Origin of the sequence: Ruegeria sp. R13_0 (genome assembly GCF_017743995.1) — a bacterium.
Taxonomy (GTDB): Bacteria; Pseudomonadota; Alphaproteobacteria; order Rhodobacterales; family Rhodobacteraceae; genus Ruegeria.
On record NZ_JAGHRB010000011.1, the window covers coordinates 1 to 115,343 of the forward strand.

The 115,343-nt window shown below is 59.5% G+C and carries 107 protein-coding genes (1 of these 107 running past the window's edge); 41 read left to right on the forward strand and 66 right to left on the reverse strand.

The window, feature by feature from the left end:
- Positions 1 to 255: 255 nt before the first annotated feature.
- Entirely contained in the window at positions 256 to 1,332 is a 1,077-nt protein-coding gene (locus tag J7394_RS15085) for a DUF2235 domain-containing protein (RefSeq protein ID WP_209254138.1), read from the reverse strand.
- 589 nt (positions 1,333 to 1,921) lie between these two features.
- Here J7394_RS15085 and J7394_RS15090 point away from each other — a divergent pair.
- From J7394_RS15090 to J7394_RS15100, 3 genes are all read left to right on the forward strand, one after another.
- Positions 1,922 to 5,083 carry a valine--tRNA ligase gene (locus J7394_RS15090; RefSeq protein WP_209254139.1) on the forward strand — a complete coding sequence of 1,054 codons (3,162 nt, stop codon included), beginning with the start codon at positions 1,922 to 1,924 and terminating at the stop codon, positions 5,081 to 5,083.
- 143 nt (positions 5,084 to 5,226) lie between these two features.
- Complete coding sequence (locus J7394_RS15095; RefSeq protein ID WP_247748249.1) at positions 5,227 to 6,390, forward strand: benzoate/H(+) symporter BenE family transporter; 1,164 nt, start codon at positions 5,227 to 5,229, stop codon at positions 6,388 to 6,390.
- Positions 6,391 to 6,429: 39 nt separating this feature from the next.
- A complete protein-coding gene (locus tag J7394_RS15100) occupies positions 6,430 to 6,762 on the forward strand; it encodes a DUF1992 domain-containing protein (RefSeq protein ID WP_209254140.1) in 333 nt (110 codons plus the stop codon).
- Here the strand turns inward: J7394_RS15100 and J7394_RS15105 are convergent, their stop codons facing one another.
- A complete protein-coding gene (locus J7394_RS15105; RefSeq protein WP_209254141.1) occupies positions 6,763 to 7,545 on the reverse strand; it encodes a crotonase/enoyl-CoA hydratase family protein in 783 nt (260 codons plus the stop codon).
- Positions 7,546 to 7,670: 125 nt separating this feature from the next.
- Here J7394_RS15105 and J7394_RS15110 point away from each other — a divergent pair, with 125 nt between their 5' ends.
- Positions 7,671 to 8,780: a pyridoxal phosphate-dependent aminotransferase gene (locus tag J7394_RS15110; protein WP_209254143.1), complete on the forward strand. Its 1,110-nt coding sequence runs from the start codon at positions 7,671 to 7,673 to the stop codon at positions 8,778 to 8,780.
- Between the two features lie 82 nt (positions 8,781 to 8,862).
- Here J7394_RS15110 and J7394_RS15115 read toward each other — a convergent pair whose 3' ends face one another.
- From J7394_RS15115 to J7394_RS15140, 6 genes are all read right to left on the reverse strand, one after another.
- Positions 8,863 to 10,053 (reverse strand): alanine--glyoxylate aminotransferase family protein, encoded by a 1,191-nt coding sequence (locus J7394_RS15115; protein WP_209254145.1) that lies wholly within the window; start codon positions 10,051 to 10,053, stop codon positions 8,863 to 8,865.
- Between the two features lie 51 nt (positions 10,054 to 10,104).
- Positions 10,105 to 10,737: a bifunctional 4-hydroxy-2-oxoglutarate aldolase/2-dehydro-3-deoxy-phosphogluconate aldolase gene (locus tag J7394_RS15120; protein WP_209254147.1), complete on the reverse strand. Its 633-nt coding sequence runs from the start codon at positions 10,735 to 10,737 to the stop codon at positions 10,105 to 10,107.
- A 3-nt stretch (positions 10,738 to 10,740) separates the two neighbouring features.
- On the reverse strand, positions 10,741 to 12,546 hold the full coding sequence (edd, locus tag J7394_RS15125; protein WP_247748250.1) for a phosphogluconate dehydratase: 1,806 nt from the start codon (positions 12,544 to 12,546) through the stop codon (positions 10,741 to 10,743).
- Between the two features lie 2 nt (positions 12,547 to 12,548).
- Positions 12,549 to 13,994, reverse strand: a complete 1,446-nt coding sequence (zwf, locus tag J7394_RS15130; RefSeq protein WP_209254149.1) for a glucose-6-phosphate dehydrogenase — start codon at positions 13,992 to 13,994, stop codon at positions 12,549 to 12,551.
- 161 nt (positions 13,995 to 14,155) lie between these two features.
- On the reverse strand, positions 14,156 to 16,399 hold the full coding sequence (gene ptsP / locus J7394_RS15135; protein WP_209254151.1) for a phosphoenolpyruvate--protein phosphotransferase: 2,244 nt from the start codon (positions 16,397 to 16,399) through the stop codon (positions 14,156 to 14,158).
- 46 nt (positions 16,400 to 16,445) lie between these two features.
- On the reverse strand, positions 16,446 to 17,684 hold the full coding sequence (locus tag J7394_RS15140; protein ID WP_209254153.1) for an aspartate kinase: 1,239 nt from the start codon (positions 17,682 to 17,684) through the stop codon (positions 16,446 to 16,448).
- A 165-nt stretch (positions 17,685 to 17,849) separates the two neighbouring features.
- On the opposite strand from J7394_RS15140, the gene J7394_RS15145 reads away from it, so the two are divergent.
- A complete protein-coding gene (locus tag J7394_RS15145; RefSeq protein WP_209254155.1) occupies positions 17,850 to 18,206 on the forward strand; it encodes a hypothetical protein in 357 nt (118 codons plus the stop codon).
- Here the strand turns inward: J7394_RS15145 and J7394_RS15150 are convergent.
- The 5 genes from J7394_RS15150 to J7394_RS15170 form a co-directional block, all read right to left on the reverse strand.
- Positions 18,200 to 18,838, reverse strand: a complete 639-nt coding sequence (locus tag J7394_RS15150) for an SDR family NAD(P)-dependent oxidoreductase (RefSeq protein WP_209254157.1) — start codon at positions 18,836 to 18,838, stop codon at positions 18,200 to 18,202. The two genes, J7394_RS15145 and J7394_RS15150, sit on opposite strands and share 7 nt — an antisense overlap.
- Positions 18,839 to 18,841: 3 nt before the next feature.
- Positions 18,842 to 19,297: a DUF1178 family protein gene (locus J7394_RS15155; protein ID WP_209254159.1), complete on the reverse strand. Its 456-nt coding sequence runs from the start codon at positions 19,295 to 19,297 to the stop codon at positions 18,842 to 18,844.
- Positions 19,298 to 19,369: 72 nt separating this feature from the next.
- Entirely contained in the window at positions 19,370 to 19,831 is a 462-nt protein-coding gene (locus J7394_RS15160; RefSeq protein ID WP_209254161.1) for an NUDIX hydrolase, read from the reverse strand.
- A gap of 121 nt (positions 19,832 to 19,952) precedes the next feature.
- Positions 19,953 to 20,696, reverse strand: a complete 744-nt coding sequence (locus J7394_RS15165) for an EcsC family protein (protein ID WP_209254163.1) — start codon at positions 20,694 to 20,696, stop codon at positions 19,953 to 19,955.
- A gap of 53 nt (positions 20,697 to 20,749) precedes the next feature.
- Positions 20,750 to 21,244 (reverse strand): GNAT family N-acetyltransferase, encoded by a 495-nt coding sequence (locus J7394_RS15170; RefSeq protein ID WP_209254165.1) that lies wholly within the window; start codon positions 21,242 to 21,244, stop codon positions 20,750 to 20,752.
- A gap of 72 nt (positions 21,245 to 21,316) precedes the next feature.
- Here J7394_RS15170 and J7394_RS15175 point away from each other — a divergent pair, with 72 nt between their 5' ends.
- Positions 21,317 to 21,922, forward strand: coding sequence for a flavin reductase family protein (locus J7394_RS15175; protein ID WP_170640366.1), 606 nt, complete (start codon positions 21,317 to 21,319; stop codon positions 21,920 to 21,922).
- Positions 21,923 to 22,061: 139 nt separating this feature from the next.
- Here the strand turns inward: J7394_RS15175 and J7394_RS15180 are convergent, their stop codons facing one another.
- Positions 22,062 to 23,696: a SulP family inorganic anion transporter gene (locus J7394_RS15180; RefSeq protein ID WP_209254167.1), complete on the reverse strand. Its 1,635-nt coding sequence runs from the start codon at positions 23,694 to 23,696 to the stop codon at positions 22,062 to 22,064.
- A gap of 218 nt (positions 23,697 to 23,914) precedes the next feature.
- Between J7394_RS15180 and J7394_RS15185 the strand changes: the two genes are divergently transcribed.
- Positions 23,915 to 24,787 (forward strand): S-methyl-5'-thioadenosine phosphorylase, encoded by an 873-nt coding sequence (locus J7394_RS15185; RefSeq protein WP_209254169.1) that lies wholly within the window; start codon positions 23,915 to 23,917, stop codon positions 24,785 to 24,787.
- A gap of 2 nt (positions 24,788 to 24,789) precedes the next feature.
- Here the strand turns inward: J7394_RS15185 and J7394_RS15190 are convergent, their stop codons facing one another.
- The gene (locus tag J7394_RS15190; protein ID WP_209254170.1) at positions 24,790 to 25,626 is read right to left on the reverse strand and encodes an alpha/beta hydrolase; all 837 of its coding nucleotides are present in this window, start codon (positions 25,624 to 25,626) and stop codon (positions 24,790 to 24,792) included.
- A 167-nt stretch (positions 25,627 to 25,793) separates the two neighbouring features.
- Here J7394_RS15190 and J7394_RS15195 point away from each other — a divergent pair, with 167 nt between their 5' ends.
- Positions 25,794 to 26,423 carry a LysE family translocator gene (locus J7394_RS15195; protein ID WP_170377892.1) on the forward strand — a complete coding sequence of 210 codons (630 nt, stop codon included), beginning with the start codon at positions 25,794 to 25,796 and terminating at the stop codon, positions 26,421 to 26,423.
- Here the strand turns inward: J7394_RS15195 and J7394_RS15200 are convergent.
- On the reverse strand, positions 26,420 to 26,593 hold the full coding sequence (locus J7394_RS15200) for a hypothetical protein (protein WP_170659968.1): 174 nt from the start codon (positions 26,591 to 26,593) through the stop codon (positions 26,420 to 26,422). The two genes, J7394_RS15195 and J7394_RS15200, sit on opposite strands and share 4 nt — an antisense overlap.
- Positions 26,594 to 26,917: 324 nt before the next feature.
- Here J7394_RS15200 and J7394_RS15205 point away from each other — a divergent pair, with 324 nt between their 5' ends.
- Positions 26,918 to 27,457 (forward strand): adenine phosphoribosyltransferase, encoded by a 540-nt coding sequence (locus J7394_RS15205; protein ID WP_209254171.1) that lies wholly within the window; start codon positions 26,918 to 26,920, stop codon positions 27,455 to 27,457.
- 169 nt (positions 27,458 to 27,626) lie between these two features.
- On the forward strand, positions 27,627 to 28,109 hold the full coding sequence (locus tag J7394_RS15210; RefSeq protein ID WP_170377886.1) for a fasciclin domain-containing protein: 483 nt from the start codon (positions 27,627 to 27,629) through the stop codon (positions 28,107 to 28,109).
- Positions 28,110 to 28,145: 36 nt separating this feature from the next.
- On the opposite strand, the gene J7394_RS15215 is transcribed toward J7394_RS15210, so the two are convergent.
- The 11 genes from J7394_RS15215 to coxB form a co-directional block, all read right to left on the reverse strand.
- Positions 28,146 to 29,561, reverse strand: a complete 1,416-nt coding sequence (locus J7394_RS15215) for an FAD-binding oxidoreductase (RefSeq protein ID WP_209254172.1) — start codon at positions 29,559 to 29,561, stop codon at positions 28,146 to 28,148.
- Between the two features lie 38 nt (positions 29,562 to 29,599).
- A complete protein-coding gene (locus J7394_RS15220) occupies positions 29,600 to 30,418 on the reverse strand; it encodes an MBL fold metallo-hydrolase (protein ID WP_209254173.1) in 819 nt (272 codons plus the stop codon).
- A 104-nt stretch (positions 30,419 to 30,522) separates the two neighbouring features.
- Positions 30,523 to 31,107 carry a GNAT family N-acetyltransferase gene (locus tag J7394_RS15225; protein WP_209254174.1) on the reverse strand — a complete coding sequence of 195 codons (585 nt, stop codon included), beginning with the start codon at positions 31,105 to 31,107 and terminating at the stop codon, positions 30,523 to 30,525.
- Positions 31,107 to 32,369, reverse strand: a complete 1,263-nt coding sequence (locus J7394_RS15230) for a pitrilysin family protein (protein ID WP_209254175.1) — start codon at positions 32,367 to 32,369, stop codon at positions 31,107 to 31,109. The genes J7394_RS15225 and J7394_RS15230 overlap by 1 nt, the downstream gene beginning before the upstream one ends.
- A complete protein-coding gene (gene thrC / locus J7394_RS15235) occupies positions 32,366 to 33,754 on the reverse strand; it encodes a threonine synthase (protein WP_209254177.1) in 1,389 nt (462 codons plus the stop codon). Before thrC ends, J7394_RS15230 begins: the two co-directional genes overlap by 4 nt.
- Positions 33,751 to 34,428, reverse strand: coding sequence for an SURF1 family protein (locus J7394_RS15240; protein WP_209254179.1), 678 nt, complete (start codon positions 34,426 to 34,428; stop codon positions 33,751 to 33,753). The genes thrC and J7394_RS15240 overlap by 4 nt, the downstream gene beginning before the upstream one ends.
- Before the next feature lie 156 nt (positions 34,429 to 34,584).
- A complete protein-coding gene (locus tag J7394_RS15245) occupies positions 34,585 to 35,400 on the reverse strand; it encodes a cytochrome c oxidase subunit 3 (RefSeq protein ID WP_209254181.1) in 816 nt (271 codons plus the stop codon).
- A 22-nt stretch (positions 35,401 to 35,422) separates the two neighbouring features.
- Complete coding sequence (locus tag J7394_RS15250; protein ID WP_170377874.1) at positions 35,423 to 35,998, reverse strand: cytochrome c oxidase assembly protein; 576 nt, start codon at positions 35,996 to 35,998, stop codon at positions 35,423 to 35,425.
- The gene (locus J7394_RS15255) at positions 35,998 to 36,159 is read right to left on the reverse strand and encodes a hypothetical protein (RefSeq protein ID WP_170377873.1); all 162 of its coding nucleotides are present in this window, start codon (positions 36,157 to 36,159) and stop codon (positions 35,998 to 36,000) included. The genes J7394_RS15250 and J7394_RS15255 overlap by 1 nt, the downstream gene beginning before the upstream one ends.
- Complete coding sequence (gene cyoE, locus J7394_RS15260; RefSeq protein WP_209254183.1) at positions 36,156 to 37,112, reverse strand: heme o synthase; 957 nt, start codon at positions 37,110 to 37,112, stop codon at positions 36,156 to 36,158. Before cyoE ends, J7394_RS15255 begins: the two co-directional genes overlap by 4 nt.
- A gap of 81 nt (positions 37,113 to 37,193) precedes the next feature.
- Positions 37,194 to 38,105, reverse strand: coding sequence for a cytochrome c oxidase subunit II (coxB, locus tag J7394_RS15265; protein ID WP_209254184.1), 912 nt, complete (start codon positions 38,103 to 38,105; stop codon positions 37,194 to 37,196).
- Positions 38,106 to 38,281: 176 nt separating this feature from the next.
- Here coxB and tldD point away from each other — a divergent pair, with 176 nt between their 5' ends.
- The 5 genes from tldD (at position 38,282) to J7394_RS15290 (ending at position 45,533) form a co-directional block, all read left to right on the forward strand.
- Positions 38,282 to 39,703: a metalloprotease TldD gene (gene tldD, locus J7394_RS15270; RefSeq protein WP_209254185.1), complete on the forward strand. Its 1,422-nt coding sequence runs from the start codon at positions 38,282 to 38,284 to the stop codon at positions 39,701 to 39,703.
- Positions 39,704 to 39,941: 238 nt separating this feature from the next.
- Positions 39,942 to 41,066 carry a DNA-processing protein DprA gene (gene dprA / locus J7394_RS15275; protein WP_209254186.1) on the forward strand — a complete coding sequence of 375 codons (1,125 nt, stop codon included), beginning with the start codon at positions 39,942 to 39,944 and terminating at the stop codon, positions 41,064 to 41,066.
- 180 nt (positions 41,067 to 41,246) lie between these two features.
- On the forward strand, positions 41,247 to 43,874 hold the full coding sequence (gene topA, locus J7394_RS15280; protein ID WP_209254187.1) for a type I DNA topoisomerase: 2,628 nt from the start codon (positions 41,247 to 41,249) through the stop codon (positions 43,872 to 43,874).
- A gap of 101 nt (positions 43,875 to 43,975) precedes the next feature.
- Entirely contained in the window at positions 43,976 to 44,680 is a 705-nt protein-coding gene (locus J7394_RS15285; RefSeq protein ID WP_209254188.1) for a CoA transferase subunit A, read from the forward strand.
- Positions 44,681 to 44,906: 226 nt separating this feature from the next.
- Positions 44,907 to 45,533, forward strand: coding sequence for a CoA transferase subunit B (locus tag J7394_RS15290; protein ID WP_209254189.1), 627 nt, complete (start codon positions 44,907 to 44,909; stop codon positions 45,531 to 45,533).
- Positions 45,534 to 45,670: 137 nt separating this feature from the next.
- On the opposite strand, the gene J7394_RS15295 is transcribed toward J7394_RS15290, so the two are convergent.
- A complete protein-coding gene (locus J7394_RS15295) occupies positions 45,671 to 46,537 on the reverse strand; it encodes a lytic transglycosylase domain-containing protein (RefSeq protein WP_209254190.1) in 867 nt (288 codons plus the stop codon).
- 353 nt (positions 46,538 to 46,890) lie between these two features.
- Here J7394_RS15295 and J7394_RS15300 point away from each other — a divergent pair, with 353 nt between their 5' ends.
- From J7394_RS15300 to pdeM, 15 genes are all read left to right on the forward strand, one after another.
- Complete coding sequence (locus tag J7394_RS15300) at positions 46,891 to 47,127, forward strand: Flp family type IVb pilin (protein WP_209254192.1); 237 nt, start codon at positions 46,891 to 46,893, stop codon at positions 47,125 to 47,127.
- Positions 47,128 to 47,415: 288 nt separating this feature from the next.
- On the forward strand, positions 47,416 to 47,655 hold the full coding sequence (locus J7394_RS15305; protein ID WP_209254194.1) for a hypothetical protein: 240 nt from the start codon (positions 47,416 to 47,418) through the stop codon (positions 47,653 to 47,655).
- Between the two features lie 241 nt (positions 47,656 to 47,896).
- Positions 47,897 to 48,805 carry a Flp pilus assembly protein CpaB gene (gene cpaB / locus J7394_RS15310; RefSeq protein WP_209254196.1) on the forward strand — a complete coding sequence of 303 codons (909 nt, stop codon included), beginning with the start codon at positions 47,897 to 47,899 and terminating at the stop codon, positions 48,803 to 48,805.
- A gap of 193 nt (positions 48,806 to 48,998) precedes the next feature.
- Complete coding sequence (locus J7394_RS15315) at positions 48,999 to 50,405, forward strand: type II and III secretion system protein family protein (RefSeq protein ID WP_209254198.1); 1,407 nt, start codon at positions 48,999 to 49,001, stop codon at positions 50,403 to 50,405.
- Between the two features lie 17 nt (positions 50,406 to 50,422).
- A complete protein-coding gene (locus tag J7394_RS15320; RefSeq protein WP_209254200.1) occupies positions 50,423 to 51,049 on the forward strand; it encodes an OmpA family protein in 627 nt (208 codons plus the stop codon).
- 199 nt (positions 51,050 to 51,248) lie between these two features.
- On the forward strand, positions 51,249 to 52,484 hold the full coding sequence (locus tag J7394_RS15325; protein WP_209254202.1) for an AAA family ATPase: 1,236 nt from the start codon (positions 51,249 to 51,251) through the stop codon (positions 52,482 to 52,484).
- A 24-nt stretch (positions 52,485 to 52,508) separates the two neighbouring features.
- Positions 52,509 to 53,939, forward strand: coding sequence for a CpaF family protein (locus J7394_RS15330; protein WP_209254203.1), 1,431 nt, complete (start codon positions 52,509 to 52,511; stop codon positions 53,937 to 53,939).
- Between the two features lie 11 nt (positions 53,940 to 53,950).
- On the forward strand, positions 53,951 to 54,919 hold the full coding sequence (locus J7394_RS15335; protein WP_170377839.1) for a type II secretion system F family protein: 969 nt from the start codon (positions 53,951 to 53,953) through the stop codon (positions 54,917 to 54,919).
- 10 nt (positions 54,920 to 54,929) lie between these two features.
- A complete protein-coding gene (locus J7394_RS15340) occupies positions 54,930 to 55,904 on the forward strand; it encodes a type II secretion system F family protein (RefSeq protein ID WP_209254205.1) in 975 nt (324 codons plus the stop codon).
- A gap of 67 nt (positions 55,905 to 55,971) precedes the next feature.
- A complete protein-coding gene (locus tag J7394_RS15345; RefSeq protein ID WP_209254207.1) occupies positions 55,972 to 56,496 on the forward strand; it encodes a tetratricopeptide repeat protein in 525 nt (174 codons plus the stop codon).
- A gap of 30 nt (positions 56,497 to 56,526) precedes the next feature.
- Positions 56,527 to 57,378, forward strand: coding sequence for a lipopolysaccharide assembly protein LapB (locus tag J7394_RS15350; protein WP_170377835.1), 852 nt, complete (start codon positions 56,527 to 56,529; stop codon positions 57,376 to 57,378).
- A gap of 3 nt (positions 57,379 to 57,381) precedes the next feature.
- The gene (locus tag J7394_RS15355) at positions 57,382 to 57,927 is read left to right on the forward strand and encodes a prepilin peptidase (RefSeq protein ID WP_209254209.1); all 546 of its coding nucleotides are present in this window, start codon (positions 57,382 to 57,384) and stop codon (positions 57,925 to 57,927) included.
- Between the two features lie 117 nt (positions 57,928 to 58,044).
- The gene (locus J7394_RS15360) at positions 58,045 to 59,352 is read left to right on the forward strand and encodes an ATPase (protein WP_209254212.1); all 1,308 of its coding nucleotides are present in this window, start codon (positions 58,045 to 58,047) and stop codon (positions 59,350 to 59,352) included.
- A 40-nt stretch (positions 59,353 to 59,392) separates the two neighbouring features.
- Positions 59,393 to 61,804: a ligase-associated DNA damage response DEXH box helicase gene (locus tag J7394_RS15365; protein ID WP_209254214.1), complete on the forward strand. Its 2,412-nt coding sequence runs from the start codon at positions 59,393 to 59,395 to the stop codon at positions 61,802 to 61,804.
- A gap of 41 nt (positions 61,805 to 61,845) precedes the next feature.
- Positions 61,846 to 62,508 (forward strand): ligase-associated DNA damage response endonuclease PdeM, encoded by a 663-nt coding sequence (gene pdeM / locus J7394_RS15370; protein ID WP_209254216.1) that lies wholly within the window; start codon positions 61,846 to 61,848, stop codon positions 62,506 to 62,508.
- Positions 62,509 to 62,532: 24 nt separating this feature from the next.
- On the opposite strand, the gene J7394_RS15375 is transcribed toward pdeM, so the two are convergent.
- The 18 genes from J7394_RS15375 to ruvC form a co-directional block, all read right to left on the reverse strand.
- Entirely contained in the window at positions 62,533 to 63,210 is a 678-nt protein-coding gene (locus tag J7394_RS15375) for a LytTR family DNA-binding domain-containing protein (RefSeq protein WP_247748251.1), read from the reverse strand.
- 278 nt (positions 63,211 to 63,488) lie between these two features.
- Complete coding sequence (folD, locus tag J7394_RS15380) at positions 63,489 to 64,379, reverse strand: bifunctional methylenetetrahydrofolate dehydrogenase/methenyltetrahydrofolate cyclohydrolase FolD (RefSeq protein WP_170707570.1); 891 nt, start codon at positions 64,377 to 64,379, stop codon at positions 63,489 to 63,491.
- Between the two features lie 51 nt (positions 64,380 to 64,430).
- Positions 64,431 to 64,736 (reverse strand): chorismate mutase, encoded by a 306-nt coding sequence (locus tag J7394_RS15385; protein WP_170471991.1) that lies wholly within the window; start codon positions 64,734 to 64,736, stop codon positions 64,431 to 64,433.
- Positions 64,737 to 64,796: 60 nt separating this feature from the next.
- A complete protein-coding gene (locus J7394_RS15390; protein WP_209254220.1) occupies positions 64,797 to 66,473 on the reverse strand; it encodes a formate--tetrahydrofolate ligase in 1,677 nt (558 codons plus the stop codon).
- A 165-nt stretch (positions 66,474 to 66,638) separates the two neighbouring features.
- Positions 66,639 to 67,214, reverse strand: a complete 576-nt coding sequence (locus tag J7394_RS15395; RefSeq protein WP_209254413.1) for an MOSC domain-containing protein — start codon at positions 67,212 to 67,214, stop codon at positions 66,639 to 66,641.
- Between the two features lie 95 nt (positions 67,215 to 67,309).
- Positions 67,310 to 69,226, reverse strand: a complete 1,917-nt coding sequence (ftsH, locus tag J7394_RS15400) for an ATP-dependent zinc metalloprotease FtsH (RefSeq protein ID WP_170639309.1) — start codon at positions 69,224 to 69,226, stop codon at positions 67,310 to 67,312.
- A gap of 76 nt (positions 69,227 to 69,302) precedes the next feature.
- Positions 69,303 to 70,562, reverse strand: coding sequence for a tRNA lysidine(34) synthetase TilS (gene tilS / locus J7394_RS15405; protein WP_371812035.1), 1,260 nt, complete (start codon positions 70,560 to 70,562; stop codon positions 69,303 to 69,305).
- Positions 70,553 to 71,377, reverse strand: a complete 825-nt coding sequence (gene ybgF, locus J7394_RS15410) for a tol-pal system protein YbgF (protein WP_209254224.1) — start codon at positions 71,375 to 71,377, stop codon at positions 70,553 to 70,555. Before ybgF ends, tilS begins: the two co-directional genes overlap by 10 nt.
- 4 nt (positions 71,378 to 71,381) lie before the next feature.
- Positions 71,382 to 71,888 carry a peptidoglycan-associated lipoprotein Pal gene (gene pal / locus J7394_RS15415; protein ID WP_170462258.1) on the reverse strand — a complete coding sequence of 169 codons (507 nt, stop codon included), beginning with the start codon at positions 71,886 to 71,888 and terminating at the stop codon, positions 71,382 to 71,384.
- An 84-nt stretch (positions 71,889 to 71,972) separates the two neighbouring features.
- Positions 71,973 to 73,292: a Tol-Pal system beta propeller repeat protein TolB gene (tolB, locus tag J7394_RS15420; protein ID WP_209254226.1), complete on the reverse strand. Its 1,320-nt coding sequence runs from the start codon at positions 73,290 to 73,292 to the stop codon at positions 71,973 to 71,975.
- On the reverse strand, positions 73,289 to 74,386 hold the full coding sequence (locus J7394_RS15425) for an energy transducer TonB (RefSeq protein WP_209254228.1): 1,098 nt from the start codon (positions 74,384 to 74,386) through the stop codon (positions 73,289 to 73,291). Before J7394_RS15425 ends, tolB begins: the two co-directional genes overlap by 4 nt.
- Positions 74,387 to 74,401: 15 nt before the next feature.
- Complete coding sequence (gene tolR, locus J7394_RS15430; RefSeq protein ID WP_209254230.1) at positions 74,402 to 74,872, reverse strand: protein TolR; 471 nt, start codon at positions 74,870 to 74,872, stop codon at positions 74,402 to 74,404.
- 3 nt (positions 74,873 to 74,875) lie between these two features.
- The gene (gene tolQ, locus J7394_RS15435; protein ID WP_170377803.1) at positions 74,876 to 75,571 is read right to left on the reverse strand and encodes a protein TolQ; all 696 of its coding nucleotides are present in this window, start codon (positions 75,569 to 75,571) and stop codon (positions 74,876 to 74,878) included.
- Positions 75,572 to 75,678: 107 nt separating this feature from the next.
- Complete coding sequence (ybgC, locus tag J7394_RS15440; RefSeq protein ID WP_170472006.1) at positions 75,679 to 76,062, reverse strand: tol-pal system-associated acyl-CoA thioesterase; 384 nt, start codon at positions 76,060 to 76,062, stop codon at positions 75,679 to 75,681.
- Positions 76,059 to 76,682, reverse strand: coding sequence for a hypothetical protein (locus J7394_RS15445; protein ID WP_209254232.1), 624 nt, complete (start codon positions 76,680 to 76,682; stop codon positions 76,059 to 76,061). Before J7394_RS15445 ends, ybgC begins: the two co-directional genes overlap by 4 nt.
- A 63-nt stretch (positions 76,683 to 76,745) precedes the next feature.
- On the reverse strand, positions 76,746 to 77,765 hold the full coding sequence (gene ruvB, locus J7394_RS15450; RefSeq protein WP_170462271.1) for a Holliday junction branch migration DNA helicase RuvB: 1,020 nt from the start codon (positions 77,763 to 77,765) through the stop codon (positions 76,746 to 76,748).
- A 4-nt stretch (positions 77,766 to 77,769) separates the two neighbouring features.
- Positions 77,770 to 78,447, reverse strand: a complete 678-nt coding sequence (gene ruvA / locus J7394_RS15455; RefSeq protein WP_170665740.1) for a Holliday junction branch migration protein RuvA — start codon at positions 78,445 to 78,447, stop codon at positions 77,770 to 77,772.
- A complete protein-coding gene (ruvC, locus tag J7394_RS15460) occupies positions 78,444 to 78,941 on the reverse strand; it encodes a crossover junction endodeoxyribonuclease RuvC (RefSeq protein ID WP_170377793.1) in 498 nt (165 codons plus the stop codon). Before ruvC ends, ruvA begins: the two co-directional genes overlap by 4 nt.
- Positions 78,942 to 79,273: 332 nt before the next feature.
- On the opposite strand from ruvC, the gene J7394_RS15465 reads away from it, so the two are divergent.
- Positions 79,274 to 79,489, forward strand: coding sequence for a DUF1127 domain-containing protein (locus tag J7394_RS15465; RefSeq protein WP_209254234.1), 216 nt, complete (start codon positions 79,274 to 79,276; stop codon positions 79,487 to 79,489).
- Positions 79,490 to 79,587: 98 nt separating this feature from the next.
- Here J7394_RS15465 and J7394_RS15470 read toward each other — a convergent pair whose 3' ends face one another.
- From J7394_RS15470 to J7394_RS15485, 4 genes are all read right to left on the reverse strand, one after another.
- Entirely contained in the window at positions 79,588 to 79,932 is a 345-nt protein-coding gene (locus tag J7394_RS15470) for a hypothetical protein (protein ID WP_170377788.1), read from the reverse strand.
- Positions 79,933 to 80,040: 108 nt separating this feature from the next.
- Positions 80,041 to 80,913: a 50S ribosomal protein L11 methyltransferase gene (locus tag J7394_RS15475; protein ID WP_209254236.1), complete on the reverse strand. Its 873-nt coding sequence runs from the start codon at positions 80,911 to 80,913 to the stop codon at positions 80,041 to 80,043.
- Between the two features lie 66 nt (positions 80,914 to 80,979).
- Positions 80,980 to 82,212, reverse strand: a complete 1,233-nt coding sequence (locus tag J7394_RS15480) for an MFS transporter (RefSeq protein ID WP_209254237.1) — start codon at positions 82,210 to 82,212, stop codon at positions 80,980 to 80,982.
- A gap of 80 nt (positions 82,213 to 82,292) precedes the next feature.
- A complete protein-coding gene (locus J7394_RS15485; protein ID WP_209254239.1) occupies positions 82,293 to 84,488 on the reverse strand; it encodes a primosomal protein N' in 2,196 nt (731 codons plus the stop codon).
- A gap of 88 nt (positions 84,489 to 84,576) precedes the next feature.
- Here J7394_RS15485 and fsa point away from each other — a divergent pair, with 88 nt between their 5' ends.
- The 4 genes from fsa to J7394_RS15505 all read left to right on the forward strand — a co-directional run bounded on the left by fsa (position 84,577) and on the right by J7394_RS15505 (position 87,855).
- On the forward strand, positions 84,577 to 85,230 hold the full coding sequence (gene fsa, locus J7394_RS15490) for a fructose-6-phosphate aldolase (RefSeq protein ID WP_209254241.1): 654 nt from the start codon (positions 84,577 to 84,579) through the stop codon (positions 85,228 to 85,230).
- 198 nt (positions 85,231 to 85,428) lie between these two features.
- Positions 85,429 to 86,136 (forward strand): DUF484 family protein, encoded by a 708-nt coding sequence (locus J7394_RS15495; protein WP_209254242.1) that lies wholly within the window; start codon positions 85,429 to 85,431, stop codon positions 86,134 to 86,136.
- Complete coding sequence (locus tag J7394_RS15500; protein ID WP_209254243.1) at positions 86,133 to 87,053, forward strand: tyrosine recombinase XerC; 921 nt, start codon at positions 86,133 to 86,135, stop codon at positions 87,051 to 87,053. Before J7394_RS15495 ends, J7394_RS15500 begins: the two co-directional genes overlap by 4 nt.
- An 88-nt stretch (positions 87,054 to 87,141) precedes the next feature.
- Positions 87,142 to 87,855, forward strand: coding sequence for a phosphatidylcholine/phosphatidylserine synthase (locus J7394_RS15505; protein ID WP_170377777.1), 714 nt, complete (start codon positions 87,142 to 87,144; stop codon positions 87,853 to 87,855).
- Here the strand turns inward: J7394_RS15505 and J7394_RS15510 are convergent.
- From J7394_RS15510 to J7394_RS15540, 7 genes are all read right to left on the reverse strand, one after another.
- On the reverse strand, positions 87,840 to 88,307 hold the full coding sequence (locus J7394_RS15510) for a hypothetical protein (protein ID WP_209254244.1): 468 nt from the start codon (positions 88,305 to 88,307) through the stop codon (positions 87,840 to 87,842). The two genes, J7394_RS15505 and J7394_RS15510, sit on opposite strands and share 16 nt — an antisense overlap.
- Positions 88,308 to 88,383: 76 nt before the next feature.
- Positions 88,384 to 88,839 carry a methylated-DNA--[protein]-cysteine S-methyltransferase gene (locus J7394_RS15515; protein ID WP_209254245.1) on the reverse strand — a complete coding sequence of 152 codons (456 nt, stop codon included), beginning with the start codon at positions 88,837 to 88,839 and terminating at the stop codon, positions 88,384 to 88,386.
- A gap of 137 nt (positions 88,840 to 88,976) precedes the next feature.
- Positions 88,977 to 91,958, reverse strand: coding sequence for an isoleucine--tRNA ligase (ileS, locus tag J7394_RS15520; RefSeq protein ID WP_209254246.1), 2,982 nt, complete (start codon positions 91,956 to 91,958; stop codon positions 88,977 to 88,979).
- Between the two features lie 216 nt (positions 91,959 to 92,174).
- Positions 92,175 to 92,885 carry a VIT1/CCC1 transporter family protein gene (locus J7394_RS15525; RefSeq protein WP_170639288.1) on the reverse strand — a complete coding sequence of 237 codons (711 nt, stop codon included), beginning with the start codon at positions 92,883 to 92,885 and terminating at the stop codon, positions 92,175 to 92,177.
- A gap of 59 nt (positions 92,886 to 92,944) precedes the next feature.
- On the reverse strand, positions 92,945 to 93,934 hold the full coding sequence (locus J7394_RS15530; protein WP_209254247.1) for a YcjF family protein: 990 nt from the start codon (positions 93,932 to 93,934) through the stop codon (positions 92,945 to 92,947).
- Positions 93,927 to 94,382 (reverse strand): GNAT family N-acetyltransferase, encoded by a 456-nt coding sequence (locus J7394_RS15535; protein ID WP_209254248.1) that lies wholly within the window; start codon positions 94,380 to 94,382, stop codon positions 93,927 to 93,929. Before J7394_RS15535 ends, J7394_RS15530 begins: the two co-directional genes overlap by 8 nt.
- Positions 94,379 to 95,794 carry a YcjX family protein gene (locus J7394_RS15540; RefSeq protein ID WP_209254250.1) on the reverse strand — a complete coding sequence of 472 codons (1,416 nt, stop codon included), beginning with the start codon at positions 95,792 to 95,794 and terminating at the stop codon, positions 94,379 to 94,381. Before J7394_RS15540 ends, J7394_RS15535 begins: the two co-directional genes overlap by 4 nt.
- A gap of 107 nt (positions 95,795 to 95,901) precedes the next feature.
- Here J7394_RS15540 and truA point away from each other — a divergent pair, with 107 nt between their 5' ends.
- The gene (gene truA / locus J7394_RS15545) at positions 95,902 to 96,666 is read left to right on the forward strand and encodes a tRNA pseudouridine(38-40) synthase TruA (protein ID WP_209254252.1); all 765 of its coding nucleotides are present in this window, start codon (positions 95,902 to 95,904) and stop codon (positions 96,664 to 96,666) included.
- Positions 96,667 to 96,672: 6 nt separating this feature from the next.
- Here truA and J7394_RS15550 read toward each other — a convergent pair whose 3' ends face one another.
- Genes J7394_RS15550 through J7394_RS15565 form a run of 4 tightly spaced genes read right to left on the reverse strand, consistent with a single transcriptional unit; the run spans position 96,673 to position 100,388 of the window.
- On the reverse strand, positions 96,673 to 97,635 hold the full coding sequence (locus J7394_RS15550; protein WP_209254254.1) for a nickel/cobalt transporter: 963 nt from the start codon (positions 97,633 to 97,635) through the stop codon (positions 96,673 to 96,675).
- Positions 97,620 to 98,318 carry a DUF1007 family protein gene (locus J7394_RS15555; protein WP_371812039.1) on the reverse strand — a complete coding sequence of 233 codons (699 nt, stop codon included), beginning with the start codon at positions 98,316 to 98,318 and terminating at the stop codon, positions 97,620 to 97,622. Before J7394_RS15555 ends, J7394_RS15550 begins: the two co-directional genes overlap by 16 nt.
- A gap of 22 nt (positions 98,319 to 98,340) precedes the next feature.
- Entirely contained in the window at positions 98,341 to 99,144 is an 804-nt protein-coding gene (locus J7394_RS15560) for a thioesterase family protein (protein WP_209254255.1), read from the reverse strand.
- An 8-nt stretch (positions 99,145 to 99,152) separates the two neighbouring features.
- Positions 99,153 to 100,388, reverse strand: a complete 1,236-nt coding sequence (locus J7394_RS15565; RefSeq protein ID WP_209254256.1) for an acyl-CoA dehydrogenase family protein — start codon at positions 100,386 to 100,388, stop codon at positions 99,153 to 99,155.
- Positions 100,389 to 100,514: 126 nt separating this feature from the next.
- On the opposite strand from J7394_RS15565, the gene J7394_RS15570 reads away from it, so the two are divergent.
- Positions 100,515 to 101,450, forward strand: coding sequence for a glyoxylate/hydroxypyruvate reductase A (locus J7394_RS15570; RefSeq protein ID WP_209254257.1), 936 nt, complete (start codon positions 100,515 to 100,517; stop codon positions 101,448 to 101,450).
- 6 nt (positions 101,451 to 101,456) lie between these two features.
- Here J7394_RS15570 and J7394_RS15575 read toward each other — a convergent pair whose 3' ends face one another.
- Positions 101,457 to 101,807: a hypothetical protein gene (locus J7394_RS15575; RefSeq protein WP_209254258.1), complete on the reverse strand. Its 351-nt coding sequence runs from the start codon at positions 101,805 to 101,807 to the stop codon at positions 101,457 to 101,459.
- 210 nt (positions 101,808 to 102,017) lie between these two features.
- Between J7394_RS15575 and J7394_RS15580 the strand changes: the two genes are divergently transcribed.
- The 4 genes from J7394_RS15580 to J7394_RS15595 all read left to right on the forward strand — a co-directional run bounded on the left by J7394_RS15580 (position 102,018) and on the right by J7394_RS15595 (position 109,518).
- Positions 102,018 to 102,341 (forward strand): hypothetical protein, encoded by a 324-nt coding sequence (locus J7394_RS15580; RefSeq protein WP_209254259.1) that lies wholly within the window; start codon positions 102,018 to 102,020, stop codon positions 102,339 to 102,341.
- A 54-nt stretch (positions 102,342 to 102,395) separates the two neighbouring features.
- Complete coding sequence (locus tag J7394_RS15585) at positions 102,396 to 103,382, forward strand: type I glyceraldehyde-3-phosphate dehydrogenase (protein ID WP_209254260.1); 987 nt, start codon at positions 102,396 to 102,398, stop codon at positions 103,380 to 103,382.
- Between the two features lie 254 nt (positions 103,383 to 103,636).
- Positions 103,637 to 105,442 carry an autotransporter assembly complex family protein gene (locus tag J7394_RS15590; RefSeq protein ID WP_209254261.1) on the forward strand — a complete coding sequence of 602 codons (1,806 nt, stop codon included), beginning with the start codon at positions 103,637 to 103,639 and terminating at the stop codon, positions 105,440 to 105,442.
- Positions 105,439 to 109,518, forward strand: coding sequence for a translocation/assembly module TamB domain-containing protein (locus J7394_RS15595; RefSeq protein WP_247748252.1), 4,080 nt, complete (start codon positions 105,439 to 105,441; stop codon positions 109,516 to 109,518). Before J7394_RS15590 ends, J7394_RS15595 begins: the two co-directional genes overlap by 4 nt.
- Here J7394_RS15595 and J7394_RS15600 read toward each other — a convergent pair.
- The 4 genes from J7394_RS15600 to J7394_RS15615 all read right to left on the reverse strand — a co-directional run.
- Positions 109,515 to 110,060, reverse strand: a complete 546-nt coding sequence (locus J7394_RS15600; protein ID WP_371812040.1) for a thioesterase family protein — start codon at positions 110,058 to 110,060, stop codon at positions 109,515 to 109,517. The two genes, J7394_RS15595 and J7394_RS15600, sit on opposite strands and share 4 nt — an antisense overlap.
- Positions 110,057 to 110,839 carry a cyclase family protein gene (locus J7394_RS15605; RefSeq protein WP_209254263.1) on the reverse strand — a complete coding sequence of 261 codons (783 nt, stop codon included), beginning with the start codon at positions 110,837 to 110,839 and terminating at the stop codon, positions 110,057 to 110,059. The genes J7394_RS15600 and J7394_RS15605 overlap by 4 nt, the downstream gene beginning before the upstream one ends.
- 111 nt (positions 110,840 to 110,950) lie before the next feature.
- Positions 110,951 to 113,737, reverse strand: coding sequence for a formate dehydrogenase subunit alpha (gene fdhF, locus J7394_RS15610; RefSeq protein ID WP_209254265.1), 2,787 nt, complete (start codon positions 113,735 to 113,737; stop codon positions 110,951 to 110,953).
- A gap of 14 nt (positions 113,738 to 113,751) precedes the next feature.
- Positions 113,752 to 115,343, reverse strand: the 3' portion of a protein-coding gene (locus tag J7394_RS15615; protein WP_209254267.1) for an NAD(P)H-dependent oxidoreductase subunit E. Its footprint extends 112 nt past the window's final position; the window shows 1,592 of its 1,704 coding nt (coding positions 113-1,704); its start codon lies off the right edge, out of view — the gene reads right to left on this strand; the stop codon is at positions 113,752 to 113,754.

A 115,343-nucleotide genomic window follows, 5' to 3' on the forward strand; every position in this document is an offset into this window, starting at 1 on the left:
ACTTCACGACCAAGAGTGTCCCAATATTCGGCTTCTTTGGGTCGGTAAGGGATCGTATCAAATATCAAGGCATATCCCATGATTGTAGTTTGTTGGATAGAGACGAAAAAAACGTCTCCAACCTATTACGGAATTCTCTTTACGCGGAATAACACTTAGCAGACGCTTGGGTGAATTGCAGAATTCGGTACTTTGGATTCAAACCTGACACTGAGGTGTCAGTGATCTTGGAACCACCGGCACTTGATCAGCATTTTACTGCGCCGGATGGGATGGCAGATCCGGTTCAGGCTCCCACCCGGGCACATCTTCGGGCGCGACCGAGGCGTGGAGGTGTTCGGACTGGTCCCGACCAACCGTCCGTCTTTTGCGCAGCAGAAAAATCTTGCCCCACCCGCGCCACGTCCCAACCGAAGCCCCCTGAGCATTGGTCGGAAAACGAGCGCGCCATCCCTCCGGCAACGGCAGCCCATGCCGCTCGGCCTTGTCCAGCATCCAGATGAGAGGGATATTGCTGAGGGGACGCGCCTCTTCGTAGCCGTTTAGCTGACCACCCACATCTCCATGGGTGCCCCGGAACCATACCTGTTCCACGTGGCCTTTGAACTCGGGCGTGCATTTCCACAGGACAGGCTCATAGACCTCACGGGTCTCGTTCAGGGCTATCGCGTGATATCCGTGGCGGATCGCGCGGCCCAGTTGATGATTGTGGAAGGCGTGCTTTTCCTCGGCCCAGCGCCACAGCAGCGGCAGGCGCAGACCCAGCGCTTTGACCGTGTCCCATACTCCGACCATCTCGATCGCCACATCCTCATGGCAGAAATTGCGGCGGAAGTCGCGAGCGGCCGTGCCGCTCGGGTTGCATTCATAGTGACGGTAGGCCTGCTTGATGTTTCGCTCGGTCGCGTGTTCCGCCTTCAGCAGACCGATCATGTCGATCACACCCGCAAGGCTACGAACGCCGTAGGCCCCACGCGAATACCCAATGAAGTAAATCCGATCTCCGGGTTTGTAACGCGAAGCGAGATAACCATAAGCACGACGAATTTGCCGATTGATGCCCCGCCCCATCATCACGTCGAGCGAGGACTTCCAGCTTTCCCACTGGACGCCGGCCTCATAAAACACGGAAACCTGAGACCCCATTTCCTGACACAGGCGAAACGTCTGCCCGGCATGGGTTTCGAGGCCGGGCTCCAGCGTCGACATTGTTCCGTCCAGAATGACAACATGGCTGATCGGCTCACGGTGCAGCGCTTCGGCGGAATGCTCAGAGCGTAAGGGCCGCCCGAGCCATCCAAGAACCTTTCTGCTTAACCGTGACAGAATCATATCTCAGCCACTCCTGTACTCTTCGAGGGTGCGCGCGCGTCTCAGCATTGCGCCGCCCTGGCCTTCACGGTGCATCGGCAACTGAGACCCATGCGCCCATATCCCGCCTCCGTTCGACCGCCGGCCCATCACTTGCCCGCGCGCCGGTAGAGGCGAGGTATACTCAAGGATGGGTATCATCAGCATGCCGCACAAGAGATCCAACGAAACTGTGAGACGTTGAAGCATAGCTGCAAGCCTAAGCGGGCATTTGGGCATCATCATGACTAAGGCGTGCGGCATGCGTGACCTCATCGTTACAGCCACCATATGTCTGAATATATTACGAAAGCTCAAACGCATTGCAAAATTCCCGAAACCGTCTGACGACAGATCACGAAATGAGCAGTGAAGCCGCATCTTATCGGGTCGCACCGTCTCGTGACTGCACGCTACAAGTGTAGCTGAACAACCCAGTGGCTGTCTGTGGCCTGCTTCACGGTTAAGGCGGACTGAATGCCTTGTGGATTTGAGTGCAAAGCCTTCCCCTTTTGCCATCCTTTCGCTATTGCACGCATTAACCCAAGATTGATGACGCAGGACGCACCCCATGGCGATGGAAAAGACATTCAACGCGGCCGAGGCCGAGGCCCGCATCTACGAGGCCTGGGAACAGGCCGGAGCCTTCAAGGCAGGCGCGAACAAATCGCGTGACGAGAGCTTTACCATCATGATCCCGCCGCCCAACGTGACAGGTGCATTGCACGTGGGCCATGCGTTCAACAACACGCTGCAGGACATCCTGATCCGCTGGCATCGGATGCGCGGCTTCGACACGCTCTGGCAGCCCGGTCAGGACCACGCAGGCATCGCCACGCAGATGCAGGTGGAAAAGATGTTGGCCGCCACACAGCAGCCGGGTCGGCGCGAGCTGGGCCGTGAGAAATTCCTTGAGAAAGTCTGGGAATGGAAAGGCGAATACGGCGGCACGATCATCGAGCAGTTGAAACGTCTCGGCTCCTCCTGCGACTGGTCGCGCAACGCCTTTACCATGGCCGGAGCAGCGGGTGATCCGCGCACGGGGCATGAGAACTCGGCCAACTTCCATGACGCGGTCATCAAAGTCTTCGTTGATATGTACGAAAAGGGCTTGATCTATCGCGGCAAGCGTTTGGTCAACTGGGACCCGCATTTCGAAACTGCGATTTCCGATCTTGAGGTAGAGAATATTGAGGTCGCCGGGCATATGTGGCACTTTAAGTACCCCTTGGCGGGCGGTGAGACATATGAGTATTTGGAAAAAGATGAAGATGGGAATGTGATCTTCCGCGAGGAGCGGGATTATATCTCGATCGCCACGACCCGCCCCGAAACCATGCTGGGCGACGGCGCGGTTGCGGTTCACCCCTCGGATGAGCGCTATGCGCCCATCGTCGGCAAGCTCTGCGAAATCCCGGTTGGTCCGAAAGAACATCGCCGTCAGATCCCGATCATCACCGATGAGTATCCGGACCCCGATTTCGGCTCGGGCGCGGTGAAGATCACCGGCGCGCATGACTTCAACGACAATATGGTCGCCAAGCGCGGCGGCATCCCGATGTACCGCCTGATGGACACCAAAGGCGCGATGCGGGCCGATGGTGCGCCTTACGCGGAAGAAGCGGACAAGGCGCAGGAATACGCACGCGGCAAGGAGTTCACCGAGAACGAGATCGACGCGATCAACCTGATCCCTGATCACCTGCGCGGCCTCGACCGGTTCGAAGCGCGCGCGAAGGTTGTCGAAGAAATCACTGCGGACGGTCTGGCCGTGATGACCCGTTCGGACGATCCGCGTCTGGGATCAACCGCTCTTAAGCCCGATCACGAAGGCGCGGACAAGCTGGTTCCGCTGGTCGAGAGCAAACCGATCATGCAGCCCTTCGGCGACCGCTCGAAAGTGGTCATCGAGCCGATGTTCACCGACCAATGGTTCGTCGACGCGGCCAAAGTCGTCGGCCCCGCGCTAGATGCGGTCAAGGACGGCACGGTCAAAATCATCCCCGAGTCGGGCGAGAAAACCTACTACCACTGGCTGGAAAACATCGAGCCCTGGTGCATTTCGCGCCAGCTGTGGTGGGGGCATCAGATTCCGGTTTGGTATGGCCTCGATCTCTCGGCTGAGAACTTCAAGGACGATGAAAACGACGGCGACCTTGATCTGGTCGAATTGGGCCGTTTGCTGAATGAAGGCGGTATGCTGCATCGTGGCAATGTCATGGAATGCGCTGCGAGTCTTGAAGCCGTCACCGAGAAATTCCTCGACGACAACGCAAACATCCCTAGCCCGCTGAGCCACGCAACGGTTGTCGAAGTCGCCGACAAGCAGGAAGCGATCCATCAGTTCGCTGAAAGCCTTGCTCAATACGCGGTCGAACAAGACCCGACCAAGCTGGTCTACCCGGTCTGGCGCGATCCGGACGTGCTCGACACCTGGTTCTCCTCCGGCCTCTGGCCCATCGGTACGCTAGGCTGGCCCGAGCAGACCGAGGAGTTGGAACGCTACTTCCCCACTGATGTTCTGGTTACCGGCTTCGACATCCTGTTCTTCTGGGTCGCCCGGATGATGATGATGCAACTGGCCGTGGTCGATCAGATCCCGTTCCACACCGTCTATCTGCACCAGCTCGTCCGCGACGAGAAGGGCAAGAAGATGTCCAAGACCACCGGCAACGTCATCGACCCGCTGGAGATCGTGGACGAATTCGGCGCCGACGCGCTGCGCTTTACCAATGCCTCGATGGCGGCGATTGGCGGTGTGCTGAAACTGTCCCGCGAGCGCATCACCGGCTACCGCAATTTCGGCACCAAACTGTGGAACGCCGTCCGCTTTGCCGAGATGAACGAGGTCTTCACCGACGCTGTGCCGCAACTCGACGTGGCCGACCTGAAACCCAAAGCCGCCGTGAACCGCTGGATCATCGGCGAAACCGCCCGCGTGCGGGAAGAGGTCGATGCGGCGCTGGAAAGCTATCGTTTCAACGATGCCGCCAACGGGCTTTATGCCTTTGTCTGGGGCAAGGTTTGCGACTGGTACGTGGAACTCTCCAAACCCCTGCTGCAAGGCGATGACGCCGAGGCGCAAGCCGAAACCCGCGCCACCATGCGCTGGGTTCTGGATCAGTGCATGGTCCTGCTGCATCCGATCATGCCTTTCATCACCGAAGAACTATGGGGCCTGACAGGCAACCGCGCGAAGATGGTTGTCCACGCTGACTGGCCGAGCTATGCCGCTGCTGATCTGGTGGATGCCGACGCGGATCGTGAGATGAACTGGGTGATCTCGGTGATCGAAAACACCCGCTCGGCCCGGGCCCAGATGCGGGTTCCGGCTGGCCTCTACGTGCCGATGCTGGTGACCGAGATAGACGATCACGGCCAAGCCGCATGGGACCGCAACGAAGCGCTGATCAAGCGCCTAGCGCGGATTGATAGTCTGACCAAGGCCGACGAGCTGCCAAAAGGCACAATCTCAATTGCCGCTCCGGGCGCGAGCTTCGGTCTGCCGCTGGCCGACATCATCGACATCGGCGCCGAAAAGGAACGGTTGGAGAAAGCCAAGGGCAAACTGGCCAAAGAACTCGGCGGTCTGCGTGGGCGTCTGAACAACCCCAAATTCGTGGCCTCGGCCCCGGAGGAAGTGGTTGAGGAAGCCAAAGCCAACCTCGCTGCGCGCGAAGAAGAAGAGGCCAAGCTGAACGAAGCCCTCGCTCGTCTGGCCGAACTCGCCTGATCTTCTTCTCGTTCCAAAAACGGAAATCCCAACCTCACCACCCGAGCCGGTGGTGAGGTTTTTCTTTGTCCTCAGAGCTTTCCCCTTGTTCGCGCCAGCCTGCGCTTGTTAGCACTTCGGAGCAACAACTCTTCGAGGCCCCTATGGCACGACCTTTCCCCCCGATGCAGACCGTCTCAACAGGGCTGGTAGTCGCCATTGTCGGGTTCTTCAGCTCATTTCCCATCGTGCTGCAAGGGCTGGCTGCAATGGGCGCATCGGCCGCCCAAGCAGCCTCGGGCCTGATGAGTGCTGCGATTGCAATGGGGCTGGCCGCGATTGTTCTCAGCCTGCGTTACCGACAACCCATCAGCGTGGCCTGGTCTACCCCCGGAGCGGCGTTGCTAGCGGTTTCAGCCACCCCGGCCGCAGGCTTCTCAGGCGCGATCGGAGCCTTTCTCTGCGCCGGAGCCTTGACGATTCTGGCAGGACTTTGGAAACCCTTGGGGCGTCTGGCCGCTGCAATCCCGACCACTCTGGCGCAGGCGATGCTCGGCGGAGTGCTGTTGCCCCTGTGCATTGTCCCGTTCAAAGCAGCTGTTGAGTTACCCTGGCAGGCCCTACCCGTGATCCTGACATGGTTCATCGCCGGACGTCTTAACCGGCTGTTCGCCGTTCCCGCAGCCGTCGTCGCCGCAGCGCTGGTGGTTGTGTTCAGCGCCGATGGTGCCTCCGTCCGACCCGAGACCTATCTGGCCGCGCCGGTCTGGACGATGCCGTCATTCTCGTTTGCGTCAGCGATCGGCATCGGCCTGCCGCTGTTCGTCGTCACAATGGCAACCCAAAACATCCCCGGCATCGCCGTGATGCGCAGCTTTGGCTACACCCCCGCACCTGGCAAGCTGTTCTCCTCCGTCGGCGGGGCAAGCATGTTTTCGGCCCCATTTGGAGCCCCCGCCACCTGTCTGGCGGCCATCACCGCCGCGATGTGTTCGAACGAAGACAGCCACCCGGACCGTAGTTTGCGCTATTGGTCTGCAATCATGGCAGGCGTGTTCTACTGCGTCTTCGGTATCTTCGCCGTGGCGATCACCGGTTTTGCCGCCCATGCCGACCCGCTGCTGATGGGCACGCTGACCGGCGTAGCCCTGATCGGAGTGATGGCCAACGCCACCTTCGCAGCACTCGAAATACCCGCCGAGCGCGAAGCCGCAATCCTGACCTTCGCCATCACCGCCTCAGGGATCACGGTGTTTGGTCTGGGCGCTGCGGTCTGGGGCTTGATGGCTGGGGGCGTCGCCTACCTCTTGACCACCAAACTGCGATGATCCCTTTCTCCCCACGCCTGAAAAAGCTATCCTGCACCCATGTTCGGATCGCTTGGAAAACTGGTGGAACGCCAGATCAAGAAGGCTCAGGCCGAGGGCCAATTACAAGGTCTTGAGGGCGAAGGTGCGCCTCTGCCCGATCGCTCAGGCGAAGCGCAAAGCGATCCCGCCATTGCGGCCGGTCATCGGATCATGGCGCAGGCCGGGGTACTGCCCGAGGAGTTCGTCATCAAGAAACGGTTGGACGAGGCTCGAAAGGAGTATGCTGAACTAACCGATCCCGAGGCCCGCAAAGCCAAGATGTCCAAGATCGCCGATCTCGAGATGCGCTACAACATGGCCCGAGACGCGCGGCGCGCCTTTATGCGGTGATCACTTGAACTCGGGCTTTCGGCCTTGCATCTGCGCCATCACGACCTCCATCTGATCAGGCTTCCCAATCAGATCCACCTGTTCCGAAGACTCGGCCAGCAACACATCGGCGCGCGGATTGGTTTCGGCGAAGTCTATGAGGCGCTTGGCAGCGCGGATGGCCGAGGGGCTTTGCGAGGCGATGTTTTCAGCCAAGGCCAGTGCTTCGGTCTGCGGATCATCGGACAGCCTGGTGACCAAGCCCCACTCGGCCGCCTGTGCAGCCCCAATGGGACGCGCGGTATAGGTCAGCAGCCGCAAAACGTCTGAGCGGACCAGTTTCGGAAGCAGAACCATGCCGCCCATGTCTGGGATGATGCCCCATTTCATCTCCATCACTGCAAGCTTCGCCTCGGGATGGGCGATGCGGATATCCGCGCCCAGAGCGATCTGCAGGCCGCCCCCATAGGCCGCGCCTTGGATCGCGCAGATGACGGGAACGGGGATGCGCCGCCAGATCAGGGCCAGTTCCTGCATCTCATTGGCGTCTTCATGGCTGCGGGTCATCAGCCATTCGGTCGGGTCCATATGGGCCATTTTCGCGAAACTCGCCATGTCGAGACCGGCGCAGAAGCTTTTGCCCTCACCCAACAGGACCACGGCGCGGGCGTCCGAGGCCGCAACCTCTTGCCCGGCGGTCAGCAGCGCCTTGATCATCGCCTCGTCCAGAGCATTCATCTTGTCGCCGCGCGTCAGCGTGACATGAGCGATGTGATCCTTGTACTCGACAGATACGCGTGCCATTCCGGACCTCCTTATTTTGCAGTCTTGATAAGACTGCCCCGAATGTGAGTGTAGTTCCACCGCGACGTTGAGGCATGTCGAGGCGCGGGCTTGCAGCAACCCGCACGGTGGGCTTATCTGCGCCTATGACCAGACCTCGCTACACATCGTTCGCCCAATCCCTGCCCGCAACCGTCCCGTTTGTGGGGCCGGAAACGCAGGAGCGCCAACGCGGTGCCCCCTTCAAGGCAAGGCTTGGCGCGAATGAAAGCGTGTTTGGTCCCTCGCCTCGTGCCATCGAAGCGATGCAACGGGCCGCAGGTGATATCTGGATGTATGGCGACCCCGAGAATCACGATCTGCGCCATGCGTTGGCCGAGCATCACGGGGTTACGCCCGAGAACATTGTGGTGGGCGAAGGCATCGACGGGCTGTTGGGCTACCTGGTGCGGCTATTGATCGGGCCGGGCGATGCGGTTGTGACCTCTGACGGGGCCTATCCCACCTTTAACTACCATGTGGCGGGTTTCGGAGGTGAGTTGCACAAGGTTCCCTATCGCGACGATCACGAAGACCCTACCGCTTTGTTTGCCAAGGCAGCAGAGGTGGATGCCAAGCTGGTCTATCTGGCAAACCCCGACAACCCGATGGGAAGCTGGCGTTCGGGCGCCGATATCGTGGCCGCGATGGAGGCTCTGCCCGCCGGGTGCCTGCTGGTTCTGGACGAGGCCTATGTCGAATGCGCGCCGGGCGGCACTGCTGCGCCTGTTGCCGCCGATGATCCCCGTGTGATCCGGATGCGGACGTTTTCGAAAGTGTATGGAATGGCAGGCGCGCGGGTGGGCTATGCCATCGGTGCCCCCGAATTGATTGCGGCCTTCAACAAGGTACGCAACCATTTCGGCATGAACCGGGCTGCACAAGCCGGGGCGCTGGCGGCACTTGAGGATGGCGACTGGCTGTCAGAAGTGCAGGCCCGGATCACTGAGGCTCGGGATCGTATCGGACGCATTGCGCAGGCCAACGGTTTGATCCCGTTGCCTTCGGCCACGAATTTCGTTGCGATTGACTGCGGGCGTGACGGGGTGTTTGCGAAGGCCGTTCTAGACTCTCTCGTCGAACAGGGTGTGTTTGTGCGGATGCCATTTGCGGCCCCGCAGAACCGCTGTATCCGGGTGAGTTGCGGTGGAGAGGCAGAGATGGCGGCTTTTGAAGCGGCCTTGCCTTTGGCCTTGGCGCAAGCTCGCGCGGTATAGGGGGGGGGCTGTCTGCCCCCATCGCGCCAAGGCGCGAGTCCCCCCGAGGATATTTTTGGCCAGATGAAGGGGCGGATCGGCGCTATGTGGCCAGTGTCGCGGCGACGGCTTCCAGCGCGCCTTGACCACGGGGGATATCAAGTGCCGCCATAGCGGTCTCCATGCCGCCCAGCATCGCCATGATCATCTGCGCGTTGACGTGTCCCATATGGCCTAGGCGGAAGCAACCGTCCCAGTCTTCCATCCCCAAGCCGATACCAAGTGTCAGGCCAAGCTGTTTTTCGGTGTAGTTGCGCAGCGGCGTGCCGCGCCCCTCAGTCAGGCGGAGGGCGGTGACTGCGTGGCTGCGATGGGTCGGGTCGGCGACGTTGAAATGAAGTGCTCCCCCTTGCGCCCAGACATCGCAGGCGGCCCAGATGGCTTTGGCGAGACGCTCATGGCGGGCCCAGACGTTTTCGAGCCCTTCGCCATGGATCAGGTCCAACGCGGCGCGCAGACCATAGAGGTGATGGGTGGGCGCGGTGCCGTTGAAATACTGATAGAACAGCTCTGGGTTGGCGCGCGGTTGCCAATCCCAATATTGCGAAACGCGGGGCATTGCAGCACGTTTCGCCTGCGCTTTGTCGTTGAAGAAGACAAAGCCGGTGCCCGCCGGGGTCATAAGGCCCTTCTGGCAGGCTGTCACGGTGACATCGACTCCCCAAGCGTCCATCTCGAACCTATCGCATCCCATCGAGGCGATACAGTCGGCCATCAGGAGTGCGGGGTGGTTCAAGTCATCCAGCAAAGCGCGCAAGGCAGGGATATCATTTCGGATCGAGGTGGACGTATCCACATGGACGGCAAGCACGGCTTTGATTTTGTGTTCTTTGTCGGCATTCAGCGCCTCAGCGATACGGTCAATATCCCAGGGTGAAGACAAGCCGAAGTCTATCAGGTCAACCTTGGCACCGATCCCCTCGGCCATCTCGGCCCAGCCATGGGTGAAACGACCCGAGGCTGGGGCCAGAACGGTTTCTCCGGGGGCGATTACATTCGACAGCGCGGCCTCCCACGTGCCGTGGCCGTTGGCGATATAGATAGCGACCTCGTGCTGAGTTCCGGCCACGCGCTTTAGGTCCTGCGTCAGCGCGGGCATCATCTCAATCAACGCGCCATCGTAGATGTTGGGAGACGGGCGGTGCATAGCCTGCAGCACCGCGTCGGGCATCACCGAAGGGCCCGGAATGGCCAGATACTCGCGCCCATGCACGAGGGAGGTTTGGTTTTTCATGAGGGTAACCTGCTTAACTTGAGGCCCACCCTAGCGTTTCGCAATGCGGCGTCAATCCGTCAGGTGAGTCGCCTCACGCGCAAGCGCTTCGATGCCAGACCAGTCGCCCTCTTGAACCATCTGCTTGGGCGCGACCCAGCTGCCACCGGCGCAGACCACGTTGGACAGCGAAAGATAGTCACGGGCGTTTGAGGGCGATACTCCGCCTGTGGGGCAGAAAGTGATCTGAGGCAGGGGCGCTCCTATGGCTTTCAGGGCCGGTGCACCGCCCGAGGCCTCCGCGGGGAAGAATTTCAGCATGTCATAGCCCTTTTCCAGCAGGGCCATCGCCTCACTCGCAGTGGCCGCGCCGGGTAGAAGGGGCAGGCCTTCGGCTTCGCATGCGGAGATCAGGGCATCTGTCGCGCCGGGGGAGACACCGAACTGCGCGCCGGCCTCTTTGGCGGCGCGGACGTCTTCGGGGGTGACCAGCGTGCCTGCGCCCACGACGCCTCCGGGCACAGCGGCCATGGCACGGATCACGTCCAGCGCGGCAGGGGTGCGCAGGGTGACCTCAAGCGCAGGAAGACCACCTGCGACCAGCGCCTCGGCCAAAGGGCGGGCGTGGGCGGCGTCATCCACCACCAGTACCGGAACGATTGGGGCCAGTGCGCAGATCTCGCGGGTGCGTTGGGTTTTGGACATGGATTAAACTCCGAAAATGCTGGCACCTGTATCGGCGGACCCGACATTCTGGCGGAACGCGCCGAAGAGGTCGCGACCGACGCCGTGCTGGTTGGCAGACAGATCAGCGGTCGCTGGGCTGCGGTCGAGGACGCCGGGTGTGAGGATTTCGAGCTCTCCCTTTACGGCATCGACGCGCAGCAGATCGCCGTCTTGCAGATAGCCGATGGCGCCACCGTCCAGCGCTTCGGGGCAGACATGGATGGCGGCGGGAACTTTGCCCGACGCACCAGACATGCGGCCATCGGTAACCAAAGCGACCTTTTGGCCCCTGCCCTGAAGGATCGACAGTATCGGCGTCAGCGAATGCAGCTCGGGCATGCCGTTGGCCTTCGGACCCTGGAACCGAACAACGACGATAACATCATCGGTGAACTCTCCGGCCTTGAAGGCGGCTTTGACGTCATTCTGGTCGTGGAACACACGGACGGGCGCTTCGACCACCTGATGTTCGGGGGCCACGGCCGAGACCTTCATGACGCCGGTGCCCAGATTTCCGGTCAGGCGCGACAGGCCACCTGTAGGCTGGAACGGGTCCTTGGCCGGGCGCACAATCTTTTCATTCAGGCTATGGCCAGCGCCGTCTTCCCAGACCAACTCGCCGTCTTTCAGCTTGGGTTCCTTGGTGTAGTTGTGAAGACCCTGCCCCGCGACGGTCAGCGTGTCGGGGTGCAGCAGCCCGTCGTCCAACAGCGTGCTGATGGTAAAGCCCAAGCCCCCGGCGGCGTGGAAGTGGTTCACATCGGCCAGACCGTTGGGATAGACCCGCGCGACCAACGGGACCACGGCGGAGATGTCGGAAAAATCCTCCCAATCCAGCACGATACCACCCGCGCGCGCCATGGCGATCAGGTGGATCAGCAGGTTGGTTGAGCCGCCCGTGGCCATCAGGCCGACGATGCCGTTCACAAAGGCGCGTTCGTCTAGGATCTGACAAACCGGCGTGTAGTGATTGCCCAACGCGCTGAGAGACAGGGCACGACGCGCGCCTTCCTCGGTCAGGGCATCGCGCAGAGGCGTGTTGGGATTGACGAAGCTGGAGCCCGGCAGGTGCAGGCCCATGAACTCCATCAGCATCTGGTTGGTGTTGGCAGTGCCGTAGAAGGTGCAGGTGCCTGGGCCGTGATAGGCCGCCATTTCGGCCTTCATCAAGGCGTCGCGACCCACTTCTCCGGCAGCGAATTGCTGGCGAACCTTGGCTTTTTCGTCATTGGGCAGACCGCTGGTCATGGGGCCTGCGGGCAGGAAGACGGCGGGCAGATGACCGAAGGCCTGCGCGCCGATGATCAGGCCGGGCACGATCTTGTCGCAGACCCCCAGAAACACCGCCGCGTCATAGGTGTTGTGGCTGAGCGCCACTCCGGTCGCCAGCGCGATCACATCTCGCGAAAACAGAGACAGCTCCATCCCCGCCTCGCCTTGGGTCACGCCGTCGCACATGGCGGGAACCCCGCCTGCGACCTGCGCTGTACCGCCTGCCGCGCGGATCGCTTGACGGATCAACTCGGGATACCGCTCGAACGGTTGGTGGGCCGATAGCATGTCGTTATAGGCGGTGACGATACCAAGGTTTCCAGCCGTACCGGTCGCCATCGAGTTCTGATCCTCACCGGCACCGGCATAAGCATGCGCCTGACCGCTGCAGGACAGATGCGCACGGGCGGGGCCTTTGGATTTGGCCTGTTCCATCCGCTCAAGATGCGGGCCGCGCAGGTCGGCGCTGCGGTCGATGATGCGTTTGGTGACGTCGGAAATGACTGTATTGACCATGATTACCCTCCGATCTGACGCCAGCGGCGTCCATCGCGATGCATCAGCATCAATGCTTCTTCGGGCCCTGAACTGCCCTGATCGTATTTTGCGGGCTTGTCGCCACGCTCTTCCCAGCCGCGAATAATGGGATCAACCCAGGCCCAGGCGGCCTCGGCCTCATCGCCGCGCATGAACAGTGTTTGGTCGCCACGGATCACGTCCATGATCAAGCGCTCATAGGCGTCGGGCGATTGCGCGCCATCGCCCAGCGCATCGGCAAAGCTCATATCGAGCGCCACGTCGGACAGACGGAACCCGCCCTGCCCCGGTTCCTTGATCGTAGTGCGCAGAGTGATGCCTTCGTCCGGCTGCAGACGGATCACTAGCACATTACCGTGCAGAGGTCCGACGTTAGGGAAAATCGTATGCGGCGGGTCGCGGAAGAACACAGCAATTTCGGACTCGCGTGCCCTTAAGCGTTTGCCCGTGCGCAGGTAGAACGGCACGCCCGCCCAGCGCCAGTTGCCGATATGAGCCTTCAACGCAATGAAGCTTTCGGTACGGCTGGCAGGATCCCCGACATGATCGAGGTAACCGTCGCCGCCCTTGTCCGTACGATATTGGCCGCGCGCGATATCCTTCGGCTCGACTGGCTCCAGCGCTTCGATCACTTTGACCTTTTCATCGCGCACCGCGTTAGGCGCGAATTTCGAAGGCGGCTCCATCGCGGTCAGACAGAGAAGCTGCACCAGATGGTTCTGGATCATATCCCTCATCGCGCCGGATTGGTCGTAGTAAGCACCGCGCCCCTCGACACCGACAGTCTCGGCCACGGTGATTTGCACGTGATCGACATGGGTCGCGTTCCAAAGCGGCTCAAAAAGGGAATTGGCAAAGCGCAGCGCCATCAGGTTCTGCACAGTTTCCTTACCCAGATAGTGGTCGATCCGGTAGATTTGATGCTCTTCGAAACAGGAGCGCAGCCCCTCGTTTAACGCCTTAGCCGAGGCTAGATCATGACCAAAGGGCTTTTCCACCACGATCCGGCTGTCGGGCGTGGCAAGCCCGTGATCATTCAAACGCTGCGCAATTCCTGAGAACAAGCTGGGACCCACAGACAGATAAAAAGCCCGCACGACATCCGAGCGCAAGGCTTTGGCCAGATCGGACCAGCCCGCATCGCCCAGCGCATCCACCGGCACGTAATCAACATGTGTCAGAAAGCGATCCAGAGTGTCCTTGTCGTAACTCGGCGCGAATTTATCCATCGACGCGCGCAATTGGTCACGAAACCCGTCACTGTCCATGTCGGACCTGGCGGTTCCGATGATCCGCGCATCCTCCGGCATCTGGCCCATTTCAAACCGGTGATACAGCCCCGGCAAGATCTTGCGCTGCGCCAGATCGCCCGTCGCGCCAAACAGCACGAGGTCGAACGGGTCTACCGGGATGACGCGTGAAACCATGATCAGCTTCCTTTTATGCTTCCTGCCCCAAGAAGCAGAACCTCAGTCGCGATGTGGGTCGCTGGCGCGGCCCCGAATGTTATCGCTAACATTTCCACGGTTGGATACGGAACCTTGAAATAAAAATCAAGCCCGGAATCCCCAATAGGCCGACTGATCGGTCACGATTGCGACCGCAACCACTCCATGACAGCAGGGCGCACGGATTGCTCACCGCGATGACGTGCATCCGCGATGATTTTGCGGACGTCCTGCAGGTTCGATCTCAGCAACAGGCTTTTGACCGGTCCGATCGAAGCCGGACGCATGGACAAGGTGCGGATCCCCATTGCAGCCAGACACAGCGCCTCGACCGGGCGACCGGCGTCCTCGCCACAGAAACTCAGCGGTGTATCCGAGATACTGCAGCGTTCCACAATCCGTTCGATGAAGCTGAGGAAACTGACATTCAACGTGTCATATCGGCGGCGCACCAGCTCGTTTTCACGGTCGGCGGCAAAGAAGAACTGCTTCAGGTCGTTGCCCCCGATCGAGATGAAATCCACCTCATCAAAGAACTTTTGCGGTGAGAACGCCAGCGACGGCGTTTCCAGCATCGCCCCCACTTCGAGCGTTTCCGGCAGGATATGGCCAAGACGTTTTTCACGCTCGATGGTTTTGTTGACCTCCCAACGGGCTTCGCGGAACTCTTCGGCCTGCGCGACGAAGGGGAACATGATGGTCAGCGGGCGGCCATTCGCAGCTCGGATCAACGCTTGCAGCTGCATCCGCATTACGCCGCGTTTGTCCAGGCCCACGCGGATCGCACGCCAGCCCAGCGCCGGGTTCGGTTCCGCCACATGCTTCATGTAGGGCAGAACCTTATCCGATCCGATATCGAGGGTCCGGAACACAACGCGTTTTTCTCCGGCCGCGTCTAGAACCCGCTGGTATTGGGTCACCAGCTCAGACCGTCTCGGCATCTGGTTACGGATCAGGAATTGCAGCTCGGTTCGGAACAAGCCAACCCCTTCCGCGCCCGAATTCCCGAGCGAGGGTAGATCGGCCATCAGGCCCGCATTCATCGCCATGTTGATCCGCGCGCCATCCTGCGTAACCGTCGGCGTTTCCCGGATCGAGGCATAGCGCTCCTGCGCTTTGGCCTGCATCGCGATCTTGTCGCGAAACGCGCTGACAACACTGTCTTCGGGGCGCAGATGGACAACGCCGTTATCCCCATCAACCAGAATGTGGTCACCGTTCAGAGCCTCTGTCGTGATCCGCCCGACATGCACGACCAAAGGGATCGCCAGCGCACGGGCAACAATCGTGGCGTGGCTGCCGACCGAGCCTTCCTCGAGCACGATCCCTTTCAGGGACCGGCCGTATTCCAGCAAGTCTCCGGGGCCGATATTGCGGGCGATGAGGATCGGATCGGGCGGCAGATCAGCGCTGTCGGTCTTGCCCTGCCCGGTCAGGATACGCAGCAAGCGATTGCTGAGGTCATCCAGATCCGCCAACCGTTCCCGCAGATAGGGATCGGTCACCTGCCCCATACGGGCGCGGGCCTGTGATTGCTCTTTCTCGACCGCGGCCTCGGCGCTGAGGCCAAGGGCTATGTCTTCCTCCATCCGCCGCATCCAGCCCTTGGAATTGGCGAACATGCGGTAGGCTTCCAGAACTTTCAGCTGCTCTTTGTCGCCGTTCTGCGAGATTTCGAGCATCTTGTCGACGCCGACGCGCAGTTCCTCAACCGCCTCGTTCAACCGCTCGCTTTCGCGGTGCGGGTCTTCGGCAATCGGGTTGGTCACGACAACGCGCGGCTCGTGTAGCCAGACATGCCCCTCGGCAGAGCCTTCCTGCGCCGGACCGCCGGTCAATTGCACAGATTGCTGGTGCAAAGGCGACAGGGCCGCGCCTTCGCCCACGAACGCGCCCAGTTCGGCCATCTCGGCCAGAACCATTGCGACCACTTCCAGCGCATAGATCTCATCGGCCGAGAACTCACGCGCGTCGCGGGACTGCACCACCAGAACGCCCAGCTTCTGGCCCAGCCGCTGGACCGGCACCCCGAGGAATGAGGAAAAACGCTCTTCGCCCGTTTCCGGCATAAACCGGAACCCTTTGGCCGCAGGCGCATCTGCCGTGTTCACCACTTTGCCGGATTTGGCCACCCGGCCCACAAGACCTTCGCCCAGACGCATCCGGGTCTGGTGTACGGCCTCGGGCGAGAGACCTTCAGTCGCGCAAAGCTCAAGGGTTTCTTCGTCACGGAACAGATAGATCGAGCAGACCTCGCAGCGAATGCTGTCCGCAATCAGCTGCGTGATGCGGTCGAGACGCTCCTGACCGGCCGCCTCGCTCGCCATTTCTTCGCGCAGCCGAACCAGCAGCTTGCGGGATTCTGTTTCCGTACCGTCCGCCATGGCCCAACCCAATTAGTGCGTCAGGCGAAACCTTTGGCCGATCAGCTCAGGCCGCCTTGTCCAGTTCAAAGGCATCATGCAGTGCCTGAACAGCAAGTTCCATGTATTTCCTGTCGACAAGGACGGAAATTTTGATCTCAGAGGTTGTAATGACCTTGATGTTGATCCCCTCATCCGAGAGAACCTTGAACATCTTGGCCGCAACACCCGACTGCGAACGCATGCCAATGCCTACAACCGAAACTTTGCAGACGTCTTCATCGGCCACCAGCTCGGCATAGTTCAACTCACCCGCATCCTTGATCGCTAGCAGCGCCTTTTCGGCGCGCACGACCTGATCTGTCGGGCACGAGAAGGTCATATCCGTGCGCCCTTCGTCCGAGATGTTCTGGACGATCATGTCCACATTCACGCCCTCATCGCTGAGCGCGGTGAAGATGATCGAGGCGATGCCGGGGCGGTCGGCCACGGAAACGACGGTCATCTTGGCTTCGTCGCGGGAATAGGCCACACCGGCCACAACATTGGATTCCATGATATCCTCCTCGTCGCAGACCAGCGTACCGGCCTCGTCGGATTGTTCTTCGAAACTTGAAAGAACGCGCAGTTTCACCTTATAGCGCATCGCCAGCTCGACCGAGCGGGTTTGCAGCACTTTCGCACCCAACGACGCCAGTTCGAGCATTTCCTCGAACGAGATCCGGTCCAGCTTGCGCGCCTTTTCGCAGATACGCGGATCGGTCGTGTAGACGCCATCGACGTCCGTATAGATGTCGCAGCGCTCAGCCTCGAACGCGGCAGCAAAGGCCACAGCGGTCGTGTCCGAACCGCCACGGCCCAGCGTCGTGATCCGGCCTTCGGGGCTGATGCCCTGGAAACCGGCGACCACGGCCACTCTCATGCCTTCGCCGAACTTTTGGTTCAGATTGTCCGTCGGAATTTCCTCGATCCGGGCCGAGGAATGCGCTCCATTGGTCAGCAGCGGCACCTGCCAGCCCTGCCAGCTGCGCGCCGGAATTTCCATTTCCTGCAACGTCAGCGCCATCAGACCCGCAGTGACGTTTTCGCCCGACGATACTACGGCATCGTATTCGCGGGCGTCGAACAGCGGCGAGGTCTCGTTCACCCAGCCCACCAATTCGTTGGTTTTGCCGGACATGGCCGAAACGATGACGATGACGTCATAGCCCTTTGCCACCTCAACGCCGATGCGCTTTGCCGCGCGGCGGATGCGGTCAAGATTGGCAACCGATGTGCCACCGAATTTCATCACGAGTACGGGCATGGGGGCAAGTGTCTCCGCGCCTTGGATTTAAAGTCCCGAGCCTCATATGCGAGGGGGAGCGCAAGAGCAAGGGGCGCTGCATCACAGATATTGCGTCAAGGGGCCGCTTTACTTTCCGAAAACGCAATGTCAGCCTAGCGCCAAAGCAATTCCAAGAGGTTATTCATGCTTCGTTTCGCAACCGTCCTTGCCCTGATCGCATCCCCCGCCCTGTCACAGCAGGCAAGCGTTGCTGGCACCGATGGACAGAACGCGCTGGGTACGGTTCCCTGCGCCGCCAATGCCGGTGACCCGCTCCAAAGCTGCCATGCGGAGCTGCGCCGCCGCGATGACGGCTCCGTCACGCTGGCCGTGCAATTGCCAGGCGGTGACGTTCGCAGCATCTATTTCACGGATGGCATTCCGGATTCCAGCAGCTCGCCCTCGCCGATCAATCATGAAATTCGGGGCGACATCATGGTGATCTTCATCGAACCCGGTGAGGTCTATGAACTTCCCAAGGCCGCGCTGAACACTCAGTAAGCGTGGGGCTTCCCGTCGTAGGTTTCGAAACATCCCGTGTTGTCCAGCGACAGCGCATCGAAACGCCCCATCAGGCCGGCAACGGCCTGATCCACATGGATGTCCGCTGCTGAGCCGCCCATGTCGGTCTTCACCCAACCGGGGTGATAGATGCCCACCGCAATACCATCCGGTTTCAGGTCGGTCGCCAGATTGCGCCCCAGATTCAACGCCGCCGCCTTGGAGGCGCGGTAGATGTAGCTGCCGCCCGGCGCGCGGGTGTGCGAGGCCATCTGAGACGACATGATCGCAATCCGCCCTCCTGCCGCGCGCAGATTGTGCAGCAATGACTGTACGGTCAGAAAAACGCCGGTGACATTGGCCGCAAAACTCTGCGCCCACATCTCGGCGGGGTAGTCCTCAATGCTGTGACCTTTGTCCAGATACACACCCGCATTGCAGATCAACAGGTCGACCGGCTGCCCTTTCAGCTGGTCCGCCATCGCCGCTTGCTGCGCCGGATCGGCAACGTCCAACTGAACCTCGGCGCTGCCATCCCGCGCAGTTCCCGTGACCTCATGACCCTGCGCGCGATACCGCTCTGCCAGAGCCCATCCAATTCCCCGATTGGCTCCGGTAATCACGATATGCATGGGTCAGTTCGTCTTTCTGCTGGGAATGAAGGGCAGTGGCGCAACCGGCACCCCGTCTTCAATCAGGGATTTCGCCTCATCCGGTTTCACTTCGCCATAGATCGAGCGTTCGGGCGCTTCGCCCAGATGCATCTTGCGCGCCTCCGAGGCGAAATCATGGCCCACATAGTCCGAGTTTTCTTCGACCTTGCGGCGCAGCTCGGCCAAGGCACGCTCAACTTCCTTAGGCGTGCTGGTCATGTTGATGTCTTCCGACGATGGCTTGGGCATTTGCGCCGACTTCTGGGCATCCCGCGCAGGCCGGACACGCGGAGTCATGATCGCCTTTTCAACATGCGCACATCCACATACCGCGCATGTCACCATGCCCGAGGCTGCCAGCTTGTCGTAGGCTTCGGCAGATTGGAACCAGCTGTCGAAACTGTGGCCCTTGCTGCACTTTAACGCGTATTGAATCATGGTCCGTCCAAAATGTCGGTTGGCGAATAGATACCGACCGAAACTCCAATATCAAGTCTCTCAATATTAAGTTTAATGTATCCGGGGCGCAAATCTGCGCAAAATAGCGGCAAGATCGGGCGAGTTGACTTTCGATGCGGCCTTTTGAAGCGTACACCATTTGCGTTTCCGCTGCCCTGTCTCGGGAAATTGATTCTGAACATGATCCACATGCAGCGGGTAGACATCCACCGCGCACAGAACCGGACCACGCTTGGCGCAGGTTTTGGCCATCGGGAACTGGCCCAGCTTGACCGGCACACATGTTCCAATCACGCCCGCCTCTTCCCACGCCTCCTGAGCCGCAGTTTCCGAGGCGCTTAACCCATAAATCAGCCACCCTTTCGGGATGATCCAGCGCTGCGCCCTACGGGAGGTGATCAACAGAACCTCAGGACGACCCCGCGACAGCCGATAGCACAACGCGGCTGCCTGAGGCAGGACTGGCACCTGCCCCACATCGAGGTCTAGACTGGACGCCCAAGAGGTTTTCATCGCGCCGCACTCACTTTCACATCAGATCAGTGCCTGTATACCGCGTCTTCTGTTAAGCTTTTGTATCGCGGCATGTTAAACTTAGTGTACCACATGATGCGGCAACGACCAAGTTTAACCGCTACATACGGGCGCTTAGCTTGCGCACCAGAACATCGTGCGAGATATCAGCGTCCATCGCCAACCGGCGCAAACCAAAATGAACATGGGCGATCTGCTGGTAGTAGCGGGTGTAGATGTAATTCGCCCCGCCCCCGGCAAGCGCCCCCAGAACCGGTACGGATTGCGCCGCCAGTTTCTGACCCAACACAACCGACAGCTTTGGCGCCACAGCCGCAATAAGTTTGTGCATGGCAGAACCTGTCAGCGTGAGGCGCACGGAAAAGAACCCCAGATCCGCTCCGTCATCGTGCGACAAGGGACCCGCAGCCGCCAACACCCGGACACAGTCGAATTTCACGTTTTCTTCAGCCGGATCAAAGCCTTCGCGCGCTGCCGCGTCCTGGATTGAGCGCAACAACATGGCCGTGGTCGCCGGCAACTCGACCAAAGCGGTAGACAGGCCACCCAATCCGCCCGCAGCGCCCATTGCCGTTGTCACCGCAGTGTTCACCCAAGGCGCCTGATCGGGCACGACCTGCCGCGATCCTTGTGCGGCCTGCATCGCCATCCAAAGGGCTTGCTCGGTCGCTCCGGTCAAGCCGTCGCGCAGGGGTTCCGGCAGTTGGTCTAGCAGCGATTCCGCCGACCCGCCCAAAGCATTGAGCAGTTTGACACCCGCCCCACCGGCCGAGCGGTAGTGTTTCGCCAAGCGATCCAATTCCGCATCCGCATCAACACCGTCGACCAGTACAACATCCTGCATCCGAACCCTCCGTTCCTTGAAAGATCGGTATTTCGGCGCGGTGTTTCAATAGCTCAGCGCGTCCAGCGGGTTACGGCTCCGGTGATATTGTCCCATTTTCCGGGGTTCAGGGCCATGCCCAAAACACGCTCAGGGTTGGTTGGCGGGGGCATCTCAACCCCCGTCAATGGCGTGAACCCAAAACGGGCGTAATATGGCGCGTCGCCGACCAGCATGACCCGGTCCCAACCCTTTTCCCGCCCCGTTTCAACACCGGAATGGATGAGGTAGCCGCCAAGCCCCTCGCCCTGATGCGTGGGGTGAACTGCAACAGGACCCAACAGCAAGGCGTCATGATCGCCAACATGAACAGGCCAGAACCGGATCGCTCCGGCCAGTATTCCTTGCCCATCGCGCGCAACCAAAGACAAACCCGCAACCGGCGGCACATCATCGCGCAAACGATAAGAGGAGAGCGCCTCGCGCCCCGGCGCAAAGCACAGATCATAGAGGGCCTCGACCTCCCACCAATCCTGCGGCTCTTCCGGCCTGATCGCGAAGTGCTGCACGCCTGCCCTCTTTTCCTAGCTGGCAATCGCCCTAGCACTTCGTTACGCCTTGGGCAAACGCTTGGAGACCATATGTTCTATCGCCCCGAAGACGGCCACGGCCTACCGCACAACCCGTTCAACGCCATCATCACCCCGCGCCCCATCGGATGGATTTCATCACGCGACGCAAATGGGATCAACAACCTGGCCCCCTACTCTTTCTTCAACGGGGTCGCCTACACCCCGCCGCAGGTGATGTTTGCCACAACCGGAACAAAGCACGATCAGGACGGCGGCAAAGACAGCATCGCCAATATCGAGGCAACGGGCTTATTCTGCGTGAACATCGTAGCCTTTGCCCACCGGGATGCGATGAATGCGAGTTCAGCCGGACTGCCAAAAGATACCGACGAATTTGCCCATGCAGGCCTGACAGCGGTCGAGTGCGAAACCATCGCCTGTTCACGCGTTGCAGATGCGCCCGCTGCGCTGGAATGCAAGCTGACCGAGATCACGACCCTACCCGGTGAGGCGAACCGCGTTGTCTTTGGCGAAGTGACCGGGGTCCATCTGCGCGATGACTGCTTGAAGGATGGCAAATTCGACGTGACAACCTTCCAGCCTTTGGCGCGGCTTGGCTACCGAGACTATGCAGTTGTCACCGAGTTGTTTTCATTGAACAGGCCTGATGATTGAGGTCTGCCTCAAGGGGGCGCTGCCCCCGCCGCCCTGCGGGCGCCTCCCCCGGGATATTTTTAGCCAGATGAAGCAGGGGATCCTTCATTCATCTGGCCAAAAAATACCTCGGAGCGCGAGGCAGAGCCTCGCAAATGACTCAGTGGCCACCCAGGATGCCGGTACGGACCGAGTAGTCCACGGCCAAGCCGTAATCCGGGTCATCGTCGCTATCGACCATCAAGTGGCCCGCTTTGTTCAACAGCTTGTGGCAGTCGTGGCTAAGATGGCGAAGCATCACACGCTTGCCCGCAGCCTCGTATTTTGCAGCAACGTTTTCGATGGCCTGCAGGGCGGATTGATCGACCACGCGGCTTTCGGCGAAATCCACTATGACCACGTCGGGATCGTTCGGAACGTCGAACAGTTCGACAAATCCGTCCGACGAGCCAAAGAACAACGGCCCCTGAATTTCATAGACTTTCGCGCCCTTTTCCGTCTCAGAGTCGCGGGTGACAGCATGGATACGTTTGGCGTTGTTCCAGGCGTAGGCCAGGGCCGAAACGATCACGCCGACGACAACCGCAACCGCAAGGTCTTCCATCACCGTAACGACAGTCACCAGAACAATCACGAAGGCGTCCATCAAAGGCACCTTGCGCATGATCTTGAATGAGTTCCAGGCGAAGGTCCCGATCACCACCATGAACATTACGCCAACCAGCGCAGCCAGCGGGATTTGCTCAATCAGCGGAGAGGCGAACAGGATGAAGATCAGAAGGAACAGCGCAGCCGCGATACCCGCGATCCGGGTGCGGCCGCCAGATTTCACGTTGATCATCGACTGACCGATCATGGCGCATCCACCCATGCCTCCGAAGAAGCCGGTGGCGACGTTTGCGACGCCCTGCGCGATGCATTCCTGCGAGGCTCCGCCACGCTTGTTGGTGATCTCACCCACAAGGTTCAGCGTCAGCAGCGATTCAATCAGGCCGATGGCGGCCAGAATGACAGCGTAGGGCAAAATGATCTCAAGCGTTTCAAAGTTCAACGGAACCATCGGGATGTGGAAGGCAGGCAAGCCGCCCTCAATCGAGGCCAGATCGCCGACGCGCGGCACATCTAGACCAAAGCCAATCACCAGCGCTGCAACCACCAGAATACCTGCCAGAGGGGCCGGAATGATCCGTGTGATCCGCGGCATGACCCAGATCACCGCCATAGTCAGCGCCACGAGAACCAGCATTGTATAGAGCTGCATGCCCGTGAGCCACTCGCCCCCGCTCATCCCGTGGCCGGTGTTTTCCATGGTACCAGGGACCTTAAACTGGCCCATCTGCGCCAGAAAGATCACAATCGCCAGACCGTTCACAAACCCCAGCATCACCGGATGCGGCACAAGGCGAATGAAACGCCCCCAATGCATCGCACCAGCAATCACTTGCAGAATGCCCATCAAAACCACGGTTGCGAACAAGTACTCGACCCCGTGCTGCGCGACCAACGCCACCATCACGACCGCCAAGGCCCCCGTCGCGCCCGAAATCATGCCCGGGCGGCCTCCGATCAGCGCAGTGATCAGGCCGACCATGAAGGCCGCGTAGAGACCGACTAGAGGATGCACACCCGCGACAAAGGCAAAGGCCACGGCCTCGGGTACCAGAGCCAGAGCAACGGTCAGACCTGACAGCAGCTCAATCCGCAGGCGCGACACGGTCAGGCCCTCATCGGGCACCCAACGGAGATCGGGCTTGGCAATACGGTTGGCAAAGCTTGCCAGCATGGCTCGGGGCATGGGAGGGTCCTGTGGGTCTTTGTGTTCGCGCGAAAGGGGGCCTTTTACCTGTCAAAGCCCCCAAGGGATACCGCGCCCAGCGGGACCCTGATATGCGTCAATCGCATAGCTTCTCAGCACGACTCGCGGCGAAAAGGTGCAAATGGCTGAGACCACTTGCCAATTTCGCCTGTGACCCGCAGAGTTTTCCCGCATGGATTGAGCAGCGGAGACCCAACGTGACCCAAACAAAAATCGCCGTCATCGGCGGATCAGGCATTTACGACATCGACGGGCTGGAAAATGCGGAGTGGGTCCGGGTCGATACGCCATGGGGGGCGCCCTCCGATGAGGTGCTGACCGGCTCATTGGACGGGGTCGACATGGTGTTCCTGCCGCGCCATGGGCGTGGACACATCCATTCACCGACCGAAGTCCCCTATCGCGCCAATATCGACGCTCTGAAGCGGCTGGGGGTGACGGATGTGATCTCGGTCTCCGCTTGCGGATCGTTCCGCGAGCATATGGCGCCGGGAGATTTCGTGATCGTGGATCAGTTCATCGACCGGACATTTGCACGTGAGAAAAGCTTCTTCGGAACCGGCTGCGTCGCCCATGTCAGCGTGGCGCATCCAACCTGCCCGCGCTTGTCGAATGCCTGCGAAGAGGCCGGAATAGCCGCTGGCATCACCGTGCATCACGGCGGCACCTATCTGGCGATGGAGGGGCCGCAGTTTTCGACCCTTGCCGAGTCCAAGATGTACCGCGAACAGTGGGGCTGCGATGTGATCGGCATGACCAACATGCCAGAAGCGAAACTCGCCCGCGAGGCCGAGCTTTGCTATGCCTCGGTCGCGATGGTCACCGACTATGACAGCTGGCACCCCGATCATGGCGAGGTCGACGTGACCTCGATCATCGCAACCCTCACCGGGAATGCAGAAAAGGGCCGAGCTTTGGTCAAAGGGCTACCGGCCTTGTTGGGCCCGATCCGCACGCCCTGCCCGCATGGTTGTGACAGGGCCCTGGACCACTCGATCCTGACGGCCTCGGAAGATCGCGACCTGACCGTGCTGGCAAAGCTGGACGCGGTGGCGGGCAGGGTTCTGTAGCCTTACTGTGGGGACAGATTGTCCTCTACGGTCTGCCAAAAGCCATGCGACCAGAGATCATTGTGGGTGCCGCCCTCGATCATGAACAATTCCACTTCGCTACCTTCGGCAAGCGCTGTTCCGTGATGTGGCGGGACGACGATGTCCTCGGTGCCGTGAAAGATCAGCGTCGGCACCTCGATCTGGCCGATTATGTCGCGGGTGGCGAACTTGTCGTGCATGAGAAGTGAGACGGGCAGCCAAGGGTAGCGCTCGGCCGCGACATCAACGGTTGCGGTAAAGGGTGCTTCCAAGACCAGCAGTTCCGCGTCAGGGCGCTGTGCGGCAACAGCAGCCGCGACGCCAGTTCCGAGGCTCTGACCATGGAGCACAACCGATTGGCCCTGTGCGATTAACTGGTCATAAAGGGCCAGACCGTCAGCGACGAAAGCGGCCTCGGACGGAACACCATCGCTGCCGGGGAACCCTCGATAACTGGGCGCGAGCAGACCGAAGCCGCTGTTCAGGATTTCACGCATCCGGTCGGCGCGGTCCCCGAGATTACCGCTTTGCCCGTGGAAAAACAGAACGGTCGGTGCACCCTCAGCCACTGCAGGCGCGGACCAAACCGTCAGGTCGGTGCCATCCAGCATGGGCAGCGACAGGACCTCGACATCCGCCAAACCGACCGAACTGGGTTCAGGCAACACACCGGATGGCTTGAACAGCAGATCGCGCTGATTCACATACATATAAACCACGGCCAACACATAGAGCGCCGCAATCACCGCAATCAGGACAAACGCGCCTTTTCTAAGCCGCGCTGCGTGGTCGTGCGTCAGGTTCTGAGTCTGCTCCATCGGGACCTCCGTTCAACCGTCTTATCAGTCTGGGCATCGATGCGCGGGATTCAAGAGAGATGTATCAGGCTTAATCCGACCTTTAGAATTTCTGTGCGAGGCTGAAACTGCTTGACGACTGCTCCGTGTGAGGGCTTGCTGCGAGGCGAAAAGTAACAGGATGACCCATGTCTTTAGAACTCTGGCTGGCTTTCGTGGCCGCATCGACCGCGTTGCTGCTGATCCCCGGACCGACCGTGCTGCTGGTTCTCAGCTATGCGCTATCAAAAGGGCGCAGCGTGGCGGTTGCCTCGGCCACCGGAGTTGCTGTTGGTGATCTTGTCGCAATGACAGCGTCTCTGCTGGGTTTGGGCGCTTTAGTTCTGGCCTCTGCCACGTTGTTTTCTGTGTTGAAGTGGATCGGGGCCGCCTATCTGGTCTGGTTGGGCATCAAACTGTTGCGCAGCGCGCCATCGGGTGGGTTGAACCCGGTTGAAACAGGGCGTGATGTTACCGCGCGCGGGGTTTTCGGACATGCGGCAGCAGTTACCGCCCTGAACCCGAAATCAATCGCCTTTTTCATCGCCTTCGTCCCGCAGTTCCTGCGCCCAGCCGAGCCCTTGGGCCCTCAATTCGCGATCCTGATTGCGACCTTCGTGGGCCTCGCCTGGCTGAACGCGCTGGCCTACGCGCTTCTGGCCGATCGACTGCGGCTCATGATCGGGCGCGCTGGCGTGATCAACGCAATGACACGGTTCGGAGGTCTGGCTCTGATCGGTATGGGAGTGGCAACGGCTGTTCTGCGGCGGCCCGCCTAGTCGTCTGCGTTTTCCTTCATGAATCCGCGGATAAAGCGGCGGATTTCGCGTGCAGCTGACGTGTCCAGCTCTTTACACAATTCGACAAAGGCATCACGTTCGTCCTTGTCCAGACGCAACACCAACTGACTGTTTTTCTTGGTAGAACCCTTACCGTCTTTCTTCGCCACGCGCCTTAGTCCCGCAAACTACTTGATTCTCTCCGCGATGCAATGTATATACATAGCATATATGATGTAGATATCGGGCACCTAACAACAAAAAAAGGATTTTGGCAATGAACCTTCATGCGGCTCAGGCATTTCTTTTGCGAGACCAGCGCAATTGGCGCAAACCCCATCTGTCGTGGCTGCCCGCCACGCTGTACCGGTACTACGGGTTATCAAAGGCTGTACCGAACCGGCGCAAATAGGCGCAGGCGGCATTCTGTCCTTGCAAGGTTGACCCCAATGGGCCAAACACCCCGGCGTGTTCTGATGCCAAAGGGGTGCCTCATGTCCAGAAACAGCTCGGTCAAGGATTACATCCGAACCATCGTCGATTTCCCCCACGAAGGGATCATGTTTCGCGATGTCACCACCCTGTTTGCCGATCCGCGCGGATTTCGCATGGCCATCGATCAGATGCTGCACCCCTATGCGGGCGAGCGGATCGACAAGGTCGTCGGGCTTGAGGCGCGAGGCTTCATCCTGGGCGGCGCTATTGCACACCAGTTGAGCGTCGGTTTCGTTCCCATCCGCAAAAAGGGTAAGCTGCCCGGCACCACGATCAGCCAGGACTACAAGTTGGAATATGGCGAAGCGATCGTCGAGATCCACGATGACGCCATCCAAGCCGGCGAAAAGGTCTTAGTCGTCGATGACCTGCTGGCAACTGGCGGCACCGCTGGCGCTGGCATCAAACTGATCGAACGGTTGGGGGGCGAGATCATCTCTTGCGCGTTTATTGTGGACCTCCCGGAACTGGGCGGGCGCCAAGTGCTTGAGGATATGGGCATGGATGTTCATGTCCTATGTGAATTCGAAGGTCTGTGAGCCGAAAAAACTCACATATTATTGTATTGAAATTTGAAACAGCGTTGGCTTAGCGCTGTTTCGTGACTGTTCAAGGCAATTCTTTGCGCTTAAGACGTGATCCGAACGCGTTGAGCGCCGTACCCCGATTGATGCTGCTTGAAGCATTTCTAATTTGGGAGACCACAAAATGTTCCGCAAACTCGCAGTCGCTAGCGTCGCAACGATCCTGTTGGGCACATCCGCAATGGCAGACGGTCATGGCAAAGACATCGTCGATACCGCCGTATCAGCCGGTAGCTTCGAAACCCTCGTCGCCGCCGTTCAAGCCGCCGAGCTGGTAGACACGCTGAAAGGCGAAGGTCCGTTCACCGTGTTCGCTCCGACGGATGAAGCATTCGCAGCCCTGCCTGAGGGCACAGTGGCCGACCTGCTGAAGCCTGAAAACAAAGACCAGTTGGTTGCCGTGCTGACCTATCATGTAGTTCCGGGCAAAGTGATGTCGGGCGATCTGTCCGATGACATGACCGCAGCCACGGTACAGGGCGGCGACATCACGATTGATCTGGATTCGGGCGTGATGGTGAATGACGCCAACGTCGTTCAGGCTGATATCGAGACATCAAACGGCGTGATCCACGTGATCGACAAGGTCATTCTGCCCGCGTCGTAAAGCAATCAGACACGGTCCGGACTGCTCGGGCCGTGTCTACGCCTTCAGGATCGCTCCGGGATTCATAGTTCCTTTTGGGTCCAACGCAGCCTTGATCCCTCGCATCGCCTGAAGTTTGACGGGATCGCCATAGCGCTCCAAGTCCTCGACCTTCAACCGTCCCACCCCGTGTTCCGCGCTGACCGAGCCGTCAAACGCGTGAACAAGATCGTGAACCGCGTTCTTCACCGCTTTGCGGTGGCCATCAAAGGCATCGCGGCTCTGACCCTTGGGCGGGAAGACGTTGTAGTGAAGGTTGCCATCGCCCAAATGCCCGAAACAGTTGATACGGAACGGACCTAACGCGCCGATCGCCTCGGCACCTTGCCGAATGAATTCGGGGATAGTCGAGATCGGGACCGATATATCATGGCTCGAAACGGACCCGATCAGGCGGTTGGCCTCAGGGATGCGCTCACGCACAGCCCATATCGCGCGGCGCTGCGCCTCGCTCTGAGCAATCACGCCATCGTGGACAAGGCCCCGAGGTTCCGCAGCGGCGAATACCGCCTCCAAACGCTCAGACGCGGTCTGCCCGGCCGCCAATCCAAGCTCGATAAGCACGCTCCATTCGGGCGGCGTATCGAATGGCTGCCGCACATCTGGCAGCACCTCGGTCAGGAAATCCAACCCTTGCCGGTGGATCAGTTCAAACGAGCTGACTGTCTCGCCCAACAAATCACGCGTCAGGGCCAGCAGGTCGATCGCTGCCTCGGGCGAGGCCACTTGAAACATCGCTGTCCCTACCTCAGCCGGACGTGGAAAAAGTTTAAGCGAGGCGGCAGTGATGATCCCCAGCGTCCCCTCGGACCCGATCAACAGATTGCGTAGATCATAGCCCGTGTTGTCTTTTCTCAACCGGCTCAGCCCATGCCAGATTTCACCACTGGGCAACACCGCTTCTAGCCCCAGACATAGATCACGCGCATTGCCATATCGCAGCACATTGACACCCCCGGCATTGGTCGCAAGGTTACCGCCGATCCGGCATGAACCTTGTGCGGCCAGAGACAGGGGAAACAGCCTGTCCGCCGCCTCTGCTGCGGCCTGCACGTCCTCAAGAACGGCCCCGGCCTCGGCAATCAACACGTTTTCAGTTGGATAGACCGCGCGAATGGCGGTCATACGCTCAAGCGAGATCAACAAAGGTGCCGGACCAGAGGTCATGATCTGACCGCCCACCAAACCCGTGCCGCCGCCATAGGGTACCACCGGCACGCGCGCACCCGAGGCAAGCCGTACCAGCGCCGCCACGTCCTGCACGTTGCGCGGCAGGGCCAACAACCCAATTTCGCCCGCAAACCGGTTGCGCGGCTCTTCCAGATAACGTTCAGAAACCGGACGCAACACATCATCGCCCAATTCAGCGCGAATGGCGTCTACCAGCTTGGCATCTGCGGGGTTCAAATCCATACGCCTTCCTTGCCCAACATGCGCACGACCGGCAAGCCTTATTCCAAATCGATCAGATATTGCGGCTCTAGCACGACAACTGTGGGCCGATCCGGCAAACTTCGCAACGAGACGGTCAGCTCTGACACACCTTCGCGCACGACCGGGAAGTCATTGCGAATATCGACGAGAAAGCGATCCAGCGAGAAACCGGAAAACCAATGCATAGGAATAATCACCGAGCTTTTCAGCCGCTTGAGGACCGAGATCATCTCGGGCAGAGGCATGGTTGTCCCGCCATCGACGGCTGCCATCACTAAATCCAAACGCCCCAGCGCGGCAAACTGCTCATCCGAGGGCACGTGATGCAAATGCCCCAAATGACCGATACACAGCCCTTCGACCTCGAACACGAAAATCGAGTTTCCCTTCTCCTCGACCCCACCATAGGACGACCGGATATCGGTCGAGACATTGCGCACCAGCATCTCGCCCAAATCTAGATGATGGTCGATCCCCTGCCCAAACTCACCCCACCCCGGCAGCACGTGCGGAATGGCCGGGTCCGGGTGCGCCGTCCAATGGGTACTATGCGCGTGATTCATCGTCACGACATCGGGGATCAGATCAGCACTGCCGATGAACCCGGTGAAATCCGTGACTGCGTTCAACCCACCCGCAGTCTGGATCAGAAAGGAGGCATGCGCGATATAGCTGATCCGCACCGAAAACTCCGGCACCGGGTCCTGCCACGCGGCCTTGTGCAGATATTCAATCCCAGGTGCCGCGTCGGCGATGGCGATACAATGGCTCGGCCGCCGCTCCTGCGCCACAGCCGCACCCGAGAGAAATATCAATACAGCCACACTCCAGCGCATAGGAGGGAGTGTAGCGCATCACACCGCCAAGTCATGCCCCTTGTTCATCTGGCCAAAAATATCCCGGGGGAGGCGCGGCTTGCAGCGACGGGGGCAGAGCCCCCCTACCCTGCGTCCGTCCGGCCCCGCCGATCCGACCTCAAACTGGCATAAAGAACATGCGTCCGCCACCGTCCATTGATCTGAAGATAGGACTGCGCCACGCCTTCGTACTTAAAACCCGAGCGTTCCAGCAACCCGCGAGAGGGTTTGTTTTCAGGCAAGCAGGCGGCCTCGATCCGGCTCAGGTCCAGACGGGTGAAGGCGTGATGAACGATTGCTCCGATAGCCTCGCGCATATAGCCGTTGCGCGCAAAGCTCTGCCCGGTCCAATAGCCCAGCGTTCCAGCCTGCGCAGGGCCGCGGCGGATGTTGTCCAGCGTGATCGCCCCCACCAGCACGTCGTCTGAGCGGCGGAACAGAAACAACGGTATCGCGGTTCCGCTGGCGACCGAGCGCTGCGCCCAATAGACCCGGTTGGTGAAAGACTTGCGGCTTAAATGGTCCTGCGCCCAGATCGGTTCCCAGGGGGTCAGGTACTCCTCTGAGGCGCGGCGCAGAGCGGCCCATTCGTTGAAGTCGGAATGCACAGGCGGGCGCAGCCTGAGCCGCGCGGTTTCAAGTTTCAGCTTGCGCCTGCCCAACAGCATCACGCCGCACGCCTCTCCTGCAATTCTGTCAAGGATGGCGCGCCCGAGACCGGACCGTATAGTGCCAAGGCCGCCGGGGCCTTAACGGCCATACTTTCGGCGAAGGCCCGGACATCCTCGGTACTAACGGCATCAATCTTGGCGACGGTATCTTCGAGCGAAGGTACTCGTCCCCAGATCTGCACCAGACGCGCCAGACGCTCGGCCCGGTTCGAGGGGCTTTCCAGACCCATCAGCATCCCGGCTTTCATCTGCGCACGGGCGCGAGCGACCTCTTCTTCGCTCATGTCTTCTGCTGCGCGCTTCATCTCGTCTATCGTGATGGTTGCAAGCTCGGCGACCTGATCGGCAGACGTGCCCGCGTAAATCGTGGTGGTGCCTGTATCCGCATAGGCCCCGGTCTGCGCAAAGATCGTGTAGCAGAGCCCGCGCGACTCGCGCACCTCCTGGAAAAGGCGCGAGGACATGCCGCCGCCCAACGCTGTCGAATAGATTTGAGCGGTATAGATCCCATCATCGCGATAGCCGGGACTTTCCAGCGCCAGAGCAAAATGCGCCTGCTCCAGATCTTTTTCTTGCCGCGCCTCACCGCCAGTGAAGCGGGCAGCTTCCGGGATCAGGCCCTTGCGCGGTTGCAAGTGGCCAAACATCTCTTCCGCCATTTTCATCAGCGCGTCGTGATCCACAGCACCCGCCGCAGACAGGATCATTTGCTCTGGGCCATAATGCTCAGCCACGAAGCCGGAAAGATCCTCTCGCGAGAAGGAACTCACACGTTCGGTCGGACCGAGAATGGTGCGGCCAAGGGGCTGGTCGTGATAGCTTTGTTCCTGCAGCCAGTCGAAGATCACATCGTCGGGCGTGTCATAGGCCTGGCCGATTTCCTGCAGGATCACGCCACGTTCAACCTCGATCTCGCGCGGATCGAAAACCGGGTTCAGAACGATGTCACCGATCACGTCCATCGCCAGCGCCACGTCATCCTTCAGAACACGGGCGTAATAGGCCGTCACCTCGCGCGAGGTATAAGCGTTGATATAGCCACCTACATCCTCGATCGCCTCGGCGATTTGCAGCGAAGAACGCCGCTCGGTTCCCTTGAACGCCATATGCTCAAGGAAATGCGCTATCCCGTTCTGCTCGATCCGCTCATGCCGCCCGCCGGCGGTTACCCAGATGCCGATGGCTGCCGATTGCAGCCCCGGCATATGTTCACTGACGATACGAAAGCCGTTCTTCAGCTGGTCTTGTCTGACTGTCACTCAGCGATATGCCTTCTGATATGATCCTCGAGGGCACCCAGATCATTGGCAATCCGCGTCACCCGTTCCGGACGTTCATACAGATCAGACATGCGGGATGGAAGAGGCGGATGTTCCCCGCTCGCCTTCTCGACCGCTGCCGGAAATTTCGCCGGGTGCGCGGTGGCCAGAGTGATCATCGGCACATCCGCTGCGCGGTGGTCCTCGGCCACTTTGATGCCGATGGCCGAATGCGGGCAGACCAGCTCGGCGCTGTGGGCCAGAGTGTGTTTGATCGTCTCAAGCGTTTCATCTTCGGACACGCGGCCCGAATCAAAGCTCTCACGCAGGGCCTCCATCGCGCCTTGGCTGACGTTGAAGCCACCGGATTTCAGCTCTTCCATCAACTGAGCGACCGCACTGCCATCCTCGCCATATGCATAGTACAGCGCGCGTTCAAAGTTTGAGCTGACCTGAATATCCATCGACGGGCTGATCGAGGGGATGGTCTCGCCCTTGAAATACCCCTCACCCGACAGACAGCGGTGCAGGATGTCGTTCTGGTTCGTCGCGACTACCAGCCGGTCGATGGGCAAGCCCATGCGTTTGGCCAGATAGCCAGCGAAGATGTCGCCGAAATTGCCGGTGGGCACGGTGAAGCTGACCTTGCGGTGCGGGGCGCCAAGGCTGACGGCGGCCGAGAAATAGTAGACGATCTGCGCCAGAACGCGGGCAAAGTTGATCGAGTTCACTCCGGCCAGTTTGACCTCATCCCGGAAATCGAAATCGTTGAACATGTCCTTCAATGCGGCCTGACAGTCGTCAAAATCGCCATCCACGGCCAGCGCATGGACATTGCTGTCTGCTGGCGTCGTCATCTGGCGGCGCTGCACCTCGGACACCCGTCCATGCGGATAGAGGATGAACACATCCACCGCATCCAGCCCCCGAAACGCCTCAATCGCGGCCGAGCCAGTATCGCCACTGGTCGCGCCCACGATGGTCACGCGGTCATTGCGGCGTTTCAGGGCTACCTGGAACAGCTGACCGATCAGCTGCATGGCGAAGTCCTTGAAGGCCAGAGTGGGCCCGTGGAACAGCTCCAACAAGAAGTGGTTTTCGTTCAACTGCTTTAGCGGCGCGCGGGCGTCGTGGCCGAAGCCTTCATAGGCGCGGGCGATGATCTGTTTGAACTCATCCTCTGCGAAGGAACCGCTGACATAGGGCCACATCACGCGGAACGCGATCTCCTCGTAGGAAAGGCCGGGCATGGCGGCGATCTCATCATGGCTGAGCGTTGGGATTTCGGCGGGTAGGTACAAGCCACCGTCACGGGCCAGTCCAGTCAGCATCGCCTCTTCAAAGCTCAGTTCAGGCGCTTGGCCACGGGTCGAGATGTATTTCATTGCGGGTCACTCTCAGAAGGGGCGCGATTGCGCCACAGGAAGTATCCGGTCATCGCGGCCCAGACGAGGGCCAGTCCAAACCATGTGATTGCATATTGCAGGTGATCATTGGGAATCCCGGCCGTGTCGACAGGCAGTGGGGTTACGCCTGGATCGGTCCGAGATCGGGCGATCAGCAGAATTGGCTCAGCCCCCAGAGCGGCAGCCAGATTGGGCACGTCGCGGGCAAACCAGATGTTGCTGTCTATATCGGCATCGGGCGTGTAGCTGTCGATCTCATCGGGCCAATGCAGGTTGCCTGTCACCTCCATCGGACCGGTCAAACGATCGGTCTGCTTGGCCGTGGTTGGCACAAACCCCCGGTCCACCAGAATGGTACGATCCTCGGTGCTGAACGACTGGATGATACGATATCCGGCCCCGACCTGCTTGACCGAGACCAGAACGTGGATCTCGCCTGGCTCCATATCACCAGAGATCGTCACAGGCAGATATTTGTCGGCGTCCTCTGACACCTGTTGCGGCAGAGGAACCGGTTCGGCTGCGATGCGACTGTCAATCTCGGACAGGATCTCTTGTTTCCATGCCAGACGCTGGACCTGCCAAGTACCAAGCCACAGCAAGACGCCCAAACCGGCGAGACTGAAGATCAGCAGAAAAAGAGTGCGGCGCATGGCAGGACTATCGCTCGTTGCAGGAACCGGCGTCTTGTTAAGGGGGGCAGGCACGAGAATGCAACCACGCAATTGTATGGGGCGCAATCTTGCCCCCTCAATAAGCGAAAAAGCCGCCCCGAAGAGCGGCTTTTGCATTTCAAAAACCAGTGTCGCTTAGAACAGCGGCGCCTGTCCCCAGATGTAGACTGCGAAGAACAGGAACAGCCAGACAACGTCGACGAAGTGCCAGTACCAGGCTGCGGCCTCGAAACCGACATGCTTCTCGGGGGTGAAGTCCCCTTTCAACGCGCGGATCAGACAGACGGTCAGGAAGATCGTGCCGATGACCACATGGAAGCCGTGGAAGCCGGTTGCCATGAAGAAGTTCGAGTAGAACTGATCGCCACCGAATTTCCAGTCTTCATGGGCCAGCAGCTCATAGTATTCGTAGGCTTGCAGCAGGGTGAACAGCAGGCCCAGCACGATACCGATGGCCAGGCCGTTGATCAGCGCCTTGCGGTCATTGTCATGAACCAGAGCGTGGTGCGCCCAGGTGATCGCACAGCCCGACAGCAGCAGGACCAGAGTGTTGATCAGCGGCAGGTGGAACGGATCGACCGCGTGGATATCCGGCTGGATGTATTCGGTGCCCGCATAGTCGTACATCGGATACATGCGATGTTTGAAGAACGACCAGAACCAGGCGAAGAAGAACATCACCTCGGACATCACGAACAGGATGAAGCCATAGCGCAGACCGATGCGCACAACCGGCGTGTGGTCGCCCTGACGGCTTTCCACAACGACTTCGGACCACCAGGCGAACATGGTGTACAACACCGCGATGAGGCCAGCCCAGAACATCCACGGCGTCACACCGTGCATCCAAAGGACGGCCCCGAACAGCATCACAAAGCCACCGACCGAACCGATCAGCGGCCAGATCGACGGGGCCAGAATGTGATAATCATGGTTTTTAGCGTGTGCCATCTGCGTCCCTCACCTAAAGGCGTTAGTTCGTGTTTGTGTCTTCCTGCGTTTCAAGGGCGGCATAGCCCTCGGGCAGGTCAATTTCGTAGAATGTATACGACAGAGTAATCGTATGCACATACTTCGCTTCGAGGTCTTCGACCATTTCCGGATCAACAAAGAAGCTGACCGGCATCTCTACCCGCTCACCAGGTTGCAGAACCTGCTCTTCAAAGCAGAAGCAGGCGATTTTCTGGAAATATCCACCTGCCGAATACGGCGCGACGTTGTAGGACGCCTGTCCGGCAATCGGGCGATCGGTCGGGTTGTAGGCCTCATAGAAGGCCAGCCCGGTTTCACCGATGCGCACCTCCATCTCGCGTTCGACGGGTTTGAACTCCCATGCCATATCCTTGGCTTTGGAGGCGTCGAAACGGACTGTCACTTTGCGGTCAAGGATATCATCAGGCGCGGCTTCGGCGACACCGGTGGTGCCTCCGAACCCGGTGACACGGCAGAACCAGTCGTAAAACGGCACAGCCGCCCAGGCGAGGCTGCCCATCAGGACAACCACACCCACGGTTTGCACAACAGTTTTCTGAGGACCGGACAGCGCCATCAGTTTTGCACCTCCTGCACGGGTTGTCCCAGGCTGGTGCCCGAGACCTTGACGATCGTGAGGCCGAAGATGATCACGATGAAGGCCGCAAGTGTCAGGCCAACACCCAGATTTCGGCTGAAACGACGTTCGTGAATTTCGTGGCTTTTGCGCAGGCTCATGACCAGCCCCCCAAGCCGTAGGGTTTCAGCAGCGCCTCAACCAGAATCGCGCCGAAATGTAGGAACAGGTACAGCAGAGAGAGTTTGAAGAAGCTCCGCTCGACCTTGAAATTGTCTGCTTCCGCGTCGTCTTCGGTACGGCGCGAGATCTGCCATGCGCCGCGCAGGAACAGGCCATTCAGCACCAGGGCAACCGCCAGATAGATCGGTCCACCGATGTCTGAGAACGCGGTGCCAACGGCCAGAACAGCCAGAAGGCCGGTGTAAACGAGAATATGCTTACGGGTCGCGCGGCGGCCATGGGTCACGGTCAGCATGGGCACGCCCGCATCGTCATAGTCCGAGCGCATGAACAGCGCCAATGCCCAAAAATGCGGAGGTGTCCACATGAAGGTCAGGGCAAACATCAACCAAGGCTCAAGCGTCATTGACCCGGTTGCGGCAACCCAGCCGATCACCGGAGGGAACGCCCCTGCCGCGCCGCCAATCACGATGTTCTGCGGCGTCGAGCGCTTCAGCCACATCGTGTAGACAACAACGTAGAAGAAAATGGTGAAACCCAGAAACGCGCCTGCGAACCAGTTGGTTGCAAGGCCCAGCATGATTACCGACAGGCCGGACAGCGCCAAACCCAGCGATAGCGCCTCGCCTTCCTGTACCTTACCAGCGGGAATCGGGCGGCCCTTGGTTCGCTTCATCACCCGGTCTATATCCGCATCCCACCACATGTTCAGCGCACCTGACGCGCCGCCACCGATGGCGATGAACAGGATCGCGCAGAATCCCACAAACGGATGCACCGACACCGGAGCCGCCAGCAAACCGACCAGAGCCGTAAACACGACCAGAGACATCACCCGCGGCTTCAGCAGGGCGAAATAATCGCCAAAGCTGGCCTCATCCGCGTATGCCTTGGCGGTCGATGTGCTGGCATTGATGCTTGCGTCGGTCATCTCGGGTCCTTTTGGGGCGAAAGCTGCGCGGTTTCGCGCGCAGCCAACGCGTATTCTAAGGCGCGAACGCCCCGTCTACGCTCAGTTCGAGGCCACCTGGAAGTTCTGCGGCGTGCCCGCATATTCTTCGATCGCGCCGTTCAGCCACTGCTCATAGGCCTCTTCGCTGACCACTTTGACGGTGATCGGCATGTAAGCGTGGTCCTTGCCACAAAGCTCAGAACATTGGCCAAAATAGACGCCCTCTTTGTCCGCTTCGAACCACAGCTCGGCCAGACGGCCGGGAACGCCGTCCTGCTTCACGCCGAAGGACGGGATCGTCCAGGAGTGGATCACGTCAGATGCGGTAACCTGCATTACGATGACCTTGCCGACCGGAACCACAACAGCGGTATCCGTGGCCAGCAACCATTCATCGTCGCTATAGCCCGCATCGGCCAGCTTGGCGCGCATGGCGTCATCCAGAACGAAGGGGGTCACATCCGCATCCGCGGCGCGCGCGCCCTCATCCAGCGTGGCCGGGTGGCCAAGCAGGTAGCTGTCGAACGCAAAATCGTGATCAACATATTCGTAGGTCCAGTACCACTGGTTGCCGACCACTTTGATAACCACGTCACCTTCGGGAATTTCCTGCTGCTTGAACAGAACCGGCAGAGAGAAGGCGCCGATGAACACCAGAATCAGGATCGGGCCCAAAGTCCAAGCGATCTCGACCGGGGTGTAGTGCGAGAACCGCGCCGGTGTCGGGTTGGCGCGCTGGTTGTAGCGAACGATGCAGTAAACCAGCAGGGCCGCAACGAACACGCAGATCACGGTGATGATCACCAGAATCATCGCGTCCAGCTTGTGAATCCCGTCTGCAAGGCTGGTTGCTGCGGGTTGAAAGCCCATTCCGCCGTCAACCGGCTTGCCGATTATCTCAAGCTCCTGAGCCATGGCGGGAAGGCTGGAGAGGGCCGTAGCAAGCCCGGAAAGCATCAAAGCATTCTTCATGTCTTGTCCTGATCGTTTGATCTTTGCGTCTCTGGCGAAAAGGTATGAATCGGTGAAACCACACCCGTTGTCTTTGGCCGCGTTAAAAACCATATTCCTGCCGGTAGATAAAGCAAAATGCTTGCGTCAAACAGACGCTATTTTTGATCTGGATCAAACCGGAAAGGTCACAACCCATGACTCAGGCCCCGTTTCGCCCCTTTGAAAGTGCCCTGCCGCATGATGAAGCGCTCTCCATTTTGCAATCGGCGACCGCCGGGGCCGAGGACGGAGAACTGTTTGTCGAACGGCGGAAATCTGAGTCTCTGGTCTTTGACGATGGTCGATTGAAGACCGCCTCCTACGATGCATCCGAGGGATTCGGGCTGCGCGCCGTTCAGGGTGAGGTCGCAGGCTACGCACATTCGACGGATGTTTCGATTCCCGCGTTGAAGCGCGCGTCCGAGACGGCCCGTCTGGCCGTTGGTGATGGAGGGGGCACTTTGGCCGATGCCCCCATGGCGACCAATAAACGCCTTTACACCGATGAAGATCCCATCGAAACCGCCAGCTTCCCGGTCAAAGTCGAGACCCTGCGTGAGATCGACGCCTTCGCTCGCGATCTGGACCCCCGCGTTGTGCAAGTCAGCGCCACGATCGCAGCCGCAGTGCAAGAGGTCGAGATCCTGCGCCCCGACGGCGTGCTGGTGCGCGACGTGCGCCCGATGACTCGGGTGAATGTCTCAGTCATCGTCGAGCAGAATGGCCGCCGTGAAAGCGGCTCGGCTGGTGGCGGCGGCCGTGTGGGTCTGAGCGGGCTGATTGATCCCGCCGACTGGCAGAACAAGGCGCGCGAGGCCTTACGGATCGCACTGGTCAACCTCGAAGCTGTCCCTGCCCCAGCCGGAGTGATGGAGGTCGCCTTAGGCCCCGGCTGGCCGGGCATCCTGCTGCACGAGGCCATTGGGCACGGGCTGGAAGGGGATTTCAATCGCAAGGGCAGCTCGGCCTTTGCAGGTCTGATGGGGCAGCAAATTGCCTCCAAAGGCGTGACCGTCGTGGATGACGGCACGATTGCTGACCGGCGCGGTTCGATCACTTTGGATGACGAGGGAACGCCAAGCTCTCGGACCGTATTGATCGAGGATGGTATCCTGACCGGCTATATGCAGGACCGCCAGAACGCCCGCCTGATGGGCGTCGCCCCGACCGGCAATGGACGGCGCCAGAGTTACGCGCACAAACCGATGCCCCGCATGACCAATACGGTGATGCTGGGCGGCGATGCAGACCCGGCTGCTTTGGTTGCTGATATCAAGGACGGGATCTGGGCCGTGGGTTTCGGTGGTGGTCAGGTCGACATCACCAACGGCAAATTCGTCTTTTCCTGTACCGAGGCCTACCGGGTCGAAAACGGCAAGATCGGCGCTCCGGTCAAAGGTGCGACGCTTATCGGGGACGGACCCTCTGCGCTGAACCGCATCCGGGGGCTGGGCAACGACATGGCGCTGGATCCGGGGATGGGAACCTGTGGCAAGGACGGTCAGTGGGTGCCGGTAGGTGTCGGTCAACCAACGGTTCTGATGGACGGGCTGACCGTCGGAGGCTCCGCCGCCTGAGTCGGAATCACCTGAGTTGAGAAAGGCGCAGGGTTAACGCTGCGCCTTTTCGCCGGATGGGTGGAGGCCAAGTGGAACTTCGACCTCCACGTCCGGGTGGATTTTTTATCATTATTATTCAATAATTTAGAGACGTTTCCTAAGGCATCACCAAGAAAACTACATCTAATTTTCAACGATTCACAGGCTGTTAACCCCGGCACCCGTAAACCAGTTCTGCAATCAGGCGGAGCATCGGATGACCGAAGAGCAGCATTCTTCCAATCACCCCCCACTCCCACCCACCACGGAAGAGGATCGGTTTTCCTGGCTCCGCCTGTTGCGCTCACGCAAGGTTGGTCCGGCGACGTTTCGTCGGCTGCTAAGCGAACATGGCTCAGCGCAGAACGCGCTGGCCGCGCTGCCTGAAATGGCACGCGCTGCCGGAATAAACGGGTATGAAATCTGCCCTCCCGGCGTGATTGAGGCGGAACTCAAGGCCGCACAAGCCGCCAAAGCGCGGCTTGTGTGCCTTGGGTCCGCTGATTTTCCAAAAGCTTTGCAGGATGTATCTGACGCGCCGCCGCTTCTATGGGCTGTTGGCGATCTTACGATGCTGCAGAAACCCGCAATCGCAATGGTGGGCGCGCGCAATTGTTCCTCGCTCGGCGCGCGTATGACCCGTGGGTTGGCGAAAGAACTGGGCAATCTCGGCCATGTCATTGTCTCTGGTCTTGCCCGGGGGATCGACACTTCGGCCCATATGGCCGCGCTGGACACTGGCACCATTGCCGTGATGGCCGGAGGGGTCGATGTCATCTACCCGGCCGAGAACACGGACCTGGCGCATAAGATCGGTGAAACAGGCCTGCGCCTCTCAGAGCAACCTATGGGGATGACACCACAAGCCCGCCACTTTCCGCGCCGCAACCGGATCATTTCAGGATTGGCGAAAGCGGTCGTGGTAGTTGAGGCCGCGGCTAAATCAGGCAGCCTCATCACCGCACGGGACGCGCTGGACCAAGGGCGCGAAGTTCTTGCCGTTCCTGGTCATCCGTTCGATGCACGGGCCTCTGGATGCAATTTGTTGATTCGGGACGGCGCGACCTTGATCCGGTCTGCGGAAGACGTGATCGAAGCCTTGCCCAAGGGAGAAGACCTCTTCCAAACGCGCAGTGAACCCCCTGCTCCGCCAACACCCACACCTGCAGTAGCGCTGCACGACCAAATCCTGGAACGACTCGGCCCATCGCCCATCGCGGAGGACCAACTGCTGCGCGATATCGCAGCTTCGGCCGGCGATCTTGGTCCCGCTTTGGTCGATCTGGAACTTGAGGGCCGAATCCAGCGCCAACCCGGTGGGCTTTTGTCGCTCGCAAACTGAAATGGGCGTGCCGCCACGTGGCAGCCCTGAAAGGCTTCGGCTGCCCCAAAGGTGTATAGGGTGCTGAAATCTTGGGTTTTTTCACACTGCAAAAGGAACGCATTGACATTCCGGCCTTGCCCCACACATTTTGCACGACCATAACAGGCGCCCTATTCGTCGAGCGAGGTTTCCCCTTAAATGCCCGTAGTTGTTGTAGAATCTCCGGCCAAAGCAAAAACAATCAACAAATATCTCGGCCCCGACTACACGGTTCTGGCCTCCTATGGCCATGTGCGGGACCTGCCGCCCAAGGACGGATCAGTCGATACCGACCACGAATTTGAGATGAAGTGGGAGGTCGGCAATGACAGCAAGAAGCACGTCAAAGCCATTGCAGATGCGCTGAAGGAAGACAACGCCCTGATCCTCGCAACCGACCCCGATCGCGAGGGGGAAGCGATCAGTTGGCACTTGCAGGAAGCGCTGACCAAGCGGCGCTCGATCAAGAAAGATACACCGGTCAGCCGCGTGACCTTCAACGCGATCACCAAAGAGGCAGTGACCGAAGCGATGCAAAACCCACGCGAGGTCGACATGCCGCTTGTTGAGGCCTATCTGGCCCGCCGCGCGCTGGACTATCTGGTGGGCTTCAACCTCTCGCCGGTTTTGTGGCGTAAACTGCCCGGCGCGAAATCGGCAGGGCGCGTCCAATCTGTCTGCCTGCGGCTGATCGTCGAACGCGAGATGGAGATCGAGGCCTTCAAACCGGTCGAATACTGGTCGGTCAAGGCCCTGTTCGAAACGCCACGCGGCCAAACCTACGAGGCGCGCCTGGTCACCTATGCCGGCAAGAAACTAGACAAACACGATCTGAAAGACGCGACGCAGGCGGAGCTGGCTGTTCAGGCCATCACCAGCCGCGCGCTGAGTGTCACCTCGGTCGAGGCAAAACCTGCGGCACGCAACCCCAGCGCGCCCTTCATGACCTCAACCCTACAACAAGAGGCCAGCCGCAAGTTCGGTATGGGTGCGCGGCACGCGATGCAGGTGGCGCAGCGTCTCTATGAGGCAGGCTACATCACCTATATGCGAACCGACGGCATCGACATGGCGCCCGAAGCGGTCGCCGCCACGCGCGATGCGATCTCGGATCGTTTTGGCGCCGAATATGTGCCGGACAGCCCGCGCATCTACAAGAACAAGGCCAAGAACGCGCAGGAAGCGCACGAATGTATCCGCCCGACGGACATGACGCGCGATGCAAAAGAGCTGAAGGTGACCGATGAAGATCAGCGCAAGCTTTATGATCTGATCTGGAAGCGCACGATTGCTTGCCAGATGGCTGCTGCACGCTTAGAGCGCACAACCGTTGAAATTGGCAGCGACGACGGTCAGGTCGGCCTGCGCGCAACCGGTCAGGTGGTGCTGTTTGACGGCTTCATGCGCGTCTACGAAGAAGGCCGCGACGATGTGGCTGATGACGATGAAAAACGCTTGCCGCAAATCATGCAGGGCGATCCGGCAAAGTTCGCCAAAACCTCACTGCGCGATCAATTCACTAAGGCGACAAGCGACAGCACGGACAAAACTGCCAAACAGGCGATCCTGTCCGACAACGAATCCGTTCTGGCGCTGCAGCACCATACGCAACCGCCTCCGCGCTATACCGAGGCGACGTTGGTCAAACGGATGGAGGAGCTGGGGATCGGTCGTCCTTCGACCTACGCCTCGATCGTGACCACGATTCAGGACCGGGAATATGTGCGCAAAGACAAGAACCGCCTGATACCCGAGGAAAAGGGCCGGATCGTTACGATCTTTCTGCTGAACTTCTTCCGCCAATATGTGGGCTATGAATTCACGGCGAATCTGGAAGAAGAGCTGGACGACGTCAGCGCCGGCGATCGCGACTACAAGGATCTGCTAGGCAAATTCTGGCGCGATTTCTCGGCCGCGATTGGCGAAACGTCTGAGTTACGCATCTCGGAAGTGCTGGACAAGCTCGACGAGGCGCTGGCTCCGCAATTGTATCCGCCTCGTGAGGACGGGTCGGACCCGCGCGTCTGCCCGAAATGCGGGACGGGGCAACTGCATCTCAAAACCTCTCGTACCGGCGGGTTCGTTGGCTGCGGCAACTATCCCGAATGCACCTATACTCGTCCCATCGCGGGCGAAGGGGCCGAAGGGGATGAGCGTCTTCTCGGTGAGGATGCAGGCGATGAGATCTGGCTGAAATCCGGCCGGTTCGGTCCCTATGTCCAGCGCGGAGAGCCGACGCCCGAGAACAAGAAACCCCCGCGCGCCTCTCTGCCCCGTGGGTGGAGCAAGGATGACATGGACCTTGAGAAGGCCCTGACCTTGCTGTCCCTGCCCCGCCAGATCGGTGAACATCCCGAAGGCGGTATGATCAGCTCGAACTTCGGTCGGTTCGGGCCGTATATCATGCACCAGCTGCCGGAAGAGGCGAAACCGGTCTATGCCAACCTCAAAGACCCCAATGACGTGTTCGAGATCGGCATGAACCGCGCGGTCGAGATGCTGGCAGAAAAACGCGCCAATCCGGGACGTGGTCGGCGCGCCGCGGCAGCACCTCTCAAAGAGCTGGGCGAACACCCGGATGGTGGTGCCATGCAGGTTCTTGATGGGCGCTATGGGCCTTATGTGAAGTGGGAAAAGGTCAACGCCACCATTCCCAAAGACATCAAGCCCGAAGATATGACGCAGGAAATGGCCATCGAATTGGTCAATGAACGCGCCGCAAAGAAGGGTACGAAGAAAAAGGCCGCCCCTAAGAAGAAGGCCGCCTCCAAGAAAACGGCAAGCTAGGGTTGGATAGGTAGAAATACCACCAGCCCCTTGGATTCGTTGACTTCCCCCTGACGCGGCGGCACAACCTGCCCATCACCATGTCATTGGGGGAGTTTTCCATGAAGAAAATCTATGCCAATGCCTCTGACGCGCTCGACGGAGTGCTGTCGGATGGCATGATGATCGCGGCGGGCGGTTTCGGCCTGTGCGGCATCCCGGAACTGCTGCTCGAGGCGATCAAGGACTCGGGCGCTCAGGACCTGACCTTTGCGTCGAACAACGCAGGCGTCGACGATTTCGGCATCGGCATCCTGCTGCAGACCAAACAGGTCAAGAAAATGATCAGCTCATACGTCGGCGAAAACGCGGAATTCATGCGTCAGTACCTGGCCGGAGAGCTTGAGCTGGAATTCAATCCGCAGGGCACTCTGGCCGAACGGATGCGCGCAGGTGGCGCAGGCATCCCCGGTTTCTACACCAAAACCGGCGTGGGAACTGTGATCGCCGAGGGCAAGGAACACAAAGACTTCAACGGCGAGACCTACATTCTGGAAGAAGGCATCTTTGCCGATCTGGCCATTGTCAAAGCCTGGAAGGCCGATGACACCGGCAACCTGATCTTCCGCAAGACCGCCCGAAACTTCAACGTGCCTGCCGCAACCTGCGGCAAGGTCTGCATAGCCGAAGTCGAAGAGATTGTCCCCCGAGGCTCAATGGACCCGGATGCAATCCACCTGCCGGGCATCTATGTGCATCGGATCATTCAAGGCGATCACGAAAAGCGCATTGAACAGCGCACCACCCGCAAGAAGGAGGACGCATAATGCTCGATGCGGGAACAATCATAGACATTCTAATATCGAACCCAGCTTCGGAAATAGAAGTCGAATTGGAGACGTTTGAAGACAACGGTATTAACTACAATTCAGTCGCAAAGGCCGCTGGAAGAAGTTTCCGCATGATTGAGGCAATTGTACCGTCAGACGATGGGGGTCTAGCCTTTTACGTTCGCAGAATAGTTTTCGAGCCAAACGTCGGAGGAACAGCATAATGCCTTGGGACCGCAATCAGATGGCCGCCCGTGCGGCGCAAGAGCTTGAAGACGGCATGTATGTAAACCTCGGCATCGGTATTCCGACGTTGGTGGCAAACTATGTGGGCGATAAGGACATCACTCTGCAATCCGAGAACGGCATGCTGGGCATGGGCCCCTTCCCGTTTGAAGGCGAAGAAGACCCCGACCTGATCAACGCGGGCAAGCAAACCATCACTGAGCTGTCACGCACCGCCTATTTCGACAGCGCGACCTCGTTCGCGATGATCCGGGGTGGCAAGATCGCAGCCGCGGTTCTGGGCGCAATGGAAGTGGATGAAGAAGGTGACCTTGCCAACTGGATGATTCCTGGCGTTCTGGTCAAAGGCATGGGCGGCGCGATGGATCTTGTGGCGGGTGTCGGCCGCGTGATCGTGGTGATGGATCACACCAACAAACACGGCAAATCCAAGCTGCTGAAAAAATGCACCCTCCCGCTGACCGGGAAAAAGGTTGTAAATCGCATCATCACCAACCTCGGGGTTCTGGATGTGGTTGAAGGCGGTCTGAAGATCGTCGAGATCGCAGAAGGCGTCACCGAATACGATATCCGTGCCGCAACCGAGGCGAATATCGTCAACTAAACCAAAATCTGGGCCTGCTGTGACAGGCAGGCCCCATAGCGTTTCGGGTTAGACTTGTGACGCGAATACTCTGCTACGCTTTCAGCGTTCTCGGGACATTCGCGTCACTTGAACCTTCAGGAAAAACCCGAAACGCTTTAGTTCAGCGTCTGGAATACGCACCCATCCGAGGCATAGACCGGCGGCGTCGCGCAGAGCGCACGCGCGACCTGGAAAGCCGCGAGCACCTTGGGCACATAATCCCGGGTCTCTGCATAAGGCGGCACTCCACTGTGTTTGCGAACGGCCCCCTCTCCGGCATTGTACCCGGCAAGCGCCAAAATCGGGTCATTGTCAAACTCACCCATCAGCCAATCCAGGTATTTAACCCCACCCGAGATATTCTGAGAGGGCTGGAAGCTGTCCTGCACGCCAAACCGCTCGGCCGTTGCGGGCATCAGCTGCATCAATCCCTGCGCCCCGGCTGAGCTTACCGCGTCGGCCCGTCCAGCCGATTCCACCGAGATAACCGCAAGAACCAGCGCTGGCGAAACGTTAGTGCCAATGGTCGAGCGCAGGATATCGCGCCCCTGATTGTTCACGATACCCTGCAGGGTCTGCAAACGGGGTGTCGAGACGCTAGTAGCGGCCAGAGCGTTGATCGCCGAATCCAGCCTACCTGGTCCGGCTTGTGCCAGTTCGGGCGAGATCTTCTCCCAAAACGCTTTATACGCGCCTTTCGGCGGCGCCTTAGTCGCAACTACGGGCGTGGTCGACGGCGGCACTTTGGCACGTTTGATGATATCGGGGACCACAAGCTCAGATCCCGTGCTCGGGGCCGAGGGTCTGGAGGCATGTTCTTCAGCAGAAATCTGGATGTTGATCTTTGGCCTTTGACCTGGCTGGGGCGCCTTGATCCTTTTGTAGACACCACGCGGTTCGACCTCATCGGCGCGTACGGTGTCTGGCGTGCATACCAGAAACGCCAATACGCCGGCGCATGTGACTGCGTCCCGGAGATTCATTTGCCTGCCTCATGTTTTCGTTTTGATTGATTTGAACCCCGAATCTTCGCGTAAAGCCAGAAAAACCAAGCAAATTGGGGCAGTTTCGCCTCATTTGCCGCAAATTTGCATCGCTCCGGGGTTTCCAAAAAAAACCAAAGGCATTTTTAAACGTCTATTTTCAATGACTTACCCATTTGATGACTAAAAAGTTAAGCCTCGGGCGAATTTTTCCCTGTTTGGCCCAATTCCTGCCACGCACAACAGGCAAACATAGATGCATACCGAGACGATCGGGAGCGGACTGAGAGAGAAAGCTCTGGAAGACGCCGAGGTTTAGAAGACTTTTTTAGATCCTTTAGGAGGGACGTAGCATGATCAAGTTCATCAAGAACTTCCGCAAAGACGAAGACGGCGCAGTAACAGTTGACTGGGTTGTTCTGACCGCAGCAGTCATCGGCCTGGGTACCGTTGCTTACACCCAGATTTCGAACGGTGCAGTTGGCATGGCGACTGACGTCAACGCTGCCCTGTCCGGCGCGACCATCAGCACTGGTGAAAACGACGGTACGCCGGGTGGTATCACCACAGCGGGTGAAAACACCAACTAATACAAGACTATCAAGTCTTGAAAATTTGACGTCGCGCCGGAAATCGGCGCGACGTTTTTTTGGGCCTCACAAAATGCATAGGGTGTCCACCCAATCAATATTTTCCCGCCCGTCTATTTTGAGTGTGGTGGTGCAAATCCGGAAAAGAATGCGGCGGACAAATCACTTTTTCGCCAAATTCGCGCCATTCCCGCGCGTCAACATTGAAATCAGGTGCTAGCAAGAAACGTCCTCGGATTTGTTCGCTCGGAAGGCAAACGGATACAAGACGACGTTGATAGGTATGAGATGAAAAAGATGTTTAGGACATTTAGAGCCTCTGAAGAGGGTGCCGTCACTGTCGACTGGGTCGTTTTGACTGCGCTAATTATTGGTCTGGCCACGCTTCTCTACTTTGCCATCCAAACGGCCACGATTGGCCTGAGCGGGAACACGAGCCAAGCTCTCAGCAGCGCAACCATTAGCACAGGAACATCCACCGGTGGCGGCGGCGGTATAGCAACTGAAGGCACCGCTGGCGGCAACTGACCGCACTCAACTCAACAATCAATTAAACAAGTCGCCATCAAAGGATGGCGATTTTGGCTTTTGTGCAGGTCGTTACTGCGGTCGTTCGCGGCCAGATACTGTCGCGACATGGCTTGAAAAATCTGCACGAAAAGTCTGATTTGTCCCACATTTCGACACAATTCCATCTTACGAATACGATGAACGAATTTGACCCCCTGGCCTTTGGAAGCAAAGCCAGACAGAAATATGAGGTGGATGTATGCGAGCGGTATTCGGACTTGTCCTGATTGTCGGGCTAGCTCTGGCTGGCGGCGCTGTCTACATGGCGCGGAACTATATCTCAGCGTATCAGAACGAACTCGCCCGCGAGCGGCAGGCGACAGCGGCCGCGCTCGAGGCTGCTGCAGCCGAAAAAGCCGAGGTCGAAGTGATCCCAACAGTCGGTGTTATTGTTTCCAATCGAACCCTGAAATACGGAGAACGCCTGGTAGAAGAGGACGTGCGCGTCGTTGACTGGCCAGAAAACGCAATACCGGAAGGCAGCTTTACTGACCTTGCAGTTTTGTTCCCTGCGTCCGGTGGCAAAGACCGTTTCGTTCTTCGCACGATGGAAAAAGACGAAGCCTTGATGGAAGTCAAAATCACTCAGCCTGGTGAAGGGGCGGGCCTGACGTCTCAGTTGGACAAAGGCATGCGCGCTTTTGCGATTCGGGTTGATGTGGCGTCGGGCGTTTCCGGTTTCTTGCGCCCCGGAGACTATGTTGACGTCTACTGGACCGGTTCGCGCCGAGGGACAACCGCCGAAGCGGATGGCGAGATTACCCGCCTGATCCAGCCTCGGGTCGAATTGATCGCAGTTGACCAGATCGCTGGAACGGACGTGACAGGAACGACAATTGCGCGCACGATCACTGTTGCTGTCACGCGTGAACAGGTTGCCGTTCTTACTCAGGCGCAAAACACTGGAAGGCTGACATTGGCCCTTGTTGGGGTCGAAGATGAAACCGTGTCATCGGAAGTCATCGAGATTGACCAACGCGCTTTGCTCGGTGTTGTCGAAGAAGAAGCTGCCCCGATCCCAGAGCGTGTGGAAAAACAAGTGTGCAAGACCCGTATTCGCCGCGGCAGCAGCGAAGTTGCCGACAGCGTGATCGCCTGCACAAACTGACGCCTATTCAGGACCTTACACCTGGTGAGCCGCGCGATTTGCGCGGCTCTTTTGATTCTTATGTTGCCAATTGCCCACATAAGGAAACTTCCGGAAACCCTTGATTATTGCAATAAATTCCGTTTTCGCGCAGAGTTTCGCCTATAGGGCATAAGACCCACAAAAACGAGGCGTGATCGGAGAGGCAGGTCACATGAAAATACGTTCCTGGATCAGCGCAACCCTGCTGGGGTTGTCGCTCGTTGTTAGCCCAGTCGGCGATGCCGCTTGGGCCGAAACTCTTCGCGTGGTCAAGAAGGGCACAGTGGAAACGCTGGAAGTCCCCGTAAACCGCGCGATCGTTGTTGAAAGTGAAGAGCCGTTTGCCGAACTGAGTATCGCGAATGCCGGCATTGCCGACATCTCGTCACTTTCAGATCGCACGATTTATGTTTTGGGTAAGGCGCCCGGTCTGACGACACTGACTCTGTTCGATGGCGCAGGCATGCTTCTCGCCAATGTCAGGGTGCGCGTCGCCCCAGACATTACAGAGTTTAAGGAACGCCTGCGGCAGATTCTGCCAAATGAACAAATCGAAGTGCGCACAGCCAATGACGGAATCGTTTTGTCCGGAACAGTCTCGGGCTCAGCCAAACTTGCGCGTGCATTGGAACTGGCGGAACGCTACGCCCCGGATCGGGTGTCAAACCTGATGTCGGTTGGCGGCGTTCAGCAAGTCATGCTGAAGGTGCGCTTCGCGGAAATGAACCGTTCGGTTGCCAAAAACCTGTCAACATCGCTTGGCTTTGGCGGCAGCGACGTCACGGCTGGTTTCAACACCCTCAACACTCAGGGTGCGTTGAGCAATGCGTTGGCCAACAACATTCCAATCGCCCAAGCAAATACCGGTGCAATTCTGTTCGGTTTCGGCGCTGGATCAACGCAAGTAAGATTGCTGCTTGAAGCCTTGGAAACAAAAGGCCTTGCACGCACTCTGGCCGAGCCGAACCTCTCCGCCCTTTCGGGCCAACAGGCGACCTTCCTCGCCGGTGGTGAAGTTCCGATCCCGGTACCCGCAGATGACGGTGTTGTTGCCATCGAATACCGCGCATTCGGTGTTGAAATCGACTTCATTCCACGCGTCGTCGATGGTGATCTGATCAACCTGGAACTTGGCACTGCGGTTTCGAGCATTGATACGTCGTCGGACTTTACAATCAACGGCGATTCGGTCCCGAGCTTCATCACCCGCCAGACCTCAACCACCATTGAACTGCGCGACGGGGAAAGCTTTGCAATCGCGGGCCTGATTCAAGATGATTTCACAGATCTGAGCAACCAGGTGCCATGGTTGGGCGACGTGCCCGTTCTGGGCACCCTGTTCCGCAGCGCACAGTACCAGCGAGAACAAAGTGAGTTGGTTATCATTATCACCGCGCACTTGGTCTCACCGACCCGTGGGGAAACGCTTGCTTTGCCGACAGATCGGGTAAAACCCCCCAGCGAGTTTGATCTGTTTATCAACGGACGCGTTGCTCGGACCGAGCGCGCAGGCGCTGGTGGTGCATCGGAAGTGGCCAAGCAAGACTTTGGCAGCTCCTACGGCTACATTCTGGATTGATGAGGAGGTAAGGACCAATGAAAACGTTGATACTCACCTTAGGTCTTTCGGTCGCAGTCACCGCATGTACGCGCGAAGCCGGGTATGAAATTGATGCGGGCACCTTTGGCAATGCGACGCTGAACAACTCGCAGGTCATGAACGGTGAACTGACATACGCTCAGATTTTGAGCCGCCGGTTCGCGGCCGAAGTGCCCAGCCAGGTGAACTTTGCCTTCAACAGTTCACAGCTGGATGCATCTGCGCAGCGTATTCTGTTGCAGCAGGCGGATTGGATCAAACAATTCCCAGAAGCGCGGTTCCGTGTGTATGGCCACACTGACGCGGTTGGTTCTGCCAGCTATAACAAAAGCCTTGGTCTGCGCCGGGCACAAGCGGTTGTGTCCTTCTTTGCCCAACAAGGAATCTCGCGATCTCGACTAGAGGCGGTGGTTTCTTTCGGCAAAACGCGACCACTGGTTGCAACAACGAATCGCGACCGCCGGAATCGCCGGACAGTGACTGAGGTTTCGGGTTTTGTAGACCGCGCGCCGCAGACTCTGGATGGCAAGTACGCCGAGATCATTTACCGCGAATACGTCGAAAGCGCGGCGGCTGGATCGAGTGTCGAGCAGGTCGATGCGACTGGCGGCGGCGGTGGATAATCCCATCTGAACGGGCGACATCGTCGCCCGTTTCCCTACAATTGGTTCTTTTGCGCCAAATTCTCGCCCAACTTCCAAGCGACATTGTGAACAATAGGGTGACCTGCGGCCAAAATTGACCGCATTGGGGCGACAGCAAATCTACCCGAGCGTACACGTTCGCAAGAAATGCCAAGCCCTCTCTACGAGGATTGTGTATATGAGTAGCGCGACGCCGCAAGACAACGACTCGGGAATTCTGGCCTGCACCATCAGCCGGGATGTCCAGAACTTTGATCTATTGATCGAAGACATGGAAACCATTCTTGGTGAGCGTTGGGGCGATCTTGGCTTTGCCGAAGCTCTCGCCTTTTTCAGCCAACCCGAAGCGGAAACACTGGAATTCGTTGCCCTGGCCATTGATGGTGAGGATGAAGACAACCTCTCGTTGATGGGCGAAATCATCACCCAGGCAAAAGACAAGAAGATCAAAGTGGTGCTTATTGCCGAGGACGTGACCCCCGCCTCGCTACACCAGCTTTTGCGCAAAGGCGCGGATGAATTTGTCCCCTACCCTCTTCCTGAAGGCGAACTGCAAGAAGCGATCGAGCGGATGAACAAGCCCGATCCTGTGGTTGCAGCACAAGCAGCCGCTGCCACTCTGACCGGTGGAGAATCAAAAGAAGGCGCTCTGTTCGTTGTACAAGGTCTGGCGGGCGGCGTTGGTTCCACGACACTGGCCGTAAACCTGGCTTGGGAGCTTGCCACGATCTCGGACAAGGATGCGCCTTCGGTCTGTCTGATCGACTTGGATCTGCAATACGGCACGGTCTCGACCTATCTGGACCTGCCCCGCCGTGAAACCGTTTTCGAGATGTTGTCCGACACGGCGTCAATGGATGATGAGGTCTTCTCACAAGCCCTTCAAAGCTATGAAGAAAAAATGCAGGTTTTGACGGCCCCATCTGACATGGTGCCGTTGGATCTGATCACACCTGAAGATATCCAGCGCGTGATAGATACGGCGCGCAAGCATTTCGACTATGTGGTCGTGGACATGCCCAAAACACTGGTTTTGTGGTCAGAAACCGTTCTGCAGGCTGCTCATGTTTATTTCGCCATGATCGAGCTGGACATGCGTTCGGCCCAGAACGCATTGCGTCTGAAACGCGCCTTGCAGGCAGAAGAGCTGCCGTTCAACAAACTGCGTTTCGCCCTGAACCGGGCCCCGAAATTCACCGATTTGAACGGCAAGGGGCGCATCAAGCGTATGGGCGAAAGCCTCGGAATCTCGATCGACCTGCAATTGCCCGATGGGGGCAAGCCGGTGATGCAAAGCGGCGATCATGGCCTGCCATTGGCCAGTTCAGCCGCCAAAAACCCGCTGCGTCGCGAAATTGCCAAGCTTGCAAAATCGCTCCACAGCCTCGGCAGCAACGACGCCGAGGCCGCATAACACAACCCCAAGGGAAGAGCCGCCATGTTTTCCAGATACAAGAAAGCGTCTGATGCGCAGCCGGTAGAAACGCCGGCCAAAGCGCCCGAGGCGGCCCCTGCAGCACCAACTGCCACAGCGGTTGCACGCAAGCCTGTTCAGAAGAAAGCTGGCGAGGTCACGAGCGCCGACCGCGACCGCAAACGGAAAGAGCGCCTGAGTGAGATCAAGATTGAGCTGCACCGGGAGCTACTGGAAAACCTGAACCTCGCCGCCCTTGAAAATGCGGGTGAGGCCGAGCTTCGCACCGAGATCAGCGCAATTGCTAGCGAGGTTCTGGAAGCCAAAAGCATCGTGCTGAACCGCGACGATCGCGCTCAGCTGAACAAAGAGCTTTACGACGAGGTCACGGGTCTTGGACCTCTTGAAACCTTGCTGCGCGACGATACCGTCAACGATATTCTGGTGAACGGCCCGCAACAGATTTTTGTCGAACGTGCGGGTAAGCTGGAACTCAGCGATATTACGTTCAAAGACGAAAAACACCTGATGCGGATCATCGACAAAATCGTGTCCGCTGTGGGTCGCCGTGTTGACGAATCCAACCCCTATGTTGACGCCCGTCTGGCTGATGGCTCGCGTTTCAACGCGATGGTTCCTCCGATCGCCGTTGATGGCTCGCTGGTGTCGATTCGTAAGTTTAAAAAAGACAAGCTGGGCATCGATGATCTGGTCAATTTTGGTGCGTTCACCGAAGAAATGGCCGCTTATCTTCAAGCCGCCGTCTCGACACGCCTGAATGTCATCGTTTCGGGTGGTACGGGTTCCGGTAAAACGACCACTCTGAACGCGCTTTCGAGCTTTATTGACGACGCTGAACGTATCTTGACTATCGAGGATACGGCGGAACTTCAACTGCAGCAGACTCACGTCGGACGGATGGAAAGCCGTCCACCAAACGTTGAAGGAAAAGGTGAGGTCAGCCCTCGCGATTGTCTGAAAAACGCCCTGCGGATGCGCCCCGACCGCATCATTGTGGGTGAGACCCGTGGCGCCGAGGTGATCGACATGCTCCAGGCGATGAACACCGGCCACGACGGCTCGATGACGACGATCCACGCGAACTCGGCGCGGGATGGTATCTCGCGTCTGGAAAACATGATCGCGATGGCGGGGATTGAAATGCCGATCAAAGCGGTCCGCAGCCAGATCTCAAGCGCTGTGAACTTGATCGTTCAGGCCAGCCGTTTGCAGGATGGCTCGCGTCGCATGACCTCGATCACCGAAATTACCGGGATGGAAGGCGATGTGATTTCGATGCAGGAAATCTTTCGTTTCCAACGCGTTGGCCTGACACCCGATAACAAAATCATCGGTCACTTCACCGCCACCGGCGTGCGTAGCCACTATTCCGAGCGCTTCCGCCTGTGGGGCTTTGACCTGCCCTCATCCATCTACGACCCAACCACAATGTAGGAGATCACGACATGCAATTGCCTATGGAGGCTCTCATCTATGTCGCCATCTTCGTGGGTGTCCTTGCCCTGGTGGAAGGCATCTATCTTGTGGCGTTCGGCAAATCCATCAGCCTGAACAGCCGAGTCAACCGACGCCTAGACATGCTCGACAAGGGCGCGGGCCGCGAGCAAGTTCTGGAACAGCTGCGCAAGGAAATGCAGCAGCATATGAAAACGCAGAGCATCCCTCTGTATTCGCTACTTGCTGACAAGGCCCAAAAGGCTGCCATCGCGTTTACGCCAAGACAACTGATCATGATCATGGGTCTTGTTTCCGCCGCGGCTTTCGTAGCTCTCAGCATTGGTACGGCGACCGACACGGTCTTGCGCACGGCTATTTCTATTGCCATCGGCGTCGGTGCTGTTTTCATGTGGGTCAGCAGAAAAGCCAATAAACGCATGAGCATGATCGAAGAACAGCTTCCCGACGCGGTCGAGCTGATGGTCCGCTCGCTGCGGGTCGGGAACCCTTTTGTGTCTTCGGTTCAAATCGCGGCGAACGAGGTTCAGGATCCCCTTGGGACCGAACTAGGCATAATCGCAGATGAATGCGCCTATGGTCGCGATGTGGGCGAGGCACTAAAAGACATGGCTGAACGCTTGGACATGCAGGATTTGCGCTTTCTCGCGGTCGCAGTCGGCATTCAGCAGCAGTCAGGTGGTAACCTAGCTGAAATTTTGGCCGGCCTGGCTCAGGTGATCCGCGCCCGTTTCCGCTTGTTCCGCCGGGTCAAGGCAATCACCGCCGAGGCGCAATGGTCCGGAAAGTTCCTGTCGGGGTTCCCAGTCGCGTGCCTCGTCTTCATTCTGGTCAAAGACCCCGGCTATTATGACGAAGTACTGGACCACCCGTGGTTCATTCCGTTGTGTTTCTTTGTCGGCATCATGCTGACACTGAACCTGATCGTCATGAAGATCATTACCAACATCAAGGTTTGAGGTCAGTTCAATGGAATTCCTTTCCTCCATCAACAACGTCCTAACGCAACACCTTGGTGAGTTCGGCCCCCTGATCGTGGTCGGCGTGCTTGGTTTCGTGTTGATTGCCGTGGCCGTTCTGCTGATGTTGAACCAGCCCGAAGATCCGCTAAAGAAGCTGCAACGTAGCACAACGGCTCCGAAGAAAGAGAAGAAACCCAAAAAAGACCAACTGCGAAACGGCGGTCGGAATGAACAGCTCGAGAAGTTCGCCACCTTCCTTGAACCCAAAAGTGAAGAGGAACTTTCCGCCGTTCAACTGACGATGCGTCAGGCTGGCTACCAGTCGAAAGATGCCGTTCGTTTCTATCACTTTGCGCAGTTCGCTCTTGGCATATTAGGCATTTTGTTCGGAGTGTTGTGGGTAACGGTGTTCTCGGGCGGTCAGGAATTTACCGGAACACAATTGTTGATCCGCGTTCTGATCCCCGGCGCGATTGGCTACTACATCCCCAAATATTGGATCACACGCCGCGTGGAAGAGAGAAAACAGGCCATAACAGCGGCCTTTCCAGACACGTTGGACTTGATGCTGGTCTGCGTCGAAGCTGGCCAATCCCTAGATCAGGCGATCGTTCGAGTGGCGTCGGAAATGAAAAGCTCCTACCCCGAGATTTCTCAGGAATTCGAGGTTGTGGCCTACGAGATGAAGGCCGGTAAAGACAAAGATACAGTCCTGCGTGATTTCGGAACCCGCTGCGGCGTTCAAGATGTAAGGGCGTTTGTAACCGTGATGATCCAATCCGCCACATTCGGTACCTCCATCGCCGAAGCTCTGCGGGTCTATGCCGGTGAAATGCGTGACAAACGTGTGATGCGCGCGGAAGAAGCCGCAAACAAGTTGCCTACCAAGATGACTTTGGTCACAATGGGGCTGACGGTGCCACCGCTGCTTGTCATTCTGGTCGGACCGTCTGCAGGTGTGATTGCTGACTTCGGAGGATGATTTAACTTCGATGCTTCCAGGAAAAGGCTGCGCCTTGCTTAGGCTTCGCCGGAGTTTTCAGGCCATCATGGTTTTCGCCATGGTGGCCTCTTGTACGGAAGGGAGCCTGTCGGATGACCTCGATGCGCCGGGTATAGATCCGACGGGACAAGCCGAAGACAGCATCACCGTGGGAAACCGCCTGATGGCCGCCGGAGAATATGAGCTGGCCCTCGACAGCTTTACCCGCGCCGCGCTGGACCAAGGGATGACGCCGCAGGTTCTGACCTCATTGGGGACGGCCAATCTGGGGCTGCGTCGGTTGGGACAGGCCGAGACGCTTCTGCGCCGCGCGGTCGAGGATGACACGGACTGGCCGGTGGCTTGGAATAATTTAGGTGTTCTGCTGATGGAAACCGGACAATATCCCGAAGCGGAGCAGGTGTTTCGCCGGGCCTTTGCGTTGGACAATGGCGAAAGTGACGCAATCCGCGACAATCTTCGCTTAGCTATCGCAAAAATGGAAAATCCTGTTAATAATACCGATCAAGAACAAGAATATACGCTGGAGCAGCTAGGCGACGGGCAATTTTCGCTACGCAAAATCCAGTAACCGAGGCAAGAGCAGTAAAAGGACGCAAAAATGCGCCAACAATTCTTGATTCCGTCACTCGTGGTCACTGGGTTGATCCTGTCCGCCTGTGCAAAAGAAACCGAAGAGGAAAAGGTTGAACGCACATTTCAGGAAGTGAACGTCATTGACGAAACCAACCTGAACGACGTGCTTCTGACCGCCGCCGACCCCAACGAGGCGGTCACCTATTTCCATAATGCCGCCGCCAAGAACCCCGACCGGATCGACCTGCAGCGTGGGCTTGCGATCTCGCTGGGTCGCGCCAAACGCTCGACCGAGGCGGCCGCCGCATGGAAACGGGTGACGACCATGAACGGCGCAAATGCGGCCGATCGGGTCGAATACGCGGATGCGCTGGTGCGCAATGGGGATTGGAACACGGCCCACACCGTTTTGAACTCGGTCCCGCCGACTCATGAATCGTTCAAGCGCTACCGGCTTGAAGCCGTTGTCGCGGATTCCCGCAAAGAATGGAAACGCGCCGATCACTTCTATGAAACGGCCGTGGGCCTGACCACGCGCCCCGGTGGGGTTATGAACAACTGGGGCTATTCCAAGCTGACCCGCGGGCAATATGCCGAGGCCGAACGCCTGTTCACCGAGGCCGTCCGCCAGGACAAGAGCCTGTTTACAGCCAAGAACAACCTGGTTTTGGCCCGGTCGGCGCAGGGGAATTACAGCCTGCCCGTGGTTCCCATGACACAGGTTGAACGCGCCCGGCTGTTGAACACGATGGCAATTTCCGCGGTGAAACAAGGGGATACGACAACCGGCAAGAACCTCTTGCGTGAGGCGATTGCGACACATCCCCAGCATTTCGATGAAGCCGTCCGCTCGCTTCGCGCGCTCGAGGAAAGCTGACACATGGCAATCCCGGCCTTTGTGGCGGCATGGTTTCTGCCCTTTGTTCTGCCGATCTGCATTTACGTCGCCTTCACGGATATGCGTGAAATGAAGATCAAGAACCACGCCGTCACGGCGCTGGTTCTGGTCTATATCGTCGTTGGGCTGTTTGTGCTGCCTCCGTGGTCGACGGGGCTGATTGGAGGGCAGATCGGCCCTCTTGATATCGCGTTACCGATCTATGTCTGGCAATTCCTGCACATATTCATCGTTCTCCTCGCCGGTATCATCCTGAACGCCGCCGGAGCGATGGGCGCGGGCGATGCCAAATTTCTGGCCGCAGCCGCTCCGTTCATCTGGTTCGCAGATATGATTCTACTCATGGCTATTCTGATGGCCTGTACCTTGGGGGCCGTAGCGACCCACCGTTTGGCCAAGCACACAAGGCTGCGCACGATTGCCCCACATTGGGAGAGCTGGGACAAAGGCAAAAAGTTCCCGATGGGGCTGGCCCTGTCCGGTTCGCTTGCCATGTATCTGATTCTTGGGACTGTTCTCGGATCGTAAACTATCATCTGCGCGCCTTGTCACTGCCTTGGTCCCGCCACAAAGCTGCGCCAGATTTCACACAACTGGCCCGCTTTGGGGCTTTTGGTGTGACATCAGAACAGACGAGTCCCGCTTATGAATATGCAGACCTCCGCAGTTATGGCGCCTCCTACCCCGAAGGGTTTGGGTGAAATGCAGCTCCCGCTGGTGATGATGCGGGACATTTTGCTGAAGACGATCTTTCGCAAAAATGCCAGCACCGTGACCGAAGTGGCCGAGGCTATCTGCCTGCCCGGCTCGGTCACGCAGGAACTGATCGACATCGCCCGTGACCAAAAGCTGCTCGAGGCCACTGGCACACTGAACGCCAATAGCGGCAATGAGATGGGCTATCAGCTGACCGACGCCGGCAAGGCCCGTGCGTTGGACGCGCTCAGCCAGTCGGAATATTTCGGTGCTATGCCCGTGCCGCTGGATGTGTATCGCGAGCAGGTCAAACGCCAGTCGATCCGCAATATTCAGGTCACAAGGGATCAGTTGACCAACGCGATGGGCCATCTGGTTTTGCCCGACAGCCTGCTGGATCACCTCGGCCCCGCAGTCAGCGCAGGCCGCTCGATCCTGATGTATGGCCCTCCGGGGAATGGTAAGTCTTCGATCTCGAACGGTATTCGGGATGCATTGGGTGACAATGTCTATGTCCCCTACGCTATCGAATATGCCGGTCAGGTGATCACCGTTTATGACCCGATCGTACATACCGCGATTGAGCAGGAGCCTGACGACCCCAACAGCCTGCGCCGCCGCAAGCGGTTCGATTCGCGCTATGTGCAGTGCGAACGCCCAACCGTGGTAACCGGCGGCGAATTGTCGCTCAGCATGTTGGACTTGGTCTACAACCCCACCGCGCGGACCTATCAGGCCCCGCTGCAGCTGAAATCGACCGGCGGTATCTTTATCGTGGACGACCTTGGACGACAGGCCGAACCCCCTCAGGCCCTCGTCAACCGCTGGATTGTTCCGCTGGAAGAGAACAAGGATATCCTCGGCCTGCAATCGGGTGAAAAGTTCGAGGTACCCTTCGACACGCTGGTCATCTTCTCGACCAACTTCCACCCGAATGAGATCTTCGACCAAGCGGCCCTGCGCCGGATCTTCTTCAAGATCAAGATTGATGGTCCGAACCAAGAGAACTTCCTGAAGATCTTCGCAATGGTCGCCCGCAAACGCGGCATGCCACTGGATGAGGCCGCGCTGGTGCATCTGTTGAAGGTGAAATACCCGACGATCGACAACATCTATGCGAACTACCAGCCGATCTTCCTGATCGACCAGATGATCTCGATCTGTGAGTTCGAGGGCATCCCCTATCAGATGAGCCCCGACCTGATCGACCGTGCCTGGGCCAACATGTTCGTCAAAGACGAGAAAATCGTCAAATAACGCCGTGCCATTTTCGGGATGACAGGGGTAGTCTGCGCACATGACGCAGATTCCCGCCCGGATCGGCACTTGGTTCAGCACCAAGGGCTGGACCATCCACCCTCATCAGCAGGACATGTTCGACCGAGCGCAGGACCCGGCCACTTTGCTGATTGCACCCACTGGCGGCGGCAAAACGATGGCGGGGTTTCTGCCCTCATTGGCCGAGTTGGCGGACGGTACACGTGCCGGGTTGCATACTATATACGTCTCGCCCCTCAAGGCCCTTGCAGCAGATATCAAACGGAACCTGCGCACGCCGGTGGACGAGATTGGATTGCCCATCCGCATCGAGGACCGCACCGGCGATACCTCAGCCACGCAGAAAAAACGCCAGCGCGCCGACCCGCCGCATATCCTGCTGACCACGCCCGAGAGTCTGGCTCTGCTGACCTCATATGAAGACGCTCCACGCATGTTTGATGGAGTGCAACGTGTGATCGTCGATGAAATCCACGCTTTGGCCGAAAGTAAGCGCGGGGATCAACTGATGCTGGCGCTGGCGCGGCTCCAGACTCTATGTCCAAACATCCGACGTGTGGGCTTGTCGGCCACTGTTGAGGACCCTCAGGCCATTGCCCGCTTTCTGGCCCGTCACCCCGACCCGTGTCAGATCATTCAAGCCGATCCTGGCCCCGATCCCAACATCGCGATGCTGGAAACTGCCGAGATGCCGCCATGGTCGGGCGGAGGCGCGGCCTATGCGATCCCAGCGGTGCTGGACCAAATCCGCCAACACAAGACGACACTGATCTTCCACAACACCCGCGCGCAGGCTGAGATTTTCTTTCACAATCTGTGGCTTGCCAACGAGGACAGTCTGCCCATCGGAATCCATCACGGCAGTCTGGATCGCCAGCAACGCGAGAAGGTCGAGGCCGCCATGGTCCGAGGTGACCTGCGCGCCATCGTATGCACCGGCTCTCTCGATTTAGGCATCGACTGGGGCGATGTTGATCTGGTGATCCAGATCGGCGCGCCCAAGAACGTCAAGCGGCTGGTGCAGCGTATCGGACGGGCAAATCACCGCTATAACGCGCCGTCCAAAGCCTTGCTGGTACCTGCCAACAGGTTTGAAGTGGTCGAATGCGTGGCCGCTCTCGAGGCCGCAAAAGCCCATGATCTGGACGGAGAGCCGCGCGGCGCAGGCCCCCGAGACGTGCTGTGCCAACATATTCTGATCGCAGCGTCTGCGGGACCGTTTGATGCGGATACGCTGTTCACCGAGATGACTTCGGCCGGGCCATTTGCACAACTGTCGCGGCCAGAATTTGACGACTGCCTCGATTTCTGTGCGACCGGCGGCTATGCCCTGCGGGCCTATGACAGGTGGCAACGGTTACAGCAACGCGCCGACGGTTTGTGGCAGCTAAGGGACCCCCGCGCCGCGGCCCGCATTCGGATGAACCTCGGTACCATTCAGGATAGCGATACCCTGAAAGTCCGCCTGAAACACAGCAGGGGCGGTAAACCACTGGGCGAGGTTGAGGAGGCCTTTGCAGCCACTCTGACCCCCGGCGACACCTTCCTGATCGGCGGTCAGATCGTGCGCTACGAGGGTCTGCGAGAGCTTGTGGTCGAAGTCAGCCGCCGTGCCGACAAGAAGCCCAAAATCGCCACTTTTGCGGGGACCAAGTTCGCCACCTCAACGCAGCTGAGCGACCGTATCCTGCGCATGTTCGCGCAGACCGATTGGCCTCAGCTGCCGCAACACACAGCCGACTGGTTGAAGCTTCAGAGACATGTCTCTCGCCTTCCCCAACGCAACCGCCTGCTGGTCGAGAGCTTTCCCAGCGACGGGCGCGAGCATATTTGTGTCTACGGCTTCGCCGGGCGCAACGCCCAGCAAACTTTGGGCCTGCTCCTGACCAAACGGATGGAGGAAACTGGCCTTGCCCCGCTGGGGTTTGTTGCGACGGACTACGCGACCCTGATCTGGGGATTGGATGCAGTAACCGATCCAACGCCTCTGTTTCGGATCGATGCGCTGCGCGACGGGTTGGACACATGGCTGGCGGGCAATGCCGTCATGAAGCGAACCTTTCGCGCCTCGGCCACCATCGCGGGCCTGATCGAGCGCAACACCGGCGGGCAACGCAAAAGCGGGCGGCAAGCCACGTTCTCGTCAGATATCCTCTATGATACGCTGCTGAAATACGACCCGGACCACCTTTTGATGCAAATCACCCGCGAAGAGGCCATGCGCGGCCTCGTCGATTTCGGGCGGATCGAGGCGATGGTGGAACGGATTGGCGACCGCATTGATCTGGTTCGGCTGGACCGCGTGTCACCTCTCGCCGCGCCCTTGCTCCTTGAAGTTGGCAAAGTTCCGGTCAAAGGGGCCGCCGAAGAACGCTTGCTGGCAGAGGAAAGTGCGCGACTGCTGCAGGCGGCCGGGTTGGATACGCTCTGATCCACCTTGCGCGGGCGCGCAAAACGCGCGAAGAACGTTCCATGAACAAGGTTGAGTTTTCCTTTGCAGGGCAGAACCTGAGCGCCCTACCCTCGGGCGCATTGTGGTGGCCTGAGCGGAAATTGCTGTGTGTCTCCGACCTGCATCTCGGCAAGTCTGAACGTATGGCCCGGCGCGGTGGAACGATCCTGCCGCCCTATGACAGTCAGGACAGTTTGGACAGGCTGGCTAAAGATCTGGAGCATACGCGCGCTGCAACCGTGGTCTGTCTAGGAGACAGCTTTGATGATCTTGACGCCTCCCTGTCCCTGCCCGGCGCCGAGAGGCTGCGTATTGCAACCCTGCAAGCCGGGCGTCGCTGGATCTGGATCGAAGGCAATCACGACCCCGGCCCGGTAGAACTCGGCGGTACGCATCTGGCCGAGTGGACTTGCGACACGCTCTCCTTTCGCCATATCGCGCAGCCAGGGGCGCAAGGCGAAATTTCGGGTCACTATCATCCAAAGGCCACGCTACGCGCGGGTGGCCGCAGCATCACGCGCCCGGCCTTTCTGTTCGATTCAAATCGTCTGATCCTGCCCGCCTTTGGCACCTATACCGGCGGGTTGCGCAGCTCGGATCAGGTTTTGACTGGTCTGATGGGACCGAAGGCATTGGCAATCCTGACGGGCCCTAAACCGCAGATGATCCCAATGCCTCGCTGAGACGAAAGGACGTCGTGCAGCGCCTCAGATCAGGCCGTCCTCTTCCAGCATCGGCCGGTACTTACGGCTGACCGGAACAAGATCGCCATTGACCAGACTCAGGAAGATCTTGCCCTCGGACCGTTCAACACCCGTAACGGCCTCATCGCACACCCAATGCGACCGGTGCGAGCAATGGCCCGCAACAGGCTCCATCTCGTCTATGGCATCGGTAAAGCGTGAGCGGATCGTAAAGGTCCCCTCAGACGTTACGACGTCCACATTGTGGTCGCGCACGGTCAGGCGGTAGAACTCACCCTGAAAACTCTCGGGCAGACGGCGCGCAAGCCGTGGCATCGGCTTTAGCTCAGGTTCGGCTTCGACCTTCCCATCGCGCCATTCGGCCCGACGCACCAGCAACAGGCCTGTGGCAAACAATATGCCGTAGCTGGCAACAGTCGTCATCTCAGGCGCCATATGACCACCCCAGGTGAACAGCAACCACGCCAAAAGCCAGAGGGTCGGAGTGAACATCGCAAGAATCACAACCGCATAGGCCAGATCGCGCGCGGGCAGTTGCTCCAAAACCTGATGTCGTTCAATCACGTTCCGAGCAGCCCAAATGGCGGCCAAAGCCAACACCATAACGCCAGCCCAGAACAGCAAACGCAGGGAAAAAGACAGCTCTGCGGCCAGAAAAGGGGGGAATACGTAGGCAAGCAAGGGTAGGAAAACAACGCCTGCGACCACCCGCTGTGGGGTACAAAGAGAACGCAATAGCCCGATGTTTAACGTCATACTTACAGAACAACGGCCCAAGACCCAGTCAGGACATCTTGGACGGTCACGATGTTTACTCGGCAACTGACTGGGAAATAACGGTTATCATGAATTGAGGTCCTGTAAAACACAATTCATGCATAGGTTTGGGCGCAGGCCGCTGACCCGGCCTGCGTCACGTTAGACTCGGACCGCACAGCGCGGTCCGACGAAGTCGTGGATCAGGCTGTGAGGCCTTCGGGCTCTGGCAGGCCGTTGGCGCGGCAGCACGCGGTCAGAGTGTTGGCCAGAAGGCAGGCGATGGTCATCGGACCCACACCACCCGGAACCGGAGTGATCGCGCCCGCACGCTCAGCGGCGCTGGCGTAGTCGACATCACCGACCAGCTTGTTTTTGCCGTCGCGCTCAATGCGGTTGATGCCCACGTCGATCACGGTCGCGCCTTCTTTGATCCAATCGCCCGGAACCATCTCGGGGCGGCCTACAGCGGCGACAACGATGTCGGCGCGGCGCACGACGTCCGGCAGGTCCTTGGTGCGAGAATGCGCGATGGTCACGGTGCAGCTGTCACCCAGAAGCAGTTGCGCCATCGGCTTGCCCACGATGTTCGAGCGGCCAATCACAACCGCATCCATACCCGACAGTGAGCCGTGGTAGTCGCGCAGCATCATCAGGCAGCCCAGAGGGGTACAAGGCACCATCGATTTCTGACCGGTGCCCAGCAGGCCAACATTCGAGATGTGGAAGCCATCGACGTCCTTGGCCGGATCGATCGAGTTGATCACCAGGTCTTCGTTCAGGTGCTTGGGCAGAGGCAGCTGCACCAGAATACCGTGAACCGCAGGATCGTTGTTCAGCTTGTCGATCAGCGCCAGAAGGTCCTCTTCCGAGGTGTCGGCGTCCAGCTTGTGCTCATACGAGTTCATGCCGACTTCGACGGTCTGCTTACCTTTTGAGCGCACATAGACCTGGCTTGCCGGGTCTTCGCCCACCAGAACCACGGCCAGACCGGGCGTGATGCCGTTTTCTTCTTTCAGCTTTGCAACCTGATCGGCCACTTGCGCGCGCACTTTCGCCGCAAAGGCTTTGCCGTCGATAACCTGGGCTACCATCCTGTGATCCCTTCTTTCCAAAAACGGATCGGGCGCAAAGCGCCCGGGTGTTCAGTCAGGGCCAATCACGCGCTCTTCACGGGCAATCGACCAGTCAATCAAAATGCGCCACAGCTTTTCGGCCAGATCCGGGTCCATCCCCAGTTGATCCGAGCTTGCGCGCACACGTTGCACCACCTCTTCGACACGGTCCGGGATTCGGGCCGGAAGGCCTTCGCCTGGTTTCAGCTGCGAGGCGCGGTCGATGTAACCTGCGCGCGTCACCAACATCTCGATCAGTTGGCGGTCCAGCTTGTCGATCTGAACGCGCAAGTCCTGCATCGTCTCACAGTCTTGCGGCGGTGTCAGAGTGGGCATCGTGATCTCCTCATGGCCCGGGGTGCAATCCCCGGACCACGAGATGGTTCAAAAACCGGCTTAGAACAAGCCCTCAATCTGACCTTCTTCGTTGAGACGGATTGTCTCAGCGGCAGGTTTGCGCGGCAGACCCGGCATGGTCATGATCTCACCACACACGACCACGATGAAACCAGCACCTGCGGACAGGCGAACCTCACGCACAGGAACCGAGTGGCCGGTGGGCGCGCCGCGCAGGGACGGGTCGGTCGAGAACGAGTATTGGGTTTTCGCCATGCAGACCGGCAGGTTACCATAGCCCGCTTCCTCCCACTCGCGCAGTTGGTTGCGGATCTTGTTGTCGGCCAGAACCTCGTCGGCGCGGTAGATGCGCTTGGCGATGGTTTCGATCTTCTCGAACAGAGGCATCTCGTCGGGGTAGATCGGCGCGAAATTCGCGGTGCCACCTTCAACGATTTCAACAACTTTCTCAGCCAGAGGCGCCGAGCCTTCCGAGCCCAGTTCCCAGTGACGCGACAGAACCGCCTCAACACCGTGCTCGGCGCAGTAGCTCTTGACCGCATCAACTTCGGCATCAGTATCGGTGACGAAGTGGTTGATGGCGACAACAACCGGCACACCGAAGGATTTCACGTTTTCGATGTGACGGCCCAGGTTGGCGCAGCCATTGGTCACGGCGTCGACATTCTCGGCACCCAGATCGGCTTTGGCAACGCCGCCGTTCATCTTCATCGCGCGCACGGTGGCGACCAGCACCACAGCCGACGGAGCGATGCCCGCCTTGCGGCACTTGATGTTCATGAACTTCTCGGCACCCAGATCGGCACCAAAGCCCGCCTCGGTCACGACATAGTCAGCAACTTTCAGAGCGGTCTTGGTCGCGATGACCGAGTTACAGCCGTGCGCGATATTCGCGAACGGGCCACCGTGGACGAAGGCCGGGTTGTTTTCCAGCGTCTGCACCAGGTTCGGCTGCATCGCGTCTTTCAGCAGAACGGTCATTGCGCCTTCTGCCTTGATGTCGCGGCAGTAAACCGGGGTCTTGTCGCGGCGGTAGGCAACGATGATGTCGCCCAGACGCTTTTCCAGGTCTTTCAAGTCGTTTGCCAGGCACAGGATCGCCATGACTTCGGACGCAACGGTGATGTCAAAGCCTGCTTCACGCGGGAAGCCGTTCGACACGCCACCCAGCGAGGCCGTGATCTGACGCAGAGCGCGGTCGTTCATGTCGACCACACGACGCCATGCAACGCGGCGCACGTCGATTTCAGCTTCGTTGCCCCAGTAGATGTGGTTGTCGATCATCGCCGACAGCAGCGAGTGCGCCGAGGTGATCGCGTGGAAGTCACCTGTGAAGTGCAGGTTCATCTCTTCCATCGGAACAACCTGCGCGTAACCGCCACCTGCAGCGCCGCCCTTCATGCCGAAGTTCGGGCCAAGTGACGCTTCGCGGATACAGATCATCGCGTTTTTGCCGATGCGGTTCAGGCCATCGCCCAGACCCACGGTGGTGGTGGTCTTGCCTTCACCCGCAGGGGTCGGGTTGATCGCGGTGACGAGGATCAGCTTACCATCTTCACGGCCTTGAACCGAGTTGATGAAGTCTTGGCTGACCTTCGCTTTGTCGTGGCCGTAAGGCAGCAGATCGGCCGATTCGATACCGATCTTTGCGCCGATTTCCTGAATCGGCTTCTTGTTCGCTTCGCGAGCGATTTCGATGTCAGATTTGTAGCTCATTGGGCAGGGTCCCTGATTGAATGCCGTGCAAAACCGACGCGGCGCGTCGGTGCTGTCAAACCCATACAGTTGCATACACAGGCATTGGCTAAGGATTCCGACATATTCGTGCCGCGAAACGGCGTCGCCCAATTTCAAGCGTTTCCAATCGGAAACGAATGAGTGCTATGGCTGCCAGAGCGGCTGATCGGGAACAAACAGCTGCAAACGATCGCCGATATGCAGAGCTCCGGGCCGTTCGACCCATCCCGTGATCCCCCGCCGCCCCTGTGCAGCCGGTTTGAAGGCAGCGCCGTAGCCGCTGTGATCCGCTTCGATCTCGCGTCCGGGCAGGACACAAGGTGCGTTTTCCATATCGACTGTGATCGTCAAACCCGCCTCGGCGCGTAAGCGCGAAGACGGTGGGATATGGGAAAAATCCGGGATACCCTTCAGTACGATCGAAGCTCCAAGATAGGACGGATCAAGCTTGTCCATCTCCATCGCGGCGGCAATCTCGGACAGCTCCTCGGCTGACAGAATCGACACCTGACGGACATTCCGAATCTCGGTGCCTTTCGGGTAGACATTGCTGACTCGCACGCATGATGCACGGTTGAGACCCTCGTGCCGTTCACCCTGCACCCCGTCAAAGCCAAATTCCAACGTCTCAACGGGCTGGGCACGAAGCGACTGACCGGCCGGGACGCGCCCTAACCAGACGACCTCGGCAGAGTATTCGGTTTCACGCAGGAACGGCATGGGGTTTTCCTTCTTCATCCATTTGCCCGCATAATGACCAGCAGTTGGCGGATGAAAAGATAAAACCCGAGGTCTGGACCTCGGGTTTCTCTTGTTTATGCGGTTGGTTCTGGCTCCATCCCACCTTCGGGCGGAGATTTCTTGGGCTTGGTCTTGGGAATAGCCGTGACGCTGGGCGCGCTGCCCTGATCCGGGCTGTCGCCCTCGTCATCGCCCTCGGTCGGCGCATCGCCATTCATGACCCGCTTGATCTCGTCACCGGTGAGGGTTTCGTATTCCAACAGGCCCTGCGCCAGACGCTCCCATTCCTCACTCTTGTCGGTCAGGATCTGGTGGGCGCGCTCATAGCCCTGTTGGATCAGGCGCTTCACCTCTTCCTCGATCAGCTCTTTGGTATGGGCCGAGACCGAGAACCCAGCGGTGTTGCCCGAGTAGCCTTCATGGGCTTCAGCGTAGTCGATATTGCCGACCTTGTCCGACATACCCCAGCGCATCACCATCGCCCGCGCCAGTTGGCTGGCCTGCATGATGTCACCCGCCGGGCCGTTCGAGACATGGTCTTCGCCGTATTTGATGACTTCAGCCGCCTTGCCCGCCATGGTCATGGCCAGCTTTTGCTCACACTCATCACGGTGATAGTTCAGGCGATCCATCTCGGGCAGCGAGACAACCATACCCAGCGCGCCACCACGCGGGATAATCGTCGCCTTATAGACCGGGTCGCACATCGGCAGTTCCAGACCTACAACAGCGTGACCAGCCTCGTGATACGCGGTCTTTTCCTTCTGATCCTGGGTCAGCACCATCGAGCGGCGCTCAGCCCCCATCATCACCTTGTCCTTGGCGTTCTCGAAGTCCTCCATGGTGACAAAGCGGCGGCCCACACGGGCGGCCATCAGCGCGGCCTCGTTTACGAGGTTCGCCAGATCCGCACCCGAGAAACCGGGCGTACCACGCGCGATGATGCGCAGGTCAACATCAGGGCCCAAAGGCGTCTTACGCGCGTGGACGCCCAAGATCTTCTCACGGCCTTTGATGTCCGGGTTCCCGACAGTCACGTTGCGGTCAAAGCGGCCCGGACGCAGCAGCGCAGGATCCAGAACGTCTTTACGGTTGGTCGCGGCCAGAATGATCACACCTTCGTTGGCCTCGAACCCGTCCATCTCGACCAGCAATTGGTTGAGGGTCTGTTCGCGTTCATCATTACCACCGCCATAGCCGGCACCACGATGGCGACCCACGGCGTCAATCTCGTCGATAAACACGATACAAGGCGCGTTCTTCTTGGCTTGCTCGAACATGTCACGGACACGGCTCGCACCGACACCCACGAACATCTCAACGAAGTCGGAGCCCGAGATGGTGAAGAACGGCACACCCGCCTCACCCGCAATCGCACGGGCCAGCAGCGTTTTACCGGTACCCGGAGGGCCAACCAGCAGTGCGCCCTTGGGGATTTTGCCGCCGAGGCGCGAGAACTTCTGCGGGTTGCGCAGGAATTCAACGATCTCTTCCAGCTCTTCCTTGGCCTCGTCGATGCCAGCAACGTCATCAAAGGTCACGCGGCCGTGCTTTTCGGTCAGCATCTTGGCCTTGGACTTGCCAAAGCCCATCGCGCCGCCTTTGCCACCACCCTGCATCCGGTTCATGAAGTAGACCCAAACGCCGATCAGCAACAGGAAGGGCAACAGAGTGATCAGGAACGACTGGAAGCCTGATTGCTGCTGCTTGACCGCTTCGACCGGGATCTGTTCATCGATCAACAGTTTCGTCACCTCGGCATCACCGGGTTTGATCGTGGTGTAATTCGCGCCGCTTTGCGTGGTGTAGCGAATTTGCTCACCATCCAGCGTGACGTTCTTGACCTCACCGCTTTGAACGGCGCTGACAAAGTCGGAATAGGTGCGTTCATTGCCCTGAAGTGTCCCGCCCGGTCCGCTGAACAGGTTGAACAGTGCAAGGATCAGCAGGAACAGAACGACCCAGAAGGCGATATTACGAGCGTTGCCCAAGGAAATTCTCCTAAAAGATTTCGGCAGACAAGGACCTGCCGGGTTGCCTCTTAAAATAGAGAGGATTGGCTGAGGTTCAATGCGATAAAAAAGATGCGTGAAACTCGGGCCAATCGGGGGCCAATTCAGCGCGCCAGCCATTGGCGAATCCGGCCAAGGGTGCGGCCTTTAGGGTGTCGCCCCTCCAAACCGCCGGAGACGCTTGCAAAGCAAGCCGGGGACGCCCCGTGGCACGCCAGTCGGGCAGCATCTGCAGGCCGTTTCCACCCAAGGCCCGAATCTCCGTCCCTGGAATATCGGGGCCGGACAGCACCCAGCGCGCGTCCCATGTGCCCGCGATTTTCGCGGTCAGGCCGTCAACCGCGTTGAATTCTCTGCAGATCCACTGTTTTTCTGCCTTTGAAAACAGCAAACAGCCCCCAATTGCGGCGGGACCCCCGTTCAAAATGGCCTGCAACGCCTGATCCACAGTCGATTGGCGCGGCGGGTAGCCGGGGCCTGCGATCCATGAAACAGCGCCAACCAGAACCCTACGCCGGATTTCTTCAGGCAGCGCGGCGAAGCCCTCGCGATCCAGCACAACGGACCCGGCATCGACGGTGGCAACCCGTTGGGCGGAGTCCTGCGCATAGCGTTCCAGCGCCTCACGCGCTTGTGTAAGGTTGTCGGCGACCCGCGTCAGGGTTTCGGCGGAAATACCAAACGGCTTTAAATCAGACACGACTTGCCGCGCCTTGATCCGGTCAAAGCGTGTATCCTGATTCGAGGGGTCCTCGGCCCACTGCGCGCCGATCTCGGTCAAATAGGCCCGCAGCCTGTCTCGAGTGATCCCTAGCATAGGGCGCAACAGGTCGATCCCATCGTGGGTTCGACTGCTTGGCATACCCGACAGTCCCGTCACCCCGGCCGAACGGGCCAGTCGCATAAGAAGTGTTTCGGCCTGATCATCCGCCGTATGACCCAACGCAATCGCGCTGATGTCGTTGCGCTTTGCCCACTCAGTCAGCAAGGCATACCGCGCCTGCCGGGCGTGATCTTGCAGATTGCCTGCACCGTCCCACCCCTGCCAATGCAAGGTATCATGAGGCATACCCAGCGTGGCGGCCTGTTTTGCAACCGTTCGGGCCTCATCCGCCGACTCGGCGCGCAAACCGTGGTCAACCGTGGCGGCGAACAGTTCCACCCCCTCATCCGACGCAATGCGGTGCAAAAGGTGCATAAGGGCAACCGAGTCCCCTCCGCCGGAGACCGCTATGCCCAGACGCTCCGGCAGCCGTTCAGGCAACCGGGCGCGCAGATGGGTTTTCAGTGTGTCGAACTTCGGGGTCAAGAACACCCCAAAGAGGCCATTTCCTGCACCGCACTGGTGGCTTGCCCCGAGGCCGGGAAACGCACGCCAACCTCGGACAAGGTAATGCAGGCTTGATCAGTCTGTCCCAAACGACCCAAAGCAGCGCCAAGTTCGAACAGAGCCTCGGGCGCCATGGCACCTTCGGAATCTCCGGTGAAGCTGGCGAGGAATGCACGCGCCGCCTCGCGCGTATCCCCGAGCCCTTCGAGCGCTTTGCCGCGGTTCAAATGCGCCTCGGGCGCAAGCGGGCTGCCGGGATAGGAAGTGTCGAATTGCGCGAACATCGTGGCAGCTGTCTGGAAATCACCATCAGCCAATGCTTGCGACGCATCATCAAAATCCGCTCGTTCGCCGACGGCCAGCTCGCCCTGCTCCGAGGCGTTCGGTTCCGTCGGCGCGGGTGTGATGGCGGCTGTGGAGTCCCCTTCGCCACCCAAAGTGGAGGTCTCACCCAGTGTCGACAGATCACCGCCTTCCAGCTCAACCAGTCGGAATTCAAGATCGCCGATCCGGTTGGTGCCGTCGGTCACGATGTTTTGGACGCGCTGGTTCAGCTGCTCAGTCTGACGGGTCAGGCGCTGCAGCTCGGCCTCAATCGCATCGACACGTTCAAGGATCGAGCTACCAGACAAGTTCGGCGCGGGAGAGCCGGTGGTCGAGAACTCACGCTTCAGGCGCTGTATCTCGACATGCAGCACGGTCAGCTCCTGACGGATATCCGCCAGGGTCTGCTGATCCTGCGCTTGCGCCACGCCCGCTGTTGCCACAATTGCGGCCAGAACCCATCCTGCAACTCTCATCGTCTTACCCCAAGGTTGAACCGGTCAACACCGTCACCGCGCGGCGGTTTTTGGAATAGCAATCCTCGGTGCTGCAAATCTCGATCGGGCGTTCTTTTCCGAAGCTGACCGTCGTCAGACGATTGCCTGCGACCCCACGCGAAATCAGGTATTCACGCGCCGCATTGGCCCGACGTGCGCCCAGCGCAAGGTTGTATTCCCGCGTGCCCTGCTCATCCGCGTGACCTTCTATGGTTGCCACGTAGTCCGGGTTGGCCAGCAGCCATTCCGCCTGCCCTTGCAAAACGGTCTGCGCCTGCGGCGACAGGGTGGACTGATCAACCGCGAACAGAACACGATCCCCGACTGTCTGCTGGAAATACGCAGGCGAGCGCGGATCACTAGGTGAGCCAGCGACAATCGAGCCGCTACCACCAGCGCCGCTGCCACCCAAAGCCGAAGGATCATTGTTGGTACAAGCCGCGACCACGCTCAGCGCGCCCAAGGCCAAGATTTTGCCCAATACGTTCATCTCAAGTGCCTCGTTGTTTTGTTTGTTGCCGCCTGTCTATCACAGCGACTGTTTCTTGTGAACTTTGCCGCGCCATGGCGGCGATCAATTCTGTAGTGGTCCCCAGGACGGGTCGCTGCCGCCATCCGGCGTCCGCACAGGACGCAGGTTCCGACCCGAGATATCCACGGAATAGAGCGTCGCCCGACCGCTTGCACCCTGTGTTTCGCGGGTGAACATGATGACGCGGCCGTTTGGCGACCAGGTCGGACCTTCGTCGAGGAAGGACGATGTCAGCAGGCGTTCCTCACTGCCATCGGTGCGCATCACTCCGATGTGGAAGCGGCCTTTGTTCTGCTTGGTGAAGGCAATCAGATCACCACGCGGCGACCAGACCGGCGTACCATACCGTCCCTGACCAAAGCTGATCCGCGTCGCTTCGCCCCCGTTTGCCGCCATCACATATAGCTGCGGCGTGCCTGAACGGTCGCTTTCAAACACGATCTGGCTGCCATCCGGCGAATAGCTGGGCGCGGTTTCGATCGCAGGCGTGTTGGTCAGGCGGGTGCTTTGGCCTGAGGCCAGATCCATCCGCCACAGATCGGTGTTTCCACCCTGAATCAGCGAATACACAATCGACCGCCCGTCCGGCGAAAAACGCGGAGAAAAGCTCATGGTGCCGTCCTGGGTCCGCAGCTCGCGCCGCTGCACACGACCGACATCCAGAATGTAGATCCGCGGGCTACCGCTTTCATAACTGGTATAGAGCAGTTGCTCGCCGGTCGGGGAAAAGCGCGGGGCCAGAACGATGGCCGCGCTATCCGTCATGTATTGAACATTGGCCCCGTCATAGTCCATGATTGCCAATCGCTTGAGGCGCTGATCCTTGGGGCCACTTTCTGACACGAACGCAACGCGGCTATCGAAATAGGCGCCTTCACCGGTGATCCGGCTGTAAACCTGATCGGCAACCTTATGCGCCATGCGCCGCCAGCCATCTGTGGTGCCCGCCAACTGCAGGCCGTTTCCAAGCTCTTGCCCCGAGAACACGTCCCAGACCCGGAACCGAACCGTCAGCCGCTTGCCCGAGACATTCACCGCCCCGGTCACCAAAGCCTGCGCGTTGATCGCTTTCCAATCGGCAAACTGGACCGGAGCATCAAAGCTGCTGACCCGGCTGATAAACGCGTCCGAGGAGATTTCGCGGAACAACCCCGTTCCGGTCAGATCCGCCGCAACGACACGCGAGATATCGTTGGCGAACTGCGTCGCTGCCGGGCCGTCGGGCACGAAGTTGGGAACTGCAAAGGGCATCGGCTCGATGATGCCTTCGTCGATTTCCAACCGCAGGGGGCTGTTCTGAGCGTAAACCGGGGCCGACACCAGGGTCAGCCCAAGAAAGAGGCTGGTCAGAAGTTTCATCATTTGATCCGCATCCTCTCGGGATTGAATGTAATCTCAATATCCTGCCAGTGATCGTATTTGTCAGCAGGCAGATCATATCCACGCGCGCCACAGCGCAAAATTGCGCGCCGGGCCGCCTGATAGGCTTGATTTTCGGCTCCCGTTGCGCCGCCAGAGCTATTCAGCAAACGAATACTCTCGCTGATAATCGTGCCATCACGATTGAGCGAGAACGCAACCGTCACCACCACGTTCAGCGCATCGGTCGACAGCGATCCGACATTCCAGCACCGCGAGACCGCAACGCGCATCGCGTCTTTTTCACCGCTGGTGAGCGGTGGGCCGGAGGGTTCCGTTCCACCCGCCAATGCTTCGGACAACGCGTCATTGATGGCGTCGCTATTGTCCGGCGCAGGCGTGGGCGTTTCCGGGGCCGGTTCGGGGGTTTCTGCAACCTCAGGCGCGGGTTCAGGACGGTTGGGCCGCACACGCGGACGCGGAGAGGTCAGAGGCGCTGGCTCGTTTGTCTCTTCGGCCTCGGTCACGATCTCGGGCGCGGCTTCTTCCGGAGCCGTCTGATCCTGTTGCTCTTGCTGCGTCTCAGCGCCTTCGTCCAAGGAAACCGGGGGCGTTTCCACCTCGTCCGGTTCAGCCTCAGGCGGAGGCGGCGCGATGGCCTCGGGGGCGACACGTTCAGCCGGGCTGGGTTGCGCTTCAGGCCCCGGCGGCACCGGCAAGGCGGCCGTTTCCGGTTCCGTCAACGTCGGAGGTTCTTCGGGCAACTCAGGCTCAGGCGGAACCTCGACCGTTTCGGGGACAGTCTCGGGCTCCGGCTCTGCGGGCGTCACGGGCTCCGGGCGCGGCTGTTCTTCCGGTGTCACCTCAGGGGTGCTGACCTCAGGTTCCGGCGCGTCGGGTTGTTCCAGAGTGCCCGGAGACTCCGGCAGCTCAGGTGCATCGCGCTGCGCCGTGAGCGCTGCGAATTGCTCAGCCGAAATCACGGAAACATCCTGCACTTGCGTCGGCAGCGGCTCGGATCGGAAGGTGCCGCCGAACAACGCCCAGCCGATCAGGCTGACATGCGCAATCGCTGAAATCTTGGTGCCGGTATCCACCGCGCGACCCCACCTTTACCCATCGTCCAGCGTCGGCCCGCCGGTATCCGTCACCAGACCCACATTCGAAAACCCGCCCGCATTCAACGCGCCCATCACCTGCATCACCTGGGCGTAGGGGATCGCCCCATCCGCCCGCAGGAAGACACGGTCACTGCTGCGCTCTGCCGCGATGGCGCGCAAGCGTCCAATCAGCTCGTCGCGCGCGATATCCGTAGTCTGGATCTGAACACGGCCATCGGCGGTCAGCGTGACGGTCAGCGGTTCCTCACTATCGCCGGGCAAAGCGCTTGCGGCAGTCTTGGGCAGATCGACCGGCACACCAACGGTCAGCAGAGGTGCTGCGACCATGAAGATGATCAACAACACCAACATGACGTCGACAAAAGGCGTTACGTTGATCTCAGCCATCGGCTGGGCGCGACCGCGCCGCCGTCCGCGCCTGCGTCCGTTCCCGCCCGAGCTTTGCTGAACCGCTGCCCCCATCGCTTAGCTGTCCAACTGGCGCGACAGAATGGTGGCGAACTCATCGGCAAAGGCCTCATAGCCTCCAACGATCCGGTCACTATCCGCGCTGAGCTTATTGTAGAAAATCACTGCCGGGATCGCGGCCAGCAGGCCAAGACCAGTGGCCAACAGCGCCTCGGCAATGCCGGGCGCCACAACGGCGAGGTTCGTATTCTGCTGCTCGGCAATCTCGATAAAGGCGTTCATGATGCCCCAGACCGTACCGAACAGACCAATGAACGGCGCGGTTGAGCCGACAGTCGCCAGGATCGGCAGACCTTTCTGCAGTGTCTCCGCCTCCTTCGCGATGGCCACATCCATCGACCGGTCAATCCGAGCCGTCGCCCCGGCGATCAGCCCACCATCGGTGCGATGCGACCTGCGCCATTCGATCATGCCGGCCGCAAATATCTTCTCGGAACTGCCATCGGGCTGCGAGCCGATCTGCTCGAACAACTCATCCAGAGGGTTGCCAGACCAGAAGCTCTCATCAAACTTCTGCGCTTCACGCCGGGCGGCGCGATAGTTGATGAGTTTCTGGATGATGATGCCCCAAGACCAGATCGACGCCGCGATCAGCATCAGCATCACCAGTTTTACGATAAAGGTCGCGCGGGCATACAGCCCCCACATGGAGAAATCGATCTCCTGCGCCAGCGCCAGCGTTTCAGCTTCCATGAACCTGCTCTTTTTTGCCTGATGGCCGTTTGTTTGGCCTTGTTTTGCCAAACGCTAACGCAGTTGGGGTTGAAAAGCCAACAGAACCACCCCGGGCTGCGAAAATGTTACATCAATGCGCGAATCTCTGCCGGAAGGCGGATCGGTTTGCCGTCTTTGTTGATGCACACCGCTGTAACCGAGGCACGAAAAATATCGGTCTCACCCCGTTTCACCAGTTGCGCCATGGTCAGGCGCACGCCGGAAATCTCGGTCACTTCTGTTTCGACGATCAATTCGTCATCAAACTTGGCGGGAGACAGGTAGTCCGCCTCGACCCGCCGTACGACCCAAACGATCCCCTCATCCCGCATGGCGTTCTGGTCATTGCCCAAACGGCGCACCCAGTCCGAGCGCGCACGTTCGATGTAGCGCAGATAGTTCGCGTGATAGACGACACCGCCCATATCGGTATCCTCATAGTAAACGCGAACCGGAAATATGTGCTTCATTGCGGCGGCTCCAACCGGGCAAACAGCCGCAACGCGTGCGAGGCATCCTGCGCCGCCCCCGGCAAGATCGGATCGTAAGCGGCCCGGATCAGGCCCGCAATATCCGGGCGCAGAATCGTCGCCTCGCCCGCCACAGCCAGAGGCGATTGTTTTCGAAACGCCTTATCCGACCAGAGCAGAATGGTCTGCACCACTTGACTGAGCGCCAGAGTCTCGGCCGGGACTTTGGATAGTTCTTTATCCATGCGCAGGAATACGAAGGCCGCGCGGATCGCGCCGTCTTCTTCGAACCGGAAGATGCGGTACTGATTGGCATCCGCCGCGACCAGACGCTCAACCAAAGGCGCAAGATCGGGGATAAGGCGATCCAGATCCGGGACCTCCAGCAGTTCCTGCCAGTCGCGGAAGAAAAAGACCATGCAATTGGCGCCGAGTTCAGGGTCCGTTTCGGCCATCTTGTGACCGGCCAGCGTCACCACGGCCTCGAACGCGCCTTTGACGGTTGCCAGCGTCTCATCCTCGACACCGAAAACGATCGGTACGATAGGGCGACCCCACCGCGCAAACAAGAACTCTCCGCTTTCGCGCGTAAACAGCGCCTCGATCTCGTCCGGTGTCACGCCCAGCCTTTCATCTTTTCAAAAATACTCTCGCCGAAGGCATAAAATCCCTCAGCGCCAGCTTCAACCAAACAGATCGCTTTGACCTTTTGGTGCAGCCATCCCCAAATGCGTCCACGCCTTTTGCGCCAGCATCCGCCCGCGTGGCGTGCGTTGGATCAATCCCTGCTGCAGCAAATATGGCTCGATCACTTCCTCAAGTGAGTCGCGACTTTCCGACAAGGCCGCCGACATCGTCTCAATCCCAACCGGACCACCGCCATAATTCTCAGCGACCAGTTTCAGATAACGGCGGTCTGCACCGTCCAACCCGAGATGATCCACACCCAAGCGGGTCAGCGCGCCATCGGCCAATTCGCGCGTAATCCGCCCGTCGCCTTCGACGATTGCAAAGTCCACCACGCGCCTCAGCAAACGGCCTGCGATCCGAGGCGTCCCTCGCGACCTGCGCGCAATTTCACGCGCGCCGTCGTCGTCTGCTGGCGCGCCCAGCTTGCGCGCGTTGCGGGTGACAATCTCGTGCAACTCATCGACCGTGTAGAATTGCAACCGGGTCGGGATACCAAAACGGTCGCGCAGCGGCGTGGTCAGCAGACCCATCCGCGTAGTGGCTCCGACCAGCGTAAACGGCTGCAATTCAATCCGAACGGTTCGCGCTGCTGGACCTTCGCCAATCACCAAATCCAGCTCAAAATCTTCCATCGCAGGATAGAGAACTTCCTCGACCGCCGGGTTTAAGCGATGGATTTCGTCGATAAATAACACATCCCGCGCTTCCAGATTGGTCAGGATCGCCGCCAGGTCGCCCGCCTTGGCAAGAACCGGACCAGAGGTCATACGGAAATTCACGCCCAACTCGCGCGCCATGATCTGCGCCAACGTGGTTTTCCCCAAACCCGGAGGACCATGGAACAGCGTATGATCCATCGCCTCGCCGCGCTGCTTGGCGGATTGGATGAAGATGCGCAGGTTTGCACGCGCCTCGGCCTGACCGATGAACTCATCCAGCCCCTGCGGGCGTAGGGCGCGGTCATTGTCCTCGGGCAGAGGGTCTGGCCGCAACGTGGGATCAGCGTCTACCATTCAATCACCCTTTCGGAGCCAGCAGCTTGAGCGCCGCGCGGATCAATTCAGCCTCGCCCGCGTCGGGCAGATTGGCCGCCGCCTCCGCCACCGCCGAGGCCGCCTCGGATGGGCCATATCCCAGATTCGACAAGGCCGACAACGCCCCCGCCGAGGCCGCCGCCGACCCCGAGGCCGGTTTTGCGGTCCGTTTCGGCGCGGGCTGCGGCTCGACGGTTTCAACAACTTCCAAGGCGGGGCCGTCCATCGCCTCGGTCACGGTGCCGCCCATCGCCATAACCCCCGGTGCCTTGTCCTTAAGGTCCAGCACGATGCGCTGAGCGGTTTTCGGACCAACCCCCTTGGCAGCCTTCACCGCGCCCCAATCGCCCAGAGCAATCGCGCGGCTTACCCCATCCGGCCCTAACGCGCTGAGAATGGCCAGCGAGACCTTGGCCCCGACGCCCTGAACAGAACACAGCAGTCGATGCCATTCCTTCTCGATCAGGGAGAGAAACCCATAGAGCTGCATCAGGTCCTCACGCACAACCATGTCAGTATAGATTGAGACCGCCTCACCCACGCCCGGCAACGCAGCCATGGTCCGGTCAGAGCAATAGACGATGTAACCCACGCCCCGCACGTCGATCAGGATGTGGTCTGCGGCGCGATAGTCCAGACGCCCTGTCAGTTTACCGATCATGCCCTCACCTCTTTCACACGCGGCTGTTGTGTCTTGCCGTAATACGCATGACAGATCGCGATCGCCAATGCATCCGCCGCGTCCGCGCCCTTGGGCAAACACCCTGGCAGCTGCAGCTTGACCATGTGCAGGACCTGCTCTTTCTCGGCATGCCCTACGCCAACGACGGTTTTCTTGACCCGGTTCGGAGCATATTCCCCAACCGGAAGCCCGGCCTGCGCCAGCGTCAGCAAGGCCACACCCCGCGCTTGACCGAGTTTCAGCGTCCCGGCACCGTCCTTGTTCACGAAAGTCTGCTCAATCGCAGCTTGGTCGGGCCTATATTCGGCGATGACCTCGACGATCTGATTGTGCAGAGACAGCAGCCGCTCGCCCAGATCATCCCCGTCGGATTTGCACAAACCGTTCGAAACGTGGCTCAACCGGCTGCCATTTGATTCGATGACGCCCCACCCCAGGGTCCTAAGCCCCGGATCAATGCCCAGAATTCGCATGCTTCGCCTCAGCCCGCTCGGGTTTTGTGATCTTTTTTCAACGGATAGCACGAAGCGTGAACATTTTCCAAGCGAATTGACCCTAAGTCTGAAAACGACACCGCCATCCTGCGCGCGACACAAAGGACGGTTTGCGACTTCGAAAAGTCTGAAATCGACACTTTTATGAACCGATTTTAACCATGTTTTTAAGGTGCTTACAGATTCAGAAAGCGTTGCAAAAACTGCATAGGACACATGCAAAAAATGCTATTGCGCGGGCAAATCCTCGACACTAGATGCCGCTCAGATCGCAAGATCAAATGTTCACACAAACCAGAAGGAAACAGGATATGGCTGCACTGGACTCGACCCGCATCGCCACCACTGGCTCATTCGGCCTCGTTGGCCGTATCGGCGCATTTTTCACATCGGTCGCACATGCCGCCGCCGATTGGAACGACGCCCGCGTAACACGCAACGTGCTGACCGGTCTGAGCGACCGCGAACTGGATGATATCGGCCTGTGCCGCGGCGACATCGACGCCCTCGCCGACGGCCGCCGGTAAGACGCCCCCCTCACTATACGCCCCTTTCTCCTCCCTGTAGGGGCGCAAAGAAACACCGCGATCCGAAAGGCCGCGGTGTTTTCTGTTTCAGCTTGTGCTTAGTAAAGCACTTTGTTGAGCTGAACCGAGAGGAACTGTGAAACCGGGTCGATCTGCATGATCCAGGCGCCTGCCTGTTCGACCTGTGTGCCTTCTTTCAGGCTGTCGATGCGGTATTGATATCCAGAGGGGCCGAGGCTGGACAAAAGAAACGCTTTAAACGCGAAAACCGCCAGCAGGGTAAACAGCAGAACCTTGGCCGGAACCGCCGAGCGAACCCTTTGCGGCTTCATCACCACCAAGCCATCTTTGCGCATCGTTGCGCGATAGCCTTTGCTGAGCTTCGAGTGCTTCTTGTTCAGGCGCTGAACGCGCTGATCAAATTCCAGTTGTTTTCCCGCCATGGCAGCCTCCACAAAACCGCCCCCCATCAAAATGATTAAAAAAGGGTAAGCATAGATTGCGACAAAAACGTGGCGCGACTCTAGAAAACTCCTGTAAATGGCCCCGATTTAGCCCTGTTTACTTAAGATTAGCGTCGTCCATTCACCAATCTCGCCCCGACGATGCAGATTGAAGCCATTCTGGGAATAAACATTCACCACATCATCGGCCTGTTCGTTAAGGATTCCCGACAGAATTGCATAGCCCCCAGCCCGCAGATTCGCCGAGATTTCCGGCGACAGAGCGACCAGCGGACCCTTCAGGATGTTGGCGAAAATCAAATCATAGGGCGCGTGCGCGTTCAGGTCCGGGTGATCGAAGCCAGCGGCCTCGACACAGTGAACCTGACCGGACATGCCATTGGCCTTCAGGTTTGCCTCGGCCACATCAACGGCAACCTGATCAATATCACTGGCGATGATGTCGCCTTCCCAAACACGCGCAGCCGCCATGGCCAGCACGGCAGTCCCACACCCGATATCGGCGACTTTGCTGGCCGAGAACCCTTCGTCCAGCAACTGATCCAGCGCCTTCAGACAGCCCAGAGTGGTTCCGTGGTGGCCGGTGCCAAAGGCCATCGCGGCCTCGATCAACAGGGGGATGCAGCCTTCGGGCAGCTTGTCGGCGTCGTGGCTACCATAGACAAAGAAACGACCTGCCTCGACAGGGGCCAGCTCGCGGCGCACATGAGCGACCCAATCGGTTTCGGGCAGCTCGGACACCACAAAGGGCTTTGCCTCAAAGGCCGCGGCCAGCACGGCCAGCGCCGTCTCATCGGGGGCTTCGGTGAAATACCCGCCAACTTCCCACAGGCCCGAGCCATCTTCGACCTCGAAAACACCGACGCCAGTGGGTTCGGGATCCAGACGCTCCATCGCTTCGCCAAGACCTTCGGCGGGTTTCTTGCCGGTCAGCGTGGTAAGAGCGGTGAATGTGGGCATGGGGGCCTCCTGTCTGGGTCAGGACAGCGCCTAGGGCGTGGGCCCGCCAAGGTCAAGCTCTTGCGCCTATTCGGCGGGTGCCGGCGCGTATTTGGTCAGGATCGTCTCATTGCCCGGCGCAGGATGGCGCGGGATCAACAGAGACAGAGCCAGCGAGATCATCGCCATCGCCGCCGCCAGCGCAAACACTGCGCCGGGTGAGGCCACCCAAAGCAGCCCAAGCAGCGCGGGCAGGAACACCGCGGCGATATGGTTGATGGTAAACGCAACAGCGGCCGTCGGTGCGATATCGGCGGGATCGGCGATTTTCTGGAAATAGGTTTTCAAGGCCAAAGCCAGTGCGAACAGCACATGGTCGATCACATAGAGGGTCGCCGCCAGAACCACGCCCCACCCAAACCAGTAGATGCCACCATAGGCCGCGAAAACAATCGCCAGCCCGGCATATTCAAAGATCAATGTCCGGCGTTCGCCAAATTTGGACACCGCTTTGCCCAGCATCGGAGCCGCAGCCATGTTGATCACGAGGTTGATCAGATACAGGCTGGTCAGCTCGTGGACCTCGAACCCAAATTTCTCAACCATCATAAAGCCCGCGAACACCACAAAGATCTGGCGGCGCGCGCCCGCCATGAATTGCAGCGCGTAATACAGCCAGTAGCGTTTGCGCAGGATCAACTTTTTGGTCTGCGGCGTCGGCGCGTCGAATTGCGGATAGGCTAGCAGACAAAACAGAGCCAGCAGCGCCGTCGCACCGCCCGCCATCATGAAGACGAAGTTATAGGACAGGTCGAAACGGTCCCATGTCAGGACGATCAGCCCATAGACCACTGCCGTGGCCGCCGAGCCCATTGCCACAAGCCATCCCAGAATCTGCGGCGCGCGGTCCTTTGGCAGCCATTGTAACTGTAGCGACTGATTGACCGTCTCGTAGTAATGAAAGCCGATTGAGCTAAAAAGCGTTACGAACAACAGCCCGCCAAGGCTTGGGAACCATGCAGTCACCGCCGTCGCCACACCCAGCATCATCAGCGAGATCATGGCCAGCACCTGTTCCCGCACAAAGATGATCACAGCGATCACGCCGACGGCCAGAAAACCCGGTATTTCCCGCACCGTGTGCAGCAAACCGATATCTGCGCCATCGAAATTCGCCACTTCGATGACGAAGTTGTTCAACAGCGCGCTCCACCCATTGAAGGCAATGGGCATGGTCAGCGCCATCATGAACAGCAACGTGATCGGGCGCCGCCAGAACGGCAAGCTTTGCGCCTCGGAAAGTGGCATGGGTTTCAACATGCGACTCCCTCTACGCCGATTTTTGCGCTTTGGCGAGAGGAGAGATCCCGGCGCACATCCGCTCTGCGCCTGTGCAGAGGTCAGTAGAAGTTCTGCGGGTCGATATCGACGGTCAGGCGGATATCCCCTTTAAGACGCAGCGGCGCGATCCATCGGGCGATGGCGTCCTGAATGCGCGCGCCCTTGGGGGCCTTGACCAAAAGGCGCACGCGATGCCTGCCTCGAATGCGGGCAATCGGCGCGGGGGCCGGACCAAAGACCTGAGCACCAATCTCGCGCAACGGCGCATCATTTCGCGCCATCGCGTTGCCGATATCAAAGACCGGAGCGACCTCGGGCCCGGACAGCACAATCCCCGCCATACGCCCATAGGGCGGCACACCAGCGGCTTGGCGACCGGCGGCCTCGGCTTTCCAGAAGCCTTCCTCATCACCCGACAGAATGGCGCGGATCACCGGATGCTCGGGCTGAAACGTCTGCAACAGCGCCTGCCCCGGCTTATCCGCGCGCCCAGCACGTCCCGCCACCTGCCGCATCAATTGAAACGTCCGCTCTGCCGCGCGCAAATCCGCGCCATGCAGGCTGAGATCGGCATCAATGACCCCAACCAGCGTCAGCTTGGGAAAGTTATGCCCCTTGGCCACCAGCTGCGTGCCGATGACGATATCGGCGTCGCCCTCAGCGATCTCTTCAATCTTGGCCTTCAACGCGCGGGCAGACCCGAACAGGTCAGAACTGAGCATCGCGATCTTGGCCTCGGGGAAGGTCGCCTCGGCCTCTTCCGCCAACCGTTCGATCCCTGGCCCGACCGGGGCCAGTTTCCCTTCGACCCCGCAAGAGGGGCATGCCTCGGGCATTGGTTTGGTCTCGCCGCATTGATGGCACATCAGGCGCTTGAGGAATCGGTGCTCGACCATCCGCGCGTCGCAGTGATCACAGGCGATCTGCTCTCCACAGGCCCGGCACAAAGTCACTGGCGCATAGCCCCGGCGATTGATGAACAGCAGCGACTGTTCACCCATTTCGATGCGCTGCCGCACCGCCTGCCGCAAGGACGGAGAAATCCACGTCCCCGTTTGCATTTGCTCGACGCGCATGTCGATGGGCTTCATCTCGGGCAGAACCGCCGCCCCGAAGCGCGAGGTCAGGTCCAGCCGCTCATACTTGCCAGCCTCGGCATTGGCCCAGCTTTCCAACGAGGGGGTCGCGCTGGCCAGAATCACCCGCCCGCCGCAAATGGCAGAGCGCAGAACCGCCATGTCCCGCGCACTGTAATGCACGCCGTCTTCCTGTTTGTACGAGGTGTCGTGTTCCTCATCGACCACAACCAGACCCAAATCGCGAAACGGCAGAAACAGGGCCGAGCGCGCACCCACGACAAGTTGCGCATCGCCCTGCCCGACCATCCGCCAGACCCGGCGGCGTTCAGTCATCGTAGCCCCCGAGTGCCACTCGGCCGGGCGGGCCCCAAACCGGGCCTCGACACGGGTCAGGAATTCGGCCGTCAGCGCGATCTCGGGCAGCAGAACCAGCGCCTGGCGTCCCATGCGCAGTGCTTCGGCGACGGCCTCCAGATAGACCTCGGTCTTGCCGGAACCCGTCACACCTTTCAGCAGCGTTGTGCCATAGGTGCCCGTCCGCTGGCCCGCCTGCAGACGCGCCACGGCTGCCGCCTGATCCTCGGTCAGGTCTTTGCCGGGCAACTCGGGATCGAGATGAGGATAGGGTAGATCGCGTGGACTGTCCTCTTCCCGAACCGCGCCCAGTTTGACCAACCCTTTGACGACAGAGGTGGTTACCCCGGCCTGCTCGGCCAGTTCCTTCAAGGTGAAGGCCAGCCCGCCATATTCCTTCAACACCTCTAGCACCCGGGTGCGGGCATCGGTCATCCGATCTGGTTCAGACGTACCCAACCGGTAAACCTTGCGCATCGAGGGCGGATCCCCCAAGCCCGGCGCGCGGGTCGCTAGGCGCAGCATCGCAGGCATCGGTGTAAGCGTATAGTCCGCCACTTTCCCTAGAAACACCCGCATCTCTTCGCGCATGGGCGCAACCTCAAGCACGCGGATCACGGACCGCGCCTTGGCCAGATCGAACCCGCCTTGCCCCGGCCCCCAAACCACGCCCAGCACCTTGCGCGGCCCCAATGGCACCTCGACAAAGGCACCCAGAAAGCACCCGCCCTCGGGCGCTTTGTAGTCCAACGTCCGGTCCAGAGGCTGCGTGGTCAACACCGCAACCAGCTCTCCTTCGTCGAAAAATCCGTTAGCGCTCACAGCATATCCTATGCAGGGGGTTCCAGCAGGGGTCTCTTTGAGGTAAAGCCATCCGCGACCAAGGCCAACCCATCAAAGGACTGCCCGCATGAAATTCTTCGTAGACACCGCCGAGATCGACGCCATTGCCGAACTGAACGACCTGGGCATGGTGGATGGCGTCACCACCAACCCTTCGCTGATTCTGAAATCAGGCCGCGACATTCTGGAAGTCACCAAAGAGATCTGTGATCTGGTCGACGGCCCCGTCTCCGCCGAAGTTGTCGCCACCGAGGCCGACGACATGATCGCCGAAGGCCGCAAGCTGGCCAAGATCGCGCCGAACATCGCGGTCAAAGTACCGTTGACATGGGCCGGTCTGAAAACCTGCAAAACCCTCAGCGACGAAGGCCAGATGGTCAATGTGACGCTGTGCTTCTCGGCCAATCAGGCGCTTTTGGCAGCCAAGGCAGGCGCAACCTTCATCTCGCCCTTCATTGGCCGTCTCGACGACATCAATCTCGACGGCATGGATCTGATCGCCGATATCCGTCAGGTCTATGACAACTACGGGTTCGAGACCGAAATCCTCGCCGCCTCGATCCGTACCGTGAACCACGTGACCGACAGCGCGCGCATCGGTGCCGACGTGATCACCGCACCGCCCGCCGTCATCAAGAAACTGGCCGACCACCCGCTGACGGACAAAGGCCTGGAAACCTTCCTGGCAGACTGGGCCAAAACAGGTCAGAAAATCCTCTGACCCTTTGCACGACCGCGCGGTGCCGTCAGGCACCGCGCCCGGCCCAACTGTGCGGGGCTGATCTCTGATCAGCGCCAAACAGGCGGGAGCGCGCCGGACACAGCGCAACACGAAATCCACCCTGACGTGCATTTTTCCCAAGGTAATTCCGGTTGGCCGTGCTATAAGCCGCCAAAACAAAAAACGACCGGACGGGACATGAGCAGCAACCCAAAACTCGAGGACAACCTCCGAGCCGCGATTCTGGCCAAGCCTGATGCTTTGCTGGATGACAAAGATCTGATGCAGGCACTGGTGAATGCCAATGAACAGGCCCGAGGCGACAACGTCATCGACCTGCGCGGCATCGCCATGCAACGGCTTGAGGCCAGACTGGACCGCCTGGAAGACACGCACCGGTCCGTCATCGCCGCAGCCTACGAAAACCTGGCCGGGACCAATCAGGTCCACCGCGCCATTCTGCGTCTTCTGGAACCGGTTGAATTCGAAGATTTCCTGCGCGTCCTCGGCCAGGATGTCGCCGAAATCCTGCGGGTCCAACGCATCACACTGGTTTTGGAAACCACCGCCCTTATGGACGATCCCGCGATCGACAAGCTGGGCGGCACGTTGACCGTTGTCGAACCGGGCTTCGTCGACCAATACCTCACCTATGATCGCGGCGGTCCTGCCCGCGGCGTCATCTTGCGCGAAATTCAGAAGCCCAACCAACGGGTATTCGGCAATCTTGCCGCTCAACTCAGATCCGAGGCCTGCCTGAAACTGGATCTCGGCCCCGGTCGCCTGCCCGGTCTGATTGTCATGGGGGCCTCGGACCCTAGGCATTTCACGCCGCAACTTGGCACCGATTTGCTGTCGTTCTTTGCTGGCGTGTTCGAACGCTCGATGCGCCACTGGCTGTCGTGAGCCTGATTTCGCCAGCTTGCCGAGACGCCCTCCAACACTGGTTGGAGAGCCTGGGCGCGCTGGCAGGCCGGTCTCAAAACACCCAAAACGCCTATCGCGGGGATGTCACTGATTTCCTGTCCTTTATGACTCTCCACCACGGAGACCGCCAGGGCATCGCCGCGCTCGAACGCATCACCGTTTCGGACATGCGTGCCTGGATGGCCGATCAACGCCAAAGCGGCGTGGGCGCGCGATCGCTGGCCCGGAAACTATCCGCCGTTAAAAGCTTCTACCGCTGGCTGGCCGAGCGTGAAGGGTTCGAGCCAACTGCCGTCCTTTCGACCCGCGCGCCGAAATTCACCAAAAAGCTGCCCCGCCCTCTGGCCGAGGACGCAGCCCGCGCCATGATCGAAACGGTCGAGCTGCAATCCAGCAATGACTGGGTCTCGGCCCGTGATGTGGCTGTTGTGACGCTGCTCTACGGCTGCGGATTGCGCATCTCCGAGGCGCTGTCTCTGACCGGTGCAGATGCCCCCCTGCCAGCAACCTTGCGCATTACAGGCAAAGGCGACAAAGAGAGGATCGTCCCTGTCCTTCCTGCCGCCCGCGACGCGGTGGACCACTATCTTCGACTCTGCCCGCACCCGAAATCGGACAACCTTGCCCTGTTTCGCGGTGTCCGGGGCGGCGCGCTCAATCCCCGCGCGATCCAAGAGGTCATGTCCAAGGCCCGCATGCAGCTCGGCCTGCCCGCGACCGCAACACCCCACGCCATGCGGCACAGTTTTGCTACGCATCTGCTCTCAGCCGGTGGGGACCTGCGCGCGATTCAAGAGCTTCTGGGCCACGCCTCGCTCTCCACCACCCAGACCTATACGGCCGTCGATACCGCCCGCCTGATGGAGGTCTACAACCGCGCCCACCCAAAGGCCTGAGGTCCAAAAGCACGGCATCCTCAATGTCCTTGCAACCAAACTGTCTTTTTGCTTTGCATCTGCCCCCCACATCCTTCATGACACGGGCATGACACTTAGATTCAAAGCGCTTGCCGTTCATCTTTTCACCGCAACCGGAGCCGTTTTCGCAATGCTCGCCATGCTGGCGGCCGTGGATGAAAAATGGAGCCTAATGTATCTGTGGCTAGTGGTGTCCTTCATCGTCGACGGCATCGACGGCCCCCTGGCCCGCCACTATCACGTCAAGAAAAACGCGCCCGAGTTTGATGGTGTCCTGTTGGATCTCATCATCGACTACCTGACCTATGTGTTCATACCGGCTTATGCATTGTTCAAATCCGGCTTGATGGATGGCTGGACCGGCTGGTTTGCGATCATCGTCATCACTTTTGCCAGCGCCATGTACTTTGCCGACACGCGGATGAAGACCAAGGATAACTCGTTCTCCGGCTTTCCCGGATGCTGGAACATGTTTGTCATCGTGATCTTCGCGCTCGAACCGAACTTTTGGGTCAGCCTTGTCCTGGTAACTCTTCTGGCCGTCGCTATGTTCCTACCGTTAAAATTCGTCCACCCCGTCCGCACTGAGCGTTGGCGGAGCGTGACCCTGCCGATGGCACTGGCCTGGACCTTCTTTGCCGGTTGGGCAGCCTGGGTAGACTTCCACCCGGAAAGCTGGGCGCATTGGGGTTTGGTGGTGACCAGTCTTTATCTGGTCTTCGCAGGCATCGCGCAGCAGATCATTCCGCAACGCAAAAGCGCCGATTACAAAACGTCCTGAACCTCAAACTCGATCCCGTTATGGGTGAAGATGTCGCCCGCCTGCAAGCCAATCATGGCCAGATAAATCGGGCTCTGGGTTGAGATACCCATATAGGTCTTGCCGTCCACATCGAAACGAGTGGTCGAGACGCAGACAACAAAACGGCGATTGTTGAACTTGATGACCGCGCCGGGCTGAACCGTATCGGTGATACCGAAATTGGTGTTCTCGATCACGTCGATCTTGGCGTGATGCGCGTGTACCGGTGCGTCGAACGCCGCAGCAAGGTCCGCATTCTCACGCGAGGCAGCGATATCATCCTTGTCATGCCCTTCCCGGTCATCCAGTTGGGCATCTTTCAAAAAGGCGTCGTAATGCGCCTGAGCCGTGGCCAGTTCCTGCGCCTCCAGCGACATCAGACGGTCAATGATGGCTTTCTTTTCTGCGGCGCGTTCTGCTTGGTCGGTCATTCAATAGGATCCTTCGAACTCTCCTTTTGAAACAAGGTGAGGCTCGAGACGTTGGAATGCAACAGGTTTTCACCGATCAGATCAACAGACCCGCCGCCTTTTCGTGTAGCAACAGGGCCACTTTGGTCTCAACTCCGCCGTCGCCTGAGAACCCGCCCAACCCATTGGCCGCAAGAACACGATGGCACGGAATGATGACAGGGATCGGGTTCGCCCCACAGGCCTGCCCCACCGGCTGAGGCGGCTGACCCAGTTCCCTTGCGATATCCCCATAAGTGCGAGTCTCGCCGAGCGGGATCGCGTACATCAAATCACAGACTTGACGCTGAAAATCGGACCCTGAAACATGATAAGGCAGATCGAACCGCTCAAGCCGCCCGTCATCATAGGCCGTCAGCTGCGCCGCCGCTTCACGCAACAACGGTGTCTCGGGCCCGTCGCTCACGCCGTCCCAGACAAGACGCGTAATCGCCCCGTCCTGTTCCTCAACCCCAAGACACCCGAACTGGGTCTGTACTGCAATCATCGGCATGAGCGAAGGCTGCCAGCCTTTGCAGGCAAAGCGCAACCCATAACGCGCCGCGCCCACCTCTTCTTCTGTTCAAAAATACCTCGGAGCGCGAGGCAGAGCCTCGCAAAAGACTCAGCCCACCGCACTCAAGAGGCACTTCAGCTCAGTGCTTCATCACAGCGCCCACAGACGCCCGCATGACTATGCCGTCCCACGTCGGGCAGAATCTTCCAGCAGCGTTGGCATTTGTCGCCTTCCGCCTTCTCAAAAACCACACCAACGCCTTCAATCTCGGGCACGCGGAAGGCTTCGGCCGGGGCCGGGTCCTTGGAGACAGTCAGGCCCGAAGTGATGCACAGATCGTCCACATCAAACGTCGCCAACAGCGCAACAGTGTCCTGATCTTCGACATGCACGATCGGAGCAGCCTCGAGGCTTGAGCCGATCACCTTGTCCTGACGCTGAACCTCTAATGCGGCGGTCACGGCGCGGCGTACACGGCGGACCTTGGCAACGGCCTCTTCCAACGCGGCATCATGCCAATCGGCCGGTGTCTCCGGGAAGTCCACCAGATGGACCGAGCTGTCGTCGTCGGGGAACCGCTCCAGCCAAACCTCTTCCATGGTGAAGACCAGAACCGGAGCCAGCCATGTGGTCAAACGGTGGAACAGGATATCCAGCACAGTGCAGGCCGCGCGGCGACGCAGGCTGTCGCCGTCGCAGTAGAGCGCGTCCTTACGGACGTCGAAGTAGAAGGACGACAGATCTACCGTGGCAAAGGTGAAGACCGCGCTGAACACGCCCTGGAAATCGAACTCTGCGTAGCCTTTGCGGACCTGCTCATCCAGGTCGGCCAGACGGCTGAGCACCCAGCGTTCCAGACGCGGCATATCCTCGGGCGCGACGCGGTCCGCCTCAGTGAAGTCGGCCAAAGATCCCAGCATGAACCGCATCGTGTTGCGCAGACGGCGATAGCTGTCGGCGGTGCCTTTCAGGATTTCCGGCCCGATCCGCTGATCGGCGGTATAGTCGGTCTGAGCCACCCACAGACGCAGGATATCAGCGCCGTATTGCTTGACGACCTCCTCCGGCACGATGGTGTTGCCAAGCGATTTGGACATCTTGTTGCCCTTGGCATCCAGCGTGAAACCATGGGTCACCACGTTGCGGTAGGGCGCGCGGCCTTTGGTGCCGCAGGCCTGCAGCATCGACGAATGGAACCAACCGCGGTGCTGGTCGGTGCCTTCCATATAGACATCGGCGATGCCGTCCTCAGTGCCGTCCTCACGGTCACGCAGAACGAAGGCATGGGTCGAGCCTGAGTCGAACCACACATCCAGCACGTCAAACACCTGATCGTAGTCATCCGGATTGGCGATGCCATCCAGCACCTGCTCTTTGAAGCCTTCAGTGTACCAGATATCCGCGCCGTCCTTCTCAAACGCCGCCTTGATACGCGCGTTGAGGTCCGCGTTACGCAGCAGGTAATCTGCGTCGGTGGGCAGAGCGCCTTTCTTGGTAAAGCAGGTCAGCGGCACACCCCAAGCGCGCTGGCGCGACAGAACCCAATCAGGGCGCGCCTCGATCATGGAATAAAGGCGGTTTCGGCCGGTCTGCGGCGTCCATTTCACCAATTCGTCGATCGAGCGCAGGGCGCGTTCACGGATAGTGTCCCCCATCTCACCCATGCCGTCGTCCAGCTTGCGGTCAACGGATGCAAACCACTGCGGCGTGTTGCGGTAGATGATCGGAGCTTTTGAGCGCCACGAATGCGGATAGCTGTGCTTGATCTTACCACGTGCCAGCAGCCCGCCGACCTCGGCCAGCTTATCGATGACGGCTTTGTTCGCGTCACCTTCGCCGCCCTTGCGGGACAGGATGAACTTGCCGCCAAAGAACGGCAGATCGACACGGAACGAACCATCGTCCATCACGTTATAGGTGATGACCTCTTCCAGCATGCCTTTGTCCCGGAACAGTTCGAATTCCTCCATCCCGTGCGAGGGCGCACAATGGACGAAACCGGTGCCTTCGGTATCTGTAACAAAATCACCAACCACCATGGGGACCTCGTAGTCCCAGTGTCCGGCACTGGCTTCCTTGCTTTCGTCGTCCAAGTTATCGCTGTGAAGAGGGTGTTTGAGTACAACTCGCTCAAAGCCTGAAGCAGTGGCCAGTCGCTCGGCTTTGCAACGCGCTTTGATGAATACATTTTCCGCCAAATTGTCAGCGATAAAGTAAGTGTCTCCGACCTGTGCCCAATTGTCTTCGTCTGCTTCCACAACCTCGTAGAGGCCGTAGGAAATCGAGTCGCTGAAGGCAACGGCTTTGTTGGAAGGCATTGTCCAAGGAGTTGTTGTCCAGATTACAACACGAGCTTTGGCCGCTTTGCGCCCCATCTCCATTTCATTTTCAATAGAGTAGTTCTCGGAGTTCCGGACCAAAACAGGACGTGCCCCGGAAGCCATTGAGAAGCTTACCCAGATGGTGAAGCTTTCCTTGTCGTGATACTCAACCTCAGCCTCGGCCAAGGCGGTCTTCTCGATGGGCGACCACATCACGGGCTTTGAGCCTTGGTAAAGTGTGCCGTTCATCAGGAACTTCATGAACTCGTCCGCGATCACCGCCTCCGCGTGGTAGTCCATGGTTATGTAGGGATCGGGCCAGTTGCCGGTGATGCCCAGGCGCTTGAACTCTTCGCGCTGGATGTCGATCCAGCCTTCTGCGAACTTGCGGCATTCCTGACGGAAGTCGACGATGTTCACCTCGTCCTTGTTCTTGCCCTTCTTGCGATACTGTTCCTCGATCTTCCACTCGATGGGCAGACCGTGACAGTCCCAGCCGGGCACGTAGCGCGCATCAAAGCCCATCATCTGATGACTGCGCACGATCATGTCCTTGATCGTTTTGTTCAGCGCGTGGCCGATATGCAGGTGACCGTTGGCGTAGGGGGGACCATCGTGCAGGGTGAAGGGCGTGCGGCCCTGTTTCTCGCGCAGGCGGTCGTAGACGCCAATCTTTTCCCAACGCTCTAGCCATGCGGGTTCGCGCTTGGGCAATCCGGCGCGCATGGGGAATTCGGTCTTGGGCAGGTTCAGCGTGTCTTTGTAGTCAGGTGTCTGGATCGTGTCGGCGCACATTGGGGGCGTCCTTTGGATGATCTGGTCGTACTAGGATCGAAGCGGTCGGTGCGAAGTCTCAAACACCTTTGCCCGGCGTCTCAGAGGGTCAGAGCGCCGGGGATATAATTCGAATAATGATGGCCATCCGGTCATACATGGGGGCGCTTATAAGCCGCCCATGCCCGATGGTCCAGAGGCTCCGCCCCATGCGACGAATAGCGCTACATCATTGGGCTAAGGGTGAAACAACGACCCCACGAAATAGGCAATCATAGCCGCCGCGCCACCGATTGCGAACGTCTCAAGCCCCGAGCGCCACCACGGGGTCAGCGACCATCGGCTTTTCAGCGCTCCGATGGCGAAAAACACTCCCATCGTCATGCAGACGGAGACAGTGAAAGCGTTGTCCAGAGCCAGCAGAAACGGCAGCAGAGGCACCATCCCGGCCACCAGAAAGGCAAGAAACGTGGCCATCGCAGCCTTCACGGGATGCGGATCGACACTGCCAAGCCCGTATTCGCCCTCGATCATCAGGTTGATCCAGTTTTCGCGGTCCGCGGTGATAGCTTCTGTCGCATCCTCCAACACCTGCCCGGACAAACCCTTCTGCGCAAGGATCTCGCGCACCTCATCGCGTTCGCCATCTGGGTAGAGCGCGATGTGACGCTGTTCGATGGCTCGAATGCGTTTGATATTGTCCAATTCGGCCTTGGTGCCTGAATAGTTGCCAACGGCCATCGAAAACCCGTCAGCCAGTACATTCGCCAAGCCCAGAGCGACAATCACGAACGAGGACAACCCGGCGCCCGCAACACCAGCAACGATCGCGAATGTGGTGACCGACCCGTCTATGCCCCCATACACGATGTCACGCAAAACGCCCCGCCCGGGCGGGTCACTTATTCTCTGTTCGATTTCCTGCTGGCTGTGACCGTGATCTGTCATGGCTCGCTTTCTGTCACATTCACTGTGACGAATGGCATGCCATCCCGCCTTGCGTCAGATCAAGTCTTGCTGAACAGCCCCTGCAACGCCCTTTTGATCATCGTGCGGACCGACGGTTTGTGACGATCTGAGAAGGGCAAGGGTCGACACACTTCCATCGCGGCCACCCCGACGCGGGCGCTAAGGGCACCGTTCACCAACCCTTCGCCAAAACGGCGCGACAATTTGCTGAGGACCGAGCCGCCCAGAACAGGCTCCAGCAGATCGTCGCCGACAGCCACCGCGCCGGTCGCCACCAGATGCACGAAAACCGCGCGTGTCAGTCGCCAGCTGCCCAGAAACCCGGCCCGACCGCCATAGATCTCGGCCACCCTCCGGATCATTCGAAGTGATGCCGCAAGGGCCGTGACCACATCCGCAAGGGCCAGAGGCACCAAGGCCGTGACCGTGGCGACCTGACGGGCTGCCGCCTCAACCTCGCGACTGGCGGCGGCGTCCAAGGGGGCCAGCAGTTCATCCTCGGCCAAAGCCAACAGGCCAGAGGCGTCGAATTGTTCTGACATACGTTCGGACAGCCGATCACGGCCCCATTTGGTCTCATCCCGGCCTTTGTAGAAGGCAATCAGGCGGGTCGTGACCTCGCGCGCCTTGGTCAGGTCGGCATCCGCCAAGGCCTCATCCGCCGCACGGCGCAATCCGTCGACGCGAGACAGGCGACCAATTGCGGCCAGTTCCCGTATAGCGATGATCAGTGCGACAAGGACCAACGCTGCGATCAAACCGGTGACACCCCAGCCCAGAATGGGCGCGCGTGCGATCAGCGAGGTCGCGAAATCCCATGCGGCGACCGAAATCGCAGCCCCGACAACTGCCAGCGCCAACCCCCAGAACCATCGCGCCAAGGCTGAGGGTTTGCGGGCGGCAAATCGCGCCGCGCTTTGCATGGCCTGCCCTTGCGGCGGCACCAGATCGGGTACCGGAGGGGCCTTGGCCACGTCAGCGGCAGGCTCATCTGTTTCGAGGTCGATCAGGACCGGACCTTTAGCCATTCTCTGCCCCTTCACTGCGCCAGACATATTTGATGTCAGGCAGGTTTTCATCGTTGTCCGCCCCTTCGCTTCGGGCGACCTCGGCAAAGCCGTTGCGTTCATAGAACCTGCACGCGCCGGCGTTGGCCTGAAATGCAAACAGCGTCAGCCGCGAGTGCTTCGTTTTAGCATGATCAAGCAACCGCTTGCCGATCCCCTGCCCGCGCACCGCAGGCGTCAGATACAGGGAATGCACATCCGTTCCGTTCAGGGCCAGAAATCCAACCACTGTGTCCGAGACCTCGGCAACGGTGACCCAGCCCTGATCAATCATACGGCCGCAAAAGGCGATTGTTTCAGCGCAGCTGTGGAGGTCGGGCATCCAGTCATTCTCGCGCGAAAACCCGTGCAGGATTTCCCCGGTCGCACCGGCATCGGTGCTGCGGGCGGGGCGGAGCGTAACCGTCACAGCCGATCTCCGATCAGGAACTGCGCGGCCCGATCCAACCGGATATGCGGCGGGCCGTCGCCGGGGCGCAGCGTCAACTGGGCCGGAGCGAAGGACATGAAACCATAGTCATCGCCAAGCCACACCTCGGCCCCGTTTCGGGCCGGGCCAAGCAGATGGGATGGATCATCCGGCAGCTCTCCGGGGTAGAACGCGGCTTGTTTGCCACTGTCCAGCAAGGTGCCCCGAATGCAGGGCAGCTCGGTCCCGTTGTGGCTGCGCATCTCTTCGGTCGTGGCACGCAGCGAGGCCAGTGACAGGGCCGCCGTTTCAGCACCGGCGAAGCTCGCCCGATCCCGCGCCTCACGCGTCAGGGCCTCCATGATCGCGGTCAGGCGGGGGTGTTGCGTGTGGTGCAGGTGGTCGGCCTTGGTGGCCGCAAACAGAATGCGTTCAACCCGTTTGCCCAGCAGCAACTGACTGAGCCACGCGTTGCGCCCCGGACGAAAGGCCGAAAGGATATCGCCCATGGCGCGGCGCATATCCTCGACCGCCTGCGGGCCTTTGTGGATTGCGCCCAGCGCATCGACCAGCACAACCTGACGGTCGATCCGTGAGAAATGATCGCGAAAAAACGGCTTCACCACTTGGGATTTATAAGCCTCGTAGCGCCGCTCCATCTCGCGCTGCAGGGTGCGACGGCGCGAGGGGTCGGAGACTGGCAAAGGCGCAAAGGTCAGAACCGGAGAGCCTGCTAGATCGCCCGGCAACAGAAAACGACCCGGCGTGCAATCATAGAAACCAGCGTCCCGCGCGGTGTTCAGATAGGTCGTGAACGCAGCGGCCAGAGCCTGCGCGGTGGGCTCACCATGCTCCGCTGTCAAATCGGTGCCACGGGCCTGCGCCAGAAACTCGGCTGCCTCGGGGCGGTTTTCGATGCGCGACAGCGTCTCCTGCGACCAGTCCGCGTAGGTTTTGTCCAGCAGCGCGAGGTCCAGAAGCCACTCGCCGGGATAGTCCACGATGTCCAGATGAACGGTGCGCGGTCCCTGAAGCCCTGCCAGCAACCCGGCCGGTCGGGCTTTGAAGGACAGGCGAAGTTCGGACACCGCGCGTGTGCTTTCGGGCCAGTGCGGCTTTGGGCCAGTCAGGTCGGAGAGGTGAGATTCGTAGTCGAACCGCGGGACCGTGTCGTCTGGCTGCGGTTGCAGGTAGGCCGCGTTGATCCGCCCCTCTTGCTGCGCAACCAGGCCGCTCATGCGGCCCCGGTCCAGCAGGTTTGCCACCAGCGACGTGATGAAAACCGTCTTGCCGGAGCGTGCCAGACCGGTGACGCCCAGACGGATGACAGGCTCGAAAAACGTCTCGGACACGCTGTCGCCGATGGATTCGACGCCGCGCACAAGACTGTCTGCCAGGGATGAGATGACCAAATTGTCGCCCCGCAATAATCGTTTCGCCCAAGATAGGTAGCCGCTGCCGGACATGCCAGCGCTTTCGCCCCCTTGCCCGTTTGCGCGTCGCGCGCTACCAGCGGCCCATGCCCAGATATGCTTTGAAAGTCGAATACCAAGGGGAGCCGTTTGCCGGATGGCAACGCCAGAAAGAGCTGCCCTCAGTTCAAGGGGCCATTGAGCACGCCCTGTCCCGCATCCAGCCGGGCGATCACACCATTGCCGCCGCCGGGCGCACCGATGCGGGTGTGCATGCGCTGGGGCAAGTGGCGCATTGTGATCTGGTCAAGGAATGGGACCCCTTCCGCCTGTCCGAGGCGTTGAACTATCACCTCAAGCCGCATCCGGTGGCGATTGTTCAGGCTGCGCGGGTCGCTGATGACTGGCACGCGCGCTTTACGGCGGTTGAACGTCAATACCTGTTCCGCATTCTCATGCGCCGCGCGCCTGCGACCCACGACAAGGGGCAGGTTTGGCAGATCAACCATCAACTGGACGTCGAGGCCATGCAGGCGGGCGCGGATATGTTGATCGGGCAGCATGATTTCACCACCTTCCGATCCTCAATATGTCAGGCGGCAAGTCCGGTGAAAACTCTGGATGAGTTGCGGGTGGAACAAGTGCAGGGCTTTTCCGGCCCCGAGGTGCATTTTCACGTGCGGGCGCGGTCGTTCCTGCACAATCAGGTGCGCAGCTTTGTGGGAACGCTGGAACGCGTTGGCGCGGGAACGCGGTCACCCGAGGATGTGCGCGACGCGCTGGAGGCCAAAGATCGCGCCGCCTGCGGGCCGGTTTGCCCGCCGCAAGGGCTGTATCTGGCACGGGTCGGTTACCCTGATCCGGTTTTCTAGATCGCTTTAAATCGCGCGCAACAACAGGCCGCTGGCAATCACGACAATCATTAGCCCTGCCACCAGTTCGATGGTCGGGGCCAGTATCGACGCAAATCGCGTGGCCGAGGCAGAGGCAAGCAACCCGCCGCGCAGGCCAAAGGACGTCCAGCCGACCAGCGTTGTGACAGTCGCGGTGCCCAGCGCCATCGCGAAAGCTCCGGCAACTCCGACCATGGCGATTCCCATCTGCCAGGTCAGGATCAGCACGAACAATGCCCCGGTACAGGGGCGCGCGGCGATGCCCGCGATCAGCACGAGCGCCTCACGCAGTGACCCGACATTGGCGACCTCTTCCGCGCTGGGACCGTGGCGATGGCCGCAATCCGAGCAGACCTCATCATGGTGATGATGATGGTGATGGTCGTGCTCATCATGGTGGTGGTCGTGGTGATGCTCATGGTCGTGAGAATGCCCATGCGCCGCATCGCTGCGGGACCGTCGCGCAAAACTACGCATCCCGCGAAAAACCAGCCACAAACCAATGGCCGCGATGGCCGCATAACTGATTGGAGCCATAACCTGCTCGGTCGTGCCCACAAGCGTCTCACGTGACAACTGGAAAATCAGAACCCCGGCATAGACCAAAACAACCGCCGTCACGGCCTGCCCGAGGCTCGACAATACGCTGATAGCGGAAAGTCGCCAGAAGGCGACCTGACGACCCAAACCGTAGCCTCCGATCAGGACCTTACCGTGCCCCGGACCGATGGCGTGAAAGAACCCGTAGGCGAAACAAACGGTCAGCAGAGTTGCCACCGCCTGAGGTTGTTCGGCGCGGGCCGCCCGAAGGGCACGCGCGATCTGGTTCTGGAATTCGCGTTGTTCGCCAGCCGCCCAAGCAGCTAGGCTGTCAAACCCACCACTGCCCCAGAACCACAAAAGCAGGCCACAGGCGATGGCGACGGGAACAATCAGGTATTTGGACATGAAATCAAAATCTCGGTCGCAAAGCTTTCGCCGACAAGCGGGATATCGTTTTCCTCAAGGTCGTATTCTGCATCCAAGGTCAGCAGAAAGGCCTGCATCTGCGCCAATTGGCCCTCGATATCCGGCTCGATCCGTTCGAGCAGACAGGTCGCGGGGCCGGACACGGTGACCGGGCGGGTGACGTCGTAGGCGGTGTAATAAGTTTCATCGAAGGCTTTTGCCGAAATCGCTTCGGCCGGGACAGATCCGCCTTCGATAGCGCGTAGATGAGTTGTGACGATGCGACCATCTTCGGTCGTGGCGTGCGGCTCCAACGGGCCAGACAAGGCAATCGGGGCACCGCCGGCGGTCACCACCAGATCACCGTTATAGCCTTCCATCCATTGCGCATCGAACCCGGTCAGGAACTGCTGCTCACTTTCGGTCAGCGCGCCGTCTCCATCCTGATCCAACCGCATGTCTTCCAACTGCAGCAGCGAGAACAGCTCGTCATAGGCCCAGGTCACGCGGACATGGGTCAACTGTCCGGCCTCGTCCACAATGAACTCCAGCCCGGTGTCGATGAAGACATGCGGGTGGGCCAACGCCGGGATCGGCAGGCAGCAAGTCAGGAATGGGATCAACCAACGCATAGGGGCAAGATAGGTGTCGGGATGGGCATCGGCAATGCGATTTCCGGTCACGATGCAGAAACTGGCCGACCGGTCACTTGGGCGGGAACAGAACAATCGTTTGCAGGGCCGTTCCGACAGGCCCCTGCCTGTCATGCAGCACCGACTGAGACATTCCGATTCCTGAGGGTTGCCAATGCGAAATGGATTGGGAGGCCAACCAGTCCGAGGTGGGCTCCCGGTGGATGTTGATGGTCAGATCGGTGTTCATGAACCCCATCTCGGCGGTTGGGGCATTCCATGAGATTCCATTGCCGCAATCCCCCAAGGCGCAGAGCGATTGGATCGGAGACTGCACCTCACCCTCCAACAGGTTCGGGGTCCGCATCCACACGGTTTTCGGCCCTACGCCCTGCTTGTCCCCCGCCCCGTATCTGATATCGCTAAAATGTGCGAAACCGGGCAGGTCATGGCGCACCTCTCCGATCGGGAAAGGGCCTTCGGCCGCATCTTCGAACCGCAATGGCCGCGTTTCGACATTGGGCACATCGCCCAAGTCCCGGCGCACCACATGCATCGTGGTTGCTGTCGCACACAGGGTGTCGTCCAGATCATGCACCGTCACTCGTGTGGTCCCGAGCGTTCTGGTATGGCGCATGGTCTCAGCCGCAACGCGCAGCCCAGCAAGAGGCAAAGGGCGCAGCAGATCAACGGTCAGGCGAGTCAGCATCTTCTCGGGCCCGACCTCGGTTTCTGCCGCGCGCACGATTAGGCCGCTCACTGGCCCTGCGTGACAATGCTCCGCCGACCAGGGACCGCGCGCCGGGTCATTGCCGACAAAAGCCCCGTCCTCTCGCTGATGAAAATAGGAGAGATCTTCGAAATCATAGGTAGCCATCCGGGGCGTCAGACCTTTTCCTGTGTGTATTTCCTAAGCTCCGCACGCGCGACCTGACGGCGATGCACCGCATCCGGCCCATCGGCGAGGCGCAATGTGCGGACATGAGTCCAGGCATTGGCCAGCGGGGTATCCTGACTGATCCCCTGCGCCCCAAACATCTGCACCGCCTCGTCAATCACTTTCAGCGCGACCTGAGGCGCAATCACCTTGATCTGGCTGATCCAAGGTGCCGCCGCCCGCGCATTGCCCTGATCCATGTACCACGCTGCTTTCAGGCATAGCAGACGGGCCATTTCAATCTCCATACGGCATTCGGCGATGATGTCGTAGTTAGCCCCAAGCTGCGCCAGCTTCTTGCCGAACGCCTCGCGCTGCAGCGACCGTTTGCACATCTGCTCAAGTGCGCTTTCGGCCTGCCCGATGGCGCGCATGCAGTGGTGAATGCGGCCCGGCCCCAACCGGCCTTGCGCGATTTCGAACCCACGACCTTCACCAAGCAGGATGTTTTCCGCGGGGACGCGAACATTGGTGAACCGGATGTGCATATGTCCGTGGGGTGCATCGTCGTGGCCATAGACCTCCATGGGCCGCAGGATCTCGATCCCCGGCGCGTCAACCGGCACCACGATCATGGACTGGCGCTGATGCTTCGGCTGATCTTCGCCCCCCGTTTTGACCATCACGATGTAAACCTTGCAGCGTGGATCGCCCGCACCCGAGGACCACCATTTCTCACCATTGAGAACATAGTTATCCCCGTCCCGCACACACGACATCGACACATTTGTCGCGTCAGATGAGGCCACGTCCGGCTCGGTCATCAAATAGGCCGAGCGAATCTGACCTTCGAGCAGAGGCTTCAGCCACTGCTCTTTCATCTTCTCGGTGCCGTAACGCTCGAACACCTCCATGTTTCCGGTGTCGGGGGCCGAGCAGTTGAATACCTCGGCCCCAAGAGGCGTCTTGCCCATCTCTTCGGCGAAATAGGCGTATTCGACCGTTGTCAGACCAAAGCCCTTTTCGCTGTCGGTCAGCCAAATATTCCAAAGCCCGGCGGCCTTGGCCTTGGCTTTCAACCCCTCAAGAATTTCCGCCTGACGGTCGGTATACTGCCAACGGTCGCCCTTGCCGATTTCGGCCTGATATTCCTCTTCCAGCGGCATGATCTCGTCACGGATCATATCTGCGACGCGCTGCAAAAGGGCGCGGTTTTCCTCGCGCAGACCGAATGACATGTTCATGAACGCTCCTCCGTTGCCCATCGGTTCGGGCTTTACCTTCGCTTGAAGAATGGCTTAGCTGCCCGGACCCTGTCCAGTTCCATGACGGGACGTCACCTTCATCTATTTCCAATACATGAGGCATCCATGGCACTTTTGATCGAAACCGGCCTGTCCAACTGGATCAGCGATGCGGATTTGGCCAAAGAGGTCCTGCACCAGTCGCCCGGCGCTGATGTCCGCACCCCGGACACGATCGGAGATCCGGCTGAGATCACCATGGTGGCGGTCAGCACGCTGCAGGATGCGCATATTGAGCGCCTCCCCAACCTCAAACTGGTACAGAAACTGGGCGCTGGCGTGGAAACCATCGTCGGCAACCCCAATTTGCCCGATCATATCCGCGTCGCACGCCTGAGGCCGGACGCCCCGGCACAAGAAATCGCCGAGTGGTTTCTGGCCCATATCCTCCGCGCCCAGCGCCATTTGGGAGACTACGAAGCCGCCCAGCGCCGGTCCGAATGGTCCCCCAAAGCGCCGCGCATCACGTCAGAGACAAAGGTCGGTGTACTGGGGCTTGGCACGATCGGCACGCGCACGGCCCTCATGCTGAAGGGCCTTGGCTTTCAGGTCATGGGTTGGAGCCGGTCACCCAAGCAAATCGACAGCGTAACCTGCCTGCACGGCCAGAATGTCCTGCCCGAACTGCTTGGTCAGTGCGACTACGTCTGCGCCATCTTACCCTCGACCCTGCAAACCGTTGGACTGTTTGATGCCGACATACTCGCCGCGATGAAGCCCGGCAGCCATCTGCTGAACGCAGGGCGCGGCGATCTGATTGACGAGACCGCATTGATCGCGGCATTGGACGCAGGCACGCCCGGCCATGCCGTTCTGGATGTCACCTCTCAAGAGCCTCTGCCGCTAGACAGCCCTCTTTGGCAGCATCCCGGCGTGACGATCACGCCGCATGTCTCGGGCTGGCATCTGGGGGATGCGCTTGCGGACGTGGCCAGGAATTTCGAACGGCTATCCTCGGGCCAGCCGCTGCTGCATGAAATCGACCGAGGCAGAGGCTACTGAAGCGAATCAGGGCGTCAGCAACCAGTTCCCGTTGGCGTCCTTGCACCTGCGCGTTCGAACCTGACGGGCCTGCTCATCTCCGCCGGGTTCAACAGAATGCTCTAACGAGACACAATTCCCCTGAACCGCGCCGATCCGCACCGTGCCTTTCGAACCGGTCGCATCATTGGTCCATGCGCGTTCTTGTCCAACGGACGGAGCACCGCTGGTCAACAACGCGGTGGAGGCCGCGCTCAGCACTTCGAAATCCTGCGGGCTGAGGCCCATTTCCGCAATAATTCGTGACAGAGGTTTGGCCTGAACCGCCCCAACCGTCAGAACTACAGCTGCCAAAACCAAAGAAATCCGGGCTTTCATATGTGCCTCACATGACTGAAATCAATTTGTCCTCAAGGATATACCCCAGCGCGGGCCGGGCCAAGCCCCGAGCGGTTGCACCTTCAGAAAATCCAAATTGAGCGTCTTTAACGCGCAAAGGTAATGCGAATTTGACCCGAAAGGGTTCACAGCAGCGCCTAAATCTGGTGAAATCAGGGAAATTCTCATTTGAATGTAGGAGTTTGCATTATGACCCTGCGCCTGCCCCTTCTGGCTCTGGCCGCGGTTGCCACTTTGACCGTCGCGCCAAGCGCCCCTGCCATCGCCAAGGAAGAGACCAAGTCCGTCGTGGTCCTCAGCCGCACATGGGCGGTGACCCAAGTCGCTGAAGAGCCGGTGATCTACCGCGCCACGCGTGACAACAACAATCTCAACCCGTTCGGCCCGCCACCGCGCCTGCGAACACTGCAGGCGATTTCTGCAATTCAGCAGGCCACTGGCTGCAGACCCATCGTGGCAAGCATGTATCAGAACATCTCGGGCCAGTTTTTCTCGCAGGTTAGCTGCAACTGAAATTGGTACAATACTTTCATTGAGGTCGCCTGAGACGCCTGCCATAGCTTGCGCATGAAACTCGCGATCAATGGATTCGGCCGAATTGGCCGCACGATCCTGCGGCAGGTTCTGGCCATGCCGCAAGGATCGGATATCGAGCTGGTGCTGATCAACGACATCGCACCGCTGGCAACCTGCGCCTACCTGTTCAAATACGACAGCACCTTCGGCCCCTATGCCGGAAAGGTTTCTGAGGGAAACAACGCGCTGGTCGTGGATGGGCAGTCCATCCCCATGACCCACAGCTCTGATCTTGCAAATATCGACCTGTCTGGCGTGGATGTCCTGTTGGACTGCACCGGCATCGCCCGAACTTCCGACGTGGCGCGGCGCGGATTGGCCGCGGGCGCGCGCAAAGTGCTGATCTCCGGCCCCTCTCCCGCCGCCGAGGTGACCGTGGTCCTTGGCGCCAATGAGGATCAACTGGGCGGCGCTCATGTCGTCTCGAACGCCTCCTGCACCACGAACGGGCTGGCGCCTCTGGTCCGGGTTCTGGATGACATCGGCGGGATTACCACGGGCCACATGACGACCATCCACTGCTATACTAACAGCCAACCGATGGTGGATGCCCCGCGCGGCGATCTTGCCCGCTCGCGCGCAGGCGCGCTGTCGATGGTCCCAACGACGTCGAGCGCGATCCACTTGATCGATGTCGTACTACCGCATTTGGCCGGGCGCATCTCAGGCGCGGCGGTACGGGTGCCAACGGCCAGTGTTTCGGCCATCGATCTGATTGTCACGCTTGACCGCAGCCTTGACGCAGAGACCTTCGACAAGGCCCTACGCGATCAGGTCAGCGCGTCGCCGGTTCTGGGGTGGACCGATATGCCGCTGGTCTCCTCCGATCTGCGCGCCCGCCCCGAGTCGTTGGTCATCGCTGGACCAGAGACCCGCATGGTCGGCGCGAACCAGGTCCGCGTCTTTGGCTGGTACGACAATGAATGGGGCTTCTCCGCGCGTATGCTGGACGTCGCCCGCCTCATGACCGCCGCCTGACCCGTCGCAACCGCAGCGCGCACCGCGCGCTGCCCGGCCCAACCAGGTTGGGTTCATCTACGATGCGACCAAACCGGGCGGGAGCCGCCTCAAGCCGTCGACCCCGAATGCAACACAACTGCTGACCTTATTCACTCGCCACACATCAAAAGCCTTTTCCTGAACGGCCTCAAATGCTCTAACATGAATTTAATCGACCGCGATCCGACAGCGCGGTCGAATAGTATTCGAGTTGAGGCAGTTGGAGCCGTTTTATGCAGGGCAGCAGACCGCAACGCCGTCTGACGGGTTGGCTTTTGGCCGCAATGACAGCTTTGGCCCCAACCGGACTGTTGGCCCTTGAAACCAGTCTCGTCGCTCCAGGGGCCTCAAAAGAGTTAAGAGAACGCATCGAGGAAACCTCGTCCGTCACGACCGCTGACTCCCGTGGTCTGGACACACCTCTGGAAATCCTCTCGGCCGCCCTGTCCGATTATCGCACCATTGTTCAGATTCTGTACGACGAGGGCTATTTCAGCCCCGTGGTCAGCATCAAACTCGACGGCAAAGAGGCAGCAGACCTCAGCACCCTGAGCGTTCCCGCACAAATTAACCGCGCTGTGATCACCGTCGAAACCGGTCCAAGCTTCCGGTTCGGCAAAGCAATCGTACAGCCCGTTGCACCGGACACGGTCCTGCCGGAAGAGTTCGCGCCGGGCAAACTGGCCACTACAGGGGCGATCCAACAGGCAACCTCGGCCGGGGTGCAGGGCTGGAGAGATGCCGGTCACGCAAAGGCCGAACTTGCGAACCAAACCATCATCGCCCGCCATGCGCAGGCTCAACTGGACGCACAGATTGATCTGGACCCAGGGCGTCGCCTGACCTTTGGCAGAATGTTCATCAACGGCGACACTGACGTCAAACACCGCTCCATCGAAAAGATAGCGGGCTTCCCAAGCGGCGAGGTCTATTCTCCGGCCCAAATCCAGAAAGTCGGCACGCGCCTACGCCGGACCGGCACGTTCAGCGTTGTCTCGATCACAGAACGCGAAACACCCAACCCCGATGGCACACTGGATTTCGATGCCACCTTCGAAGACCTGCCCAAACGCCGCCTGACCTTCGGGATCGAGCTGGCCTCGCGCGATGGGCTGGATGTGACGGCCACATGGACCCACCGCAACGTCTTTCGCCGCGCCGAACGGCTAAGGTTCGAGGCCGCCCTGCGCAATATAGGCGGGGCCGAGGAACTTGACGGGCGGATCGGACTAAGACTGGACCAACCCGACCGTTTGGGGCCCGATGACAACACGTTCTGGAACGCTCTGTTGGAACGACGCAACACGGAAAACTACAACGTCACCGTCGCATCCTTGGCCTATGGTGCGCGACGCACGTTTTCAGACCGGCTCTATGCCGAAGCGTCTGTCGGTTTTCAGTGGTCGGATGCCGATGACGCCTACGGGGATGGGCGAAAATTCCGATACTTCATCATCCCCCTTCGGTCAGAATGGGACGAGCGCGATAGCAAGATCAGCGCGACACGCGGGTTTTATCTGGACGCGCAGGCCACACCCTTCGCCGGGCTGTCCGGAACCGAAAGTGGCATTCGCCTCTTCGGAGACGGACGGGCCTACACCAGTCTGGGTACTGGCGGAAAACTGGTTCTGGCCGGGCGCGTTCAAATCGGGTCAGTCATCGGCCCATCAGCGGATGGGGTAACGCCGGACTTCCTGTTCTTCTCGGGCGGCGCGGGCACCGTACGCGGCCAACCGTTTGAAAGTCTCGGTATTCCGGTGGGAACCGGCATCGCGGGCGGCAAATCGTTTCTGGGCTTTTCCGGAGAGGTTCGGGGCAAAGTCACCGAAAGCCTGTCTTTGGTCGGGTTTTATGACTACGGTATCGTGGACACCTCGTCCTTCGTAGGCAGCGGCGCCGAGGACCACGCCGGTGCCGGTTTGGGTGTGCGCTATGATCTGGGCGGGTTCGGCCCGCTACGCTTTGATCTGGCCTACCCGGTTCAGGGCGACACCGGCAGCGGCATACAATTCTATATCGGGATTGGACAGGCATTTTGAAACGCTACCTCGCATATCCACTGCTGATCGGTACGCTGACCTGCATACCCCCGGCGCTGCACGCCCAAGAGGACGAAGGCGGCAGCATGATCGAGCGGTTCCTGCAGGATACACTGTCAGGGGATGACCAGAACGTCACCGTCAAAGGCCTTCAAGGCGCACTGAGTTCCCGCGCCACCATCGCCGAGATCACCGTCGCCGATGATGAAGGCGTCTGGCTGACCATCAAGGATGCCGAACTTGACTGGAACCGTCTGGCGCTGATCCGGGGGAGGTTCTCGGTCAACGCGTTGACCGCACAGGAAATCGACATCGCCCGTGCCCCTGGCACCACCACCAAGGAGGCCCCGCCTCCCTCGGCCGAGACCACCCCGTTTCAACTGCCCGACCTACCCGTCGCGATCGAAATCGGAGAGCTTCGGATTGATGAGTTGTCCTTGGGCGAGCCCTTGATCGGCGTCGCCGCTGACCTGAACGTCACCGGCAACCTGTCGCTGGCCGATGGCACGCTGGATACCAGCCTCGACATCACCCGCCTTGACCGCGCCGGAGACGAAATCACCCTCAAAGCCGGTTTCCAGAACGCCAGTAGCCAAATTGATCTGGACCTGAGCGTTGTCGAGGCCTCGGGCGGCCTCATCTCAACCGCGCTGAAAATCCCCGACAGCCCTCCTATTGGTTTGACGGCCAAAGGCTCTGGCCCAGTGACGGACTTCACCGCCGATATCAGCCTGAGCAGTGACAGCCAGCCGCGCGTGACAGGTCAGGTGCGCCTGCGCGCCGCGGAAAGCGGCGCAGCGGATGGGATTGCGTTCACCGCCGATTTGGGCGGTGACCTTACGCCCTTTGTCGCCAGCGAAATGGATGTATTCTTTGGCACCGAAACGCGACTGTTTGTCGATGGCCAGACCCAGCCGGAAGGCGCGCTGAACATCAGTGATCTGGAATTTACGTCTCAGGCGCTCAAACTGGAAGGCCAGTTGGAACTTGCCTCGGGCGGCACATTGCAACTGGCCGCTCTGCAGGGTCGCATCACCCCGCCTGAGGGCGACAAGGTGGTTCTGCCCGTCTCGGGCGGGGGGACGTCGATCGAGGCCGCGCAAATCTCCGCCCTGTTCGACCAGCAGAACGGCAATCTGTGGGACCTGAGCCTGACGGCCAATGGGCTGACCACTGACCAGATCAGCCTGCGGCGCGTGCAAATTGCGGCGCAGGGGAGCTTGGAACAGGGGGATGCCCTCAGCGTGGATGGTGACCTGCAAGCCGCGCTTGACGGTTTAGATCTGGCTGATCCGGCCCTGAACACCGCGATTGGCGACCGGATTACGCTGGACGGCGTGTTCGAATATGGCAGCGACCAAACGCTGAACCTATCCGGGTTCGAGTTGATCGGGGCGGACTACACGCTTGATCTCGACGCGCTGATCAGCGGGCTGACCAGCGGCCTGAACATCGACGGGTCGGCGAAGCTTGACGCCTCCGATCTTTCGCGGTTCTCGGATCTGGCCAAGCTTGACCTCGGAGGAGAGGTCACGGCCACCGTCGAAGGCAGCGGGTCGCCGCTGGAGCGCAGTTTTGACGGGAAAGTCACCGTCAAAGGCCGCGATCTGTCCACGGGGAGAGACGACATCGATCCGGTGATCAAGGGCGAGACCACGATCACGCTGGATGCAAAACGCGGCTCGGACGGCGTGACAATCCGGGACTTCACATTGATCGCAGATGCCGCGCGGGCACAGGCTGCAGGAACCGTGACCACGCCCGATGGGAACCTGTCCATTGACGGGCAAGCCACGGTCAGCGCGCGGGACTTGTCGGTTTTCTCGGGCCTCGCCAAGCGTGATCTGGGCGGTTCGGTACAGGCCAGTCTGAACGGCAAAGGCACAGTCCAGACGCTGGAGTTTGACGGTACGGCCAGCGTGAACGCGCGGGGTATCAAGACCGGGATGGATGATCTGGACCCACTTCTGGCCGGGCAGACCTCAATCGAGTTCGATGGTGCACTGTCGCAAGAGCAGATCGAGATTCGTCAGGCTACGATCAACGGGCGCGCTCTGACGGCCGAGGCCGCCGCGACGATCACCGATCCCACGGGCGATCTGGCCGTCGACGGGCAGGCCAAGGCGAACGTGCCGGACCTATCGCTGTTCTCGGGCCTTGCCGGGCGTGATCTGGCCGGGTCCGTGAAGGCCGATATGCAGGGCAAAGGCGCAATGGGCAGCAAGCTATTCGATGTGCAAGGCACGGCCGAGGCCAATGACATCCGCACCGGGATCGACCAGTTGGATGCACTGATCTCGGGTCGCACGACTCTGAATGTGGATGCTGAAAACACCGACGCAGGCATGAACATCCGCACGTTCCGGCTGAACGGGACGGCGCTGACGGCAAATGCCTCGGGCCAGCTTGATCGTGAATCAGGCGGGCTGAACTTTTCGGCGATGTTGGATGACCTCAGCCGCCTGTCCGATACAGTGTCTGGTCCTTTGAAACTGGATGGCAACGTTGCGCCTACGCGGACAGGGTTGGAAGGCACCGCGCGCCTGCAAGGACCTGACAGCTCGTATGTAAACGTTGTCGGAACGGTTGAGACGGATGGCTCGGCAGATCTGGACTACGACGCCAAGTTCAACCGGATCGAACGCTTTGTACCGGACTTCCCCGGCACAGTGACGGCCGAAGGCACTGCGAAACGCGACAATGGAGTCTGGACGATTTCGTCAAACGCGACAGGGCCCGCGGATCTCAGCACCGAGCTGTCCGGCACGTTTGATGAGGGTACGGGCCTGGCTGATGTAACCGCCCAGGGCGGGATCAATCTGGGTATCGCCAATGCTTTCATCACTCCCAACAAGATCGAAGGCTCCGCCCGTTACAATCTGGCGCTCAAGGGCCAACCCGGGCTGGAGGCACTGTCGGGGACGATTACAACCTCGGGCACGTCTTTTGCGATCCCGACTGCAGGACAAACGATCACTGGGATTGGCGGGTCGGTCGATCTGGCCCAAGGCCGCGCCACGATATCGATGAACGGGGCTATGCGCGCGGGTGGCGGGTTCACCGTCAGCGGACCCGTCGACCTGACCCCGCCGTTTAACGCGCAGATCACAACGACGCTGAACAATCTCGTGCTGACCGACCAGCTGCTCTACGAGACCACGCTGAACGGTCAGATCGTGCTGGCGGGCGCTCTGACAGGCAATAGCAGCCTGGCGGGGCAGATCACATTTGGTGAAACCAACATCAACCTCGCCGCCGCATCGGGTGCAGTCGGCGCAGCACCGATCCCCGAAATACAGCATATAAATGAAAGCCGCCTGGGCTATGTCACCCGTGAACGGGCGCAACTGATCCCCAAGGAAGAGCAAAGCAAAAGCAACTCGCGCATTGCGCTGGATATCAGTCTGCTGGCCCCCAAAGCCGTTTTTGTAAGGGGGCGCGGCGTAAACGCGGAACTGGGTGGGAACATCTCCATCGGTGGCACAACGACATCGGTTGTCCCTTCGGGCCAGATCGAACTGCTGCGCGGTAATCTGGACATTCTGGGGCGCAGGCTGACCCTGACCAAAGGGATCGTCACGCTGCAAGGGGACCTGACGCCCTATATCGAGTTCGAATCCTCGAGCAGCACATCGGACGGAACCGCCACGATCGAGATCGCCGGGCCTCTGGATTCGCCCGAAGTCAATGTTTTCTCAGACCCCGAACGCCCGACCGAAGAGGCGCTGGCCATGCTGTTGTTTGGCAACCGGTTCTCGGAACTCTCACCTTTTGTCATCGCACAGATGGCGGCCTCTCTGGCACAACTCAGCGGGGCCGGCGGCGATGCGACCAAGGGCCTACGAGACTCGACAGGTGTTGACACAGTGGATATCGGTGCGACCGAAGGCGGCGCGGGCCGCTTTGGCGCAGGAGCATATCTTGGGGACAATCTTTACACGGATTTCACCGTCAACACAGACGGCGACACCGAGGTTAACCTGAACCTGGACGTTACGGACAGCTTCACTGTTCGGGGCACTGTTGACGGGCGCGGAGAAACCGGGATCGGGCTGTTTTTCGAGCGCGACTACTAACCAGACTCCTTCCGGCGAATACCAATCGATTGGCCGATTTCCGGAGCCAGAGGAAGCGCCTTGTGATCGGCGACCATCCGCGCCAGCCGCCTGACAGCCCAATCCGGGTAAGGCGCAGACCGCCCCGTAGCGTGGCTAACATTTATAAACAGCACCTCTTGCGTGGCACACACCGTTTCATCCGGCATTGAGACCATCTGCCCGAAATAGTGCCCTCGTTTCTGATCTGCATCCAGCAGCCGAAACCGAAAGTGGATCACCATGTCCGAAGTGACCTCACGCAGGAACTGCATATGCGACTGCAGCACATAAGGCCCCTGCCCCATCGCGGCGACCTGTGGCTCACCCAGACCCAGATGATCGACCAGCAAACGTTCAAAGGCCATGTCGAACGCAACGCCATAGTAGCCGACGTTCATATGCCCGTTGTAGTCGATCCAGCCCGGCTGCAAGGCAAAGCCGAGGATTTCGATCGGTGCATCATACGGGCCATCATGGCCGCCAAGGGGTTGTGTATCTTGCGACATGTTGGTGATTTTCACTCCTCGGGGTCCTCAAAGATCGCGACAGCGCGGATGAATCCGGCTGACGCGCCTTTGATCTTGAAGGGAAAACAAGAAATCTCAAACCCCGTCGCGGGCAAAATTTCGAGATTGGTTAGCTTCTCCATGTGGCAATAGCCGATCTCCATCGAGGCGCGGTGCCCCTCCCAGATGATAGAGGCATCTTTGGTTTCCGCATATTCCTGCGCGGTCAACGGGAAGGGCGCGTCCCAACTCCAGGCATCCGTGCCTGTGACGCGCACGCCGCGTTCTGTCAGATAAAGGGTTGCTTCGCGCCCCATACCGCAGCCCTTCATCAGATAGTCGGGCTGGCCATATTGCGTCCCGGCAGAGGTGTTGACGACCACGATATCCAACGGTTTCAGCGTATGGCCGATCCGTTTCAGCTCGGCCTCGACATCCGCTGCTGTGACCACATAACCATCCTCGAAATCGCGAAAATCCAGTTTAACGCCGGGATTCATGCACCACTCCAGCGGCACCTCATCGATGGTGATCGCCCGCTCACCTTTGTCCATTGTGGAATGATGATAGGGCGCGTCCAGATGTGTCCCGTTATGGGTCGCGATTTGCAATCGCTCGATAGCCCAACCCTCTCCGCCAGGTAGGTCATCCTTTTGCAGGCCGGGAAAGAACGACATGACCTGCTCGGCCGTTTGATCGTGGGTCATGTACTCGATCTCAGGCAGCATGATCGGCGGGTCTGACACGATCCCGGTTTCCAGCGGAACGGACAAATCGACGAAACGGCGGGGCATCGGCAACTCCATCATGAATGACGGTGACAGGGTTGGCCGCGTGTAAGCCGCTGTCAAGACGCGAAAAAGGCGACCCAATGGGCCGCCTTTTCCGAGTGTCTGGAGTGGAGTTTACTCCGCCGCGATGGCGTCTTCGATCTTTTCGACACGGATCGCCGAGAACTTGAACTCAGGGATTTTGCCATAGGGGTCGATGGCCGAGTTGGTCAGGATGTTCGCCGCTGCCTCGACATAGGCAAACGGGATGAACACCATATCTTCGGCAATCGCACGGTCGGCACGAACCATGATCTCGATCGAGCCACGACGCGTAGTCAGGCAGATCATCTCGCCCGGTTCAATCCCCATCAGCTTGAGGGTCCGCGGGTTCATTGAGCAGTTTGCCTCTGGCTCAACCGCGTCCAATACCTTGGCGCGACGAGTCATCGAACCAGTGTGCCAGTGTTCCAGCTGACGGCCAGTGGTGGCGATCATCGGGTATTCGTCATCCGGGGCCTCATCCGGCGGGATGACGCTGGCCGGAGTAAACCGGGCTTTGCCGTCCGCACGTGGGAAACCGTCACCGAACACAATCGCCTGACCCGGGTCTGTCTCGGACAGAGACGGATAGGTGATGGTCTCGGTCTCCAGACGCTCCCACGTGATGTTGTCGAGCGAGTTCATCGTCAACTTCATCTCGTTGAACACCTGAGACACATCGGTGTAGTCCCAGTTCAGCCCGATGCGTTGCCCAAGCTCGACTGTGATCTTCCAATCCTCACGCGCTTCACCCGGAGGGGTCACGGCCGGACGTACGCGCTGCACCTGACGGTTGGTGTTCGACACGGTGCCGTTCTTCTCATACAGCGCCGAGGCAGGCAGGATGATATCGGCATAGTTTGCCGTTTCCGTCAGGAAGATATCCTGCACGATCATCAGCTCCAGCTTGGCCAGAGCGTCGCGGGCGTGGCCAACATCGGGGTCGGACATGGCCGGGTTTTCACCCTGGATATACATCCCCTTGATGTTGCCCGCATAGGCCTGATCAATGATCTCGGTTACGGTCAGGCCCTTCTCGTTCGAGAAGTCACGCTCGTCATTCCAAACACTGTTGAACTTGGCTCGGATGTCATCATCCATAACCGACTGATAGTCCGGCAGGAACATCGGGATCAGACCAGCGTCTGAGGCCCCCTGCACGTTGTTCTGACCCCGCAAAGGGTGCAGACCAGCGCCAGGTTTGCCCACATTGCCGGTCATCAGCGCAAGGCTGATCAGGCAGCGAGAGTTGTCAGTGCCGTGGATGTGCTGGCTGACGCCCATACCCCAGAAGATCAGACCGGCCTTGGCCTGTGCAAAAGTGCGTGCGACGCGGCGCAGCTGCTCAGGTTCGATGCCACAGATCGGCGACATCGCCTCGGGCGTGAACTGGCGCAGATGCTCTTTCTCAGCTTCCCAGTTCTCTGTCCAGCGGTGGATATACTGGCTGTCATACAGCTCTTCCTCGACGATCACGTTCATGATCGCGTTGAGCATCGAGACATCGGCGCCTGGACGGAACTGCAGCATTTCGTCGGCGAATTTGCGCATTCCGACGCCGCGCGGGTCCATCACGATCAGCTTGCCGCCGCGTTTGGCGAACTGCTTGAAGTAGGTCGCTGCAACGGGGTGGTTCTCGATCGGGTTTGAGCCGATGATGATCGCCACGTCCGCGTTTTCGATCTCGTTGAAAGTCGCGGTCACGGCGCCCGAACCCACGTTCTCGATCAAAGCCGCAACCGACGAGGCGTGGCACAGACGGGTGCAGTGGTCGACGTTGTTGTGGCGGAAGCCCTGACGGATGAACTTCTGGAACAGATAGGCTTCTTCATTGGTGCATTTGGCCGAGCCAAAGCCCGCAACGCTGCGCGGGTCTTCTTCGCGCAGGGCCATCAGCTTGGTGGCGGCCAGATCCATCGCCTCTTCCCAGGTCGCTTCGCGGAAATGGGTCGACAGGTTGCCCGGATCGACATTCAGACCCTTTTCAGGTGCGTCCTCACGCCGGATCAGCGGCGTGGTCAGGCGGTGCGGGTGGTGGATATAGTCGAAACCAAAGCGGCCTTTGACACACAGACGGCCTTCGTTTGCGGGGCCGTTGATGCCCTCGACATATTTGACCTTGCCGTCCTTGACCTTCAGCGAGACCTTGCAGCCCACACCGCAGAACGGGCAGACGCTTTCGGTTTCAGAATCGTAGTCCTTGCTGTTACCCTTCTGCTGGTCGTCCAGCACGGTGGCGGGCATCAGCGCACCGGTGGGGCAAGCCTGAACGCATTCACCACAGGCCACACAGGTTGAATCGCCCATAGGGTCGTTCTGGTCGAACACAACCTGCGCCGTATGGCCGCGACCGGCCATGCCGATCACGTCATTCACTTGAACTTCACGGCAGGCTCGGACGCAGAGGTTGCAGTTGATGCAGGCGTCCAGATTGACGCGCATCGCAACGTGGCTGTCATCCAACAGCGGGATCTTTTCGGCCTCTTTCGCCGGGAAACGGCTGTCGCTGACATCGTTCAGCTTGGCCATATCCCAGAAGTGGCTGGAGGTGTCGTGCGCCTCTTCGGGCTGATCGGCAACCAGCAGTTCCATGACCATGGCGCGCGATTTCTCAGCCCGGTCGCTGTCGGTCTTCACCACCATACCGCCTGCGGCGGGGCGAATACACGAGGCGACCAGCGTGCGCTCGCCTTCCACCTCGACCATACAGGCGCGGCAGTTGCCGTCCGGACGATAACCCGGCTGCGGTTTGTGGCACAGATGCGGGATGGTGAACCCTTGGCCCTTGGCGGCTTCCCAGATTGTCCAGCCCTCAGGCACGGTGACATCTTCGCCGTTCAGGTTGAAGGTGACGGTCTTGGTTGGGCTTGCGTCTAGCATGGCTCTGTCTCCCCTCAGATTTCGTCAGCGAAATGTTTCATGACAAGGCGGATCGGGTTCGGGGCCGCCTGCCCCAGACCGCAGATCGAGGCGTCGCCCATGACCTGGCACAGATCTTCCAGCAAATCGGTGTCCCACTTGTCGGCTTGCATCAGTTTCACCGCCTTTTCGCAGCCAGCACGACAGGGCGTACACTGGCCGCAGCTTTCGTCTTCGAAGAAGCGCAGCATGTTCAACGCCGCGTCGCGGGCGGTGTCCTGATCGGACAGAACCACCACAGCGGCCGAGCCGATGAAGGTGCCATGCGGTTGCAGCGTGTCGAAATCCAGCGGGATATCATCCATCGACGCGGGCAGCAGGCCCGAGGACGGACCACCCGGCTGATACGCCTTGAAGGTCTGACCTTCGGCCATACCACCAGCAGCCTCGATCACGTCCAAAATGGTCGAACCGGCAGGCAGCAGGTACACACCCGGCTTCGCCACACGACCCGAGATCGAGTAGCTGCGCAGTCCCTTGCGGCCATTCTTTTCAACCGAGCTCAGGATTTGCGGCCCTTCGCGGCAGATTTTCGAGACCCAATACAGCGTCTCAACGTTGTGAACCAAGGTTGGGCGGTTAAAGACCCCAACCTGCGCCACGAACGGAGGACGGTGGCGCGGCAGGCCCTTCTTGCCTTCGATTGACTCGATCATCGCGGATTCTTCGCCGCAGATATAGGCACCAGCACCCCGGCGCAGGTCGATGTAACCTTCTTCGACAATCCCTGCCTGCTCCAACGCGACGATTTCACGGCGCAGGATTTCCAGCACGGCTGGGTATTCGTCACGCATGTAGATAAAGCAGGTCTCGGCCTCGACCGCCCATGCGGCGATCAGCATGCCTTCCAGGAAGACATGCGGCGTGCGCTCAAGATAGTAGCGATCTTTGAACGTGCCGGGCTCGCCCTCATCGCCGTTCACGGCCAGATAGCGCGGGCCTTCATTCATGCGAACAAAGCCCCATTTCTTGCCCGACGGGAAGCCAGCGCCGCCCAGACCGCGCAGGCCCGAGGACAGAACGTCCTCCTGCACCTTTTCCCAATCGCCGCCTTCGCGCAGCTCTTTCAGCTTGGCGTATCCACCTTCGGCCTCATAGGTCGCGAAGGTTTCATAGTCAGGCAGATGCGCATGGGTGTCACCCGCTGCAATTGCGGCCTGCACCTTTTCGGGGGTCGCATAGTCGATGTGGTTGTGACCGATCTCAAGCACCGGAGCGGTATCGCAGCGGCCCATGCAAGGGGCGCGGACAACACGAACCTCGGACGGGTCCAGACCGTCCTCAAGCGCTTTTTGCAATTGCTGCGCACCGACCATCTCGCAGGACAGGGAATCACAGACGCGGATCGTCAACGCCGGAGGAGGCGTCTCACCCTCTTTCACCACATCGAAATGAGCATAGAAGGTCGCGGTTTCATAAATCTCGGCCTGACCGATGCGCATTTCAACCGCCAAAGCGGCGATGTGGTCGGCGCTGATATGGCCGTGCGCGTCCTGAATTAAATGCAGAAATTCAATCAGCAGATCGCGGCGACGGGGGCGATCCCCCAACAGGCGCGCAATCTCCG

What these genes read in the sequence shown, in the direction of transcription:
- J7394_RS15590 (WP_209254261.1), top strand. Translation starts at nt 103,637, where the DNA reads ATGCAGGGCAGCAGACCGCAACGCCGTCTGACGGGTTGGCTTTTGGCC.
- J7394_RS15175 (WP_170640366.1), top strand. Translation starts at nt 21,317, where the DNA reads ATGTTCTATCGCCCCGAAGACGGCCACGGCCTACCGCACAACCCGTTC.
- J7394_RS15225 (WP_209254174.1), bottom strand. Translation starts at nt 31,107, where the DNA reads ATGCTGTTGGGCAGGCGCAAGCTGAAACTTGAAACCGCGCGGCTCAGG.
- J7394_RS15550 (WP_209254254.1), bottom strand. Translation starts at nt 97,635, where the DNA reads ATGTCCAAATACCTGATTGTTCCCGTCGCCATCGCCTGTGGCCTGCTT.
- J7394_RS15285 (WP_209254188.1), top strand. Translation starts at nt 43,976, where the DNA reads ATGAAGAAAATCTATGCCAATGCCTCTGACGCGCTCGACGGAGTGCTG.
- J7394_RS15090 (WP_209254139.1), top strand. Translation starts at nt 1,922, where the DNA reads ATGGCGATGGAAAAGACATTCAACGCGGCCGAGGCCGAGGCCCGCATC.
- J7394_RS15330 (WP_209254203.1), top strand. Translation starts at nt 52,509, where the DNA reads ATGTTTTCCAGATACAAGAAAGCGTCTGATGCGCAGCCGGTAGAAACG.
- thrC (WP_209254177.1), bottom strand. Translation starts at nt 33,754, where the DNA reads ATGAAATACATCTCGACCCGTGGCCAAGCGCCTGAACTGAGCTTTGAA.
- J7394_RS15110 (WP_209254143.1), top strand. Translation starts at nt 7,671, where the DNA reads ATGACCAGACCTCGCTACACATCGTTCGCCCAATCCCTGCCCGCAACC.
- J7394_RS15100 (WP_209254140.1), top strand. Translation starts at nt 6,430, where the DNA reads ATGTTCGGATCGCTTGGAAAACTGGTGGAACGCCAGATCAAGAAGGCT.
- J7394_RS15290 (WP_209254189.1), top strand. Translation starts at nt 44,907, where the DNA reads ATGCCTTGGGACCGCAATCAGATGGCCGCCCGTGCGGCGCAAGAGCTT.
- J7394_RS15465 (WP_209254234.1), top strand. Translation starts at nt 79,274, where the DNA reads ATGGCTGCACTGGACTCGACCCGCATCGCCACCACTGGCTCATTCGGC.
- J7394_RS15115 (WP_209254145.1), bottom strand. Translation starts at nt 10,053, where the DNA reads ATGAAAAACCAAACCTCCCTCGTGCATGGGCGCGAGTATCTGGCCATT.
- J7394_RS15560 (WP_209254255.1), bottom strand. Translation starts at nt 99,144, where the DNA reads ATGGCTACCTATGATTTCGAAGATCTCTCCTATTTTCATCAGCGAGAG.
- J7394_RS15150 (WP_209254157.1), bottom strand. Translation starts at nt 18,838, where the DNA reads ATGCATATCGTGATTACCGGAGCCAATCGGGGAATTGGATGGGCTCTG.
- truA (WP_209254252.1), top strand. Translation starts at nt 95,902, where the DNA reads ATGCCCAGATATGCTTTGAAAGTCGAATACCAAGGGGAGCCGTTTGCC.
- J7394_RS15325 (WP_209254202.1), top strand. Translation starts at nt 51,249, where the DNA reads ATGAGTAGCGCGACGCCGCAAGACAACGACTCGGGAATTCTGGCCTGC.
- J7394_RS15215 (WP_209254172.1), bottom strand. Translation starts at nt 29,561, where the DNA reads ATGGATTTGAACCCCGCAGATGCCAAGCTGGTAGACGCCATTCGCGCT.
- J7394_RS15385 (WP_170471991.1), bottom strand. Translation starts at nt 64,736, where the DNA reads ATGCCCACTCTGACACCGCCGCAAGACTGTGAGACGATGCAGGACTTG.
- J7394_RS15350 (WP_170377835.1), top strand. Translation starts at nt 56,527, where the DNA reads ATGCGCCAACAATTCTTGATTCCGTCACTCGTGGTCACTGGGTTGATC.
- ileS (WP_209254246.1), bottom strand. Translation starts at nt 91,958, where the DNA reads ATGTGCGCCGACACGATCCAGACACCTGACTACAAAGACACGCTGAAC.
- J7394_RS15480 (WP_209254237.1), bottom strand. Translation starts at nt 82,212, where the DNA reads ATGTTGAAACCCATGCCACTTTCCGAGGCGCAAAGCTTGCCGTTCTGG.
- J7394_RS15365 (WP_209254214.1), top strand. Translation starts at nt 59,393, where the DNA reads ATGACGCAGATTCCCGCCCGGATCGGCACTTGGTTCAGCACCAAGGGC.
- J7394_RS15180 (WP_209254167.1), bottom strand. Translation starts at nt 23,696, where the DNA reads ATGCCCCGAGCCATGCTGGCAAGCTTTGCCAACCGTATTGCCAAGCCC.
- tolB (WP_209254226.1), bottom strand. Translation starts at nt 73,292, where the DNA reads ATGATGAAACTTCTGACCAGCCTCTTTCTTGGGCTGACCCTGGTGTCG.
- J7394_RS15210 (WP_170377886.1), top strand. Translation starts at nt 27,627, where the DNA reads ATGTTCCGCAAACTCGCAGTCGCTAGCGTCGCAACGATCCTGTTGGGC.
- J7394_RS15085 (WP_209254138.1), bottom strand. Translation starts at nt 1,332, where the DNA reads ATGATTCTGTCACGGTTAAGCAGAAAGGTTCTTGGATGGCTCGGGCGG.
- J7394_RS15335 (WP_170377839.1), top strand. Translation starts at nt 53,951, where the DNA reads ATGCAATTGCCTATGGAGGCTCTCATCTATGTCGCCATCTTCGTGGGT.
- J7394_RS15315 (WP_209254198.1), top strand. Translation starts at nt 48,999, where the DNA reads ATGAAAATACGTTCCTGGATCAGCGCAACCCTGCTGGGGTTGTCGCTC.
- J7394_RS15120 (WP_209254147.1), bottom strand. Translation starts at nt 10,737, where the DNA reads ATGTCCAAAACCCAACGCACCCGCGAGATCTGCGCACTGGCCCCAATC.
- ruvA (WP_170665740.1), bottom strand. Translation starts at nt 78,447, where the DNA reads ATGATCGGTAAACTGACAGGGCGTCTGGACTATCGCGCCGCAGACCAC.
- J7394_RS15255 (WP_170377873.1), bottom strand. Translation starts at nt 36,159, where the DNA reads ATGAGCCTGCGCAAAAGCCACGAAATTCACGAACGTCGTTTCAGCCGA.
- tolR (WP_209254230.1), bottom strand. Translation starts at nt 74,872, where the DNA reads ATGGGGGCAGCGGTTCAGCAAAGCTCGGGCGGGAACGGACGCAGGCGC.
- J7394_RS15140 (WP_209254153.1), bottom strand. Translation starts at nt 17,684, where the DNA reads ATGCCCGTACTCGTGATGAAATTCGGTGGCACATCGGTTGCCAATCTT.
- cyoE (WP_209254183.1), bottom strand. Translation starts at nt 37,112, where the DNA reads ATGACCGACGCAAGCATCAATGCCAGCACATCGACCGCCAAGGCATAC.
- J7394_RS15250 (WP_170377874.1), bottom strand. Translation starts at nt 35,998, where the DNA reads ATGGCGCTGTCCGGTCCTCAGAAAACTGTTGTGCAAACCGTGGGTGTG.
- pal (WP_170462258.1), bottom strand. Translation starts at nt 71,888, where the DNA reads ATGAACGTATTGGGCAAAATCTTGGCCTTGGGCGCGCTGAGCGTGGTC.
- J7394_RS15360 (WP_209254212.1), top strand. Translation starts at nt 58,045, where the DNA reads ATGAATATGCAGACCTCCGCAGTTATGGCGCCTCCTACCCCGAAGGGT.
- J7394_RS15240 (WP_209254179.1), bottom strand. Translation starts at nt 34,428, where the DNA reads ATGCGCCGCACTCTTTTTCTGCTGATCTTCAGTCTCGCCGGTTTGGGC.
- J7394_RS15505 (WP_170377777.1), top strand. Translation starts at nt 87,142, where the DNA reads ATGACACTTAGATTCAAAGCGCTTGCCGTTCATCTTTTCACCGCAACC.
- J7394_RS15295 (WP_209254190.1), bottom strand. Translation starts at nt 46,537, where the DNA reads ATGAATCTCCGGGACGCAGTCACATGCGCCGGCGTATTGGCGTTTCTG.
- J7394_RS15095 (WP_247748249.1), top strand. Translation starts at nt 5,227, where the DNA reads ATGGCACGACCTTTCCCCCCGATGCAGACCGTCTCAACAGGGCTGGTA.
- J7394_RS15575 (WP_209254258.1), bottom strand. Translation starts at nt 101,807, where the DNA reads ATGAAAGCCCGGATTTCTTTGGTTTTGGCAGCTGTAGTTCTGACGGTT.
- ybgC (WP_170472006.1), bottom strand. Translation starts at nt 76,062, where the DNA reads ATGAAGCACATATTTCCGGTTCGCGTTTACTATGAGGATACCGATATG.
- tldD (WP_209254185.1), top strand. Translation starts at nt 38,282, where the DNA reads ATGACTCAGGCCCCGTTTCGCCCCTTTGAAAGTGCCCTGCCGCATGAT.
- J7394_RS15205 (WP_209254171.1), top strand. Translation starts at nt 26,918, where the DNA reads ATGTCCAGAAACAGCTCGGTCAAGGATTACATCCGAACCATCGTCGAT.
- ruvC (WP_170377793.1), bottom strand. Translation starts at nt 78,941, where the DNA reads ATGCGAATTCTGGGCATTGATCCGGGGCTTAGGACCCTGGGGTGGGGC.
- J7394_RS15475 (WP_209254236.1), bottom strand. Translation starts at nt 80,913, where the DNA reads ATGCCCACATTCACCGCTCTTACCACGCTGACCGGCAAGAAACCCGCC.
- J7394_RS15515 (WP_209254245.1), bottom strand. Translation starts at nt 88,839, where the DNA reads ATGCCGATGATTGCAGTACAGACCCAGTTCGGGTGTCTTGGGGTTGAG.
- J7394_RS15355 (WP_209254209.1), top strand. Translation starts at nt 57,382, where the DNA reads ATGGCAATCCCGGCCTTTGTGGCGGCATGGTTTCTGCCCTTTGTTCTG.
- J7394_RS15220 (WP_209254173.1), bottom strand. Translation starts at nt 30,418, where the DNA reads ATGCGCTGGAGTGTGGCTGTATTGATATTTCTCTCGGGTGCGGCTGTG.
- J7394_RS15585 (WP_209254260.1), top strand. Translation starts at nt 102,396, where the DNA reads ATGAAACTCGCGATCAATGGATTCGGCCGAATTGGCCGCACGATCCTG.
- J7394_RS15530 (WP_209254247.1), bottom strand. Translation starts at nt 93,934, where the DNA reads ATGGCTAAAGGTCCGGTCCTGATCGACCTCGAAACAGATGAGCCTGCC.
- J7394_RS15155 (WP_209254159.1), bottom strand. Translation starts at nt 19,297, where the DNA reads ATGATTCAATACGCGTTAAAGTGCAGCAAGGGCCACAGTTTCGACAGC.
- zwf (WP_209254149.1), bottom strand. Translation starts at nt 13,994, where the DNA reads ATGGTTTCACGCGTCATCCCGGTAGACCCGTTCGACCTCGTGCTGTTT.
- ybgF (WP_209254224.1), bottom strand. Translation starts at nt 71,377, where the DNA reads ATGAGAGTTGCAGGATGGGTTCTGGCCGCAATTGTGGCAACAGCGGGC.
- J7394_RS15565 (WP_209254256.1), bottom strand. Translation starts at nt 100,388, where the DNA reads ATGAACATGTCATTCGGTCTGCGCGAGGAAAACCGCGCCCTTTTGCAG.
- ptsP (WP_209254151.1), bottom strand. Translation starts at nt 16,399, where the DNA reads ATGGCGGACGGTACGGAAACAGAATCCCGCAAGCTGCTGGTTCGGCTG.
- coxB (WP_209254184.1), bottom strand. Translation starts at nt 38,105, where the DNA reads ATGAAGAATGCTTTGATGCTTTCCGGGCTTGCTACGGCCCTCTCCAGC.
- J7394_RS15190 (WP_209254170.1), bottom strand. Translation starts at nt 25,626, where the DNA reads ATGGAGCAGACTCAGAACCTGACGCACGACCACGCAGCGCGGCTTAGA.
- topA (WP_209254187.1), top strand. Translation starts at nt 41,247, where the DNA reads ATGCCCGTAGTTGTTGTAGAATCTCCGGCCAAAGCAAAAACAATCAAC.
- J7394_RS15580 (WP_209254259.1), top strand. Translation starts at nt 102,018, where the DNA reads ATGACCCTGCGCCTGCCCCTTCTGGCTCTGGCCGCGGTTGCCACTTTG.
- ruvB (WP_170462271.1), bottom strand. Translation starts at nt 77,765, where the DNA reads ATGGTAGACGCTGATCCCACGTTGCGGCCAGACCCTCTGCCCGAGGAC.
- J7394_RS15105 (WP_209254141.1), bottom strand. Translation starts at nt 7,545, where the DNA reads ATGGCACGCGTATCTGTCGAGTACAAGGATCACATCGCTCATGTCACG.
- cpaB (WP_209254196.1), top strand. Translation starts at nt 47,897, where the DNA reads ATGCGAGCGGTATTCGGACTTGTCCTGATTGTCGGGCTAGCTCTGGCT.
- J7394_RS15145 (WP_209254155.1), top strand. Translation starts at nt 17,850, where the DNA reads ATGCTTCGTTTCGCAACCGTCCTTGCCCTGATCGCATCCCCCGCCCTG.
- folD (WP_170707570.1), bottom strand. Translation starts at nt 64,379, where the DNA reads ATGGTAGCCCAGGTTATCGACGGCAAAGCCTTTGCGGCGAAAGTGCGC.
- J7394_RS15160 (WP_209254161.1), bottom strand. Translation starts at nt 19,831, where the DNA reads ATGAAAACCTCTTGGGCGTCCAGTCTAGACCTCGATGTGGGGCAGGTG.
- J7394_RS15470 (WP_170377788.1), bottom strand. Translation starts at nt 79,932, where the DNA reads ATGGCGGGAAAACAACTGGAATTTGATCAGCGCGTTCAGCGCCTGAAC.
- J7394_RS15245 (WP_209254181.1), bottom strand. Translation starts at nt 35,400, where the DNA reads ATGGCACACGCTAAAAACCATGATTATCACATTCTGGCCCCGTCGATC.
- dprA (WP_209254186.1), top strand. Translation starts at nt 39,942, where the DNA reads ATGACCGAAGAGCAGCATTCTTCCAATCACCCCCCACTCCCACCCACC.
- J7394_RS15305 (WP_209254194.1), top strand. Translation starts at nt 47,416, where the DNA reads ATGAAAAAGATGTTTAGGACATTTAGAGCCTCTGAAGAGGGTGCCGTC.
- J7394_RS15345 (WP_209254207.1), top strand. Translation starts at nt 55,972, where the DNA reads ATGGTTTTCGCCATGGTGGCCTCTTGTACGGAAGGGAGCCTGTCGGAT.
- J7394_RS15495 (WP_209254242.1), top strand. Translation starts at nt 85,429, where the DNA reads ATGAGCAGCAACCCAAAACTCGAGGACAACCTCCGAGCCGCGATTCTG.
- J7394_RS15570 (WP_209254257.1), top strand. Translation starts at nt 100,515, where the DNA reads ATGGCACTTTTGATCGAAACCGGCCTGTCCAACTGGATCAGCGATGCG.
- edd (WP_247748250.1), bottom strand. Translation starts at nt 12,546, where the DNA reads ATGGTCAATACAGTCATTTCCGACGTCACCAAACGCATCATCGACCGC.
- J7394_RS15195 (WP_170377892.1), top strand. Translation starts at nt 25,794, where the DNA reads ATGTCTTTAGAACTCTGGCTGGCTTTCGTGGCCGCATCGACCGCGTTG.
- pdeM (WP_209254216.1), top strand. Translation starts at nt 61,846, where the DNA reads ATGAACAAGGTTGAGTTTTCCTTTGCAGGGCAGAACCTGAGCGCCCTA.
- J7394_RS15525 (WP_170639288.1), bottom strand. Translation starts at nt 92,885, where the DNA reads ATGACAGATCACGGTCACAGCCAGCAGGAAATCGAACAGAGAATAAGT.
- J7394_RS15605 (WP_209254263.1), bottom strand. Translation starts at nt 110,839, where the DNA reads ATGCCCCGCCGTTTCGTCGATTTGTCCGTTCCGCTGGAAACCGGGATC.
- J7394_RS15320 (WP_209254200.1), top strand. Translation starts at nt 50,423, where the DNA reads ATGAAAACGTTGATACTCACCTTAGGTCTTTCGGTCGCAGTCACCGCA.
- J7394_RS15510 (WP_209254244.1), bottom strand. Translation starts at nt 88,307, where the DNA reads ATGACCGACCAAGCAGAACGCGCCGCAGAAAAGAAAGCCATCATTGAC.
- J7394_RS15340 (WP_209254205.1), top strand. Translation starts at nt 54,930, where the DNA reads ATGGAATTCCTTTCCTCCATCAACAACGTCCTAACGCAACACCTTGGT.
- fdhF (WP_209254265.1), bottom strand. Translation starts at nt 113,737, where the DNA reads ATGCTAGACGCAAGCCCAACCAAGACCGTCACCTTCAACCTGAACGGC.
- fsa (WP_209254241.1), top strand. Translation starts at nt 84,577, where the DNA reads ATGAAATTCTTCGTAGACACCGCCGAGATCGACGCCATTGCCGAACTG.
- J7394_RS15165 (WP_209254163.1), bottom strand. Translation starts at nt 20,696, where the DNA reads ATGCAGGATGTTGTACTGGTCGACGGTGTTGATGCGGATGCGGAATTG.
- tolQ (WP_170377803.1), bottom strand. Translation starts at nt 75,571, where the DNA reads ATGGAAGCTGAAACGCTGGCGCTGGCGCAGGAGATCGATTTCTCCATG.
- J7394_RS15300 (WP_209254192.1), top strand. Translation starts at nt 46,891, where the DNA reads ATGATCAAGTTCATCAAGAACTTCCGCAAAGACGAAGACGGCGCAGTA.
- J7394_RS15395 (WP_209254413.1), bottom strand. Translation starts at nt 67,214, where the DNA reads ATGCCGTTCCTGCGTGAAACCGAATACTCTGCCGAGGTCGTCTGGTTA.
- J7394_RS15390 (WP_209254220.1), bottom strand. Translation starts at nt 66,473, where the DNA reads ATGAGCTACAAATCTGACATCGAAATCGCTCGCGAAGCGAACAAGAAG.